100 protein-coding genes, 4 tRNA genes and 2 rRNA genes (1 of these 106 only partly in view) are annotated in these 114,747 nt (G+C 60.3%); 72 read left to right on the forward strand and 34 right to left on the reverse strand.

All coding sequences use genetic code 11. The annotated features are described in order from the left end of the window. Nucleotides 1-205 (forward strand): 23S ribosomal RNA (locus ACUXAC_RS13395); the annotation flags it as partial. A gap of 106 nt (nt 206-311) precedes the next feature. Then, nucleotides 312-427, forward strand: a 5S ribosomal RNA gene (gene rrf, locus ACUXAC_RS13400). Nucleotides 428-858: 431 nt separating this feature from the next. Here rrf and actP read toward each other — a convergent pair. The 3 genes from actP to acs form a co-directional block, all read right to left on the reverse strand. Then, nucleotides 859-2,520 (reverse strand): cation/acetate symporter ActP, encoded by a 1,662-nt coding sequence (gene actP, locus ACUXAC_RS13405; protein WP_060425186.1) that lies wholly within the window; start codon nt 2,518-2,520, stop codon nt 859-861. Then, nucleotides 2,517-2,828, reverse strand: a complete 312-nt coding sequence (locus ACUXAC_RS13410; protein ID WP_004930047.1) for a DUF485 domain-containing protein — start codon at nt 2,826-2,828, stop codon at nt 2,517-2,519. The genes actP and ACUXAC_RS13410 overlap by 4 nt, the downstream gene beginning before the upstream one ends. Nucleotides 2,829-2,919: 91 nt before the next feature. Beyond that, the gene (acs, locus tag ACUXAC_RS13415; RefSeq protein ID WP_454266715.1) at nt 2,920-4,878 is read right to left on the reverse strand and encodes an acetate--CoA ligase; all 1,959 of its coding nucleotides are present in this window, start codon (nt 4,876-4,878) and stop codon (nt 2,920-2,922) included. Between the two features lie 900 nt (nt 4,879-5,778). Between acs and gltP the strand changes: the two genes are divergently transcribed. Continuing rightward, nucleotides 5,779-7,095: a glutamate/aspartate:proton symporter GltP gene (gltP, locus tag ACUXAC_RS13420; RefSeq protein ID WP_015376334.1), complete on the forward strand. Its 1,317-nt coding sequence runs from the start codon at nt 5,779-5,781 to the stop codon at nt 7,093-7,095. Between the two features lie 274 nt (nt 7,096-7,369). After that, nucleotides 7,370-8,713, forward strand: a complete 1,344-nt coding sequence (locus ACUXAC_RS13425) for a condensation domain-containing protein (protein ID WP_102985592.1) — start codon at nt 7,370-7,372, stop codon at nt 8,711-8,713. A 42-nt stretch (nt 8,714-8,755) separates the two neighbouring features. Here the strand turns inward: ACUXAC_RS13425 and ACUXAC_RS13430 are convergent, their stop codons facing one another. Beyond that, a complete protein-coding gene (locus ACUXAC_RS13430) occupies nt 8,756-11,851 on the reverse strand; it encodes an amino acid adenylation domain-containing protein (RefSeq protein ID WP_454266716.1) in 3,096 nt (1,031 codons plus the stop codon). A 64-nt stretch (nt 11,852-11,915) separates the two neighbouring features. After that, nucleotides 11,916-13,526, reverse strand: a complete 1,611-nt coding sequence (locus ACUXAC_RS13435) for a condensation domain-containing protein (RefSeq protein ID WP_197786212.1) — start codon at nt 13,524-13,526, stop codon at nt 11,916-11,918. A gap of 534 nt (nt 13,527-14,060) precedes the next feature. On the opposite strand from ACUXAC_RS13435, the gene ACUXAC_RS13440 reads away from it, so the two are divergent. From ACUXAC_RS13440 to ACUXAC_RS13450, 3 genes are all read left to right on the forward strand, one after another. Beyond that, nucleotides 14,061-16,154, forward strand: coding sequence for a TonB-dependent receptor (locus ACUXAC_RS13440; RefSeq protein ID WP_025304960.1), 2,094 nt, complete (start codon nt 14,061-14,063; stop codon nt 16,152-16,154). 78 nt (nt 16,155-16,232) lie between these two features. Beyond that, nucleotides 16,233-19,142 carry a condensation domain-containing protein gene (locus tag ACUXAC_RS13445; protein ID WP_454266717.1) on the forward strand — a complete coding sequence of 970 codons (2,910 nt, stop codon included), beginning with the start codon at nt 16,233-16,235 and terminating at the stop codon, nt 19,140-19,142. 47 nt (nt 19,143-19,189) lie between these two features. Continuing rightward, nucleotides 19,190-20,422, forward strand: coding sequence for a YncE family protein (locus ACUXAC_RS13450; protein WP_038879328.1), 1,233 nt, complete (start codon nt 19,190-19,192; stop codon nt 20,420-20,422). A gap of 56 nt (nt 20,423-20,478) precedes the next feature. On the opposite strand, the gene ACUXAC_RS13455 is transcribed toward ACUXAC_RS13450, so the two are convergent. After that, nucleotides 20,479-22,761: a TonB-dependent siderophore receptor gene (locus ACUXAC_RS13455; protein WP_060425198.1), complete on the reverse strand. Its 2,283-nt coding sequence runs from the start codon at nt 22,759-22,761 to the stop codon at nt 20,479-20,481. Nucleotides 22,762-23,045: 284 nt separating this feature from the next. On the opposite strand from ACUXAC_RS13455, the gene fes reads away from it, so the two are divergent. The 11 genes from fes (at nt 23,046) to ACUXAC_RS13510 (ending at nt 37,337) form a co-directional block, all read left to right on the forward strand. Beyond that, complete coding sequence (gene fes / locus ACUXAC_RS13460; RefSeq protein WP_225529171.1) at nt 23,046-24,425, forward strand: enterochelin esterase; 1,380 nt, start codon at nt 23,046-23,048, stop codon at nt 24,423-24,425. After that, nucleotides 24,397-24,606 (forward strand): MbtH family protein, encoded by a 210-nt coding sequence (locus tag ACUXAC_RS13465; RefSeq protein ID WP_084826972.1) that lies wholly within the window; start codon nt 24,397-24,399, stop codon nt 24,604-24,606. The genes fes and ACUXAC_RS13465 overlap by 29 nt, the downstream gene beginning before the upstream one ends. Nucleotides 24,607-24,638: 32 nt before the next feature. After that, nucleotides 24,639-28,583, forward strand: a complete 3,945-nt coding sequence (locus ACUXAC_RS13470) for an amino acid adenylation domain-containing protein (RefSeq protein ID WP_454266718.1) — start codon at nt 24,639-24,641, stop codon at nt 28,581-28,583. Between the two features lie 176 nt (nt 28,584-28,759). Further along, nucleotides 28,760-30,016: an enterobactin transporter EntS gene (gene entS / locus ACUXAC_RS13475; protein ID WP_033649954.1), complete on the forward strand. Its 1,257-nt coding sequence runs from the start codon at nt 28,760-28,762 to the stop codon at nt 30,014-30,016. Between the two features lie 212 nt (nt 30,017-30,228). Continuing rightward, nucleotides 30,229-31,434 carry an isochorismate synthase gene (locus tag ACUXAC_RS13480; protein ID WP_197834556.1) on the forward strand — a complete coding sequence of 402 codons (1,206 nt, stop codon included), beginning with the start codon at nt 30,229-30,231 and terminating at the stop codon, nt 31,432-31,434. A gap of 7 nt (nt 31,435-31,441) precedes the next feature. After that, entirely contained in the window at nt 31,442-33,070 is a 1,629-nt protein-coding gene (locus tag ACUXAC_RS13485) for a (2,3-dihydroxybenzoyl)adenylate synthase (protein ID WP_454266719.1), read from the forward strand. Between the two features lie 3 nt (nt 33,071-33,073). After that, entirely contained in the window at nt 33,074-33,934 is an 861-nt protein-coding gene (locus ACUXAC_RS13490) for an isochorismatase (protein WP_004930014.1), read from the forward strand. Between the two features lie 61 nt (nt 33,935-33,995). Beyond that, a complete protein-coding gene (gene yncE, locus ACUXAC_RS13495; protein ID WP_060425210.1) occupies nt 33,996-35,060 on the forward strand; it encodes a 7-bladed beta-propeller protein YncE in 1,065 nt (354 codons plus the stop codon). Between the two features lie 121 nt (nt 35,061-35,181). Beyond that, nucleotides 35,182-35,802 carry a DUF2238 domain-containing protein gene (locus ACUXAC_RS13500; protein WP_225529169.1) on the forward strand — a complete coding sequence of 207 codons (621 nt, stop codon included), beginning with the start codon at nt 35,182-35,184 and terminating at the stop codon, nt 35,800-35,802. Between the two features lie 328 nt (nt 35,803-36,130). Beyond that, on the forward strand, nt 36,131-36,865 hold the full coding sequence (locus tag ACUXAC_RS13505) for a winged helix-turn-helix domain-containing protein (protein ID WP_225529168.1): 735 nt from the start codon (nt 36,131-36,133) through the stop codon (nt 36,863-36,865). Continuing rightward, nucleotides 36,846-37,337: a hypothetical protein gene (locus ACUXAC_RS13510; RefSeq protein ID WP_141971556.1), complete on the forward strand. Its 492-nt coding sequence runs from the start codon at nt 36,846-36,848 to the stop codon at nt 37,335-37,337. Before ACUXAC_RS13505 ends, ACUXAC_RS13510 begins: the two co-directional genes overlap by 20 nt. Nucleotides 37,338-37,420: 83 nt before the next feature. Here the strand turns inward: ACUXAC_RS13510 and ACUXAC_RS13515 are convergent, their stop codons facing one another. After that, nucleotides 37,421-38,164 carry a winged helix-turn-helix domain-containing protein gene (locus ACUXAC_RS13515; RefSeq protein ID WP_141971554.1) on the reverse strand — a complete coding sequence of 248 codons (744 nt, stop codon included), beginning with the start codon at nt 38,162-38,164 and terminating at the stop codon, nt 37,421-37,423. Nucleotides 38,165-38,588: 424 nt separating this feature from the next. On the opposite strand from ACUXAC_RS13515, the gene ACUXAC_RS13520 reads away from it, so the two are divergent. The 10 genes from ACUXAC_RS13520 (at nt 38,589) to ACUXAC_RS13565 (ending at nt 47,104) form a co-directional block, all read left to right on the forward strand. After that, nucleotides 38,589-39,149: a fimbrial protein gene (locus ACUXAC_RS13520; RefSeq protein ID WP_141971552.1), complete on the forward strand. Its 561-nt coding sequence runs from the start codon at nt 38,589-38,591 to the stop codon at nt 39,147-39,149. Between the two features lie 85 nt (nt 39,150-39,234). Beyond that, complete coding sequence (locus ACUXAC_RS13525; protein ID WP_141971550.1) at nt 39,235-39,780, forward strand: fimbrial protein; 546 nt, start codon at nt 39,235-39,237, stop codon at nt 39,778-39,780. Between the two features lie 29 nt (nt 39,781-39,809). Next, the gene (locus ACUXAC_RS13530) at nt 39,810-42,365 is read left to right on the forward strand and encodes an outer membrane usher protein (protein WP_308343531.1); all 2,556 of its coding nucleotides are present in this window, start codon (nt 39,810-39,812) and stop codon (nt 42,363-42,365) included. 30 nt (nt 42,366-42,395) lie between these two features. Beyond that, on the forward strand, nt 42,396-43,145 hold the full coding sequence (locus ACUXAC_RS13535; RefSeq protein ID WP_225529165.1) for a fimbria/pilus periplasmic chaperone: 750 nt from the start codon (nt 42,396-42,398) through the stop codon (nt 43,143-43,145). Between the two features lie 47 nt (nt 43,146-43,192). Further along, entirely contained in the window at nt 43,193-43,807 is a 615-nt protein-coding gene (locus ACUXAC_RS13540) for a fimbrial protein (protein WP_197834551.1), read from the forward strand. Further along, a complete protein-coding gene (locus tag ACUXAC_RS13545) occupies nt 43,800-44,390 on the forward strand; it encodes a fimbrial protein (protein ID WP_197834550.1) in 591 nt (196 codons plus the stop codon). Before ACUXAC_RS13540 ends, ACUXAC_RS13545 begins: the two co-directional genes overlap by 8 nt. A gap of 10 nt (nt 44,391-44,400) precedes the next feature. Further along, nucleotides 44,401-44,913, forward strand: a complete 513-nt coding sequence (locus ACUXAC_RS13550; protein WP_225529164.1) for a fimbrial protein — start codon at nt 44,401-44,403, stop codon at nt 44,911-44,913. A 169-nt stretch (nt 44,914-45,082) separates the two neighbouring features. Further along, a complete protein-coding gene (locus tag ACUXAC_RS13555) occupies nt 45,083-45,895 on the forward strand; it encodes a hypothetical protein (RefSeq protein ID WP_225529163.1) in 813 nt (270 codons plus the stop codon). Nucleotides 45,896-46,145: 250 nt separating this feature from the next. Further along, on the forward strand, nt 46,146-46,682 hold the full coding sequence (locus ACUXAC_RS13560) for a helix-turn-helix transcriptional regulator (protein WP_225529162.1): 537 nt from the start codon (nt 46,146-46,148) through the stop codon (nt 46,680-46,682). Nucleotides 46,683-46,819: 137 nt separating this feature from the next. Next, on the forward strand, nt 46,820-47,104 hold the full coding sequence (locus ACUXAC_RS13565; protein ID WP_141971536.1) for a hypothetical protein: 285 nt from the start codon (nt 46,820-46,822) through the stop codon (nt 47,102-47,104). Between the two features lie 616 nt (nt 47,105-47,720). On the opposite strand, the gene ACUXAC_RS13570 is transcribed toward ACUXAC_RS13565, so the two are convergent. The 6 genes from ACUXAC_RS13570 to aspA form a co-directional block, all read right to left on the reverse strand. Beyond that, nucleotides 47,721-47,796, reverse strand: a tRNA-Phe gene (locus ACUXAC_RS13570). Nucleotides 47,797-47,956: 160 nt separating this feature from the next. Then, on the reverse strand, nt 47,957-48,532 hold the full coding sequence (gene dicD, locus ACUXAC_RS13575; protein ID WP_060440930.1) for a division control transcriptional repressor DicD: 576 nt from the start codon (nt 48,530-48,532) through the stop codon (nt 47,957-47,959). A gap of 39 nt (nt 48,533-48,571) precedes the next feature. Then, nucleotides 48,572-50,290, reverse strand: coding sequence for a protein-disulfide reductase DsbD (locus ACUXAC_RS13580; protein ID WP_454266720.1), 1,719 nt, complete (start codon nt 50,288-50,290; stop codon nt 48,572-48,574). Beyond that, nucleotides 50,266-50,589 (reverse strand): divalent cation tolerance protein CutA, encoded by a 324-nt coding sequence (gene cutA, locus ACUXAC_RS13585; RefSeq protein WP_004929657.1) that lies wholly within the window; start codon nt 50,587-50,589, stop codon nt 50,266-50,268. Before cutA ends, ACUXAC_RS13580 begins: the two co-directional genes overlap by 25 nt. 109 nt (nt 50,590-50,698) lie before the next feature. Beyond that, nucleotides 50,699-52,000 (reverse strand): anaerobic C4-dicarboxylate transporter, encoded by a 1,302-nt coding sequence (locus tag ACUXAC_RS13590; RefSeq protein ID WP_225529160.1) that lies wholly within the window; start codon nt 51,998-52,000, stop codon nt 50,699-50,701. A gap of 125 nt (nt 52,001-52,125) precedes the next feature. Beyond that, the gene (gene aspA, locus ACUXAC_RS13595) at nt 52,126-53,562 is read right to left on the reverse strand and encodes an aspartate ammonia-lyase (RefSeq protein WP_454266721.1); all 1,437 of its coding nucleotides are present in this window, start codon (nt 53,560-53,562) and stop codon (nt 52,126-52,128) included. Nucleotides 53,563-53,931: 369 nt separating this feature from the next. Between aspA and ACUXAC_RS13600 the strand changes: the two genes are divergently transcribed. The 5 genes from ACUXAC_RS13600 to ACUXAC_RS13620 all read left to right on the forward strand — a co-directional run bounded on the left by ACUXAC_RS13600 (nt 53,932) and on the right by ACUXAC_RS13620 (nt 58,968). Continuing rightward, on the forward strand, nt 53,932-54,420 hold the full coding sequence (locus ACUXAC_RS13600; protein ID WP_343181045.1) for an FxsA family protein: 489 nt from the start codon (nt 53,932-53,934) through the stop codon (nt 54,418-54,420). Nucleotides 54,421-54,609: 189 nt separating this feature from the next. Further along, nucleotides 54,610-54,903, forward strand: a complete 294-nt coding sequence (locus ACUXAC_RS13605; protein ID WP_004952634.1) for a co-chaperone GroES — start codon at nt 54,610-54,612, stop codon at nt 54,901-54,903. A gap of 44 nt (nt 54,904-54,947) precedes the next feature. Beyond that, entirely contained in the window at nt 54,948-56,594 is a 1,647-nt protein-coding gene (groL, locus tag ACUXAC_RS13610; RefSeq protein ID WP_004929662.1) for a chaperonin GroEL, read from the forward strand. A 225-nt stretch (nt 56,595-56,819) separates the two neighbouring features. After that, a complete protein-coding gene (locus ACUXAC_RS13615; RefSeq protein ID WP_084826952.1) occupies nt 56,820-58,445 on the forward strand; it encodes a methyl-accepting chemotaxis protein in 1,626 nt (541 codons plus the stop codon). A gap of 178 nt (nt 58,446-58,623) precedes the next feature. After that, nucleotides 58,624-58,968 (forward strand): DUF4156 domain-containing protein, encoded by a 345-nt coding sequence (locus ACUXAC_RS13620; protein WP_025305007.1) that lies wholly within the window; start codon nt 58,624-58,626, stop codon nt 58,966-58,968. A gap of 82 nt (nt 58,969-59,050) precedes the next feature. Here ACUXAC_RS13620 and epmB read toward each other — a convergent pair whose 3' ends face one another. Continuing rightward, on the reverse strand, nt 59,051-60,079 hold the full coding sequence (gene epmB / locus ACUXAC_RS13625) for an EF-P beta-lysylation protein EpmB (RefSeq protein WP_033636765.1): 1,029 nt from the start codon (nt 60,077-60,079) through the stop codon (nt 59,051-59,053). A 42-nt stretch (nt 60,080-60,121) separates the two neighbouring features. Here epmB and efp point away from each other — a divergent pair, with 42 nt between their 5' ends. From efp to sugE, 4 genes are all read left to right on the forward strand, one after another. Further along, nucleotides 60,122-60,688: an elongation factor P gene (gene efp, locus ACUXAC_RS13630; RefSeq protein ID WP_004929666.1), complete on the forward strand. Its 567-nt coding sequence runs from the start codon at nt 60,122-60,124 to the stop codon at nt 60,686-60,688. A gap of 70 nt (nt 60,689-60,758) precedes the next feature. After that, complete coding sequence (locus ACUXAC_RS13635; protein ID WP_019453400.1) at nt 60,759-60,890, forward strand: entericidin A/B family lipoprotein; 132 nt, start codon at nt 60,759-60,761, stop codon at nt 60,888-60,890. 121 nt (nt 60,891-61,011) lie between these two features. Beyond that, complete coding sequence (locus ACUXAC_RS13640; protein WP_033636766.1) at nt 61,012-61,143, forward strand: entericidin A/B family lipoprotein; 132 nt, start codon at nt 61,012-61,014, stop codon at nt 61,141-61,143. Between the two features lie 192 nt (nt 61,144-61,335). Continuing rightward, a complete protein-coding gene (gene sugE / locus ACUXAC_RS13645; RefSeq protein WP_004929669.1) occupies nt 61,336-61,653 on the forward strand; it encodes a quaternary ammonium compound efflux SMR transporter SugE in 318 nt (105 codons plus the stop codon). On the opposite strand, the gene blc is transcribed toward sugE, so the two are convergent. The 5 genes from blc to frdA form a co-directional block, all read right to left on the reverse strand. Beyond that, nucleotides 61,647-62,180, reverse strand: coding sequence for an outer membrane lipoprotein Blc (gene blc, locus ACUXAC_RS13650; RefSeq protein ID WP_141957765.1), 534 nt, complete (start codon nt 62,178-62,180; stop codon nt 61,647-61,649). The genes sugE and blc overlap by 7 nt on opposite strands. A gap of 84 nt (nt 62,181-62,264) precedes the next feature. After that, complete coding sequence (frdD, locus tag ACUXAC_RS13655; RefSeq protein WP_004929672.1) at nt 62,265-62,624, reverse strand: fumarate reductase subunit FrdD; 360 nt, start codon at nt 62,622-62,624, stop codon at nt 62,265-62,267. 12 nt (nt 62,625-62,636) lie between these two features. Continuing rightward, entirely contained in the window at nt 62,637-63,029 is a 393-nt protein-coding gene (gene frdC / locus ACUXAC_RS13660; RefSeq protein WP_142109166.1) for a fumarate reductase subunit FrdC, read from the reverse strand. Between the two features lie 15 nt (nt 63,030-63,044). Further along, a complete protein-coding gene (locus tag ACUXAC_RS13665) occupies nt 63,045-63,779 on the reverse strand; it encodes a succinate dehydrogenase/fumarate reductase iron-sulfur subunit (RefSeq protein WP_033636770.1) in 735 nt (244 codons plus the stop codon). Further along, nucleotides 63,772-65,568 (reverse strand): fumarate reductase (quinol) flavoprotein subunit, encoded by a 1,797-nt coding sequence (gene frdA, locus ACUXAC_RS13670; RefSeq protein ID WP_038879239.1) that lies wholly within the window; start codon nt 65,566-65,568, stop codon nt 63,772-63,774. The genes ACUXAC_RS13665 and frdA overlap by 8 nt, the downstream gene beginning before the upstream one ends. 385 nt (nt 65,569-65,953) lie before the next feature. Here frdA and epmA point away from each other — a divergent pair, with 385 nt between their 5' ends. Then, nucleotides 65,954-66,931: an elongation factor P--(R)-beta-lysine ligase gene (gene epmA, locus ACUXAC_RS13675; RefSeq protein WP_004929681.1), complete on the forward strand. Its 978-nt coding sequence runs from the start codon at nt 65,954-65,956 to the stop codon at nt 66,929-66,931. Between the two features lie 68 nt (nt 66,932-66,999). Here the strand turns inward: epmA and mscM are convergent, their stop codons facing one another. The 3 genes from mscM to rsgA all read right to left on the reverse strand — a co-directional run bounded on the left by mscM (nt 67,000) and on the right by rsgA (nt 72,380). Continuing rightward, entirely contained in the window at nt 67,000-70,347 is a 3,348-nt protein-coding gene (mscM, locus tag ACUXAC_RS13680) for a miniconductance mechanosensitive channel MscM (protein WP_343181054.1), read from the reverse strand. Between the two features lie 13 nt (nt 70,348-70,360). Beyond that, nucleotides 70,361-71,254: an archaetidylserine decarboxylase gene (asd, locus tag ACUXAC_RS13685; RefSeq protein ID WP_060440899.1), complete on the reverse strand. Its 894-nt coding sequence runs from the start codon at nt 71,252-71,254 to the stop codon at nt 70,361-70,363. Nucleotides 71,255-71,330: 76 nt separating this feature from the next. After that, on the reverse strand, nt 71,331-72,380 hold the full coding sequence (gene rsgA, locus ACUXAC_RS13690) for a small ribosomal subunit biogenesis GTPase RsgA (protein WP_004929686.1): 1,050 nt from the start codon (nt 72,378-72,380) through the stop codon (nt 71,331-71,333). 245 nt (nt 72,381-72,625) lie between these two features. On the opposite strand from rsgA, the gene orn reads away from it, so the two are divergent. The 4 genes from orn (at nt 72,626) to ACUXAC_RS13710 (ending at nt 73,711) form a co-directional block, all read left to right on the forward strand. Beyond that, nucleotides 72,626-73,171, forward strand: a complete 546-nt coding sequence (gene orn, locus ACUXAC_RS13695) for an oligoribonuclease (protein WP_033636776.1) — start codon at nt 72,626-72,628, stop codon at nt 73,169-73,171. 192 nt (nt 73,172-73,363) lie between these two features. Then, nucleotides 73,364-73,439 (forward strand) — tRNA-Gly (locus tag ACUXAC_RS13700). A 66-nt stretch (nt 73,440-73,505) separates the two neighbouring features. After that, nucleotides 73,506-73,581, forward strand: a tRNA-Gly gene (locus ACUXAC_RS13705). A 54-nt stretch (nt 73,582-73,635) separates the two neighbouring features. Further along, nucleotides 73,636-73,711: transfer RNA gene (locus ACUXAC_RS13710), tRNA-Gly, on the forward strand. A 311-nt stretch (nt 73,712-74,022) separates the two neighbouring features. Here ACUXAC_RS13710 and queG read toward each other — a convergent pair. Beyond that, the gene (gene queG, locus ACUXAC_RS13715) at nt 74,023-75,162 is read right to left on the reverse strand and encodes a tRNA epoxyqueuosine(34) reductase QueG (protein WP_060421876.1); all 1,140 of its coding nucleotides are present in this window, start codon (nt 75,160-75,162) and stop codon (nt 74,023-74,025) included. On the opposite strand from queG, the gene nnr reads away from it, so the two are divergent. From nnr to ACUXAC_RS13795, 16 genes are all read left to right on the forward strand, one after another. Continuing rightward, on the forward strand, nt 75,161-76,675 hold the full coding sequence (gene nnr / locus ACUXAC_RS13720) for a bifunctional ADP-dependent NAD(P)H-hydrate dehydratase/NAD(P)H-hydrate epimerase (protein WP_141957769.1): 1,515 nt from the start codon (nt 75,161-75,163) through the stop codon (nt 76,673-76,675). The two genes, queG and nnr, sit on opposite strands and share 2 nt — an antisense overlap. Before the next feature lie 10 nt (nt 76,676-76,685). Next, nucleotides 76,686-77,156, forward strand: coding sequence for a tRNA (adenosine(37)-N6)-threonylcarbamoyltransferase complex ATPase subunit type 1 TsaE (gene tsaE, locus ACUXAC_RS13725; RefSeq protein WP_038879220.1), 471 nt, complete (start codon nt 76,686-76,688; stop codon nt 77,154-77,156). Nucleotides 77,157-77,163: 7 nt separating this feature from the next. Next, nucleotides 77,164-78,960, forward strand: coding sequence for an N-acetylmuramoyl-L-alanine amidase AmiB (amiB, locus tag ACUXAC_RS13730; protein WP_454266722.1), 1,797 nt, complete (start codon nt 77,164-77,166; stop codon nt 78,958-78,960). Nucleotides 78,961-78,982: 22 nt separating this feature from the next. Next, a complete protein-coding gene (gene mutL, locus ACUXAC_RS13735; RefSeq protein WP_454266723.1) occupies nt 78,983-80,866 on the forward strand; it encodes a DNA mismatch repair endonuclease MutL in 1,884 nt (627 codons plus the stop codon). Next, complete coding sequence (gene miaA, locus ACUXAC_RS13740; RefSeq protein WP_060421891.1) at nt 80,859-81,800, forward strand: tRNA (adenosine(37)-N6)-dimethylallyltransferase MiaA; 942 nt, start codon at nt 80,859-80,861, stop codon at nt 81,798-81,800. The genes mutL and miaA overlap by 8 nt, the downstream gene beginning before the upstream one ends. Before the next feature lie 114 nt (nt 81,801-81,914). Further along, nucleotides 81,915-82,223, forward strand: coding sequence for an RNA chaperone Hfq (gene hfq, locus ACUXAC_RS13745; RefSeq protein ID WP_004933678.1), 309 nt, complete (start codon nt 81,915-81,917; stop codon nt 82,221-82,223). A 98-nt stretch (nt 82,224-82,321) separates the two neighbouring features. Beyond that, entirely contained in the window at nt 82,322-83,602 is a 1,281-nt protein-coding gene (gene hflX / locus ACUXAC_RS13750; RefSeq protein ID WP_004933675.1) for a ribosome rescue GTPase HflX, read from the forward strand. 68 nt (nt 83,603-83,670) lie between these two features. Further along, on the forward strand, nt 83,671-84,921 hold the full coding sequence (hflK, locus tag ACUXAC_RS13755; RefSeq protein ID WP_038879209.1) for an FtsH protease activity modulator HflK: 1,251 nt from the start codon (nt 83,671-83,673) through the stop codon (nt 84,919-84,921). A 3-nt stretch (nt 84,922-84,924) separates the two neighbouring features. Continuing rightward, nucleotides 84,925-85,929, forward strand: a complete 1,005-nt coding sequence (gene hflC, locus ACUXAC_RS13760) for a protease modulator HflC (protein ID WP_004933669.1) — start codon at nt 84,925-84,927, stop codon at nt 85,927-85,929. A gap of 63 nt (nt 85,930-85,992) precedes the next feature. Next, the gene (locus tag ACUXAC_RS13765; RefSeq protein WP_004933666.1) at nt 85,993-86,193 is read left to right on the forward strand and encodes a DUF2065 domain-containing protein; all 201 of its coding nucleotides are present in this window, start codon (nt 85,993-85,995) and stop codon (nt 86,191-86,193) included. Between the two features lie 98 nt (nt 86,194-86,291). Further along, complete coding sequence (locus ACUXAC_RS13770; protein WP_033648701.1) at nt 86,292-87,590, forward strand: adenylosuccinate synthase; 1,299 nt, start codon at nt 86,292-86,294, stop codon at nt 87,588-87,590. Between the two features lie 233 nt (nt 87,591-87,823). Next, nucleotides 87,824-88,249 carry a nitric oxide-sensing transcriptional repressor NsrR gene (nsrR, locus tag ACUXAC_RS13775; protein ID WP_015376391.1) on the forward strand — a complete coding sequence of 142 codons (426 nt, stop codon included), beginning with the start codon at nt 87,824-87,826 and terminating at the stop codon, nt 88,247-88,249. Nucleotides 88,250-88,308: 59 nt separating this feature from the next. After that, on the forward strand, nt 88,309-90,783 hold the full coding sequence (gene rnr, locus ACUXAC_RS13780) for a ribonuclease R (RefSeq protein WP_060421893.1): 2,475 nt from the start codon (nt 88,309-88,311) through the stop codon (nt 90,781-90,783). 61 nt (nt 90,784-90,844) lie between these two features. Further along, nucleotides 90,845-91,576, forward strand: coding sequence for a 23S rRNA (guanosine(2251)-2'-O)-methyltransferase RlmB (gene rlmB / locus ACUXAC_RS13785; RefSeq protein WP_038879203.1), 732 nt, complete (start codon nt 90,845-90,847; stop codon nt 91,574-91,576). 116 nt (nt 91,577-91,692) lie between these two features. Then, nucleotides 91,693-93,321 (forward strand): isovaleryl-CoA dehydrogenase, encoded by a 1,629-nt coding sequence (locus ACUXAC_RS13790; RefSeq protein ID WP_454266724.1) that lies wholly within the window; start codon nt 91,693-91,695, stop codon nt 93,319-93,321. A gap of 66 nt (nt 93,322-93,387) precedes the next feature. Beyond that, the gene (locus ACUXAC_RS13795; RefSeq protein WP_015376394.1) at nt 93,388-93,786 is read left to right on the forward strand and encodes a DUF350 domain-containing protein; all 399 of its coding nucleotides are present in this window, start codon (nt 93,388-93,390) and stop codon (nt 93,784-93,786) included. Here the strand turns inward: ACUXAC_RS13795 and ACUXAC_RS13800 are convergent. Both ACUXAC_RS13800 and bsmA read right to left on the reverse strand, forming a co-directional pair. Continuing rightward, nucleotides 93,783-94,058 carry a YdgH/BhsA/McbA family protein gene (locus ACUXAC_RS13800; RefSeq protein ID WP_033638652.1) on the reverse strand — a complete coding sequence of 92 codons (276 nt, stop codon included), beginning with the start codon at nt 94,056-94,058 and terminating at the stop codon, nt 93,783-93,785. The two genes, ACUXAC_RS13795 and ACUXAC_RS13800, sit on opposite strands and share 4 nt — an antisense overlap. Before the next feature lie 122 nt (nt 94,059-94,180). After that, nucleotides 94,181-94,489 (reverse strand): biofilm peroxide resistance protein BsmA, encoded by a 309-nt coding sequence (gene bsmA / locus ACUXAC_RS13805; protein ID WP_038879199.1) that lies wholly within the window; start codon nt 94,487-94,489, stop codon nt 94,181-94,183. Nucleotides 94,490-94,616: 127 nt separating this feature from the next. Here bsmA and yjfP point away from each other — a divergent pair, with 127 nt between their 5' ends. Next, nucleotides 94,617-95,369 (forward strand): esterase, encoded by a 753-nt coding sequence (gene yjfP, locus ACUXAC_RS13810; RefSeq protein WP_159318870.1) that lies wholly within the window; start codon nt 94,617-94,619, stop codon nt 95,367-95,369. Nucleotides 95,370-95,492: 123 nt separating this feature from the next. Then, nucleotides 95,493-95,855 carry a hypothetical protein gene (locus ACUXAC_RS13815; RefSeq protein ID WP_060440892.1) on the forward strand — a complete coding sequence of 121 codons (363 nt, stop codon included), beginning with the start codon at nt 95,493-95,495 and terminating at the stop codon, nt 95,853-95,855. Nucleotides 95,856-95,951: 96 nt separating this feature from the next. Here ACUXAC_RS13815 and ACUXAC_RS13820 read toward each other — a convergent pair whose 3' ends face one another. Beyond that, complete coding sequence (locus tag ACUXAC_RS13820; protein ID WP_060421907.1) at nt 95,952-96,218, reverse strand: YdgH/BhsA/McbA family protein; 267 nt, start codon at nt 96,216-96,218, stop codon at nt 95,952-95,954. Beyond that, the gene (locus ACUXAC_RS13825) at nt 96,215-96,436 is read right to left on the reverse strand and encodes a hypothetical protein (RefSeq protein WP_126179771.1); all 222 of its coding nucleotides are present in this window, start codon (nt 96,434-96,436) and stop codon (nt 96,215-96,217) included. Before ACUXAC_RS13825 ends, ACUXAC_RS13820 begins: the two co-directional genes overlap by 4 nt. A 236-nt stretch (nt 96,437-96,672) precedes the next feature. On the opposite strand from ACUXAC_RS13825, the gene rpsF reads away from it, so the two are divergent. The 5 genes from rpsF to ACUXAC_RS13850 all read left to right on the forward strand — a co-directional run bounded on the left by rpsF (nt 96,673) and on the right by ACUXAC_RS13850 (nt 98,586). After that, nucleotides 96,673-97,071 carry a 30S ribosomal protein S6 gene (gene rpsF / locus ACUXAC_RS13830; protein ID WP_004933634.1) on the forward strand — a complete coding sequence of 133 codons (399 nt, stop codon included), beginning with the start codon at nt 96,673-96,675 and terminating at the stop codon, nt 97,069-97,071. Between the two features lie 8 nt (nt 97,072-97,079). Beyond that, nucleotides 97,080-97,397, forward strand: a complete 318-nt coding sequence (gene priB, locus ACUXAC_RS13835) for a primosomal replication protein N (RefSeq protein ID WP_049233092.1) — start codon at nt 97,080-97,082, stop codon at nt 97,395-97,397. Nucleotides 97,398-97,401: 4 nt separating this feature from the next. Then, entirely contained in the window at nt 97,402-97,629 is a 228-nt protein-coding gene (gene rpsR / locus ACUXAC_RS13840; protein WP_000135199.1) for a 30S ribosomal protein S18, read from the forward strand. 39 nt (nt 97,630-97,668) lie between these two features. Further along, on the forward strand, nt 97,669-98,121 hold the full coding sequence (gene rplI, locus ACUXAC_RS13845) for a 50S ribosomal protein L9 (RefSeq protein WP_004933629.1): 453 nt from the start codon (nt 97,669-97,671) through the stop codon (nt 98,119-98,121). Between the two features lie 111 nt (nt 98,122-98,232). Further along, nucleotides 98,233-98,586, forward strand: coding sequence for a DUF488 domain-containing protein (locus ACUXAC_RS13850; RefSeq protein WP_047569644.1), 354 nt, complete (start codon nt 98,233-98,235; stop codon nt 98,584-98,586). A 3-nt stretch (nt 98,587-98,589) separates the two neighbouring features. Here ACUXAC_RS13850 and ACUXAC_RS13855 read toward each other — a convergent pair whose 3' ends face one another. Next, the gene (locus ACUXAC_RS13855) at nt 98,590-99,258 is read right to left on the reverse strand and encodes an OapA family protein (protein WP_187321948.1); all 669 of its coding nucleotides are present in this window, start codon (nt 99,256-99,258) and stop codon (nt 98,590-98,592) included. A 267-nt stretch (nt 99,259-99,525) separates the two neighbouring features. On the opposite strand from ACUXAC_RS13855, the gene fklB reads away from it, so the two are divergent. Continuing rightward, on the forward strand, nt 99,526-100,146 hold the full coding sequence (gene fklB / locus ACUXAC_RS13860) for an FKBP-type peptidyl-prolyl cis-trans isomerase (protein WP_004933618.1): 621 nt from the start codon (nt 99,526-99,528) through the stop codon (nt 100,144-100,146). Between the two features lie 43 nt (nt 100,147-100,189). On the opposite strand, the gene ytfE is transcribed toward fklB, so the two are convergent. Together ytfE and ACUXAC_RS13870 are read right to left on the reverse strand one after the other, a co-directional pair. After that, nucleotides 100,190-100,855, reverse strand: a complete 666-nt coding sequence (ytfE, locus tag ACUXAC_RS13865) for an iron-sulfur cluster repair protein YtfE (RefSeq protein ID WP_070913671.1) — start codon at nt 100,853-100,855, stop codon at nt 100,190-100,192. A gap of 118 nt (nt 100,856-100,973) precedes the next feature. Further along, nucleotides 100,974-102,926, reverse strand: coding sequence for a bifunctional 2',3'-cyclic-nucleotide 2'-phosphodiesterase/3'-nucleotidase (locus tag ACUXAC_RS13870; RefSeq protein WP_060440889.1), 1,953 nt, complete (start codon nt 102,924-102,926; stop codon nt 100,974-100,976). Nucleotides 102,927-103,181: 255 nt separating this feature from the next. Here ACUXAC_RS13870 and cysQ point away from each other — a divergent pair, with 255 nt between their 5' ends. After that, on the forward strand, nt 103,182-103,922 hold the full coding sequence (gene cysQ / locus ACUXAC_RS13875) for a 3'(2'),5'-bisphosphate nucleotidase CysQ (RefSeq protein ID WP_197802427.1): 741 nt from the start codon (nt 103,182-103,184) through the stop codon (nt 103,920-103,922). A gap of 1 nt (nt 103,923) precedes the next feature. Here the strand turns inward: cysQ and ACUXAC_RS13880 are convergent, their stop codons facing one another. Then, entirely contained in the window at nt 103,924-104,481 is a 558-nt protein-coding gene (locus tag ACUXAC_RS13880; protein ID WP_387442794.1) for a YtfJ family protein, read from the reverse strand. Nucleotides 104,482-104,811: 330 nt separating this feature from the next. On the opposite strand from ACUXAC_RS13880, the gene ACUXAC_RS13885 reads away from it, so the two are divergent. Then, entirely contained in the window at nt 104,812-105,018 is a 207-nt protein-coding gene (locus ACUXAC_RS13885) for a DUF1107 domain-containing protein (protein WP_019453363.1), read from the forward strand. Between the two features lie 68 nt (nt 105,019-105,086). On the opposite strand, the gene ACUXAC_RS13890 is transcribed toward ACUXAC_RS13885, so the two are convergent. Together ACUXAC_RS13890 and msrA are read right to left on the reverse strand one after the other, a co-directional pair. Continuing rightward, nucleotides 105,087-106,418 carry a hemolysin family protein gene (locus tag ACUXAC_RS13890; protein ID WP_049270169.1) on the reverse strand — a complete coding sequence of 444 codons (1,332 nt, stop codon included), beginning with the start codon at nt 106,416-106,418 and terminating at the stop codon, nt 105,087-105,089. 180 nt (nt 106,419-106,598) lie between these two features. Next, the gene (gene msrA, locus ACUXAC_RS13895; protein WP_047729272.1) at nt 106,599-107,240 is read right to left on the reverse strand and encodes a peptide-methionine (S)-S-oxide reductase MsrA; all 642 of its coding nucleotides are present in this window, start codon (nt 107,238-107,240) and stop codon (nt 106,599-106,601) included. Nucleotides 107,241-107,545: 305 nt separating this feature from the next. Between msrA and tamA the strand changes: the two genes are divergently transcribed. The 3 genes from tamA to ACUXAC_RS13910 are packed head-to-tail and all read left to right on the forward strand — an operon-like array spanning nt 107,546 to nt 113,429. Then, the gene (gene tamA, locus ACUXAC_RS13900) at nt 107,546-109,264 is read left to right on the forward strand and encodes an autotransporter assembly complex protein TamA (protein ID WP_204275932.1); all 1,719 of its coding nucleotides are present in this window, start codon (nt 107,546-107,548) and stop codon (nt 109,262-109,264) included. Then, complete coding sequence (gene tamB / locus ACUXAC_RS13905; protein ID WP_387442799.1) at nt 109,261-113,079, forward strand: autotransporter assembly complex protein TamB; 3,819 nt, start codon at nt 109,261-109,263, stop codon at nt 113,077-113,079. Before tamA ends, tamB begins: the two co-directional genes overlap by 4 nt. A gap of 2 nt (nt 113,080-113,081) precedes the next feature. Further along, nucleotides 113,082-113,429, forward strand: coding sequence for a gamma-glutamylcyclotransferase family protein (locus ACUXAC_RS13910; protein WP_033648686.1), 348 nt, complete (start codon nt 113,082-113,084; stop codon nt 113,427-113,429). A 53-nt stretch (nt 113,430-113,482) separates the two neighbouring features. Here ACUXAC_RS13910 and ppa read toward each other — a convergent pair whose 3' ends face one another. Further along, complete coding sequence (ppa, locus tag ACUXAC_RS13915) at nt 113,483-114,013, reverse strand: inorganic diphosphatase (protein WP_004933594.1); 531 nt, start codon at nt 114,011-114,013, stop codon at nt 113,483-113,485. A gap of 260 nt (nt 114,014-114,273) precedes the next feature. Between ppa and ACUXAC_RS13920 the strand changes: the two genes are divergently transcribed. Next, nucleotides 114,274-114,747 carry the beginning of a methyl-accepting chemotaxis protein gene (locus ACUXAC_RS13920; protein WP_084826940.1) on the forward strand. Its footprint extends 1,080 nt past the window's final position, so 474 of the gene's 1,554 nt are visible here — the first part of the coding sequence; it begins with the start codon at nt 114,274-114,276; its stop codon lies beyond the right edge, outside the window.

Genomic DNA, 114,747 nt, shown 5'->3' on the forward strand with positions numbered 1-114,747 from the left:
ATGCCAATGGCATTGCCCGGTAGCTAAGTGCGGAAAAGATAAGCGCTGAAAGCATCTAAGCGCGAAACTTGCCTCAAGATGAGTCTTCCCTGGGCCTTCAAGGCCCCTGAAGGAACGTTTAAGACTAAGACGTTGATAGGCTGGGTGTGTAAGTGCAGCGATGCATTGAGCTAACCAGTACTAATGATCCGTGAGGCTTAACCTTACAACACCGAAGGTGTTTTGGTGAGACCGAGACAATATTCAGCTTGTTTACAGATTGGTTCTGATGGCTTTACGAGAGTGAAGCGGTTGGAATGAAACAGAATTTGCCTGGCGGCAATAGCGCGGTGGTCCCACCTGACCCCATGCCGAACTCAGAAGTGAAACGCCGTAGCGCCGATGGTAGTGTGGGGTCTCCCCATGCGAGAGTAGGACACTGCCAGGCATCAAATAAAACAACAAGCCTCATGCGAAAGCATGGGGCTTTTTGTTTTGTCTGTTATCTGGCGTTCTGCACGAGCATGGGCATGCGAAAGGCCCGTCGGGAACGGGCCTTAACGCCGCGTGCGGCGGCCCCGGAGGGGAGAGTCTCAGGATGAGACGAATTGTGTAGGACAAATCCGCCGGGAGCGGATTTGAACGTTGCGAAGCAACGGCCCGAAGGGGGGCGGGCAGGACGCCCGCCATAAACTGCCAGGCATCAAATAAAGCCGAAAGCCCTGAACTGACGTTCAGGGCTTTTTGCTATGCGTAAAACGCAAAAAAGCGCAGCTACGCTGCGCTGCTTTTCCCTGCTTCTCTCCGATAAACAGCCAGAGAAAAGGCCCCGAAGGGCCTTTGATTAGGGGGTGTTTGCTTTTTTCACTTATTATTCGGTTAATGCGAGCTGCCTTGAGAGATGCCCAGCCCGGTTTGCGAACGGACAAACTGAGCCCGGAAGCGTTCCCGCTCCTGCTGCCCGGCCAGCGAGCCGTCGGTGATCGAGAATAGCCAGGTACCGACAAAGGCCACGATCATCGAGAACAGCGCCGGATATTCATACGGGTAAATCGGCTTTTCATGGCCGAGGATCTGCACCCAGATCGTCGGGCCGAGGATCATCAGAATCACCGCCGTCAGCAGGCCCAGCCAGCCGCCAATCATTGCGCCGCGAGTGGTCAAACGCGACCAGTACATCGACAGGATGATGATAGGGAAGTTACAGCTGGCGGCGATCGAGAACGCCAATCCGACCATAAAGGCGATGTTCTGCTTCTCGAACAAAATCCCCAGCGCGATAGCGACCAGGCCGAGCACCACGACGGTGATCTTGGAGACCTTCAGCTCATCGCGCTCGGTCGCCTTGCCGTTTTTCATCACGCTGGCGTACAGATCGTGGGAAACGGCCGAGGCGCCGGCCAGCGTCAGGCCTGCAACGACCGCCAGAATGGTGGCGAAGGCCACCGCCGAGATAAAGCCGAGGAAGAAGTTGCCGCCAACGGCATTGGCCAGGTGCACCGCCGCCATGTTGGTGCCGCCCAGCAGCGCGCCGGTGGCGTCTTTGAACGCCGGATTGGCGCTGACCAGCAAGATGGCGCCGAAGCCGATGATAAAGGTCAGGATATAGAAGTAACCGATAAAACCGGTGGCGTAGAACACGCTCTTGCGCGCTTCTTTGGCGTCACTCACGGTAAAGAAGCGCATCAGGATGTGCGGCAAACCGGCGGTGCCGAACATCAGCGCCAGGCCGAGCGACAGCGCGGAAATCGGATCGGAGACCAGGCCGCCGGGGCTCATGATGGCGATGCCTTTCGGATGCACCTTCACCGCTTCGGCGAACAGGGTGTTGAAGTCGAAGTTGACCGACTTCATCACCATCAGCGCCATAAAGCTGGCGCCGGCCAGCAGCAGCACCGCCTTGATGATTTGCACCCAGGTGGTGGCCAGCATGCCGCCGAACAGCACGTACAACACCATCAGGATACCGACCAGGATCACCGCCACGTGGTAGTTGAGCCCGAACAGCAGCTGGATCAGCTTGCCGGCACCGACCATCTGCGCGATCAGATACAGCGCCACCACCACCAAAGAGCCACAGGCCGACAGGGTGCGGATCGGTTTCTGCTGCAGACGGTAAGAGGCGACATCGGCAAAGGTATAGCGGCCGAGGTTGCGCAGGCGCTCCGCGATCAGGAACAGAATGATCGGCCAGCCGATGAGGAAGCCGATGGAATAGATCAGGCCATCATAACCCGAGGTGTAAACCAGGGCGGAAATGCCGAGGAACGAAGCGGCGGACATGAAGTCGCCGGCGATCGCCAGGCCGTTTTGCAGGCCGGTGATGCGTCCACCCGCGGTGTAGTAGTCCTGGCGGGAACGGGTGCGTTTGGACGCCCAGTAGGTGATGTACAGTGTGGCGCCGACAAACAGGATAAACATCACGATCGCCTGGATGTTCAGCGGCTGACGATGCACTTCGCCGCCGATGGCGTCGGCATGGGCCAGACCGGGCAGCAACAGCAACGCGGCGGCGGAAAGGGCGGAGCATAAACGCTTCATTGTTTCACCTCACGCAGGATTTCTGCGGTGAGGCGATCGAACTCGCCGTTGGCGCGAAACACGTAGATCCCGGTCAAGACGAAAGAGATCACGATCAGCCCGACGCCGACCGGGATCCCGCGGGTGATGGTCGATCCGGCGGCGATCGGCGTGCCGAGCCATTGCGGATCGAAGGCGATCAACAGAATAAAGCCGACGTACAGCGCCAGCGTAATCAGCGAAAGCAGCCAGGCGAACCGGCCGCGTTTTCTCACCAGCTCTTTAAAGCGCGGGTTTTCTTCAATCCCTTGATAAATGGTGTCATTCATCAGAGTGTCTCCAGTAGGTATTGATAGAGTACGCCGCGCCAGGGCCGCTCAACGGCGCGTTATCCGAATGAGCGGCCTGAAGCGGCGTAAATTATGACGGCACTTTCATTGATTGTTTTTCTTCCAACAGCTTGTCGACTACGGCCGGATCCGCCAGCGTGGAGGTATCCCCCAGGTTGCTGGTGTCGCCGGCGGCAATTTTGCGCAGGATACGCCGCATGATCTTGCCGGAGCGCGTTTTGGGCAGCGAATCTGTCCAGTGCAGCACGTCCGGCGTGGCGATCGGCCCTATCTCTTTACGCACCCAGTTGCGCACTTCGGTATAGAGCTCCGGCGTCGGTTCTTCGCCGTGATTCAGCGTGATGTAGGCGTAGATCGCCTGGCCTTTGATGTTGTGAGGAATGCCGACCACTGCCGCTTCGGCGATTTTCGGGTGCGATACCAGCGCAGACTCGATCTCGGCGGTGCCCAGACGGTGGCCGGAGACGTTCAGCACGTCGTCGACGCGGCCGGTGATCCAGTAGTAACCGTCCTCGTCGCGGCGGGCGCCGTCACCGCTGAAGTACATGCCTTTGAAGGTCGAGAAGTAGGTTTGCTCGAAGCGGTCATGATCGCCAAACAGGGTACGCGCCTGGCCCGGCCAGGAGTCGACGATCACCAGGTTGCCTTCGCAGGCGCCTTCCTGCGGTGTGCCGACGTTATCGACCAGCGCCGGCTGTACGCCGAAGAAAGGCCGCGTGGCGGAACCGGCCTTCAGCTCGGTGGCGCCCGGCAGCGGGGTAATCATGAAGCCGCCGGTTTCGGTTTGCCACCAGGTATCGACGATCGGGCACTTTGCGTTGCCTATCTTGTTGTAATACCACTCCCATGCTTCCGGGTTGATCGGCTCGCCGACCGAGCCCATGATGCGCAGCGAATCGCGTCGGGTGCCCTCGATCGCCTTGTCGCCTTCGGCCATCAGGGCGCGAATGGCGGTCGGCGCGGTATACAGAATGTTGACCTGGTGTTTGTCGATCACATGCGACAGGCGATTGACGCCTGGATAGTTAGGCACGCCTTCGAACATCAGCGTGGTGGCGCCGCAGGCCAGCGGGCCGTACAGCAGATAGCTGTGGCCGGTGACCCAGCCCACGTCGGCGGTGCACCAATAAATGTCGCCGTCGTGGTAGTCGAACACATACTTAAAGGTCATCGCAGCGTACACCAGGTAGCCGCCGGTGGTGTGCAGCACGCCTTTCGGCTTGCCGGTCGAGCCGGAGGTATACAGGATAAACAGCGGGTCCTCGGCGTTCACTTCTTCCGGTGGGCAGTCGGCGGAGACGCCCTGGGTCAGTTCATGCCACCACAGATCGCGCCCTTCCTGCCAGTAACCCGGTTTGCCGGTGCGTTGGAATACCACCACGTTGTCCACGCTGACCACGCCGGGATTTTTCAGCGCATCGTCGACGTTCTTTTTCAGCGGCACGGCGCGGCCGGCGCGCAGGCCTTCATCGGCGGTAATGACCAGTTTGGCGTTGGAGTCGATAATGCGTCCGGCGACCGCTTCCGGCGAGAAGCCGCCGAAGATCACCGAATGTACGGCGCCGATGCGCGCACAGGCCAGCATCGCGACCGCCGCTTCCGGCACCATCGGCATATAGATAGCCACCACGTCGCCTTTTTTCACGCCGAGCTTTTTCAGCACGTTGGCGAACTGGCAGACGTCATGGTGCAGCTGTTTGTAAGTCACGTTCTTGGATTGGGTCGGGTCATCGCCTTCCCAGATAATGGCGGTCTGGTCGCCGCGCTCAGCCAGATGGCGGTCCAGACAGTTGGCAGACAGGTTCAGCGTGCCGTCTTCAAACCAACGAATGCTGACGTGGCCGGGATCGAACGACGTGTTTTTAACTTTGGTATAGGGTTTGATCCAGTCCAGGATTTTGCCATGCTCACCCCAGAAAGCCTCTGGGTCTTGAACCGACTGTTGATAATACTGTTGGTATTGTGCCGGATTAATCAGGGCGCGCTCTGCAATTGCAGAAGGAATAGCGTGTTTATGCAGTTGGCTCATAGCTTTTCTCCTTGAAGTTGTTAATGATATGTCAACTGAAGGTTAAGTATAGTTTGCTACGATTCTTTGTTTCTTTTTTGCGCGGCAGATCACGCAACAAAGATATTGATTTGTAATAGTTCTGTCGCATTTGCAGGACGTATCTATCTCTTTGGCGTTTAATTCATCATAAACCCGCGTTTTTAGCCAAAAACACTTATCTAAAGAACAAAAAAGAATAAAAAAAGACGAGACTGTTTGCCTCGTGATTAATCGCGTGGGAAAGGCCTGCGTTATTTCACGCTATAAATCTTTTTGGATTATTTTTCGCTATTAATATTCGAAGTTGATATTAACGCGATATAACGATGGACGGCACGCCGTGAAATAACGTTTTATTAACCTTTAATTCCTGATGAAAGGTCGGGTGATATCCTAGGGGATTCACTCTGCGCCATCGCTCGATTTTTAAGCTAAATATAAAGCGGTGCTGCATTTATGGTCGAAAATGTCACTCGGTCAATTCTCATTTATTTGACTTTTACGTAACAAAATATAAACATTTGATGCGGATTAAATATGCAGAATGGGCGAAAAATAACGCATTTTAATGGCGTTCAAAAAAACGTCGTCGGCGCGGTTATGTGCTTCATTGCATGAGAAATTATGTTTTTAATAACAAGTAATTATGCCATTTGAAATAGTAACGCGAAATTTTTGTTATTCGATTCAGCGCTCAACCCTGACAAATCAAGGCTTGCAGAGCATGCCGCCCGGATGATACAGATTTATACTGCGTCGCACCCAGGGCAGGTGAACGCTTCCACTGAATTAACATAAGCCTGTAATAAATGATTAAGTATTCTTTTCTCCGTGTTGCGACTTTGTACGGCGAAAAGAGTCTTTGAGGACTTTTTGGGTATGAAAAGTGTAAAAATTAGCCTGGCTTGGCAAATCCTGATCGCGTTGGTGCTGGGTATTATTGTTGGCGCGGTATTGCACAACCAGACAGAATCTCGTGAGTGGCTGGTCAGCAATATTCTCAGCCCGGCGGGTGATATCTTTATTCGCCTGATCAAGATGATTGTGGTACCGATCGTTATTTCCACGCTGATCGTCGGTATTGCCGGCGTGGGCGATGCGAAAAAGCTGGGCCGCATCGGATTGAAAACCATTATTTACTTCGAAGTGATCACCACCGTTGCCATCGTGGTGGGGTTGACGCTGGCCAACGTATTCCAACCCGGCCACGGCATCGATATGTCGACGCTGACCACGGTGGACATTTCGCAGTATGAGAAAACCACCGAACAGGTGCAAAGCGGTTCGCACAGTCTGGTGGCGACCATTCTGTCGCTGATCCCGTCGAACGTCTTCTCGTCGATGGCCAAGGGCGACATGCTGCCGATTATCTTCTTCTCGGTGCTGTTCGGTCTGGGGCTGTCGTCGTTGCCGAAAGAGACCAAAGAGCCGCTGCTGAAGGTGTTCAAGGCGGTGTCCGAGAGCATGTTCAAAGTCACCCACATGATCATGCGCTATGCGCCGATCGGGGTGTTTGGCCTGATTGCGGTCACGGTAGCCAACTTCGGTTTCGCCTCGCTGCTGCCGCTGGCCAAGCTGGTGGTGCTGGTGTACTTCGCCATCGCGTTCTTCGCCCTGGTGGTGCTGGGGGCTGTCGCCCGGCTGTGCAACCTGCGCATCTGGACGTTGATCCGTATCCTGAAAGACGAACTGATCCTGGCTTATTCCACCGCCAGCTCGGAAACGGTGCTGCCGCGCATCATCGAAAAGATGGAGGCCTACGGCGCGCCCAAGTCGATCACCAGCTTCGTGGTGCCGACCGGCTACTCCTTTAACCTGGATGGCTCGACGCTGTACCAGAGCATTGCCGCTATCTTTATCGCCCAGCTGTACGGCATCGAGCTGTCGTTGGGGCAGGAGATCGTGCTGGTGCTGACGCTGATGGTCACCTCGAAAGGGATCGCCGGCGTGCCGGGCGTCTCGTTCGTGGTGCTGCTGGCCACGCTGGGCAGCGTCGGCATTCCGTTGGAAGGCCTGGCGTTCATCGCCGGCGTGGACCGTATCCTGGATATGGCGCGCACCGCGCTGAACGTCGTGGGTAACGCACTGGCGGTGCTGGTGATCGCCAAGTGGGAACACCAGTTCGATCGCAAGAAGGCGCTGGCCTACGAAACGGAGTTTCTGGCGCAGAAGGTGAAGCCAGCCAATCAGGCCTAATCATCGAGCAGCTCTGATGTTAAAAACGCCCCGGGCAGCTGTGCCGGGGCGTTTTGTTTTTAGCCGTCTTCTCTCCGCCACTTTCTTTTCTCCGTCCCCACTGCGCGACTTGCATCCCCGCTTAACAGAATCTAAAGTGTTACCAAATTAATAGAAATGATAATAGATGTTATTATCATTTTCATTTGATGATGTATGGAGACACGCAAAAGCCGTTGAACGGCGGGTTACGCCCGTTCGGCGTCTTTATTCGGGCTTATCAAAGGTAGGTAACATGTCGGACACCGCTTTGGCCTCTGAATGGTTGCCGCTGGCGCCAGCGCAGCTTGATTTCTGGGAAGAACACACCTTGCACCCCGGGCAGACCCTGTCCACCGTCGCACACTGCACCGAACTGTGCGGCGCGGTAGAGGAAGAGACGCTCTGCCGGGCGATCGCCGCCACCCTCGCCGAGACGCAGGCGTTTGCCCTGCGCTTTGGCGAGCGGCATGGCGACTCTCCTCCGCCGTTACGGCACGATCCACAGCGTATACCGCCATTGCAACGCATCGATCTGCAAACGCACGGCGATCCCTGGCAGGCGGCGCAAAACCTGATGCGCGAAGATATCGCGCAGCGCCGGGCGCTGCACTGCGAGCCGTTAGCCGCCGCCTGGCTGATCAAGCTGGGGCCGGAGCGCTACCTCTGGTACGTACGTGCGCACCATATTCTGGTTGATGGTTTCGGTATGGCGCTAATTGAACACCGCTGCGCCGCGTTGTATGCACACTATCTGGGTGAAGGTAGCGCGGGCATGCCTCTGGGCGCCTTCGACGCCTTTCAACAGGCTGAGCTGGCCTACGCGGGTTCTGAGCGATGCGAGCGCGATCGGCGCTTTTGGCAGAGCTATCTGCCGCCGTCGCAGGCGCTGCCGACGGTGCGCAAGGGCGGTGAGGCCTATGGCGTGCGGCGTCTGAGCACCCACCACCGGCTGCCGGCGGCGGTATCGCAACGACTGGCGCAGCTGGCGGAGCGCAGCGGCATCAATTGGCCCGACTTGCTGGTGGCGCTGTCGGCGGCCTGGCTATTTCAGGTGATGCCCCGCGACACCCGGCAGGGCGAGGCGTTGCCGATGTGGATGCCAGCGATGAATCGCCGCGGGCAGGCCGCCACCAACGTGCCTTCGTTGGCGGTCAACACCCTGCCGCTGCTGGTGTCACCGCCGCAAGCGGAGACGCTGGGGGGCTTTCTCACCACTCTGACGCAGCAGCTGCGCGAGCTGCGCAGCCACGCCGGCTACCGCCTGCGCCAACTGGCCGCCGATCGCGGTGTGGATCCTGACTCGCGCTTCTTTATTTCCCCCTTCATCAACGTACAACCCTTCGATGCGCCTCGTTTTGTCGGCTGTAGCGGCACCCGCCGCGTATTGGCCGGCGGCTCGGGCGACGGTTTTAACCTGACTTATCGCGGCCGCACCGACGCCCGCGATCTGCAGGTGGATATCGATATTTATCTGGAGCAGTTCCCGACGGAGGATGCGCTGGACTATGGCGAGGCGCTGCAGGAATTCCTGTTGCGCGCGCTGCAGCGGGAAGCCTGGGAGCAGCCGCTGGCGGCCCTGACGGCGTTGCCCGCCTGATAAAATGCGGGCGGGGGATGTCCCCGCCCGAGTGGTGTGGTTTCAGTTGGCCAACAACGCCGCCACTTCGCGCGCGTTCTTGCACGGCAGGAGCGAACTGCTCACCAGCCGGGTACCGAAAGCGTCATTGAGGCGTTCCGCCACCTGTTTGATATGCGGCAGCTTCAGCCCCATGGCGATAAATGCCGTCTCTTCTCCCCATTCCGGGCGCGGTGCCACGCCGATCGCCTGCCAGTAAATGGTCAGGATCTCTGCGCTGCGCGCCAAAGGCGCGTTCGGCGGCGGGGCCGCACAGGCGTTCAGCGCCGGCGCGGTTTGCTGGTGGCTCAGGTCGGCACGGATGCGATGGCGGTCGGTTTTGCCGTTGGCGGACAGCGGCAGCGCCTCGGCATGGATAAAGCGTGTCGGAATATGGGTACAGGGCAGATAGCCGGTGGCGAAGGCGCGGATCTCGGACAGCGGCAGCGGTTTGCCGTCGCGGGTCAGATACAGGGCACCGAGCGCCGCCTCGTTGTTCTCTCCGCTGGGGTAATCCACCACCACCATGTCCTGGATCGCCGGATGGCGGCGCAGCACGTCTTCGATTTCCGGCAACGAGACGCGCACGCCGCGGATCTTCACATAGCCGTTCACCCGGGTGGCGAACATAATGTTGCCGTCCGCCCGGTAGTAGCCTTGATCGCCGGTGCGAAAAGCGCGCAGCGGTTGCCCATCCGGCCCTTCGAGGGTAACGAAATCGTGCTGCTTCAGCTCCCCCTGCTCCAGGTAGCCCAACGCCAGGTTGATCCCGGCGGTATGGATGCGGCCGACCACGCCGGCCGGGCAGTGGCTGCCGTCGTCATGGCAGATGAAGTAGCGGTTGGCCGGCAGCGGGCGGCCGTAAGGCACGGTGCCGTTCTCCTGCGGGGCGATCGGGTGCCAGATGCTCCAGATGGTGGTTTCGGTCGGTCCGCCGAGCGAGAACAGCGCGAGATCCGGGCGCAGGGTACGCAGGGTTTGTACCGTCGCCGGCTTGATGTAGTCGCCGCCTTGCGCCACCAGGCGCAGCGAACGCAGGCTGTCGGCCGTTTTGCAGGTGAGCAACATCTCCAGAATCGCGGGTACCGAACACCACAGGGTGACCCGATGCTTTTCTACCAGCTGGTTCCAGCTGATGGCGTCCTTTTCCTGATGCGGCGCCGGTAGCACCAGCGTAGCGCCGGCGCACAGCGAACCGAACAGATCGAACATCGACATGTCATGGTGCGGCGGCGTGACGGAAATGAAGACGTCGTCGGCGGTGACCGCCCAGCGCTGCTGGGTCTGGTGGACGACGTTGGCGGTGGCGCGGTTGTTGAGCACCACGCATTTGGGCTTACCGGTGGTACCGGAGGTATACAGGTAGTAGCTCGCGGCCTGGCTGGCGCTGCGTTCAACCAGCGTCTGCTCATCCGGCAGCGCAGGCGCGTGATCCGTCGGCGCCAGCAGGGTCGCCGGCGTCACGCCAATGGGCGTCTCCAGATCGCCGCCGTGCACCACCAGCGTCGGTCGGCAGTTCTCCAGCAGATAGGCGGTGCGTTCCGGCGGCGAGTTGATATCGACAGGCACCCAGATCACGCCCTGCAGGGCGCAGGCGAGGCTGAAGATGATCTGTTCCGGGCTGCGCGGCAGATACAGCGCGACCACGTTGCCCGGCTGCACGCCGCGGCTATGCAGATTGGCGATCGCCGTGGCGATCCGCTGGCCCAGCTCGCGGTAGGTCAGCGTCTGTTCGCCGCAGATCAGCGCGTTGCCGCCGCCTTGCGCGCCGAACAGCCGCTCGGCCAGCTGTGCCAGATAAGGATAAGGTGCGTAATTCGCTTCGCTGTCGTTGTGGCGATAATGCGCCAGATCGATGAAGTCCCGCGGCGCGATCGCCAGGTCGGCCCGTTGGCAGCTGTGCAGGATGCGTCGCTGCAATGCCGCCAGCATGGCTTCTACCTGTTCACCGTGCAGCGCCTGCTCGGCGTAGTCCACGCACAGCTGCAGGTTTTTTTCGCTGTCCAGCGTCAGGCGAATGTCGATGGCGACCTGCGGCGTTTGGGTCAGGCCGTCGTGGAAGCGCACCGGCGCCTCGGCCGGCAGCGTCTCCCAGCCCAGGCAGTTGGTCAGGATCACCGGCAGCGCCGGGCCGCCCTGGCTTTGGCCGAGCAACTGCCGCGCCAGATCGACGCCGGAAAACGTCAGGTGGTCGAGCGCGCCGAGCACGTCGTCCTGCAAGGCTTGTGCGCGCTGGATAAAATCTTCGCCGTGGCGCGAATAGCGTACCGCTACGAAGCTGGAGGCGTTGCCCAGTGCACCGTCGGCGGCGGGGAATGCCACCGGCACGCCGACGCACAGCTCGCCGTCAGTGGTCCAGTGGGCCAGCGTATCGAGGATCAGCGCCGACAGCAGGCTGTTACGCAGCAGCGCATGTGGCGATCCCAGGCGGCCGAGCTGTTTTATCGTATCGCGCGGCAGCGTCAGGGTGGCGCGGCGATAGCGCGACGAGGTGAGATTGGCGAGCGGGGCGCGCCACGGTAACGCTGACGGGGTGGTGACATCCTGCAGCTTGTCGCGCCAGTAGGCGGCATCGGCCTGGCGCTGCGCCGCAGGTGCAGCAGGGGGCGGCAGCGCAGCGGCGGTCGGCGCCAGAGGGCGATCGTCAAACAGGCGCGCGATCACGGTGGAGATCCCCTGGCCGTCGAGGATCAACGCATCGAAGCTGGTGAAGATCAGCGTATCGTACGACGATCCCGTCGGATCCTGCTGTTCGGCAAGTTGGAGCACGGCGATGCGCCACAGCGGTTGGCTCGGATCGTGGCGCTGGTGGGAGTAACGCGCGCGCAGCTGTTCGATCTGGCGCTGCGCCGCTTCGCCATCAAGGGCGCGCAAATCGTGGCGATCCAGATGCAGCGTCACCTCCGGGCGTACGTGCTGCGTGCCGCGCTGCACATTGATGCAGGTGCGCAACGCCGGGTAATGCTGTACCAGCTCGGTCAGGCGCGCTTCAAGGCGCGGTACGTCCAGCTGCCGGGCGCGGTATTCGCGAAAGTCGTGCATCGCCACGCCGCCGAGCGGCCATCGATCGCTGCGGCCCAGAAGATAGGCCTGCTGCAGTGCGGTTAAAGCTGTCTCCATGGTACTTCCCTATAGTCGCTAACCGATTAAAACGAGCCGGGCGCCGCGCGCCCGGAAACCGATCTCAGTGCTGCGGCGCCAGCGCGGCGAGCAGCGTTTTCGCATGCCTTCCTGCCTCGGGCGAGCGTTGGCAGATCAATGCCGCCAGCGCCGCAGGGGAGGAATGCGCCGCCAGATCCTGCGCCGTCAGCCCCGCCGCCAGATACTTGTTGAGCACCGTCAGCAGCGCGTTCACCCCGGCATCCGGCAAGGCCAAGCGGTGGATATCGTCGTGGTCGCGCAAGCCGGCCTCGGGGGCCACCCGCGCCAGCAGCCGATGCAGCACCTGGCGCACCGGCGCCTGCTGCGCCAGCGCGTCGGGCGTGCATTGCGCCAGCAGGTGCGACAGCGGGCGATCGAACGCCGCCGTTTGCCGCGCGGCCAGGTGCAGCAGCGCCCGGTAACAGGCCAGCAGGCGTGGCAGCACCTGCTCGGGGAACGCGTCGAGCCGCACGTCCCAGTTGATCAGAATGCCGTCGTCGACGTGGGCGACCTGCGCATCCAGCGCCACCTGCGGCCCCTGAGAGATGACCCAGCCGAGACGGCCGAAGGTGTCGGTGACCCGTTCGGAAAACAGCGTCTTGCCGCGGATGCCGAAACCGGCGGTAAACACCACCGGCGAAGGCTGCAGGCTGCCGTGCAGGCGCGACAGATCGCGCATCACGCTCACGCCGGGGTAATCCGCATGCTCGATCAGCTCCGCCAGCTGGGTCATCAGGCGCCGGCAGAAGGCGCTCAGGTTTTCCGTCGGGTTCAGCTCCACGCCGAGCAGCACCAGGTTAGAGAAATCGCCGATGAGGCGATGCGCGTCCTCCCGTTCGCTCTCGCGGTGGAACAGCGGCACGTTGAGCCGAAAGCGCGTCATGTTCCACCCCTGGCCGACGGCCAGGGCGAACAGTGCGAGAAACAGCGTCGAGAGCGAGGTGTGGTGCCGTTTGGCGACGTTCTCCAGCGCGCGGCTTTCCTCTGCGTCCAGCTGTATGGCCAGGCGATCGCTGCGGCAGCGGTCCGGCGTGCGCAGCAGGCGCGGCGCTGGTGGCACCTGCGCCAGACGCTCACGCCACCAACGCTGGCCGCGTTCGCGCCGCTGGCGCAGCGCCTCGTCGGCGTCACGTTGTGCGAGGTGATCGAAGTAGGCCGGCGGCGCGTCATGGGAGGGTACCGGTGGGCACTGGTGATAAAACGCCGTCAGATCTTCCATCAACAGGCGAAAGCTCATGGCATCGCCGGCGATCATATCGAGATCGACATGCAGGCGGCTGCGCCCTTCCGGCAACAGGCTCAGGCTGATATCGCAGGGCACGCCCTGTTCCAGCGGCAGCAGCTGGGTACTTTTTGCCTGGCGTTTGGCGGCGAGCGCGGCTGCCAGCGTCGCTGTATCGGCGTGCCGCCAGTCGTCGAGATGCAAGGTGTGCCGGGGGCCGGGAGGCGCGATCGTCTGCCGGCCATCATCGGTAATGCGCAGGCGTAACAGCGGATGACGCAGGTACAGCGCATCGACGGCCTGGCGCAGTCGGGCGAGATCCAGCTCGCCGCCGTCGAATTCCGCATACAGGTGGGCGGCCATGCCGCCGAGGGGAGGAGCGGACTGTCGGCCTACCCAATAGGCGGCCTGCATCGTGGTCAAAGCTTTCATCGGGTATCCATTTTGATTCAGCCAACGAGACTGCAAGAATATATCCAAATGTTAATAGGAATGAAAATTATTATTATTTAATCCATTTGACGCGAGGGTGCTATCTATAAGGGGTTTTAGCGAGGGCGGACGGGCGTATCGTTGGGTGTGAATAATTTATCTATATTATTCTTAGCATTGTAATGATTGCTTGTTATTGCAGCGCCTGTTTTACCTGCGAAAGTATAAGGTTTTCTGTCTGTTATCGCGGCTTTCCTCACACCTTTGTTGATAATGATTTGCATTAGAAAATGCAAAATATTATCATTCTTAACATTATTTTACGTTTTTATACAAGCCGCCGGCCGCTCCGCCGGCGGCTTGGCCGTGGACGGGGCCGCGCCCGTTCGGCCGCGCAAGGCATGGGTTTGTCGCAGGGATAAGCAACACAAAGGTCGGGAAGGCCGGAGCGTCATGGTCTGTGTGAGTGTCGATGTAGGTTGTGTAAAAAAAATCAAATTTTGTGCACCTCTGGGATGAAAGGAGAAGACATCTATGGGCAAGCATTTTGCGGCTCAACGGCATGAAAGCGTAGGAAACGGGGAAAAAGCGGGGTTGAAAGCCATTGGGGCGTTTTCCTCCGTATTTTTAGGGGTATGTTCACTGGCGATCGGTAACGTCAACGCGGCGGAAACCAAGAGCAACGAAACCTACCAGGACGCGGAAACGCTGCTGGTCACCGGTGAGAAGATCAAACGTTCCATTTTCGACACCGGTTCCAGCGTGCAGGTGTTCGACAGCAACCGCATCGCCTCGATGCCCGACGCAGTGCAGATCCCCGATCTGCTGCGCATGACCCCCAACGTGGTGGATCTGGGCATCGGCAACGAACTGCCGACCGTGCGCGGCATCGACGGCTCCGGCCCGAACGTCGGCGCCAACGCCTTCCTCAGCGGCACCCGCCCGCGCCTCAATCTGTCGTTGGACGGCCGTTCGCTGACCTATAACGAACAGGCATTCGGCCCGCAGTCGCTGTGGGATCTGGATCGCGTCGAAGTGTTCCTCGGCCCGCAAAGCTACATTCAGGGGCGTAACGCCATCGCCGGCGCCATCGTTATGGCCAGTAAAGATCCGACCTTCGAATGGGAAAGCGCCTTCAAGGGCGGGGCCGGCAACCAGCACTCTTCACAGCTGGCCGCCATGGCATCTGGCCCGCTGGTGGAAGATCAGCTGGCGTTCCGCGTCAGCGTCGATCGCCAGCGCCGCCGCAGCGAAGCCGATCTGCCGGCCTATGCGCCAGTGGGCGACCCGCGCGAAGTGGAAGCCACCACTGCCCGCGCCAAGCTGTTGTTCAACCCGGCCGGCCTGCGCGATCTGACCACCAAGCTGACCTTTAACCACTTCGGCAGCACCGCGCCACAGAACGAAAGCCTCAACCCGCAGCCGCACCCGACCAATCCGCGTCACGATCCGCGCCGCGCCGTGTTCAAAAGCAACATGAACAGCACCATCTGGGATCTGGCCTGGGAGGCCTCCGATGCGCTGACGTTTGAAAACCGCGTTATCTATACCGATTTCAATATCAATCGGCCGACCGCTTACAACATCCAATACGCCGAGATCGACGGCCAGGAAGTTCACGTAGAACCGGTGGTGCGCTTCGGCGGCGCGGACAGCCGCCTGCACGGGCTGGCAGGGCTGCGTTATTTCCACGGCACGCAGGATGAGTTCGTCAACATCTTCGGCGGATCGACCTTCAAAGATAAAACCGATACCCATTCGGCGTTCGCCGAGCTGACCTATGCGCTGACGCCGCAGGTGGACGTGACCGCCGCCAGCCGTCTGGAACGCGAACACCGTCGCCGCGACGGCGGCAGCCAGGCGGTGCGCATCGACTTCGACGAAACCTACACCGTGTTCCTGCCGAAGCTGGACGTGGCCTGGAAACCGACGGATACCCAAACCTACGGTGCCAAGATCGCCCGCGGCTATAACGCCGGCGGTGGTGGCATCACGATCGGTACGCCGGTGGTCAGCTATACCTACGGTTCCGAGTATGTGTGGAACTACGAGCTGTATACCCGCCATCACCTGAAAGACGCCAACGTGGTGCTGACGGGTAACATCTTCTACAACGATTACAAGGATATGCAGCTGCCTTATTCGTTGGGTGAGAACTCCAGCGTGATCCGCAACGCCGACAAGGTGGAAACCTACGGCGCGGAAATCGGCGCCACCTGGCAGCCGCGCTGGGACTTCGAGCTGTTCGGCAACCTCGGCCTGCTGAAAACCGACATCAAGAAGTTCTCGGGCAGCGGCGTGGAAGGGCATGAGCTGGCGCGCGCACCGGCTTACACCGCCAACATGGGTGCTAAATATCAGTTCCTGAAAGGGTGGGAGCTGAGCAGCAACGTGGCGTTTACCGACTCCTACTATTCGCAATACGACAACGATTCGCGCGGGCGCATCGGCTCCTATTGGACGGCCAACGCCCAGCTGGCTTACACCTTCGACTACGGTCGCGCCACGCTGTATGCGAAAAACCTGTTTGATTCAGACCGCCGCGAGATGGTCAGAAGCAACGACATCTACACGGCGACTCTTCAGCGAGGCCGTCTGGTCGGCGCAGCAGTTGAGCTGAATTTCTAACGCTATCGCGATGACGGGGGACGAATGTCCCCTTTTTTATGCGCTATCCCGGCACGGCCGGGCAAAGGAGATAACGCAGTGATCGGTGATTTTGACAGCATTCTGAGCGATGAAGAGGCCCAGCGGCTGGAGAGCGCGTTTCAGGCGCTGGGTGCGGCGTCGGCGGACGGCGAACGGCCGGTAAGCGAAGCCGAAGAGCGGGCGTGGTTCGCCCATCTGCAGCAGGGTGACGCACGCGGGCAGCGGGCGCTGGCCTGGCGCCTGACGGGGGACGTGGATATCGCCCGGCTGACGGCGGCGCTGCAGGCGCTGGTGCGGGAAACGCCTGGCGTGGACGTGCGCTACGTTTTTGATGACGAAAACGGTCTGGTGAAACGCCCCGCCGGCTCGGCGCCGTTGCCGGTGAGCCTTCGTCAGGTGGCGGACGAACAACACGCCATGGGTTGCCTGCTGCAGGCGCAGGCGGTGCCGTTTGAACTGGAAAACGAAGCGCCGCTGCGCTGCCTGCTGTTGCTCATGCCGGGCGATGACGTGATTTTGGGCGTGGTCTTGCATGACATCCTGGCGGAAACGCTGCCGTGGCGCCACCTGCCGGCGATGCTGTCCGCCCGTTATAACGGGGATGTGATGCCTCTGCCTTTCGCGGTGGCGCCGGTCGAGCTGGCGGAAACCCCGGAGCCGCAGCTGCCGTGGGTGCGCCAGGCCGTCTCGCTGCAGGATTACCGCAGCCCGGCGCAGCGCGCTGAAGCGTTGCCGCCGGTGGGCTCGCGCGTGGTCACGCGCATTGATCGCTCGCTGTTGCCCGCCAACGACACGCCGCGGGCCTTGCTGGCGGCGGTGGCGGCACGGTTTGCCGAGTTCGTCGCCGCGCAGGCCGGCGGCCAAGCGGTGCAGCTGTGCGTGCCGGCCGCAGAAACGGCGGAGTTCGTCGGCCTGGAGCTTGGCCTGACGGCGGCGCCGCTGATGCGCCTGACCGTGCAGCATGGCGAGGGCGACGTCGGGCAGCAGCTGCTGGCGCAGGCCGTGGCTGAACAGCCGGACTCGCAACGGGCGCAGCTGCTGGTGGCCTGGCGCGACGATCTGGCCGCAGAGTGGCGGCTGGAAGGCGTTCACGCCGAACGCCTGTTGCTGCCGCCGCTGCATACGCCGTTTGAACTGGCGCTGCTGCTGGGGTTGCCGGAGGCAGAAACGCTGACGCTGGAGCTGGTCACCGACCCGCGCCTGTCTCCCCATGTGGCGCCTTTCCTGCTGGAGCAGTTCAGCGCGTTCCTGGCCGGGCAGCGGATTGCCGTCGCCTTGCCGGCGGCTGAGGCCGCTTCCCCGTCGATGGCCGCGCCGGCGACGAACGGCGACGCGGACGAAAGCGTTGCACCGCTGATTTTGCAGGAGTTCCGTGAGGCGCTGGTGGCGCCGGAAATGACCCTGGATGAAGACTTCTTCGATCGCGGCGGCCATTCGCTGGTCGCCACCCGGGTGATCGGCCGTTTGCTCAGCCTGCATCAGATCGAAATCAACATTAACGATCTGTTCAGCCATCCGACGGCGCGCGGGTTGGCGGGCTACGCCAAACGCCTGAACGTCGCGCAGCCGAATGCCGCGGTGGCCACCGCCGACGATCATGATCGCGCGCAGGCGCCGCTGTCGCTGGCGCAGGAATCGCTGTGGAAGGTGTATGAAGCCTTCGGCCATGACGAGATTTTCAACCTGCCGTTCTCTCTGCGCTTCTTCGATGCGGTGGATGAAACGGCGCTGCGTCAGGCGTTTATCGACGTCATGACTCGCCATACCGTGCTGCGTTCACGCTTCGTCGAGCAGCAGGGCGAGGTGGTGCAGGTGGTGGTGCCGGCTGCCGAACTCGCGGACTACTCGTGGTTCCGCTTCTCCCACGAGACGCCGGCGGGTAATGCCGCCGCCCTGTTGGCCGACGCAGGCCAGCACCGGTTCGATCTGGCCGCCGAGCTGCCGCTGCGCGTCACGCTGCTGCGCGATGCGGACAACGGCCAACAGCTGCTGTCGCTGCTGTTCCACCATGTGGTGCTGGATGAATGGTCGCTCAACCTGATGATGGACGAGCTGGGCGTCGCCTATCGCCATCGCGTCGTCGGCCAGGCGCCGCAGTGGAGCGGGCAGCCGCCGCAGTTCCACACCTTCGCCCGGCAACAGCGGGCCTCGGGGGTGCAGCAGCAACATTTGGACTACTGGCTCGATGCGCTGCGCGGCGCGCCGGTCGGCCAGCCGATCTTCCGGCAAGAAGCGCCCACCCACCCGGCGGTGCCGGCACCGGCGGACGTCAACGGCGGCTGGCTGGAGTTCGAGGTCGATCCTGCCGTGGCGGAAGGCCTGTATCAGCTCGCCCGCCGCAACAACGCGTCGCTGTTCAACGTGGTGTATGCCGGGATTACCTCGGCGCTGCGCCTGCTCGGCGGCCCAGCGGATCTGCTGGTGGGCACCTCGACCTCCGGCCGTAACGACGCCGAGTTCTTCGATACCGTCGGCTACTTCACCACCGTAGTGGTGCACCGCGTGCGCTTCGATGAGGGGCTGACGGTGGCCGGGTTGGTCAGCCAGGTGAAAAACACCATCAACGGCTCGCTGCCGTACACCGATATTCCGATCGATCTGGTGGAGGAAGGGCTGTTCGGCGTGGACGCCGACCGCAAGAACCACATGTTCGAAGTGTTCATCCAGATCCACAGCCGCATCAAGCTGAACGGCGAGTTCCGGCTGCAGGACGGCAGTGCGATCGCCTACCGTCAGGTGGAGCCGGAGAAAGCCGAATCGCTGCTCGGCCTGCAGTTTGAGGTGATGGAAGACGATTTGGCCGGGAAGAAATCCCTGCGGGTGATGATGACCTACCGCCAGGACCACTACAGCCGGGAGCAGGCCAATCTGATCGCCGACGGCGTTCAGCACGTCTTTACCCAGTTTGCGCAGCACATCGCTGGCGATATCGCTCTGGCGGCGCTGCCGCCCGGGCCGCAGGCATGACGTTGTTTCACTCTAACCGAAAGCATGATTTTCAAGGAGATAAAAGGATGTCTGGAACCCTAGCAACCCCGCGCGCGTTACTGTCGCTGCTGGTGGCGGCCTCTCTGGTGGTCGCCGGCGCCGCGCAGGCGGACGATGTCGGCATCAAACCGCAGGACATCAAGCGCGAGGCGCTGTCATCGACGGTGGTGGAGATGGCCTACAGCACCTCGCAACAGGCGCTGTTCGTCAGCGCGCCGGACTGGAAGGAAGAGGCGCGCTCCCGCGTGCTGCGGCTGGATCCCAACACCCTGGCGATCAAGGCGGAGATCCCGCTGCAGGTGAAAGGCTTCGGCGTGGCGCTGAACGATGCGGGCAATCGCCTGTACCTGACGCAGGCTTTCAACGGCGAAGTTGGGGTGGTGGACACCACCACCAACCACGCGCTAGGCAGCATCAAGCTGCTGGACAAAGCGGTGCTGGAGCAGGCTTACAAGCAGGCGGGCATCAGCGGCAAGCGTCTGGATTTCCTGTTGGCGGAGCTGAAGAAGTTTAAAATCACCGAGGACTATCTGTACCGCCTCCGCGAGATCAAATATGACGCGCAAAGCGGCCGTTTGTTCCTGCCGGGGCTGGGCTTCGGCGTCGACAGCGTGCTGTACGTGGTCGATACCAAGGCCGGCAAGCTGGAGAAAGTGATCCCGGGCTTTGGCTACAACGCGGTGGGCATCACGCTGGATGAGAAGGGCCGCCGGGTGTTCGTCTCCAACATGCAGGGGCAGGTGATCACCCTGAACGCCGACACGCTGGCGATCACCGCCACGCACGAAGTGCAGGCCGATCAGCTGCTGAATCTGGTGTATGACCCGGCGAGCAATCGCCTGCTGGGCGTCGATCAGGGCATCGATCGCGACGACTACCGCAACCATCATCTGGGGCACGACTACGTGAAGCGCAGCAGCGGCCACCGGGTGTTTGCGCTGGATGCGGACAGCGGCAAGGTGTTGGCCAGCGAGCTGACGGATGAGGTGCCGATCGGCCTGCTGCTCGACGAGCGCAGTCAGCGGCTGTATGTCGCCAACCGCAAAGGCGTGCGCGTGGATCATGGCGCCGGGACGCTGACGGTGTTCGACGCCAAGACGCTCAAGCGCCTGCAAACCGTAGACCTGCCGCCGCACCCTAACAGCCTGGCGTTGGATCCGAAAGGCGACGCGCTGTTCGTGACGGTGAAAAACGACGGCGCTTCCACCAAGGCCGGCAAGCCGGAAAGCGTGGTGCGCATTCAGCTGCATACCAACTAACTGAATACAAATATAAAAAAGGGCGCCTCGGCGCCCTTTGTCGTTGGGTCATGTCATCAGAAGTGGGTGTTGATGCTCATGTAGTAGGTACGGCCCGGTTCGTTGTAGGTGGCCGCGCCCGCGCCGGCGATGTTGATCGCGCCGGTAATCGGGTCGCCCACGTTCTGCGCGTTACCGGCGCGGAACTGGCGTTTGTCGAACAGGTTGTCGATGCCGGCGGTGACGCTGACGTTTTTGGTCAGGTCATAGGTCGCGCTGGCGCCGACGACGGCATAAGGGCTGACCTCGCGGGTTTCGCCGCCGGTGGCCGGTTTACCCTGGTAGTTGTACTTCTTCGGCTTCTGACGGCCGTACCAGGTCAGGGTGGACTGCATCGACAGATCCTGCGTAGCCTGCCAGCTGAGGGTCGAGTTGACGGTGAACTTCGGGATCACCGACAGGTAATCGCCGGTGGTCTTGTTCTTGTTCTCGATCATGTAGGTGGCGTTGTTGCTCCAGGTGACGGTCTCGCTGACCGGCACGTTCAGCGAGCCTTCCAACCCCTGCACCACCGCTTTCGGTACGTTCTCCCACTGATAGACCGCCGTACCGGTGCTGCTGGTGGCGATGCGCGAGTTACCCGCTTCAATCTTGTTGTGGTAATCGTTGCGGAAGTAGGTTACGCCGGCCAGCCAGCCTTCGTTATGGAACTCCAGCCCGATCTCTTTGTTGACGCTGGTTTCCGCCTTCAGATCGTCGTTACCCAGCAGGTAGCAGCCGTTTCTGACATCGCTGCCCGCACACCCTTGGCCTTTGCTGTACAGCAGGTAGTTGCCGTTGGTCTGGTACAGGGTCGGTGCCTTGTAAGAACGGGCGATGCCCATTTTCAGCGTGAAGTAGTCGCCCAGTTCCTGCGACAGGTTCAGCGCCGGGCTCCAGTTGTTGCCGGATTCTGAATGCAGATCGTAACGCAGACCCGGCGTCAGCATGGTGGTGTCGGTCAGCTCAATGTTGTCTTCGGCGAACAGCGAGAAGATATGCGCGGAAGCGTAAGGGCTGCGCGTGCCGTTGCCCATGCCGGGAATAGTGCCGCCCATCAGCGTTTGGCTGGTGGAGGTGCCGTCTTTCATCCGCTGTTGGGTCCACTCGGTACCCAGGGTGGCGGTCTGTGAAACGCCCAGCTCAAACGGCACGCTGACTTCGCTGTGCGCCAGGAAGTCGTCCAGCTTGGTGGTGCCGAAACCGGTATTTTTGGTGTCGAAGATGCCTTCGGTTCCGCCGGCCAGGCCTTCGTTCAGGCGGGTATTGCGGGTGCGCTCGAACTGCACGTAGTTGTTGGTGCTCACGCCGTTGTCCCAGGCGCCGCGGTGGGTCAGGCCGAAGGTTTCACGGTAGATGCGGTTAGTCTCTTTGCCGTAGTTGCTCTGCACCAGGGCATTGGTATTGGTGTTCTGGGTATCGCCGGAATACAGGTTGCCCTGACGGCCGTAGGCATACTCGAACTCCAATGACTGCAGATGGGCGAAGTCCCAATGCAGCAAGGCGTCGATGTTTTTATCGACCACCCCTTCGCGCCCGGCGGGCAGGCTGTTGGCGTAGGCGCCTACGCGTTCGGATTTATGCGATTCGTTAATGTCCCAGGCGTCGGCCTGCGTTTTGCTGTAGCCGCCGAACAGGCGGAAGCTCAGGGAATCGCTCAGCGGGCCGGACAGGCTGAAGTCGGTGCGCTTGGTGGCGCCCTCCTGCTTGTGCTGCGGCACGTTGAAGTAGCCGTTCAGCGAGCCGTGCAGCGCATCGCCGGCCTTCTTGGTGATGATGTTGACCACGCCGCCCGCGGCGCCGTTGCCGTAGCGCGCGGCGGCCGGGCCGCGCAGCACTTCGATGCGTTCGATCATTTCCGGCGGCACCCAGGCGGTATCGCCGCGCGAGTCGCGCTCGCCGCGCCAGCCCTGACGCACCGAGTTGCGGCTGGAGGCCGGTTTGCCGTCGATCAGAATCAGGGTGTTTTCCGGGCCCATGCCGCGGATATCGATCTGGCGATTGTTGCCGCGCTGGCCGCTGGTGGAGTTGCCGGTCAGGTTAACCCCGGGCATGGTGCGGATCAGTTCGCTGATGTCGCGCGCCGGCGGGCGTTTTTTGATCTCTTCGGCGGTGATGGTGGACACCCCCGGCGCCTGCAGGTTCTGCCGGGCGGCGGTCACGACGATGGTGTCTTCGCCGCGCGGCTTTTTATCCGTGGTGCCGCTGTTTTCTTCCGTGGTGGTGGTGTCGGTCTGCTGCGCGGCGTTGGCGAACGCGGACGCGCCCAATCCCAAGCCGATAAGAGTGGCTAAAGAATAACGTGATAGCTTGCTTTTCATCTGAGTGTCCTACCTTGCTGCCATCCCTCGCCGAACGGGGGGAAGGGCGGTTGTAGTTTTTGTGTAGTCGGAAATAGAAAATCGGCTGCGGCAAGGGATGCCATTGATGTATCCCCGATCCCTGTCCGTTGCGCGCAATACCAGCACGATCTCCAAGCCTTACACACTATTGCAAATGCAAATTATTATCAATAGTATTTGGCGTACAGTGCGTTCGGGCGGTGGCCGGCGATAGGGAAAAGTCGACGTTCCCGGTGCCGCCAACTACAAAATGGGTAGGCGTTGTGAATACAGAACTACAGTCAGAAAGCAGCAGATTATTGGCCAGCAGCAATGCGGGCAGTCCAGGGTGGTGGTTGACGGTGGCACGACGCGGTACGCCATGGGTAGAACCGGCGGGTAACGGCCGTTGGCGAACCACCTTTTTCTGGCGCGATCCTCAGGGATGCGAATTGACCTCCGCCTACCGTCGCGTGTGGATCAACATCAACTGCCTGACCGACCATCATCAGCCGAATCCGCCGCAAAGCCTGCAGCGTTTGGCCGGCACCGACGTGTGGTACTGGCAGACCGAGCTGAGCGGCGCCTGGCGCGGCAGCTACTGCTTTATCCCCTGCTTTGACGAGCGGCCGCCGGCGTTCAGCGGCGACGATGCGCACGCCAACATGCACAACCTGCGCCACTGGTGGCACCAGGTGTTCGCCAGCGCCACCCCCGATCTGCTCAACCCGTATCGCTCCTGGCAAAGCGCCAGCGGCCACAGCGTCTCCGGCCTGCACATGCCGGATGCGCCGCCGCAGCCGGTATGGCGCTCGTTCGACGAGTACGAGATCGCCAGCGGGCGCTGTACGCCACCGCTGCCGGCGCGTTTGCAGCGCCATACCTGGCAAAGCGAGCGCCTGGGCAACAGCCGCGACGTCTGGATCTACACCACCGGTGACAGCAAGCCGGCCGAGCGTCCGTTGGCTATTCTGCTCGACGGCCAGTTCTGGGCGAAGCAGATGCCGGTTTGGGAGCCGCTGATGCAGCTGACCCGTGAAGGTGCATTGCCGGAAGCGGTGTATGTGCTGATCGACATTATCGATTTGCCGCACCGGTCGCGCGAACTGACCTGCAAGGACGACTTCTGGCTGGCGGTGCAGGAAGAACTGATGCCGCAGCTGGCCGACTGGGCACCGCACAGCGACAAACCGACCGATACGGTGGTGGCGGGGCAAAGCTTTGGCGGCCTGGCTTCCCTGTATGCCGGGCTGCGCTGGCCGCAGCGCTTCGGCGCGGTGATCACTCAGTCCGGTTCCTACTGGTGGCCGCGGCGCGACATGCTGCAGTTGCCGAGCATTCCCGACGACGCCTGCTGGTTGATGCAGCAGGTGGAACGGCATGGCCTGGGCAACCACGGCGCGCTGAAGGTATTTATGGAAGCCGGTTCGCAGGAAAAGCTGGTGCACCGGGTCAGCGGCGAAATGGCGGCGCGTCTGAGCGACGCCGGCCATCGGGTGCACTACCGGGTGGTGGAAGGCGGGCACGACGCGCTGTGCTGGCGCAGCGGCCTGACCGACGGGCTGCAGGCGGTCTGGGCTTCCGCTTTCGCCACCGCTTATCCGGCATCGGCGACGGCAACGGCACGAGGAACACATGACGGAAAGCCTGAATCCGTTCGATGATCAACAGCAGCGCAGCCTGGTGCTGCGCAACGTACAACAACAATACAGTTTGTGGCCGGATTTCCGCGCCATTCCGTCCGAGTGGACGATCGTCTTCGGCCCGGCGGCGCGCACTGCGTGCGCCGAATGGCTGGAACAGCATTGGCAAGACATTCTGCCGGTCGCAGCACGCGAGGCGTGACCGGCGCCAGGTAATCACGGGAGCAATAAGCAGTGTCACACACCCCTAACTCTCTCAGCGGCCCGGCGCTTGCGGGCGAATGGCCGCTGGTCGCGGCGCAACCCGGCATCTGGGTCGCCGATCAAATTTCCCCGCATCGCAATGCCTACGCGGTGGCCCACGCCATCGAACTCAACGGCCCCATTGCCGTAGAGCCTCTGCTGCAGGCCATTACCCAGGGCCTGGGCGAGGTGGATATGCTGCGCCTGCGTTTTGCGGAACGCGACGGCGTGCCGGTGCAATGGCTGGACGACGCGCTGGCGGTGCACGAGCCGGAACTCGTCGATCTGACGACGTCGCCGGACCCCGAAGCCGCCGCGCGCGCGCTGATGGATATCGATCTGGCGAGCGATCTGCGCGCCGGCAGCGGCGCGCCGCTGTATCGCCATGTGGTGATGCGCCTCGCGGATGACCGCTGGTTCTGGTATCAGCGCTATCACCATCTGCTGGTGGACGGTTTCAGCTTCACCGCCATCGCTCGCCGCGTGGCGGCGATTTACACCCATCTTTGCCGCGGCGACGCGCTGGAACCGACGCCTTTCACGGCGTTCAGCGACGTGGTGGCGGAATACCAGGCTTACCGGGAGGCGCCGGCCTGGCAGCGCGACGCCGATTTCTGGCTCGAAAAAGCGCGGCAGCTGCCGCCGCCGGCGACCCTTTGCCCGCAGCCGCTGGCCGGGCAAACCCCCACGCCGCGCATCCACCGGCTGGAACAGCGCTGCGATCCGCAGGCCTTTGCCGAACTGGTGCAGTGCGGCGCGCAGCAGAAGCTGAACGCCGCCGATATGGCGGTGGCGCTGGTGGCGCTGTGGGTATCGCGCCTGAGTGGCCAACCGAGCTTCAGCGCCGGTTTTATCTTCATGCGCCGTACCGGATCGGCCGCCCTGTGCGCCGCCGGCCCGGTGATCAACGTGCTGCCGATGGAGATGCACCTCGAGCCGCAGGCCACGCTGTATGAGGCCGCCGCCCGCATCAGCCGCGAGCTGAAAACGGTGCGCCGCCATCAGCGCTACGACGCCGAACAGGTGCAGCGCGATCTGGGGCGCATCGGCGACGGCGAACCGCTGTACGGCACGGTTTTCAACTTCAAAATGTTCGATTACCAGCTGGACTTCGCCGGTATTGAAGGCATCACCCACGATCTGGCCTCCGGGCCGGTGCGCGATCTGGAGATTGCGCTGTTTATCGACGAGCACCATCATCTGAAGGTGGAACTGCTGGCCAACGCCGAGCGATACAGCCGCCAGGAACTGCAGGCGCACCTGCAGCGGCTGCCGCTGCTGCTGGCGCAGTTCGCCGCGCAGGCAACGTTGCCGATCGGCGAAGCCGATATGCTGACCGCCGACGATCACGCGCTGCTGGCGCGGGTCAACGACACGGTGCACCCGGTGCCGGCGACCACGCTGAGCCAGCTGCTGGCGCAGCAGGCGCAAACCACGCCAGACGCGCCGGCGCTGGCGGATGCGCATTTCAGCTTTACCTACCGCGAAACGCGCGAGCAGGTCACGGCGCTGGCGCGCGAGCTGGTGGCGCAGGGCGTGCGGCCGGGCGACATCGTGGCGGTGGCGCTGCCGCGTTCGGTGTTCCTGTCGCTGGCGTTGATGGCGATCGTGGAAGCGGGCGCCGCCTATCTGCCGCTGGACACCGGTTATCCGGACGAGCGGCTGGCGATGATGCTGGAAGACGCCGCGCCGCGGCTGGTCATCACCAACCCGGCGCAGCAGGCGCGTTTCGCCGACAAGGGCGAAATCTTGCTGTATGACGCGCCGCTGACGGCCGATCACGCCGCCGGGGTGGCGATCGCGGGCCCGACGCCGGACCATGCGGCCTATATCATCTTTACCTCCGGCTCCACCGGGCGCCCGAAAGGCGTGCTGGTCGGCCATCAGGCGATCGTCAACCGCCTGCTGTGGATGCAACACCAGTATCCGCTGGGGGCGGACGACGCGGTGCTGCAGAAAACGCCGTGCAGTTTCGACGTCTCGGTGTGGGAATTCTTCTGGCCGCTGATGGTGGGCGCCCGGCTGGTGATGGCCCCGCCGGAGGCGCATCGCGATCCGCAGCAACTGCAACAGCTGATCGCGCAACACCGCATTACCACGCTGCACTTCGTGCCGTCGATGCTGGCGGCTTTCGTGGCCGCCCTGGACGACGACGCGGCGGTGGCGAGCTGCGCCGCGCTGCGCCAGGTGTTCTGCAGCGGCGAAGCGCTGCCGGCGGAGCTGTGCCGCCTGTGGCAAAGCCGCACGGCGGTGCCGTTGCACAACCTCTACGGCCCGACCGAAGCGGCGGTGGACGTGACCTGGCATCCGGCCTACGGCGAGGCGCTGGCGAAGGTGACCGGCGCCAACGTGCCGATCGGCCTGCCGGTGTGGAATACCGGGCTGCGCATTCTTGACGCGCGCCTGCGGCCGGTGCCGCCGGGCGTGGCGGGCGATCTGTATCTGACCGGCGTGCAGCTGGCGCACGGTTACCTTGGCCGGCCGGATCTGACCGCCAGCCGCTTTGTCGCCGATCCGTTCGGCGAGGGCGGGCGCATGTACCGCACCGGCGACGTGGCGCGCTGGCTGCCGGACGGCGCGGTGGAATATTTGGGCCGCAGCGACGATCAGCTGAAGATCCGCGGGCAGCGTATCGAGCTGAGCGAAATCGACCATGCCTTGCTGTCGCTGCCGGGCGTGCGCCAGGCGGTGACGCACGCGCTGGTGCTGCAGGGCACGCCGGTGGACGCCGGCGGCGATGCGCGCCAGCTGGTGGGCTATCTGGTGATGCAGCCTGGTGCGAACTTGGATGCGGAAACCCTGCGCGCGGCGCTGGCCGACCGTCTGCCGCCGCACATGGTGCCGGTGGCGCTGGTGGAAATGAGCGATTTGCCGCTGAGCGCCAACGGCAAGCTGGATCGCAAGGCCTTGCCGCAGCCGCAGGGCGGTGAACGCAAGGCAGGACGGCCGCCGCAGGCCGGGCTGGAAAGCGAGATCGCGGCGGTGTTCGCCCGCTTGCTGCAGCGCGAGCAAGTGTTCGCCGACGACGATTTCTTCGCGCTCGGCGGCCATTCGCTGCTGGCGATGCGTCTGGCGGCGGAGCTGCGCCGCGATCTGGGCAAGGCGGTGTCCGTCGGCCAGGTGATGGTGGCGTCGCGCGTTGAGCAGTTAGCGGCCTTGCTGGCGGAAGATCGCACGCAGGAAGAGGCCGATCGCAGCGGATTCGACAGCGTATTGCCGCTGCGCGTCACCGAGGGGCCGACGCTGTTCTGTCTGCACCCGGCGTCCGGTTTCTCGTGGCAGTTTAGCGTATTGTCGCGCTATCTCGATCAGCACTGGTCGCTGGTCGGTATCCAGTCGCCGCGGCCGGACGGCCCGCTGGCGCTGAGCGAAGATATGGATCAGGTGGTGGATGCCCACCTGCAGACGGTGTTGCAGGTACAGCCGCACGGGCCGTACCACTTCATCGGCTACTCGCTGGGCGGCACGCTGGCGCAGGGCATCGCCGCCCGGCTGCAGGCGCGCGGTGAGCAGGTGGCATTCCTCGGCCTGCTGGATACCTATCCGCCGGAGACCCAAAACTGGGACGTGATGCTGGACGACAACGTGTTGAAGGAAGTGCAGCGCGAGCGCGAGCAGTTCCTGGCGGTGTCGCAGGATACGCTCGATCCGGCGCTGGGCGAGACGCGCACCGCGATGTTCGACAACATCGAAGCCAACTACGCCGATTCGGTGCGGTTGCTGTCGCACACGCGCACCGCCCGCTTCCGCGGCCAGGCGACGCTGTTCGTCGCCAAACGTACGTTGCAGGAAGGCATGGACGTGCAGCAGACCTGGTCGCAGTACGTCGATGCGCTGCAGGCGCACGAGCTGGACTGCGCGCATGTCGATATCGTTTCGCCGGCGTCGTTCAAAGTGCTGGGGCCGCTGCTGAACCGGATCTTGCGCACGCTGTAATCGCGCTCGTCATCTCGCCGCCAGGCTCGGGGATTACCCCGCGTGTGGCGGCGTTTCTTGCGGTTGCTCACAATTGAATATCAATGATTTTTATTATCATTATTGATTTCGTCATCTGTGCTAGCATAGCGCTCCGCAACTGCAGAATCCCCGTTTAAAGATGTGGTGAACAACCGATGAGTAGCAAACCCTCCATCCTGCTTGATTTCAGCCTGTTGAAAACCAACCGGGCTTTCCGCGCGGTGTTCTGCGCGCGCTTTATCTCCATTGTGGCGCTGGGGTTGATGGCGATCGCCATCCCGGTGCAAATCCAGGCGCTGACCGGTTCCACCCTGCAGGTCGGGCTGGCGGTGACGCTGGCCGGCGGCGGCATGTTCGCCGGGCTGCTGATGGGGGGCGTATTGGCCGATCGCTATGAGCGGCGCCGGCTGATCCTGTTCGCGCGCTCCACCTGCGGCATCGGCTTCGTCGGCCTGTGTCTCAATGCCCTGTTGCCATCGCCTTCGCTGGCGGCCATTTATCTGTTGGCGGTGTGGGACGGTTTCTTCGGTGCGGTGGGGGTGACGGCGCTGCTGGCGGCCACGCCGGCGCTGGTGGGCCGCGAAAACATCGTGCAGGCGGGCGCCATCAGCATGCTGACGGTGCGCTTCGGCTCGATTCTTTCCCCGGCGATTGGCGGCCTGGTGATCGCCCATATGGGCATTGCCTGGAACTACGGCCTGGCGGCGTTCGGCACCCTGCTGACGCTGCTGCCGCTGCTGAGCCTGCCGCAGCTAATGCCGCCACCGCAGCCGCGTGAACATCCGCTGCGCGCGCTGGCGGGCGGCTTCGCCTTCCTGTTCCAGAACAAGGTGATCGGCATGGTGGCGCTGATCGGCGCGCTGCTGACCATGGCCAGCGCGGTGCGCGTGCTGTACCCGGCGATGGCGGAAAGCTGGCACATCGACGCTGCCCACCTCGGTTATATGTACGCCGCCGTGCCGCTCGGCGCGGCCATCGGCGCGTTCACCAGCGGGCGCGTGGCGCACGTGGCGCGCCCCGGCTGGGTGATGCTGCTGACGGCGATCGCGGCGTTCGCCGCCATTGGCCTGTTCGGCCTGATGCCGTGGTACAGCCTGGCGTTGCTGTGCCTGGTGGCGTTCGGCTACCTGAGCGCGCTGAACTCGCTGCTGCAATACGGCCTGATCCAGAGCCTGACGCCGGACAACTTCCTCGGCCGCATCAACGGCCTGTGGACGGCGCAAAACGTGGTGGGCGATGCGCTGGGCGCGTTGCTGTTGGGGGCGATGGGCGCCTTCATGCTGCCGGCGATGAGCGCCAGCGGTTTCGGCTTCGGCGCCGCGCTGCTCGGCATCCTGTTGCTGTTCGCCATGACCGGTTTGCGCCAGGTGACGTTGCACAAACCGGAGCCGCAGCCCGCCACAGAAAAGTAGTCGAACGCGTTAAGACAACGCTGTGGGATCAAATAGCAATGCTTATCATCGGCATGCGTAAAACCCACAGCGTTTATGTCATGATTTCGAAATGAAAGAAGTGCTTACGTTTATTGACATAGCAAATATCGGCGAGTAATTTAGCGCGGAATTAACTCAAATGATAATCATTATTATATTGGTTATCACTTCAAATCCTTGAGGGCGAAGCGATGGATACTGCCGTGAACGACATCAATCGAAAGGAAATGCAGGAGTGCGAAGAACACCGGTTCGCCGCTGATTTTTCTCCGGCGTCGGGCTTCTTCTTTACCTCTCCTTTCCGCAGCTTGACCACTACCGGTTGTTTCAGCCGCATTCGCCTGCCGGCCGCAGACGGCGCCGACCTGAACGGCGAGTTCCAGCGCAGCGTGCGGCAGGCGTTTGCCGAGGCCCGTCAGGCCGGTATCAAAAAACCGCTGCTGTGCGGCGCCATCCCGTTCGATACCCGGCAGCCTTCGGCGCTGTTTATTCCGCAGCAGAGCCGCTGGTTCGATCGCGCCGCCTTTATGGCCGGCGTTCGGCCGCCGGCGAACGGCCCTGAACTGGCCGGCGTGACGGAGCTGCCGCCGCAGCAGCCGTTTATGAAGATGGTCAGCGACGCCGTCGACGCGATGAAGGCCGGTGAGCTGGATAAAGTGGTCTTGTCGCGCCTGCTGGAGATCGAAACGCGCCAGCCGGTGGATCGCCATGCGCTGATGGCGCGCGTGATTGCCCAGAACCCGCATGGTTTCCATTTCCATGTGCCGCTGGAGCAGGGTGCGCTGTTGGGCGCCAGCCCAGAGCTGCTGCTGCGCCAGGACAACGGCCGTTTCTATTCTAACCCGCTGGCCGGTTCCGCCCGGCGCGAGGCCGACCCGCAGCGCGATCGCGAAGTGGGGGAGCGGCTGATGGCCTCGGCGAAAGATCGCCACGAGCATCGCATCGTCACCGAAAGCATGCGTGACGTGCTGGCCGGCCGCTGCCGCTACCTGAACGTGCCGCAAACCCCTGAACTGCTGACCACCACGACGCTGTGGCATCTCTCCACGCCGATCGACGGCGAGGCGGCGTCTCCAGACGAAAATGCCCTGTCGCTGGCCTGCCTGCTGCACCCGACGCCGGCGCTGTGCGGCATGCCGACGGCCGAGGCGCACGCCCTGATCGGCAAGCTGGAGCCGTTCGATCGCGGCCTGTTCGGCGGCATCGTCGGCTGGTGCGACGACGAAGGCAACGGCGAGTGGGTTGTGACTATCCGCTGCGGCACCGTTGACGGCAACCGGGTACGGCTGTTCGCCGGCGCCGGCATCGTGGAAGACTCTTCACCCGAATCTGAATGGCATGAAACAGGCACCAAACTCAGTACCATTCTGCGTGCCTTTGGTATGAATCAAGGATAACGACAAGATGAGCATTGCCTTTACCCCCTGGCCGGCGGAGTTCGCCAGCCGCTATCGCGAGCGCGGCTACTGGACTGACAAGCCGCTGACCGAGATCCTCGACCGCCAGGCCAACAACGACGCCCCGGCGATTATCGATGCCCAGGGCAGCCTGACCTACCGCGAGCTGCAGCAGCGCTCCGATCGCCTGGCGGCCGCTCTGCTGCGCCGCGGCGTGAAATCCGGCGATACCGCGTTGGTCCAACTGGGCAACGTGGCGGAGTTCTATATCGTGTTCTTCGCGCTGCTGAAGATTGGCGTGGCGCCGGTCAACGCGCTGTTCAGCCATCAGCGCAGCGAACTGAATGCCTATGCCGAGCAGATCAAGCCGGCGCTGCTGATCGCCGACCGCCAGCACGCGCTGTTTGCCGACGACCAATTCCTGAACGCCTTCCGCGATGCGCATCCTTCGCTGCGTGTCGTGGCGCTGCGCAGCCAGCCCGAGGGTGAGCTGGCGCTGGCCGCCTGGCTGGACGAAGCCAGCGACGGTTTCGTCGCGCAGCCTTCTGCGGCCGATCAGGTGGCGTTCTTCCAGCTTTCCGGCGGCAGCACCGGTACGCCGAAGCTGATCCCGCGTACCCACAATGACTACTACTACAGCATTCGCCGCAGCGTGGAGATCTGCCGTTTCGACGCGCAGACCCGCTATCTGTGCGCGCTGCCGGTGGCGCACAACTACCCGATGAGCTCGCCGGGCGTGTTGGGCGTGTTTTATGGCGCGGGGCTGGTGGTGTTCGCCGCCGATCCGGACGCCGGGCAGTGCTTCCGCCTGATCGAACAGCACCAAATCAACGTGACGGCGCTGGTGCCGCCGGCGGTCACGCTGTGGCTGCAGGCGATCGAAGAGTGGGGCGGCAATGCCCAGCTCGCCAGCCTGAAACTGCTGCAGGTGGGCGGCGCCAAGCTGGGCGAAACGCTGGCGGCGCGTATTCAGAACGAAATCGGCTGCCAACTGCAGCAGGTGTTCGGCATGGCTGAAGGGCTGGTGAACTACACCCGGCTGGACGACGACGAACGCCACATCCTGACGACGCAAGGGCGGCCGATGTCGCCGGACGACGAAGTGTGGGTGGCGGATGACGACGGCAATCCGTTGCCGGTGGGCGAGGTCGGGCGGTTGATGACGCGCGGGCCTTATACCTTCCGCGGTTACTACCAGAGCCCGGCGCACAACGCCGACGCCTTCGATGCCGACGGTTTCTACTGCTCCGGCGATCTGATCAGCATCAGCGAAGACGGCTACATCACCGTGCAGGGGCGGCAGAAAGACCAGATCAACCGCGGCGGGGAGAAGATCGCCGCCGAGGAGATCGAGAACCTGCTGCTGCGTCATCCGGACGTGATCAACGCCGCGCTGGTGTCGATGCCGGACGCGCTGATGGGGGAGAAGAGCTGCGCTTATATCATCGCCAACGCGCCGCTGAAGCCGGTGGTGCTGCGTCGCCACCTGCGCGAGCAGGGCGTGGCGGACTTCAAACTGCCGGATCGCTTTATTCAGGTGGACAGCCTGCCGCTGACCCCGGTCGGCAAAGTGGACAAAAAACGGCTGCGCCAGCAGCTCGACGCGCAACTACAGACTCAGGCTCAGGGAGATTAATCGATGGCCATTCCAAAACTTAATGATTACGCGCTGCCGACGGCGGACGAACTGCCGCAAAATAAAGTCACCTGGCAGGTAGAACCGCAGCGCGCCGCGCTGCTGATCCACGATATGCAGCAGTATTTCCTCAATTTCTGGGGCGAAGACAGCGCGCTGATTAAACAGGTGGTGGAGAACATCGCCAACCTGCGCCGCTACTGCAAACAGCAGGGCATTCCGGTGTTCTATACCGCGCAGCCGAACCAGCAGAGCGATGAAGACCGCGCGCTGTTGAACGACATGTGGGGGCCGGGCCTGAACAAACACCCCGAGCAGCAGGCGGTGACCGCCGCGCTGGCGCCGGACGAAGACGACACGGTGCTGGTGAAATGGCGCTACAGCGCCTTCCACCGCTCGCCGCTGCAGGAGATCCTGCAGGAGTCCGGCCGCGATCAGCTGATCATCTGCGGCGTGTATGCGCACATCGGCTGCCTGACCACCGCCATCGACGCCTTCATGCGCAACATCCAGCCGTTCATGGTGGCCGACGGCCTGGCGGACTTCTCGCGCGACGAACACCTGATGGCGCTGCGCTATACCGCCGGCCGCTGCGGCCGGGTGGTGACCACCGCGTCTCTGCTGCCGGCGGCCGGCATCGCCAGCATCGACGCGCTGCGTCAGCAGATCCTGCCGCTGCTGGACGAAGACAGCGAAGACATGGGCAACGATGAGAACCTGATCGATTACGGTCTGGATTCGGTGCGCATCATGGAGCTGGCGACCCGCTGGCGCAAGATCCGCGGCGACATCGACTTTATCGCGCTGGCGCGCAACCCGACCATCGACAGCTGGTGGGCGCTGCTTTCCGAAGAGAAAGCCTGATTTTAATAACGATGAGAGGGCGGCCGCTCGGCTGCCCCGTTGGCTCTATAAGGAGATTTCGATGAATACTTTGATCACCAAGGGAAAACGTGCGGCATTCCCGCTGATGCTGCTGTCCACACTGCTGTTCTCCAACTCGTTGCTGGCGCAGACCGCGCCGGAAGTGCTGCGCAAACCGGTCGGCAAGGGCGCCTATGAAATGGCCTACAGCCCGAGCGAGAACGCGCTCTACCTGGCGACGTCGCAGAGCCGCAAGCTGGACAAGGGCGGCATCGTTTACCGTCTGGATCCGACCACACTGGACGTGACCCAAATTATCCATAACGACATCAAACCGTTCGGCGCCGCCGTCAACGCCAAGACCGGCACGCTGTTCTTCGGCAACACCGTCAATAACTCGGTGACCGCCATCGACGCCAAGACCGGCGACGTGAAAGGCCGTCTGGTGCTGGACGCGCGCAAGCGTTCCGAGACCGTCAAGCCGCTGGCGCCGCGCGAACTGGTGGCGGATGCCGACAGCGATACCCTGTACATCACCGGGCTGGGTGAATCCAGCGTGGTGTGGGTGGTGGACGGCAAGGATCTGACCCTGCGCGCCACCGTGACCGACACCGGCAAATACGGCACCGGCCTGGCGCTGGACGCCGCCGCCAAGCGCCTGTACGTCACCAACGCCGACGGCGAGCTGGTGACCATCGACACCCAATCCAACAAGGTGCTGTCGCGCAAGAAGCTGGATGAGTCCAAAGAGCACTTCTTCCTGAACATCAGTCTGGATACCGCTACCCATCGTGCGTTCATCACCGATTCCAAGCAGCCGCAGGTGCTGGTGGTGGATACCCGCAACGGCAACATCCTGAGCAAGATCGACGTGCCGGAGTCGCTGGCGGTGCTGTTCAACCCGGCGCGCAATGAAGTTTACGTCACCCATCGCCAGGCGGGCGAAGTGAGCGTAATCGACGCCAAGAGCTACAAGGTGCTGAACACCATCAAGACGCCGACCCATCCGAACAGCCTGGCGCTGTCGCCGGACGGCCAGACGCTGTACGTCAGCGTCAAGCAGGCTTCCAGCCGCGAGAAAGAAGCCACCGCGCCGGACGACGTGATCCGCGTAGCGCTGAAATAATCCCGCTCAGGGTAAGCGCACACCGAACAGGCGAAGCGGCGACGCTCCGCCTGTTTTTTTTCGCCCCAGGATCTGCGGTATAAAGTGTGCATTGATCCGTTAACCCGAAGGAACGTTGGTTATGCCCGCCTCGCGCACCCCGCTGTTGTTGTTCGTTATCACCCTGCTGCTGCTGGCCGCGCTGATCCACAGCGGCATCCACCCTTACGATCGCACCACCTGGCTGATGGAGGTGGCGCCGGTATTGATCGCCTTGCCGCTGCTGTGGCTGACCCATCGCCGTTATCCGCTGACGCCGCTGCTCTATACGCTGATTTTCTTCCATGCGCTGATCCTGATTTTCGGCGGCATGTACAGTTACGCCCGCGTGCCGCTGGGGTTTGAGGTGCAGCAGTGGCTGGATCTTGGCCGCAACCCGTACGACAAACTGGGGCATTTCTTCCAGGGGCTGGTGCCGGCGCTGGTGGCGCGCGAAATCCTGCTGCGCGGCGGCTATGTGCAGGGGCGCAAGATGCTGGGCTTTGTGGTGTGCTGCATCGCGCTGGCCATCAGCGCCGTGTATGAGCTGATCGAGTGGTGGGCGGCGCTGGCGCTGGGCCAAGGCGCCGACGAGTTTCTCGGCACCCAGGGGGATCCGTGGGACACGCAGTCCGATATGTTCTGCGCCTTGCTCGGCGCGATAGCCGGCCAGTGGCTATTCGGTGGCTGGCAGGATCGGCAACTGCGGCGTTTAAAAGAGTAAGCCCTGCGGCGGTTGAGTCGGGTAAAAAGTGACAGTTTCTCGTGCTGCCCGGTATTTGCCGGGCGGCATTTTTAATGTCCACATTATAAAAAATCGACAATCATCAGTTAAATATTTGTCACCCTGTGATACAGCACAATGTTATTTCCTATATTTATGTTTATTTAGCTTTTTATGTGTTTTTCTAGGAATTTTCTTAACTCATGCCGTGTGCTACTATTCTCATGTTTAATAAGGGCTAATTATTATTAATTAGTTTTTTGAGCGGGGAATAATGAGATACATAATTAATAATAAGATTAAATATCATGAAGATAGATCAGAGTTGGTGGATCTAAACGCTGAGCTACCTCCTCAAACGCTCACCGCCACGCTGAACCGCCTGCTGTCCACGTTGGTCAGAAACAATAATCTGGTGGTCTCCCGCGATACCCTGCTGACGCAGGTATGGGAAGCGCACGGCCAGGTGGCCTCCGGTAATAACCTCAATAACACTATTTCCATCCTGCGCAAGATGTTCGCCGCCTTGGGCGAGGACGACATTATCGTCACGCTGCCGCGCCAGGGATTCATGTTTACCGCCGCTTCGTTGAAGACGACAGACAGCCTGGCGGAGAGTTTGCCGGAGATGCCGATCCCGGCGGCTGCAGAAAGCGCCTTGCCGACCAGGCCGCGGCGAACGCAGCGATTTAAGCGCTTCGGGTTGGCCGCTTTGCTGCTGTTGGCGGTGGGCAGCGGCATATGGGCCTGGCAGGACACCGGCTATGCGCCGCTCAGCGCGGTAAGCGTTGGCAATATCGGCAGCTGTGAAGTGAAGTTTATCGCTTCTTATCATAAGACCGGTTCCGGTAAGGCGGATTTGACGCACTTACAAACGTTGCTGGATAAAAGAAACCATATTCACTGTAGTGAGCCGGCGACGCTGCTTTATTACGACAGCCAGTCGGTGGTGCCCGGCAGCGCAGAACGCGTGCGATCTTCTTACTTCTTTTATTGTCCGCAGGCGGCGATGGCGGCGGGCAAAGCGCAATGCGAGAACTACTATGAAAGTCTGGAAAAATAACTGGATATGGCATTACCGTTACGCGCTGTTAGCCTTTGCGGCACTGGCCTGCTGTTGCGTCGCCGCTTATGTGCTGTTTGCTATGCCGCAGGTGCCGGAATGCCGGGCGTCGATGCGGGTGCATAATCAGGATAAAGATACGGCGATGGAGCGTGTGCTGCTGGTAAGCATAGTGCCTGAGGGGGCGCGGCAGCTCACTATGTTGATGAGCGGCAGTTTTTTTGATGGTGATACACGTTATGTGGTCGATCGCTCCGTGGAAATGAGTTACCAGCGTCGCGGCAGCAACTACACCATGTGGGTAACGAAAAATACCCGCAAGCCGCAGGACTCTATCGTTCGCGAGGATATGAATCGCCGGTTGCCTATCGCCGGGCAGCAGTTGCATATGCGCATCGAGCGTATCGATCCGCATCACTATCTGTTTACTGATAACCATTCGCCGCTTTTTGTCTGCGTGACTGGTGCATAACGGTCCCCCCCAGAATTACCGGGGGGCCGATGTTGTCTCTGACCCTGGGTGTCAAGAGCGAAAAGATTAAGGTTGATTGCCGGCTAGATAGTTATCTTTATGCAAGGGCTGTTGCCGGAGCGTGGGCAGTAGGTGACCTGCTGCTCGTCCTGGTTAGTGCTCTCATTAAGAATGTTAGCGTAATAATAGACGTCTGCCCGCGTACGGCAATTGAAGCCCGCCTGTTGTATCACCTGCTTGATGTTCTCCAAGCTGCCTCCACCTAAAGTCATGCTGTACACCTGGCAGCTTTGGTAATTCCCAAGTGGATAAACGCTGATGCGCGTGCTGTTTTGGTACAACACAATGATGGCAAAAGGCACCAGACAGGCAGCGGCAATCATTATTAAGCGTTGTAATGCCCGTCGGATACCGGGGGGAGAATTCCCGGGGGGCGGCGTAGAAGCAATTTCCACCTCCCGTTGTTGTTCCTTTCTATATATCTCATCCTTATTTTCATTCGCTTCATGAATACTTTTGGCGGTGAATTTAAACCCCTGGCGGGGATAAGTGACGATAATCTCCTCGGCGCCAAACTGCGCCAGTGATTTACGTAACCCGGAAACGTAATTGTTTAAATTATTGTTGGAGGCTTTCAGCCCATGATCGACCCAAACATCATTAAGTAACCTCTCTCGCAACAACAGCTTGTTATTATTCTTGATGAACAACGAAAGCAGTCTGCTGGTTGGCTTCAGTAAAGCTATTTTATTGCTGGCATTATCGACATGCATCAATGTGCCTTCCTCCTCATTATAGAGGATGCTCTCATTTATAATGAAAATCATTTTATTTACCCGTCAACTTTCCTGTCGAGAGATTATTCTGAGACCTCTTTTTATTTTTTTCAATCCCTTGGGCTGCAGGGCAATAGGATTTTTCTCTTTATTCGTATAATTGAAATGAAATGTTTATCTGCTTACAAGTTTTTTAATATAAATATTGATAATTAAATTCTATTTATCGGAATTTTAATCTATTTAATTATTATGTTATCGATAATTATCCCGTGTTTTTTGTATTTTGCGATATAACGTTTCAAGTTGAGAGCGCTAAGTGTAAATTTGTTTCCACTGATACGGGGCGCGGAAACGCAGCGTATTAGCCACGGAGACAATGCGCAGGAATCTCAGGAATAAAGCTGCCGCATTGCATGCGTGACTTAAGGATTTAATTCTTCCCACTACTTACTAAGGAATGTAAGGAATCTCTATGAAACTGAACAAAATTATGATTGCAGCGGTATTGGCCTTCGGCGCTTCTTCTATGATGGCCCAGGCTGCGAATCAGGGTAGCGGTACCGTCACTTTCACCGGTGAAATCATCGATGCGCCATGCTCTATCGCTCCGGGCGATATCGATCAAACTATTAAAATGGGGCAGATCTCCAACCTGAGCCTGAAGGACGGCCGTGAGTCTCAATTAAAACAGCCGGTTACCATTAAGCTGCAAGACTGCACCAGCGCCACACAGAAGACAGTGCAGACCACCTTCACCGGTCAGCCTGGCGGCGCGGCTGGCACGGATAATAAAATGATCGGGTTTGGCAGCGGCAGCACTGCTAAAGGGGCGAGTATCGTTATGACCGATGACGAAAACGGTAATGCCGTGATTGAGTTGGGCAAGGCGACCGCAGGTCAGGGTATTAAAGCAGGCCAGGAAACAGCTGACCTGAAATTCACCGCCTTCCTGAAAGGTAATGGTGGCGCTTTGGATACTATCGTTCCGGGTGCATTCACTAGCGTGGTTAACTTCGCGCTGAACTATCAATAAGCGCTTTATCTGAATAATGCCAGCATGCGGGGTAGCCCGCATGCTTTTCCCCAGAATGGATTCCTGTTTGCAAGGGATAATCTCTATGGCCCTTATTGGCAAAAATGTAGTGGCGCCTTCCCTATTGGTCGCGATTTTTACGGCCCAGGCGATGCCGGCAACGGCTTCGGTTATTGGCTGGGGAAGAGTCAATATGGAAGGCGCTATTGTCAACGCGGCCTGCGCCCTTGAGTCGGCCAGCCGTGATCAAACCATCGACATGAAAACTTTGCCGGTGGAACAAATTTCCCGCGATGGGCACGGGCTAACCCGCCCCTTTACGCTGAAATTAGTGAACTGTGGGTTGTCGGGTGATAATTCCGCTAATTCTGGACGCCAGCATTTCCGCATGATATTTGACGGTAATGCAGAAGGAAAAAACTTCGGCGTCATCGGCGACGCCCGCGGTATTGCATTGCGCATTGTCGATAGCATCGGTGCGGATATTTACCCTGGGGTGCCGATGTCAATAGAAAATACCCTAACAAAAGATTATCGCTTGAATTATTCAATGCAGCTGGTGGCTAACAGCCAGGTATTGCGCGCAGGGGATTACCGCTCCGCCATTCGTTTTAAATTGGATTACTACTGATTATAAATAAGTTAAAGGTTGGCGGGATCATGGATGCGAGAAAATTTAAATCGGGGGCACTCCCGTTAAGTTTATTAGGGATATGTATTTCTCTGGCTCTCTGCGGCTTGGCCTTTCAGGGGCGGGCGGATGATGCAATTCAGTTCAACACCGACATCCTGGATATCAACGATCGTAAAAATATCGATCTCGGCCGCTTTTCCAAAGGCGCCTACATTATGCCGGGCAAGTACAGCATGACGGTATTGGTGAACAAGCAGTCATTGGATGAGCAGCCGGTGGCTTTTTATCCGCCGGAAAACGATCCCGATGGCAGTGCGGCCTGCGTCTCGCCGCAGCTGGTTGAAAAACTGGGCCTTAAAACCGAGTTTCTCAAGCAGCTGCGCTGGTGGCATAACGAGCAGTGCCTGGATCTGACCAGCCTCAAGGGCATTGAGGCCAGGGGCGATCTGGCGGTGTCGGCGCTGTATCTGAACATTCCCCAGGCCTATTTAGAGTACTCCACACCGGATTGGGATCCGCCGGCGCGCTGGGATAACGGCATTCCCGGCCTGCTGCTGGACTACAACCTGAACGGCCAGGTGCAGAAGAACCGCAACGGTGGCGGCCAGACGCAGCGCCTGGGCGGCAATGGTGCGGTGGGTGCCAACCTGGGAGCCTGGCGGCTGCGGGCCGACTGGCAGACCAGCCTCAATCACCAGACCGGCTCAGGGGAATCGAGCCAGAGAACGTTTGACTGGAGCCGCTATTATGCTTTCCGCGCGTTGCCGCAGTGGGGCGCGCGCCTGGCGCTGGGGGAGGATTCGCTGCAGAGCAACCTGTTCGACAGCTTCCGCTTTACCGGCTTCAGCCTGGTGTCGGACGACAACATGCTGCCGCCTAACCTGCGCGGCTATGCGCCGGAGGTGACCGGCATCGCCAAAACCAACGCCAAAGTCACCATCAGCCAGCAGGGCCGCGTGCTGTATGAGGCGCAGGTCGCCGCCGGGCCGTTCCGCATCCAGGATCTGAGCGATTCGGTGATGGGCAAGCTGGACGTCAAGGTTGAGGAACAAGACGGCAGCGTGCAGCAGTTTCAGGTGGACACCGCCAACATTCCTTACCTGACGCGCCCCGGCATGGTGCGCTTCAAGTTTGCCGGCGGCCGGCCGTCGAACTGGGAGCACCATGTGCAAGGGCCAACCTTCGCCGCTGGTGAATTCTCCTGGGGGATCAGCAATGGTTGGTCGCTGTACGGCGGGGCCATCGCCGGTGGCGATTATAACGCGCTGTCGCTGGGGCTGGGGCGCGATCTGCTGGTGCTCGGCGCGCTGTCGTTTGATACCACGTATTCGCGGGCCAGATTGCCGATCGACGACGGCACCAAAAAAGGCGGCTCGTACCGCTTGAGCTATTCGAAAAGCTTTGATGAATACGACAGCCAAATCACCTTCGCCGGTTATCGCTTCTCGGAAGAAAATTTTATGACCATGAGCGAATACCTGGACGCGCGCTATCACGGCCTGCGGAACGGCAAAAGTCGGGAAATGTACACCATTACGTTCAACAAGCAGTTCCGCGATCTGGGGATCAGTACCTATCTCAACTACGACCACCAGACTTACTGGGATAAGCCGACCGACGAACGCTACAGCCTGGCGCTGTCGCGCTATTTCAACCTGGGAGCGTGGAAAAATCTGAGCGCCTCACTCTCGGCCTATCGCAATAAGTCCAGAGGGACCAACGACGACGGTATGTATCTGAGCCTGACGGTGCCGTGGGGAGGGGATGCCAACCTCAGCTACAGCAGCTCGTGGAACCGTAACAATAACAACCAGCGGGTGGGTTACTACCAACGGCTGGATGAACACAACAACTACCAGTTGACTGCCGGCACCTCGCGCAGCGGTGAATCCGCCAGCGCGTTTTACAGCCACGACGGCGACGCGGCGCGTATCGATACCAACGTGAGTTATCAGAGCGGCCAGTATTCCTCGTTAGGCATGAGTCTGCAAGGGGGCGCCACGCTGACCGCCCAGGGGGCGGCGCTGCACCGCAGTGGGAACTTTGGTGGCACCCGTCTGCTGTTGGACACCGATGGCGTGGCCGGGGTACCGGTACGCGGCTATGGCGCCACGAGCCGTACCAACATGTTTGGCAAAGCGGTGGTGACGGACGTCGGCAACTTTTACCGCAGCCGGGCGAGCATCGATCTGACCAACTTATCGGACGAGGCTGAAGCGACGCAGTCGGTGGTGCAGGCGACGCTCACCGAAGGGGCGATTGGCTACCGGCGCTTCAACGTGATTTCCGGCCAGAAAGCCATGGCGATGATCCGCCTGGCGGACGGCAGCACACCGCCGTTTGGCGCCGAGGTGTTCAACCGCCGCAGGCAGCAAACCGGGATTGTGAATGACGGCGGCAGCGTTTACCTCAGCGGTATCCGCGCCGGTGAACAAATGACGGTGCATTGGGAAGGGAAGGCGCAATGTGAAATCGATCTGCCGGCGTTGCGCACGGATGTTGCTCTGAGCGATCTGCTGCTGCCGTGCCGGCGCGTGGCCGCAGGCAGTGAAGGCCAGGCAGATGCCCCGGAAAATCCGTAAATGCAATTTTTGACCAAATGGAAGCTTATTATGCGAAACAACACTGTAAAAACGCTGTCGGTAGCCGGCCTGCTGACCACCACCTTGCTGAGCGGCCAGGCGCAGGCTGCCATCGCGCTGGATCGCACCCGCGTGATTTTAAACGGCGGCGATAGCTCGGTCAGCATGAACATCACCAATAAAAACACGCAGCTGCCTTATCTGGCCCAGGGCTGGCTGGAGAATGAGCAGGGTGAAAAAATCAACAGCCCGCTGATCGTGTTGCCGCCGGTGCAGCGGGTGGAGCCGGGCGCGCAAAGCCAGGTCAAGGTGCAGGCGCTGCCGGCCGCCAAGGCGCTGCCGCAGGATCGCGAGAGCCTGTTCTACTTCAATCTGCGCGAGATCCCGCCGAAGAGCACCAAGGCCAACACGCTGCAGATCGCGCTGCAGACCCGCATCAAGCTGTTTTACCGCCCGGCGGCGATCGTGCCGAACAAAAACTCCGCGTTCAACCCATGGCAAGAACAGCTGACGCTGACCCGCCAGGGCGCGGGCTTTAAAGCCAATAACCCGACCCCGTATTACATCACGCTGGTCGATGCCCGCAGCAGCAAGAGCGGTAAAACCGCCGCCGGTTTTGAACCGCTGATGGTGCCGCCGAAAGGTAGCGTCATGTTAGGCGCCACTGGCCTGGGCAATGCACCGGTGCTGACTTATATCAATGACTACGGCGGCCGCCCGGATCTGACCTTCAAGTGTGGCGCCGGCGATTGTCAGGCGATGCCTGAGAAGCAAGGATAATCGGCGCCGGCAGCGGCGCTCCATCAGTTGAAGCGGCAGGGAAACTCATGCAAAGAATCGATAACGGCTGCAATAGCCAGGGAAGAGACGCTTTAACGCGACGGGCAGGCCAGACGGCGTTATTGGCGCTGGTTTTGCTGACGAGCCAGGGGAGCCGGGCAGAGCCTGGTAACCACGGCATGTTGTTTGTGCATGGCGCGCTGACCGAAGGCGCCTGCCTGCTGGAGATGTCTTCGGCCTACCAGGATATCTGGCTGGGTGAAACCACTACGAGCAGCTTGGCAGTGCCCGGCAACCGCACGCAGCCAGTGGCCTTCCAACTGCGGTTGCGCGACTGCACGCGCATGGGGGCAGCCATCAGAGACACTCGCCTCGGTTACCGGCTGTGGGATGCCTACCAGCCGGCAGTAACGGTGAGCTTCACCGCCCCGGCCGATGCGGATAACCCGCAGCTGGTGCAGGTGCAGGGCGCCGAAGGCCTGGGGTTGCGGCTGTTGGATGCGGATAACCGCGATGTGCGGCTGGGCAGCCGCAGCCGGCCGCAGCTGTTGGCGCTGGGCGATAACGGGCTGCAGTTTTATGTGATGGCGGAGCGTACGCGTGCGCCGCTGTTGGCGGGTGCCTACCGCGCGGCGATCGATTTCCGGCTGAACTATGACTGAGGTGGATGGTATGGGCGATACAGGGCGACGCACGCTGGCCATCGGCGGCGAATATCTCCTTCTGGGCTGCGCGCTGGCGGCCAGCACCGCTGCCGCTTCGGCGCTCACCCTGCTGGCGGTGCTGAGTTTTGGCCAGCTGGCGCAGGCTGCGACGGTGAATGTCACGGTGAAAGGCGAAGTGCTCGCGAAACCAAAGTGTGAAATCAACGGCGGCAATGACATCGATGTGCCCTTCGGCGAACTGAATATCGCAGACATTGACGGCGTTAACTACGGCAAGAAAAAGATCCCCTATAGCGTGAGCTGCAGCGGCGATACCTCCGGCTCGAACGGAAATATGAAAGTGTCATTGCAGGGCGAGAACTCAAATTTTGGCGTCGGTTTACTGCGTACCCGCGAGAAGGACGATTTGGCGATCAAGCTGCTGTTCGAAAATGGCCAGCAGCTAAAGCTGAACGAGTGGCATAACTTTTTTTATCCCAATTATCCACTGCTCTATGCCATACCGGTCAAACGCGGCGGCGCCAGGTTGAGTGGCGGGGATTTTTCCAGTTCCGCCACATTATTAGTCGAGGTTCAATAAGGAGATGAAGATGAAATATATTCCAGGGCTGGTCGCCTTGGCCTGCATGGGGTTGCTGACCAGCGGCGCGGCGCAGGCGATAAATGTGAACTTTACCGGGAAGCTGGTGGCGGCACCCGACTGCGTCCTCAACACGGGTAAAGATATCAGCGTTGATTTTGCGGAAGTGGTGAGCAATAAAGTGGATGGCGTCGGCTACAAAAAAATGGAGATCCCCTACACCATTTCCTGCTCCGGCGGTTCGCCAAATAGTGGCCAGCTTAAGGTAATGCTGGAATATACGACCGTACCATGGGGCGACTACAACGCGATCCAAGCCCAACCTACCCCGCAGTTTAATAATTTTGGGTTACGTGTTGTTCAGGGCACCGGAGATACCACCTATGTGCCTAAAAGCAAGCTGACAATCGCTGATATAAATAACCCGACCAAGCTTTACGCTGTACCGATCGGCAAACCTAGCGCGGGTTTACCCGAGGGGAGTTTCAACGCCACGGCGACCATGACCGCTATGTATGAGTAAAGCGTTAGACCGGCACCGAAGCTGCACTGCTCCGGTGCCGGGCTGCAGCAGCAATAAAGCCGCCGCGTTATAAACTCGGTGGAAAGAGGCGCACCGACGGCACTTAACCGGCGGAATATTTTCGCCATTGGCGAGGTCGGATAATTCATTTTGCCGGCAGGGTAACCAGATGAAAAAGATTTTTTTAGTGTTAATCGTATTTTTCGGCGGCACGAATGTGGCCAGCTCCGCTAATTTTGAGGCTATTCCTCGTATAGAGTATATAACCCCTTACAATGCTTTCCTCTCTTTTACATTTCTCCGTATTTTACCGGAGTCGCAGGAACCCAACCCATGTTATGGGCAAAGAGACTGCAATTTATCTGTGGTAATGACCTTATCGAGCTCCCCACGTGTAGGTGTGGCATTGGTTGAGACCAACAGCAGCTGCAACACGGCGGATTGCAAGACCAGCACGAAAACGGCCAAAACCATGGGGGAGCTTGCGCCGTTAGTCAGGTATTTAGGGCGCAATGGAACGAACTCGGCCAGAGATATAAATCAGATTAACAACTGGCCTCTTAGACTCTGCTTCGGTGTGTCAATTAACGGTAAATGGAGTGGCCCTTTCGGCTGTTCCCCAGAGATACCCAGGACGAACAGCTGCGATATTCTTGACACGAATGCCATCGTTGACTTTGGCTCATTCAGCAGCGACGTTACGGCCCGGCAGGCCACGGGAAGCATTAAGGTAAATTGTGCCAGCGAGGCTTACTTACGCGTTAAGTTTAATTCCAATGTCACCAACATGTCGTTAAGCCAGGACGGGCGGATGACCGCCAGCCTGAAGTTTAGAGACCTGATCACCGGCGTGGGCGAGGATTATATAAAAGTGCCTGGCGGCAATAGAGAAATCTTTATCGACGGTGATCTCAGGAATAATAATACGTCGCATACCGGCCCGTTTTCTGTGCCTGTGGTAGCGATAGTAGAAATCATATAACAGTGACTAAACGGCCAGCCCCCATTTTTAATGGGAGCGGGCGTTATGAATGTGTTACCCCGTTAGGAATGCGATTTTCAGCGAGACGTTTCATTAGGCGCTGTTATTCTTGGTCCTTCCGCTGAAAGTATTTTTAGCGGAAGGCTGCGTAAAATGAATAACGGTAGGGGCAAAATTTACCGGGCTGTTTATCAGGAATGGTTTCTCGTTTGGCAAATAAGGGGAAATAGGCCTACAGGAGGCTCAGACAATGAAACCAATCAATATTGTGATTGATGACGAAAACCGCTATTTTGCCGCCGGCTTGCGGTTAAGCATTGCGAGATATGCGCAGCAGTATAATAAAGTCGCGCATTTCCTGCCGCCAGGCAGTGATGAGTGGCCTGACATCGTGTTGACCTCGCAGATCCGGCGCACCCGGTGCTGGGCTACCTATTCAAAGGCACACGTCGTCACCATTAAAGAAAGGCAGACCCTTGTCGCCAGGCGTACAAGCCGGGTGTTGTACCGCACTGACGATCAGCAATACCTGTTTACGCTGCTGACCGATGCCCTGGCCAATCCCGGCCCGGTATGCCATTTTTCCGGTCAGGCGCTGACCCCCCGTGAGCGGCAGGTTATCGGCTATATGCGGCGTGGGTTGGATCAATCGCAAACCGCCAGAATAATGGGGGTGAGCGTTAAAACGGTGCACAGCCATAAACGTTCGGTAATGGGTAAGCTGATGTTAAACCGCAGCCATGATTTTATGTATTGGTTACTATCGCCAGAGGCAGAGTATTCCTAACCGTGATGGGGGATAATTTTAATTATTCCCATCTGTTATCTTTAGAGCGCTAAAGGATAGTGGATTATGATTAAAATTTATCAGGGGAATATTAATTCTTGTTTTATTCATTTATTAAATAACAAAAAGGGAAAGTTATGAAAAAGACGACAGCTTTGCTTCTCGGCGCCTGCATCATGATGGCGTCTTATGCTCATGCCGGTTTTAATGGCAATCAGAGCGTGCAGGGTAATAATGGCAACGCCAGCGGCGCCGGCAATAGCGATTTTGGCCAATGCATCAATGGTCAGGGGAAAAAGGGTGGGCAATGTGCGGGCAACACCAACACAGGCGCCAAGCCTAAAGAAAAAGATAAAGGCGAAGTAATGAATGCGATCTGTGAATCGCCGTTTATGAAAAAATACTCGCCGCTATGCCAGTAATATTTATTTTTAAATGACAAGCAGGGTTATCCTCCCTGCTTTTTTTGTGGCTATTGATTAAATATCCTGTTGTTCCGACTCAAAATATAAGTTCGGTGAATTATTATCGTTGGCAGTGATGGTAGCTGTACGTAATTTACGTTGGGTATTATCTACACCAAGGGAAAGGTTAAGTGGATTTGTTTTATTTCGCGATATTCTTGTTCTGTTTAAGCATCTATTCATTCTACAAACATGCGCAGCGGATGAAGAAAAGGCAGTTATCTATTCAAGGACTCGGCCATTCTTCCCGTCGGTTGGCATCATGGCGTCATCATTGACGCTGCTTCGGCATTGTATGGCGTAGCGTTTTTACCAGAGAGTAGTGCCCGCCTCAACGAAATTGGGTATTGCTCGCCTGGCATCGCCATTTTCACGCTTAATGCCAAGAATACGGTAATCCGGTTACCCTGGAGCCAACGTCTCTGAGAGGACACCTTAAGCAGACAAGGAAGCATTCGTCATGTATCGCTGGCCCGCAGGGTGAGGCCTTTGGCCGAATAATCGAACGCAGTTCGATGGAGAGTCCAGTCCCTGAAAAGCAAAAACCCAGCCATAGGCTGGGTTCTCTAAATAGTGGTGCCCGGACTCGGAATCGAACCAAGGACACGGGGATTTTCAATCCCCTGCTCTACCGACTGAGCTATCCGGGCAACGGGCAGCATTAAACCGTATTGGCTGATAGTCGTCAACGGCTTTATGCGTGAAAGACGTTAAAATGCCTCCGGTTGCTGGCTTTTCAGGCAAAGGGCGCAAAAAATGCGCCTGTTCCGGCTATCGCCTTGGGCTATCAGCGCCGTAAGCGCGGCTCGCTCAGCTCAGCGCCCCGTTGCGGCGGCACTGTGCCACCTGCAAGATGTCTTCCGCCAGCCGTTTGGCGACCGATACGTCCTGGAGCTGGCGTTTTATCAGCAGTTTGCTCAGGCAGCCTTCCTGAATCAATTCCATTTGCTGCGCCACCATGTCGGCATCGTCGGCGTCCATGTCGCGCAGCAGTTCGCGGGTCAGCTCCAGCGAGGTCAGCTTTTGCTGCTCCGCCAACTGGTGGATCGGGTGATCCGTTTCCGGGAAGAAGCTGCAGGCGGCGATAAACAGGCAGCCGGGGTAGCGGTCTTGCTGCACGTATTCCGCCAGCACGTCATAGCGCGCCAGCAGCTTTTGCTGCGGGCTCAGGTTTTCGTCCAGCAGCAACTGGCGGCGCCAGGTGTCAATCTGTTGGCCGTGGTAGCGCAGGCAGTCGTACAGCAGCGCTTCGCGATCCGGCCAGAACCGTTTGAGATCGCCGGGCTGAACGTCGAGTTTTTCCGCCAGCATCTCTAATGTGGCGGTCGCCAGGCCCTGTTGTTCCAACAGGCCCAGCGCGGTATCAAGGACGTGTTCACGTTGCACTTGTGCTTCCTCCCATTCGCTTCCGATCTTCAGTGTCATTTATCGCATCACTTTCTGCAAATGCGCGTTGAAGGCTTCCGCCTTCATAAAACCGGTGACCCGCTGGGCCGTCAGCTCCTGGCCGGCCGGATCGAAGAACAGGATCGTCGGCAACCCCAGCACCTGCAGATGCTTCAGCAGCGCCGCCTGTTCCGCACCGTTGGCGGTGACGTCCGCCTGCAGCAGCACCGCGTTGGCCAGGCTCGCCTGCACCGCCGCATCGCTGAAGGTATATTTCTCGAACTCTTTACAGGCTACGCACCAGTCGGCGTACAGGTCCAGCATCACCGGCTTGCCGCGCGCCTGTTGCAGCGCCAGATCTAACTGCTCGACGTTGTTGATACGGGTAAACGTCAGGTGCGGCTGAGCCGCCTGCTGCGCCTGATCGGCGCCGAAGGCCCAGTCCTGCAGCGGCCGCGCGGCGATCACCGCCGCCGCCAGCAGCAGAAGCTGCAGGGCGCGTGCCCAGCCGCGCGCACTTCTCAGGCTCAGGGCGAAGGCCCAGCCGAAGAATGCCAGGCCGAGCAGGCTCCACAGGCGCAGGCCCCACAGGTCGCCGATCACCCGCTCCAGCAGGAACACCGGTAGCGCCAGAATGACGAAGCCGAAGGCCTCTTTCACGTACTGCATCCACGGGCCGCTGCGCGGCAGCAGGCGGTTGCCGAACAGGGTGACGATCACCAGCGGAATGCCCATTCCCAGCGCGTACAGGTACAGCGTGCCGCCGCCGGCCCACAGATTACCGCTCTGGGCGATATACAGCAGGATGGCGCTGAGCGGCGCGGTGGTGCAGGGGGAACAGATCAGCCCGGCCAGGGCGCCCATCAGGAACACGCCGGTCAGTGAGCCGCCGCGCTGGGTGTTGCTCCAGTTCGCCAGCCGGGTTTGCAGCGCCGAGGGCAGCTGCAGGGAATAGAGGCCGAACATCGACAGCGCCAGCGCGATGAACAGCACCGACAGGCCAATCAGGACGTAAGGATGCTGCAGCGCCGCCTGGAACTGCAATCCGGCGGCGGCCACCACCAAGCCCAGCAAGGTGTAGGTGAGCGCCATGCCCTGCACGTAAACCACCGCCAGCGCCAGAATGCGGCCGCTGTTTTGCGGCTGGTCGCGGCCGAGGATGATGCCGGAGATCAGCGGATACATCGGCAGTACGCACGGGGTGAAGGCGATGCCGATGCCGATCAGCAATGCCCACAGCGGCGAGAACGGCAGGCTGGCCGGTGCGGCGGGGGCTTCAACTGGTGCAGCGGCCGAGAGCGGCGCGGCTGCGGTGGCGCTGACCGCGTCCAGCGGGATGGTTCGGGTTTCCGGTGGATAGCAGAAGCCGGCCTCGGCACAGCCCTGATAGGTGACGCTGAGGCTGGCGTTGGCCGCCGCCTGTTGCAGCGGCACCTGCAGATTCAGCTGCTGTTTGAAAATCGCCACTTCGCCGAAGAACTCGTCCTTGTGGCTCACCCCTTCGGGCAGGGTAAATGCGCCGAGCGTCGCCTGCTGCGGCACCAGTTTGATCTGCTGGCGATACAGGTAGTAGCCGGGGCGGATCTGCCAGTTCAGCGTTACCTGGCTGCCTTGCTGTTTGAAATCGAAGGCGAAGGCCTGATCGACAGGCACGAACTGGCTGCCGCCTTTCGGCGCGAACAGCGAAGCCTGCGCCGCCTGCGGCAGGAAGAACAGGCTGCACAGCAGCAAAATCAGTTTAAGGAGGCGTTGATCCATAACAGGTAGTCTTTATCTCCGGCCATCACCGGCAAGACCAGCAACTCGGGCGTCTGGTAGGGGTGATGTTGTTTCAGGGTGTCGAGCAGGGCCTGCTGACGGCGGCGATCGCTTTTGAACAGCATCTGCACTTCGTATTCCTGTTCCAGTTTCCCTTCCCAGTAATACAGCGAGGTGGCGCCGGGCAGCAGTGTGGCGCAGGCCGCCAGCTTATCGCCCAAGACCCGCGCCGCCAGTTCCTGGGCGCTGGCTTCATCGGGTGCGGTACAGAGTATGACGACAGCTTCGCAATCAGACATCTTCAGCCCTCTCATCGATTCGAATGGGCACTATACCCTGAAGGCGGATTGGCTAGAAGGCGAGTTTATCGCCAAAAGGAAAACCGGGGCCGCAGCCCCGGTCGAAGCCTTACAGCATGACGCTGCCGAGCAGGAAGCCGAATACCACCGCGAAGATCACGCCCATGGTGCCGGGAATGAAGAACGGATGGTTGAACACGAAGCGGCCGATGCGCGTGGTGCCGGTGTCGTCCATCTGCACCGCGGCGACCAGCGTTGGGTAGGTCGGCAGGATGAACAGGCCGGAGACGGCGGCGAAGGAGGCGACGGCGGTCAGCGGCGATACGTTCAGCGCCAGCGCCATTGGCATCAGCGCCTTGGCGGTAGCGGCCTGCGAGTACAGCAGCGCCGAGCAGAAGAAGAAGATCACCGCCAGCAGCCACGGGTGCGCCTGAATGACGCTGCCGGCCGTCTCTTTGATCCAGTCGATGTTGGCCTGCACGAAGGTATCGCCCAGCCAGGCGACGCCGAGGATACAAATACAGGCGCTCATGCCGGCCTTGAAGGTGCTGGAGTTCAGCACCATGTCGGTGTCGACGCGGCACAGCAGGGTGGTCAGCGTGGCGACGCTCAGCATGATGATCAGGATGGCGTTGGTGGTGTTCATCAGCGGCTTGGCCACCAGGCCCAAGCCCGGGCTGTTGATGATGGCATAGGCGACAACGCACAGCACGCCCAGCAGGAACAGCAGCACCGAGGCTTTGGCGCGCGGTTTGATCTCCAGCGCGTTGTTGCCGCGCAGGGTGATCAGGCCTTCTTCCAGGCGTTTCAGGTACACCGGATCGTTAGACAGCTTGGAGTCGAACAGCCAGGTCACCAGCAGCGACATCACCAGCACGGCGCAGAAGGTGGACGGGATCACCACCATCAGCAGGTGCAGGTAGCTGACGCCGTGGCCTTCCATCACCGAAGACATGTACACCACCGCGGCGGAGATCGGCGAGGCGGTGATGGCGATCTGGGCGGACACCACGGCGGTGGACAGCGGCCGGCAAGGCTTGATGCCCTGTTCTTTCGCCACTTCGGCGATCACCGGCAGCGCCGAGAGCGAGATGTTGCCGGTGCCGGCGAAGATGGTCAGGAAGTAGGTGACGATAGGGGCGAGAATGGTGATGTGCTTGGGGTTCTTGCGCAGCAGCTTTTCGGTCTGCTGCACCAGATAGTCCATCCCCCCGGCGACCTGCATCGCGGAGATCGCCGCGATCACCGCCATGATGATGGAAATCACGTCGAAGGGAATGCTGCCCGGCTTGACGCCGATCAGCGCCAGGACCAGAACGCCCAATCCCCCCGCGAACCCGATACCGATACCGCCCAACCTGGCCCCTAAAAAGATGGCCAGCAGAACGATAACCAATTCCAAGGCTAGCATAGTGTTTACTCCTTAAAATGAGAGAAATTGAAAATCAAACGTTAAAATTTTGTGGGCGCCGGAAAGTAAAAAGGCACGCTATCCAGAGGATTTAGCGTGCCTTTCAGGGCTACCGGGTAGGTCTGTTATTGTTCATTTTCATCCGTATAGCGTTTGGCTTTATAGGCCGGGTGCATCAGGTTCTCCACGGAGAAGATGTCATCCAGCTCGGCTTCGGTCAGCAGGCCGCGTTCCAGCACCACTTCACGCACGCTCTTGCCGGTTTCGGCGCAGATCTTCCCGACGATGTCACCGTTATGGTGGCCGATGAACGGGTTCAGATAGGTGACGATACCGACCGAGTTGAAGACGTAGTGTTCGCAGACTTCTTTATTCGCGGTGATGCCGTTAATGCATTTTTCCAGCAGGTTGTAGCAGGCGTTGGTCAGGATGTGGATCGACTCGAACATCGCCTGGCCGATCACCGGCTCCATCACGTTCAACTGCAGCTGGCCCGCTTCGGCCGCCATGGTAACGCAAGTGTCGTTGCCAATCACCTTGAAACACACCTGATTGACCACTTCCGGCACGACCGGGTTCACTTTGGCCGGCATGATGGACGATCCCGCCTGCAGCTCAGGCAGGTTGATTTCGTTCAGGCCGGCGCGCGGGCCGGAGGAGAGCAGGCGCAGGTCGTTGCAGATTTTGGACAGTTTCACCGCCAGGCGTTTGAGCGCGCTGTGCACCATCACGTAGGCGCCGCAGTCGGAGGTGGCCTCGATCAGGTCTTCCGCCGGCACCACCGGCAGGCCGCTGACTTCCGCCAGTTTTTGCACCGCCAGCGGCTGATAGCCTTCCGGGGTGTTGAGTGCGGTGCCGATGGCGGTGGCGCCCAGGTTCACTTCCAGCAGCAGCTCCGCGGTGCGGTGCAGGTTGCGGGTCTCTTCGTTCAGCAGCACGCTGAAGGCGTGGAACTCCTGGCCGAGGGTCATCGGCACTGCGTCCTGCAGCTGGGTGCGGCCCATTTTCAGGATGGTTTCGAACTCTTTCGCCTTGCGGTCGAAGCCTTCACGCAGCTGGTTGATGGCGTCGATCAGTTTCTGGTTGGAGGCGTACACCGCGATGCGGAACCCGGTCGGGTAGGCGTCGTTGGTGGACTGGCACTTATTGAGGTGATCGTTCGGGTTCAGGTACTGGTATTCGCCTTTTTGATGGCCCATCAGCTCCAGGCCGATGTTCGCCAGCACTTCGTTGGTGTTCATGTTCAGCGAGGTGCCTGCGCCGCCCTGGAACACGTCCACCGGGAACTGATCCATGCATTTGCCTTTATCCAGCACCTCGTCGCAGGCCTGGATGATCACGTCGGCGATTTTGCGCGGGATGGTTTTGAGTTCTTTGTTGGCCATCGCCGCGGCCTTTTTCACCATCACCATGCCGCGAACGAACTCGGGGACATCGCTGATTTTGCTGTTGCTGATGTAGAAGTTTTCAATCGCACGCAGAGTGTGAACTCCGTAGTAAGCGTCTGCGGGGACTTCACGTGTTCCTAACAGGTCTTCTTCGATACGAATGTTGTTTGACATGAGAACCTTCTCTATGTGTTGCTGCCGAATTAATAATTTGTCAGGTCAAGGCTAGTAAGGGCACAGCCTAAATTAATATTGCCGAAGGCTTGGGGCGTGAAACGATTAACCAAATCGCCCGTTGCTGCCCAGATCATATGCTGGTTGGTAAGAAATGACTGAATCCAGATCACCTTATGGTGTTTAAGGATATGCCCTTTTCCGGTTCTGTGACTTCTTTCACGTTTGTGAACTTTAGCAATAAAAACCGGCTCTCGGTTGAAATGGTGGGGTGATGCCCTCATTGTAATGGTGTCGGCCGTTTACGGCCTCTTTTTTCGCGCCGTCGCCCCGTGGCGGCCGCGCTTTACCTACCGATAGGAGAACCAGGTGCGCTGGTTACCGCTACTGCTGATATTTCTGCTGGCTTACATAGAAATATCCATCTTTATCAAAGTCGCCGCCGTGCTCGGCGTGGCTGTCACCCTGCTGCTGGTGGTGTTCAGCTCCTGCGTCGGCATCTCGCTGGTGCGCAATCAGGGCATGAAAACCTTCGTGCAGATGCAGCAAAAACTGGCGGCCGGCGAAAGCCCGGCGGCGGAAATGGTGAAAAGCGTTTCGCTGGTGCTGGCGGGCTTCCTGCTGCTGATTCCGGGCTTCTTTACCGACTTCCTCGGCCTGCTGCTGCTGCTGCCGCCGGTGCAAAAATCGTTGACGCTGAAGCTGATGCCGCACCTGTCGGTTTATCGCCCCGGCGGTTGGACGGGCGGCGACGCCGCCAACGGCAACACCTTCGACGGCGAATTTCAGCGCAAGGACGACGAACGCCCGGTGCTGGAACACCGCCCGGACGAGGAGCGCAATCCCCGCGATCGTTAAGCAAACGCGGCTCAGGCCGCGTTTTTCATCTCTGTAGCACCCGCGCGACCAAAAATGCGAAATTTTTTTCGCTAGCCCCCTTGAAGGGGGCTGGAACGCCCCCATCTCAAATCCCACGAGGCCGGTAATAACAACCATCCGGTGTACAACCCTAAATCTGATAGAGACCTTCTTACAGGAGAGCGTTCAATGAGTATTCGTCCATTGCATGACCGCGTTATCGTCAAGCGCAAAGAAGTTGAATCAAAATCTGCTGGCGGCATCGTCCTGACTGGCTCTGCGGCGGGTAAATCCACTCGCGGTGAAGTGGTTGCAGTGGGTAAAGGGCGTGTGCTGGAAAGCGGCAACATCCAACCGCTGGATGTGAAAGTTGGCGATATCGTGATTTTCAACGACGGCTACGGCGTGAAAGCAGAGAAGATCGACAATGAAGAAGTGTTGATCATGTCCGAAAGCGACATTCTGGCAATTGTTGAAGCGTAATTGCGCTTTATCTTCTGAACTGAACGAGTTGAAGGGAAATACCAATGGCAGCTAAAGACGTAAAATTCGGCAATGACGCTCGCGTGAAAATGCTCCGCGGCGTGAATGTTCTCGCTGATGCAGTAAAAGTGACTCTGGGCCCGAAAGGTCGCAACGTAGTGCTGGATAAATCTTTCGGCGCACCGACCATCACCAAAGACGGCGTTTCCGTTGCGCGTGAAATCGAACTGGAAGACAAGTTCGAGAACATGGGCGCACAGATGGTGAAAGAAGTGGCCTCCAAAGCGAACGACGCGGCGGGCGACGGCACCACCACGGCAACCGTACTGGCGCAATCCATCATCACCGAAGGTCTGAAAGCGGTTGCTGCAGGCATGAACCCGATGGATCTGAAGCGCGGCATCGACAAAGCGGTTGTCGCTGCAGTTGAAGAACTGAAAAAACTGTCCGTACCTTGCTCCGATTCCAAAGCTATCGCTCAGGTAGGCACCATCTCCGCCAACTCCGACGAAACCGTGGGTAAACTGATCGCGGAAGCGATGGAGAAAGTGGGCAAAGAAGGCGTTATCACCGTTGAAGAAGGCACCGGCCTGCAAGACGAGCTGGACGTGGTTGAAGGTATGCAGTTCGACCGCGGTTACCTGTCCCCATACTTCATCAACAAGCCGGAAACCGGTTCTGTTGAGCTGGAAAGCCCGTTCATCCTGCTGGCTGACAAAAAGATCTCCAACATCCGCGAAATGCTGCCGGTGCTGGAAGCCGTTGCCAAAGCAGGCAAACCGCTGCTGATCATCGCTGAAGACGTAGAAGGCGAAGCGCTGGCGACCCTGGTGGTCAACACCATGCGCGGCATCGTGAAAGTGGCTGCCGTTAAGGCGCCTGGCTTCGGCGACCGTCGTAAAGCCATGCTGCAGGACATCGCGACCCTGACTGCCGGTACCGTTATCTCTGAAGAGATCGGTCTGGAGCTGGAAAAAGCCACCCTGGAAGACCTGGGCCAGGCAAAACGCGTTGTGATCAACAAAGACACTACCATCATCATCGATGGCGTGGGCGACGAAGCGACCATCCAGGGCCGCGTTGCTCAAATTCGTCAGCAGATCGAAGAAGCGACCTCTGACTACGATCGTGAAAAACTGCAGGAGCGCGTAGCGAAACTGGCCGGCGGCGTTGCCGTTATCAAGGTTGGCGCAGCCACTGAAGTTGAAATGAAAGAGAAGAAAGCCCGCGTTGAAGACGCCCTGCACGCGACCCGCGCTGCAGTGGAAGAAGGCGTGGTGGCCGGCGGTGGCGTAGCGCTGATCCGCGTTGCAGGCAAAATCGCCGCGCTGAAAGGCGACAACGAAGACCAGAACGTGGGTATCAAAGTTGCGCTGCGCGCAATGGAAGCCCCTCTGCGTCAGATCGTGGTCAACGCCGGTGAAGAAGCTTCCGTTATCGCCAACCAGGTGAAAGCGGGCGAAGGCAGCTACGGCTACAACGCTTACTCTGAAGAATACGGCGACATGATCGCGATGGGTATCCTGGATCCAACCAAAGTGACCCGTTCTGCTCTGCAGTACGCGGCTTCCGTGGCTGGCCTGATGATCACCACCGAATGCATGGTCACCGACCTGCCGAAGGCTGACGCACCGGATCTGGGCGCAGCAGGCGGCATGGGTGGCATGGGCGGCATGGGCGGCATGATGTAATCATCCCCCACACGCTTGTGTGCTGAGAACCCCGGTCAAACGACCGGGGTTTTTTTTATCTTAAAAATCAATAAAAAGAATGTTTATTTAGCTTGTTATTAGTTTACTGAATGAATTATTGCATTATTTTGCTTTTACCCTAAACCGTTGTCGTTTCGTACCGATATAGCCCCTACCAGGCGGGGAATTTTCCCTCGCCGGTGTGACTGTCAACGGAGACGACTTATGCTGAAAAATATGAAAATAGCCACCTGGCTGATGTTGATGCTGTTGCTGTTGGGCTTGATGCCCATGGGAACCGGCGCCATCGCCTTCTATTTCATGCAGCAAAACGGCAACAGCATCGGCAGGATGAGCACTTTCTCCGACGAGGAAGCCGCGCTGAACCGCAGTTGGCGTGCTTTGCTGCAAACGCAGACGCTGATCGACAACATGGCGTTCGAGCGCATGGCGCAGACGGACGCCGCCGATATCCGGCAGGGCATCATTGAGGCACGTAACGAGCTGCGCAGCGCCGACGTCGCGTTCAACCTGTTCTGGGAGACGCCGGGCCTGACGGTATCGCGCCCGGATCTGGGCGAGGCGATGAAAAAGGTCTACCTGGCGCAGCAGGCGGTGCTGAAGCAAGAGCTGACGCTGTTGGCCGACACGCCGCAGGTGGCGCTGATCGAGCGGCTGCACGCTATGGCGGCAGAGAAGCGCCAGGTGCGCCAGCGGCTGGATAGCCAGTTTGCCGACTACATGCGGGCCACGGTGGCCGCCCATCGTCTGGCGGTGGAAGAGGCGGAGCAGACCCAAAAAGTCTTTGCACGCCTGCTGAGCGGCACCCTGGCGGCGATCCTGCTGCTGCTGGTCGCCGTGCAACGTGATTTCCGCCGGCGCTTGATCCTGCCGCTGCGCCAGATCGCCGAACACTTGCAAAAGGTTGGGCGCGGCGATCTGCGCTGCGAGATCGCGGTACGCAACAACAATGAGATCGGCATGCTGTTTGCCAGCCTGCGAACGATGCAGCAGGAACTGAGCGCCACCGTGCAGCAGGTGCGTGACGGCGTGGAGTCGATCAACCACGGTACGCACGAGATCGCCGTCGGCAACGCCGATCTTTCCAGCCGCACGGAAGAACAGGCCAGCGCGCTGACGGAAACCGCCGCCAGCATGGAACAGATCACCGCGACGGTGCGGCAAAACGCCGATAACGCCAACCAGGCCGCCGGGATGGTCAATCAGACCGCCGGCATTGCCCGCAACGGCGAAACGCTGATGGCCAGCGCGGTCGACAAGATGCGGGCGATCAACGACAGCGCGCGTCAGGTGGGGGATATTACCAGCGTGATCGACGGCATCGCCTTCCAGACCAATATCCTGGCGCTGAACGCCGCCGTGGAGGCCGCGCGGGCCGGTGAACAGGGGCGGGGTTTTGCGGTGGTGGCCGGCGAGGTGCGCAATCTGGCGCAGCGCTGCGCGACTTCGGCCAAGGAAATCAGCAGTTTGGTCGACGGCGTGACCGGCGATATCGCCGCCGGCGTGCGCTTGGTGGAGCAGGCAGGCGAGACGATGAATGCCATCGTTGGCTCGGTGAACCAGGTGACGTCGCTGATGGATAACATCTCGTACGCGTCGGAAGAGCAAAGCAAGGGCGTCGAGCAGGTCGGGGTAGCGGTGACCCAGATGGATCAGGTGACCCAGCAGAACGCCGCGCTGGTGGAGGAGGTGGCGACCACCGCCGTCGGCGTGGAGGAGCAGGCGGCCCTGCTGGCGCAGGCGGTGGCGGTATTCCAACTGGCGGAGGGGGAACCGCACCAGGGCGACGTGGAGGCGCAGGCATCGGCGGCCGTTGCCGCTTGGGCCTAACGCCGCCGCACTGTATTTGATGATATTTTTGCCGCCCGGGGCGATTTAGCTGGTAAACTGGTAAGTCATCAGCTGTCGCTCAAGACGTTGGCCCGCTCGCGTGGCAACGGATGCTTAAGAGATGGCATCGCTTTCTGATAAGCTTTTGCGTAATTCTCAACATCGAATGGGGAACAAGATGCGGATTAAAGCCTTACTGGGTCTCTCGGCAGCGATGCTGCTGGCGGGTTGCAGCACCACTCATGAACTGACCGCTGCGGGTCAGCAGATCAAGTTCACCGACAGCAAGCCGGCGGCGGAATGCCAGCTGCTGGGGGAAGTGACCGGCACCCAGAGCAACTGGCTGTCCGGCAACGGCGGTGAAGGCAGCTCCATGCGCGGTGCGGCCAACGATCTGCGCAACAAGGCGGCGGCCATGGGCGGCAACGTAATCTACGGCGCCAACAGCCCGAGCCAGAATCTGCTCTCCAGCTTCGCACCGCTGGACAGCAAAATGGTCGGCCAGGTTTACAAGTGCCCGTAAGGCGCTGAGGCCGTAGCCGCAAAGAGATAAAAAAAGAGGAATGCCACGGCATTCCTCTTTTCGTTGGGGGACTTGGCGCGCGTCACTCCTGCATCAGGCGCAGATCGATCGGCGTTTTGCTCGGTTCGCCGCCCACTTCGCGCGTCAGGCGCGGCACCAGATAGCCGGACACCTTGCTCAGCAGCGCTTGCATGATGGCGCGCGCTTCATCGTCGCTGACCATGAAGTGCGCCGCGCCCTGCACCTTGTCCAGCACGTGGATGTAGTAAGGCAGGATACCGGCGTCGAACAGCGCGTTGCTGAGCGCCGCCAGCGTGTCGGCATCGTCGTTGACGTCGCGCAGCAGCACGCTCTGGTTGAGCAGCGTGACGCCGGCGAGGCGCAGCTGCGCCATGGCGCTTTGCAGATCGCGGTCAATTTCGTTGGCGTGGTTGATGTGCGTGACCATCAGCACCTGCAGGCGCGAGGCCGACAGCAGGCGGCACAGCGCCGGCGTGATGCGCGCCGGGATCACCACCGGCAAGCGGGTGTGAATGCGCAGGCGTTTCAGGTGCGGGATGGCCTCCAGTTCGCCAACCAGCCATTCCAGCTCGCTGTCTTTGGCCATCAGCGGATCGCCGCCGGAAAAAATGATCTCGTCCAGTTCCGGGTGTTGGCGGATATAATCCAGTGCCTGCCGCCAGTTGTTCTTATTGCCCTGATTATCCTGATAGGGGAAGTGGCGGCGGAAGCAGTAACGGCAGTTGACCGCACAGCCGCCCTTGACCAGCAGCAGTGCGCGATTGCGGTATTTGTGCAGCAGGCCCGGCACCACGCTGCGCTGCTCATCGAGCGGATCGGTGGTGAACCCTGGGGCGTTGATGAACTCCTCTCTGGCGGTCAGCACCTGGCGCAGCAGCGGGTCGTTGGCATCCCCGGGGCGCATGCGTGCGGCGAAGGCGCGCGGCACGCGCAGGGCGAACAGCCGGCGGGCATCGCGCCCCTGCGGCAGTTCCGGGTGCGTATTCAGTGACAAAAGCTGCAGTAATTCATCAGGATCGGTAATAACATCGGCGAGTTGATGCAACCAATCTTCTCTATGTGCCGTACTTTGGGTTATAATGTGTGCCATTTTTTTGGCTAAGCTACCAGTTCAAATATTCAGAGGGCCATCATGGCGACTTATTCTAGCAACGATTTCCGTCCGGGTCTTAAAATCATGTTCGAGGGCGAACCTTACGCCGTCGAAGCCAGTGAGTTCGTTAAGCCGGGCAAAGGCCAGGCGTTTGCACGCGTGAAAATGCGTCGTCTGCTGACCGGCACCCGCGTGGAAAAAACCTTCAAGTCTACCGATTCTTGCGAAGGCGCAGACGTGATGGACACCAACATGAACTACCTGTACAGCGACGGTGAGTTCTACCACTTCATGCACCCTGAGTCTTTTGAACAGCATCAGGTTGACGGCAAAACCGTAGGCGATGCGGCCAAATGGCTGCAGGACAACGCAGAGTGCATCATCACCCTGTGGGATGGCCGTCCAATCGCCGTTCAGCCGCCGAACTTCATCGAAGCGGAAATCACCGATACCGATCCGGGCCTGAAAGGCGATACCGCAGGGACTGGCGGCAAGCCGGCTACCCTGAGCACCGGCGCCGTGGTTAAAGTGCCGTTGTTCGTCCAGATCGGCGAAGTGATCAAAGTTGACACTCGCTCTGGCGAATACGTCTCTCGCGTTAAATAAGTTTCAAAGCAGAGGAACCCCCGCGGTTCCTCTGTTTTATCCCATCCCCGTTCGTTGGCAGAAAACCCGCATGTTCAAGAAAACGTTGTTGGCCGTGCTCTCCCTGTTGTTCCTTTTCTCCCTTAGCGGTTGCAATACGTTTCGCGGTTTCGGCGAAGACGTTCAGCATCTCGGCGGCGCCATCTCCCGCACGGCCAGCTGATCCCGTCCTTTAACCCGATGTATTTGCGCCACAAAGCCGGTGGCGATCCCACTCTCTGCGCCAATTTTGACTAAGCTTAGAAAGCCGTACTTTTTCATCAACGACAAATAAGGACTTTCTTATGCTGAAGAAAAGTATTATCGCGATCTTCTCTTTGATGATTTTGACCTCGTTGACCGCCTGTAACACCACCCGCGGCGTGGGTGAGGACATTCAGGCCGGCGGCAAGGCCATTCAGCGCAGCGCGGAATAATCCGTTCTCCACCCGGCGGCGTTCCGCGCGCGGAGGGCCGCCGCATTTCCTCCTCTTGCCTGAGCGTTAACGCTGCTGCTATCCTGCCGCAGTGCGGGTGAGGTTACCCGCCGTTCATCACCCCGCTGAACGGGACGACCCGTTTACGCGTCATTATATCGGGGACGACCCCAGTGGTAGGGAGGCCGTCTCATGGCCTGGATTATTCTGCTTATCGCCGGTTTGCTCGAAGTGGTTTGGGCTATCGGTCTGAAATACACCCACGGTTTTACCCGGCTGACGCCGAGCATCATCACCATCGCCGCGATGGTGGTCAGCATGTTGCTGTTGGCCAACGCCATGAAAACGCTGCCCGCCGGTACCGCCTATGCGGTATGGACCGGCATCGGCGCGGTGGGCGCGGCCATCATGGGCATGGTGCTGTTGGGCGAGTCGACCAATATCGCGCGTATCATCAGCCTGTGCCTGATCGTGGTCGGCATTCTCGGGCTGAAGTTCAGCAGTCACTGATCGGCGGACTGTTGCACCCAGATCAGCGCATCGGTGGCGAAACCGTAGCCCTTGGCCGTCTGCAATAAGCTGTCGCGCACGCCGGCGTCAAGCGTCGGGGTGCGCGACAGGATCCACAGATAGTCGCGGTTTGGGCCACAAACCAGCGCGTAGCGGTAGTCCGGGTCCAGGGCAATCACGTTATAGCCGCCGTAGAAGGGGCCGAAGAACGACACTTTCAACGCCGCGACCTGTGGTGAGCCGATAAAGTAGGCTTTGCCTTCGCTTTCTTGCCATTGCTGTTTCTGCGGATTGAAGCCGCGATTGATGACTTTCAGTCCGCCGTCGGCGCGTGGGCTGTAGTGGGCGGTCACCTGCTGCAAACCGCGTTCAAAACGATGATCCAGACGCGCGATTTCGTACCAGGTGCCGAGATAGCGCTGACTGTCGAAATTGTTTACGACCTTGATGTCTTTGGGCGGGGAGACGCTGCAAGCGACGGAGAGCAGGGCGGAAAGCATGACGCTAAGCTTTGACCATAAACGCATCGGTGACTCCTGTTTACCGGGGGCGAGTAGACAGTGTAGCCGATGAGAAAAGGGCGGCCAACGGGCGTTGGCCGCCTGAGCGGTTTACAGGGTGACGACGCCGATAACGGTGACCACGCTGAGGATCGCCGCCAGACCGTAGAACACCCATTTGCCGGCCGGTACGTGGATCTTCAGATCGTGCATCGCATGGTGGATGCGGTGCAGGCCGCACCACAGCGGCAGAATGATCATCAGCAGCAGGAACAGGCGGCCGATCAGGCTCTGGCAGAACGCCAGCACGCGCTCGTAACCCAGTGCTTCACCGGGGAACAGCCCCAATGGCAGCAGAATGCCGACCAGCAGCACGATGGCCGGTGCGACGATCGCGCCCCACATGCCACCGGCGCCGAACAATCCCCAGAAAACCGGCTCGTCGGAGCGTTTAGGTGCTTGATTTATCATGTTTCCTCCGGATTAGATCAGGGCCACGGCCAGGATGACCACGCTGACGACGACCGTGACGGCCCACAGCCCTTTCACGATGGGGCCCGGCCCCATTTTCTCGCTGTTGACCACGATATTGGCGGCCTTCGGCGCCAGATCGAACCAGGTTTTGGTGTGCAGCGCCGCCGCCAGCAGGGCTACGACGTTGACCAACAGCACCAGCGGGTTCTGCAAGAAGCCGACGAAGCCGGCCCAGCTCTCGGCGCCGCCCTTCAGCGCGAACACGCCGTAGAGCAGCACGATGCTGAACCACACCGCCAGCACTGAGGTGCCTTCACGCAGCATGTAGAAACGGTAGAAGCCGAGCTTTTGCCACCAGGTGGGCGTCATGGTGCGCACATAGGGCTTACGTTGAGTTGTCATGGCAATTTTTCTCCCTTATTGCGGCTTCAGCATGGCGATCATGAAGTCTTTGGCGCTCTCCACCTTGCCCTGCTGGATGGCGGCGGCGGGATCGACGTGTTTCGGACAGACTTCGGAGCAATAGCCGACGAAGGTGCAGCTCCAGACGCCGTTTTGGCCGTTAAGCTGCGGCATGCGCTGTTTCTTGCCGTGGTCGCGGTTGTCCAGGTTGTAGCGGTGCGCCAGCGTGATCGCCGCCGGGCCGATAAACTCGGGGTTGAGGCCGAACTGCGGGCACGCGGCGTAGCACAGGCCGCAGTTGATGCAGCCGGAGAACTGGTGATACTTGGCCATCTGCGCCGGGGTCTGCACGTTCGGGCCGTCTTCCGGTTTGCGATCGTTGCCGATGATGTAAGGCTTGATCGCCTCCAGGCTTTCGATGAAGTGGGTCATGTCGACCACCAGATCGCGCTCGATCGGGAAGTTGCCCAGCGCTTCGACCTTCATGCCGCCGACGTAATCGCGCAGGAAGGTTTTGCACGCCAGCTTCGGCACGCGGTTGACCATCATGCCGCAGGAGCCGCAGATCGCCATGCGGCAGGACCAGCGGTAGGAGAGATCCGGCGCCAGGTTGTCCTTGATGTAGCCCAGCGCGTCGAGCAGCGAGGTCTGTTCGTCGTAAGGCACGGCGTAGGTGACGAAATGCGGCTCGGCGTCGCGTTCCGGGTTATAGCGCATGACTTCGATCTTCAGGGTTTGCATCTCAGCCATTTGCCTGCTCCTTATTCTTTTTCTCCTGCGCTTCGGCTTCTGCGCCGTAGACGCGTTTGGCCGGCGGCAGCTTGGTGATTTTCACGTCGCTGTATTCGAGGCGTGGTGCACCCTGCGGGTTATGGAACGCCAGCGTATGCTTGAGGAAGTTGACGTCGTCACGCTCGGTGCAGCCTTCGTCCAGGCGTTGGTGAGCGCCGCGCGACTCTTTGCGGTTAAACGCGGAGTGCGCCATGCATTCGGCGACGTCCAGGCCGTAGCCCAGCTCGATGGTGTACAGCAGATCGGTATTGAACACGCTGGAGTTGTCGGTGATGTTGACGCGCTTGAAGCGCTCTTTCAGCTCCGCCAGCTTATCGATGGTTTTTTGCATCAGCTCCGGCGTGCGGTAGATGCCGCAGCCTTCTTCCATCGACAGCCCCATTTCGTCGCGGATCTTCGCCCAGTTTTCGTTGCCTTCCTGCTTCATCAGGTTGCTCAGGCGGGTTTCGACGTCGCGGGTTTGCGCATCCAGCGCGCTGCCGTTGGCCGGCGCGGTTTCCAGCGCGCGGCGGGCCGCTTGCTCACCGGCGACGCGGCCGAACACCACCAGTTCTGCCAGCGAGTTGGAGCCGAGACGGTTGGCGCCGTGCAGGCCGACGGAGGAACATTCGCCGACTGCGAACAGCCCCTTGATGCGGGTTTCGCAGTTCTGGTCGGTTTCAATGCCGCCCATGGTGTAGTGCGCGGTAGGGCGCACCGGGATCGGATCTTTCACCGGGTCGACGCCGACGTAGGCCTTGGCCAGTTCACAGATGAACGGCAGCCGCTCCAGCAGCTTTTTCTCGCCCAGGTGGCGCAGATCGAGGTAGACCACGTCGCCGCGCGGGGTGGCGATGGTGCGGCCGGCGCGCCATTCGTGCCAGAAGGCCTGGGACACTTTGTCGCGCGGGCCCAGCTCCATGTATTTGTTCTTCGGCTCGCCCAGCGGGGTTTCCGGGCCCATGCCGTAATCTTGCAGGTAACGGTAGCCGTCCTTGTTCACCAGGATGCCGCCTTCGCCGCGGCAGCCCTCGGTCATCAGGATGCCGGAACCGGGCAGGCCGGTCGGGTGATATTGCACGAACTCCATGTCGCGCAGCGGCACGCCGTGGTGGAACGCCATGCCCATGCCGTCGCCGGTAACGATGCCGCCGTTGGTGTTGTAGCGGTAGACGCGCCCGGCGCCGCCGGTGGCCATCACCACCGCGTTGGCGCGGATCTGCACGCGGGTGCCTTCCATCATGTTGAGCGCCACCAGGCCACGCGCCTGGCCGTCATCCACCAGGATATCCAGCACGAAGTGCTCGTCGAAGCGTTGGATCTGCGGGTATTTCAGCGAGGTCTGGAACAGGGTGTGCAGCATGTGGAAGCCGGTCTTGTCGGCGGCGAACCAGGTGCGTTCGATCTTCATGCCGCCGAAGCGCCGCACGTTGACCGACCCGTCCGGTTTGCGGCTCCACGGGCAGCCCCACTGCTCGAGCTGGGTCATCTCGCGCGGGCACTGATGCACGAAGTGATCGACCACGTCCTGTTCACACAGCCAGTCGCCGCCGGCGACGGTGTCGTGGAAGTGGTAGTCGAAGGTATCGTGATCCTGGGTGACGGCGGCGGAGCCCCCCTCGGCGGCGACCGTGTGGCTGCGCATCGGGTAGACCTTAGAGATCAGCGCGATTTTCAGTTGGGGATTGGCTTCCGCTGCGGCTATTGCTGCACGTAAACCAGCGCCCCCGGCCCCAATAATGGCAAGATCGGCGTTAAAGGTTTGCACTGCATTCCTCCAATGTTCTTATTAAGAACGGCAAGTTAAATATCTATGCTTAAAATTTAGCGAACTCTTCGGGTGCTAACTAATTGAACCGATTAATGTTGCTTAAAGGTTAAGGATAGATATCTCCCACCAATAATGGGGAATTAACTATACCTAAAGTTAAGTAGTCGAAATTTGATGTGATCGATTGTTTTGTCGATTAACGCTCGACCAACAGGCTTGCCTGCCTTTTCGCGTGTTCGGCGTGCTTTACCCTTTTTAACGCGCTTTTGCCGCCTATTTATCGGAAATTGGCGTTATGGCCGGTTGTGTATCGTGAAGAATTTGTTTGGCTGCAAGGATGCGAGTAGACTGCATCCCCTGTTTGATTTCGGAGTTAATTACCATGAGCGAAACGGCAAGCTGGCAGCCTAGTGCACCCATCGCCAATTTGTTGAAACGCGCAGCGATTCTGGCTGAGATCCGGCGTTTCTTCGCCGATCGTGGCGTGCTGGAAGTTGAGACGCCCACTATGAGCCAGGCGACGGTCACCGACGTTCACCTGTTCCCGTTCGAGACGCGTTTCGTCGGGCCGGGGGCGGCAGAGGGCCTGACGCTATACATGATGACCAGCCCGGAATATCACATGAAGCGCCTGCTGGCGGCGGGCAGCGGCCCGATCTACCAAATGGGGCGCAGCTTCCGCAATGAAGAAGCCGGGCGGCATCACAACCCGGAATTCACCATGCTGGAGTGGTACCGTCCGCACTACGACATGTACCGCCTGATGAACGAAGTGGACGATCTGCTGCAACAGGTGCTGGACTGCGAGAGCGCGGAGACCCTGTCTTATCAGCAGGCCTTCCTGCGCCATCTGGACATCGATCCGCTGTCGGCGGAGAAGGCGCAGCTGCGCGAAGCGGCGGCCAAACTCGACTTGAGCAACATCGCCGATACCGAAGAAGATCGCGATACGCTGCTGCAGCTGCTGTTCACCGTGGGCGTGGAGCCGCATATCGGCCGTGAAAAGCCGGCGTTCGTTTACCACTTCCCGGCCAGCCAGGCGGCGTTGGCGGAGATCAGCACCGAGGACCATCGCGTGGCGGAGCGTTTTGAGGTGTACTTCAAGGGCATCGAGCTGGCGAACGGTTTCCGCGAGCTGACCGACGGCCGTGAACAGCAGCAGCGCTTCGAGCAGGACAACCGTAAGCGCGCGGAGCGCGGCCTGCCGCAGCAGCCGATCGACTATAACCTGCTGGCGGCGTTGCAGCACGGCATGCCGGAGTGTTCCGGCGTGGCGCTGGGCGTGGATCGCCTGGTGATGCTGGCGCTGGGCGCCGAGAGCCTGAGCGACGTATTGGCCTTCCCGGTCGGGATCGCCTGACGTTTCAGGCGGTAAGAAAAGCAAAAAGGGCCGGCATTTGCCGGCCCTTTTTTTATCGCGAGAACCGCTTACAGGCTCCCGGCGTCGCGCTTGGTGTTCGGCGCCGGCGTAGACGGCGGCGTACGGCCGTTGTTGGTCAGCCGCGACAGCGTCTCGGTGCGCACCTGGAACGGCGGGTACGGCAGCGTGATGCCGTGCTCGCGGTAGCCCGCCAGGATCAGCTGGTGGATCTCGTGGCGCAGCGGCATGCGGTGGCCCATCTCGGCGGCGTAAATACGCATCTCGAAGATCTGGATACCTTGCTGCAGATCGACCAGGTAAACCTCCGGCGCCGGGTTATCCAGCACCAGCGAGCAGCGTTCGGCGGCGTTCATCAGGATCTTGGTCACCTCTTCGCTGTTGGCTTCGCCCGGTGCCGGCACGGTCAGCACCACACGGGTCAGGTTATCCGACAGCGACCAGTTGACGAACTGTTCGGTGATGAAGGCTTTGTTCGGCACGATGATCTCTTTGCGGTCCCAATCCGAAATGGTGGTGGCGCGGGTGTTGATCTTGGTGACGGTGCCGGTCAGGTTGCGGATCGTCACGGTGTCGCCGATGCGGATCGGTTTCTCGAACAGGATGATCAGGCCGGAGATGAAGTTGGAGAAGATCTCCTGCATGCCGAAGCCCAACCCCAGGCTGAGTGCGGTAACCACCCACTGCAGTTTCGACCACTCGATGCCGATCCAGGCGAAGCTGAGCACCGCGCCGAACACCAGCAGCAGGTACTTGGTGATGGTGGTGATGGCGTAGCCGGTGCCCGGCGTCAGATCCAGGTGCTGCAGCACCGCCAGCTCCAGCAGTGCCGGCAGGTTGCGCACCAGCTGCATGGTGATGATCAACACCAGAATGGCAATCAGGACCGCGCCGAGGGTGATCGGATGGGCGGTCTCCACGCCGTTCACCGTCGAGGTCACATCCCACAGCGAGATGTTTTCCAGGAAAGCGAACGCGGAGTGGATCTCCGACCACAGCACGATCACCGACACCAGCGCGATCAGCGTCAGGATCGAACGCACCAGCCGCAGCGACTGGGCGCTGATGGTGTCCAGATCGAAGTCCGAATCGTCCGGATCGATGGATCCTTCGGTGCTGTTCGGGGTGTGCGAAGTTTCGTCTTCGCCGCGGGCGCGCTGGGCCAGGATGTCGGCACGGCGCTGTTTGGCGCGATCGAAGGCGATGCGTCGCCGCTGGATCAGCATCCAACGGCGGATGATGTGGTAGACAACCAGCAGCAGGAACCAGATCGCCACCGAGGTTTCCAGGCGCGCCAACAGCGCCTGCGCGGTGGTGAGGTAACCGACGGTCGAGGCCAGCGCCGCCAGCAGCGGCGCCGACAGCAGCAGCCCCCAGAAGGCGCTGTTGAGCATGTTGTCGCCCGAGCCGTTTTTATCCAGATACAGCGGGATGCCGGCGCGCTTCAGGCTGTGGGTGACCAGCGCCAGCGCCAGACACAGCAGGATGAAGCACAGCCGCCCCAGGGTGTTGGCGAATTCGCGCTCTTTCAGGCTATCGAAGGTGATCAGCGCCATGATCAGCGGCACGATCAGCCAGATCGACATCTTATAGTAACGCATGGCGCGCGAAACCTGCTTCGCCGGCCAGCGGAAGTGCACGATGAACAACCCCTGCGGATGGGCGAAAGCGGCGCAGATCATGCAGATCCACAGGATCGGCAGCGTGGCGGTCACCCCTTTGCCGATCGCTTCCGCCACCGGGTAGTTCCAGGCGCTCTGCAGGCCGTAGCCGAGCGCGGCCCACAGCACCGGCAGCGGCATCGCCACCAGAATCGACCAGAACACGGTGCGCACCGTCAGGAAGAATTCGTCCTGCGTCACCTTGCCGACGCGGCTGCTGGCGCGCTCGAGGAAGGCGTGATAGTGCTTGCGCGAACTGATGCTGAAAATCACCAGCAGCAGGGCGCCGAAGATCGGGATCAGCGTTTCGCGGCTGGTCACCATCATCATGAAAGCGCCGCCGAGCTGTGACAGCGTGTCCAGCGACAGGACGCGCGTCAGATCGTGCGCCACGTTGAGCGGATAAGAGAAGTTGATCGGATTGACGTCCGGCACCCAGAACAGATAGCGGTGGGTGGCGTCGCGAATTTCGTTCAACGCTTCGATCAGTTGGGTGTTGGCCACCTTCAGCTTGGTCAGCTCGAGGATTTGGGTGTCGCAACCGGACAGCAGCGAGTTCAGCAGCTCGCGCTGGGTGCGCAGCTGGGCATCGACGATGCGCTGCTCCTGGTTGGTCAGCGCGCTGCCGTCGTCGCGTTTGAATTCGCGTTGCGACAGTTTTTCCAGCTGGTTTTCAAACTGCAGGCGCTGCACGCGCAGCTGGGCCATGTCGCCGTCCAGCTGTTGCGGCTTGGGCATCTCCGGCAGCGTCGCCACCTGGGCGCGCAGGGTTTCCCCCAGCGCCGACGACGAGCCGAGCCACTGGGCCTGTTCGATGATAGTACTCAGCGCCTGGCGCACCTGCAGCGTCTGCGCCGCCGCCTGCCGCTGCTGCGACGAAATCAGATCCATGCGCTGCGCCTGGCTGTTCAGCGCGGCGGACAGTTCGCGGTTGATCTGCAGCTGTTGGCTGATGCTTTTTGGCAAGTCGCCGTTCTGCTCGGCCAGCTGCTCGGTTTTTTCCAGCGCCAGTTCCGCTTCGCGTTGGCGCTGGGCGTTGAGGTTGTTGCGCAGCGCCTGCAGCTGAACGTCTATTTTCTCGTGGCGCTTTTTATAGACCTCGGCGCGCATGCGCGCCAGCTCCTGACGGTTGTTGGCCGACAGCTGCGCCAGCTCCAGCTCGTCCACTTTGGCTTTGCGCGCCGCGGCTTCGGTCTGCAGCAGGGCCAGGGCGGCCTGCGCGTACGGGGTGGTCGGGTTGGCGGGCTGCGCCTGCAGACGGCGCTGCACTTCGGTCAGCGCGCGGCGGGCGTCGGTCTGCTGCTGCGGCAGCTGGCCGAGGGAATCGCTGATTTCCCGCGTGCGATCCTGCTCTTGTTGCAGCAGGCGCGCCTGTTCCAGCAGCAGGCTGCTGGTTTGCAGGATCTGCTGTTCCAGCTCGGCGGCCGGCAGATCGTCGCCGTTCGGCAGGATCTTGTTGCTTTCCAGCACCAGCTGACGGCGCAGTTCCTGCGTCATCTTCGGGAAATCGTCGATCACCTTCTGATACTGTTCAGAGCGAGTCTGCGACTCTTTACGCTCCGTCAGCCAGTTGAGGGCGCTTTGCAGCGCCTCGGTGGTCTCCGCCTGATTTGGCGCGTTTTTGCTGCTTTCCGCCTGCTTCAGCTCCTGTTTGAGCTGGTTCTCGGTCGGCACGGGGGCGGCCAGCGCCGGTTGCCACAGCAGGCAACCGAGCAAAAGCGTGATGATCAGGCGCACGGCGTCGATTCCTTTAGAGCGGGGTCTGTGGTGTTTCAGCGGCGGCCGGGATTTCGGCGAAGGCCTCACCCATGCGGGTGACGGTGCCGTTATGCAGCTGCGGCGCGAACTGCACGCTGCCTGCGGTAAACAGGTTGATCACCGTGGAGCCGAGTTTGAAGCGGCCCATCTCGGCGCCTTTTTCCAGCGCGATGGCGCCTTCTTCACCGGCGGCCGGGTAGGTCCAGCGTTTGATGATGCCTTCGCGCGGCGGCGTGACGGTGCCGGCCCAGACGGTCTCGATGCTGCCGACGATGGTGGCGCCGACCAGGATTTGCACCATTGGCCCGATGTCGGTGTCGAACACGCAGATCACGCGCTCGTTGCGCGCGAACAGGTTAGGCACGTTGGCGGCGGTGAGCGGGTTGACCGAGAACAGATCGCCCGGCACATAGATCATCTCGCGCAGCACGCCGGCGCACGGCATGTGCACGCGGTGGTAGTCGCGCGGCGCCAGATAGGTGGTGGCGAACAGGCCGTTGCGGAACGGCTCGGCCAGCAGGTAGTTGCCGGCCAGCAGCGCTTCCAGGCTGTAGTGGTGGCCTTTGGCCTGGAAGATTTGATCGTCGCGGATCGGGCCGAGCTGGCTGATGGCGCCATCGGCAGGCAGCGCCAGCCAGTTGGCGTCGGCGACGATCGGGCGCGCGCCGTCGCGCAGCGGGCGCACGAAGAAGTCGTTGAAGGTGGCGTAAGACGCCAGGTCCGGATTTTGCGCTTCCTGCATGTCTACGCGGTAGAAGCGGGCGAAGGCCTTGACCACCAGTTGGGTCAGCCAGCCGGCCCGTTTGTCGGCGCCCCAGCCTGCCAGGCGGGTCAGCGCCAGCTTCGGCAACCAATATTGCAATTTAATCTTGATGCTATCCAGCACGTTAACCTCGTGAATCAGGGTAAAGGGCGCGCATTGTAACGAGGGCTCCGCCGTCGTCAATGCCCGCCCGTCAGTGTCAGTCTGCGGCGTCCGTGAAGTTCTTGCGAACCTTCACCTGCGCCATGCTTTCCAGAATGCGGTGATAGTTGTCGAAACGCTCTTCCGCGATATCGCCTTTCTCCATCGCCGCGCGGATGGCGCAGCCGGGATCGGTATCGTGGCGGCAGTCGCGGAATTTGCAACCGCCTAAATAATCACGGAATTCGACAAATCCGCGGGTGATTTGTTCCGGCTCCAGATGCCACAGGCCAAACTCGCGCACCCCCGGGGAGTCGATCACGTCGCCGCCGTGCTGGAAATGGTACAGCCGCGCGGCGGTGGTGGTATGTTGCCCGAGGCCCGAAACGTCGGAAACCTGATTTACCAGAATTTGCTCTTCGGACGGCGGCAGCAGCGCATTCAGCAGGCTGGACTTGCCGACCCCCGACTGGCCGGCGAAGATGCTGATGCGCCCCGCCAGCGCCTGTTCGAATTCCGCCATGCCTTCCCGCGTCTGGCTGGAAACTTCCAACACCCGGTAGCCAATCTTGCGATAGATATCCATCATGCCGTCGACCAGCTTGCGCGCTTCGGCGTCCAGCAGGTCAATTTTGTTGAGCACGATCAGCGGCTCGACTTCGAGCGTTTCGCAGGCCACCAGATAACGGTCGATGATGTTCAGCGACAGCTCGGGCAGGATCGCCGACACGATGACGATCTGATTGATATTGGCGGCGATCGGCTTCACGCCGTCGTAGAAGTCTGGGCGCGTCAGCACCGAGGTGCGCTCGTGCACCGCTTCCACGATGCCTTTTACCCCTTCATGGGTGCCCAGGCCGGGGCGCCACACCACGCGATCGCCGGTGACCAGCGAACGCAGCGTGCGGCGGATGTTGCAGCGGTGCTGAGTGCCATCCGGCGCCTCAACGTCGGCGTGCATGCCGAAACGGCTGATGACGACGCCTTCCTGCGGCTCGCCCAGCTGGGAATCATCCGGTTCCGGTTTGTTATCAGCGCGCTTCAGACGGCGCTGATGGTTCGCCTGCACGCGGCGTTGCTGGCCTTTGGACAGTTTGTTCTTACTCACTGCGCCTCACTTGAATCGGTTTTATACCTTTACGTATACGCACAGCTGCGGCGGGGGACTTGCCCCGGGCGCAGCCTTGAACCCGTCAGGGTATATGTCGCCCAGGGCGACCAAAAAGACTATGATACACGCTATTTTATATTAAATAACCGTTGTTAGCCGCCGGCTGCGGCGCGTCGCCAGCGGCGGCGCCCGTCGTCTCGTCCGCACAGCGTTTTTCTCTCGGCTTTTAGGCAGGAAACATCATGACAGGAAACGAAAATAACCTGATTTGGATCGATTTGGAGATGACCGGGCTGGATCCCGAGCGTGACCGCATTATCGAGATCGCCACGCTGGTCACCGACGCCAACCTGAACATCCTGGCGGAAGGGCCGGTGATCGCCGTGCACCAATCCGACGAGCAGCTGGCCTTGATGGATGAGTGGAACGTGCGCACCCATACCGGCAGCGGGCTGGTGGAGCGGGTGAAAGCCAGCCGCCAGGACGATCGCGCCGCCGAGCTGGAAACGATAGCCTTTCTGCAGCAGTGGGTGCCGGCCGGCAAATCGCCGATCTGCGGCAACAGCGTGGGCCAGGACCGCCGTTTCCTGTTCCGCTACATGCCGGAGCTGGAGGCCTACTTCCATTATCGCTATCTGGACGTCAGCACGTTGAAGGAACTGGCGCGCCGTTGGAAGCCGGAAATTCTCGCCGGCTTTAAGAAGCAGGGCACCCATCAGGCGCTGGACGACATCCGCGAATCGGTGGCCGAGCTGGCTTATTACCGCGAACATTTCATTCAGCTTTAAGGCGATGGCGGCCCCTGCGGGGAAAAAACGCCGTTTTTAGCCGCTTAATTCGCCAAACTGGCGCTTTAATCGGCAATCAAACAAAAATCGCGTTTTTTTGCTTTCAGGGGCTTGCGACAAAAAGGATTTCTCGTATAATGCGCACCCCGTACCGATGAAGAATTTCGTAACGTTCCACCATCGATACGCCGGGCGGGAATAGCTCAGTTGGTAGAGCACGACCTTGCCAAGGTCGGGGTCGCGAGTTCGAGTCTCGTTTCCCGCTCCAAATTCAACAATGTCGCGATGCGGCATGATGAATAAATAAAGCAGTATCAAGCAGTACCTATGCGACGCGGGAATAGCTCAGTTGGTAGAGCGCAACCTTGCCAAGGTTGAGGTCGCGAGTTCGAGCCTCGTTTCCCGCTCCAAAAATTCAAAGGTCACGCCAGTGTTTGGTGACCGGATGCCAAAAGCATCTCAATGCGGGAATAGCTCAGTTGGTAGAGCACGACCTTGCCAAGGTCGGGGTCGCGAGTTCGAGTCTCGTTTCCCGCTCCAATTTTCTCTTCGTTTCAAATTCAAATCCAACGCCTTATCCGGCGCGGGTTTTTGTCCCGTTTTACACGCCTGGTAAAAATGTTGTAAACAGAGTTATCCACAGCCTCTGTACATAAACCCGCCTGCCTGAAAAATCAACGTCATACAGATTAAATATTTATCTATTTGATTTATAAGTTTATTTATTTATCCCAAAACGTTATGCCGATCACTTGCTCTTTTTGTTGCAGTTGAAAGACAACGTGTTTTTATTTTTATGCACAAATCCACAGAGTGAGACATCCGGTGAAATAGCCGCGCGGCGCACGCCGTTAGGCGTCCCTCGGCAAACCTTTTTCCACAGCCCGTATCAGCCGTTTTTTCTGCGCCGTCTGCACCTCGATGCCCTGCGCCTCGCGGCGGGCAAGCTGTTGCGCCAGCGCCCAGTGGATATGTTCGTCCAGCATGGCGTCCTGGCCCAGGCGCGTGCGCAGCGCGAGCACAATGCCGTCCTCGTAGGGCGCATTGCCCAGCGCCACGGCGATATTGCGCAGCCAGCGCAGGTGGCCGATGCGGCGTATTGCTGAGCCTTCGGTGATGCGCAGGAATTTTTCTTCCGTCCAGTTGAACAGATCGATCAGTTGCGGTGCATGCAGCGCGGCGCGTGGGCTGAAGTCGTCTTCGTCGGTGAGCTGCGAAAAGCGGTTCCACGGGCAGATCAGCTGGCAGTCGTCGCAGCCGTAGATGCGGTTGCCGAGCAGCGGCCGGAATTCCTCCGGGATCGCGCCTTCCAGCTCGATGGTCAGGTAGGAGATGCAGCGCCGGGCGTCTACGGTATAGGGGGCGACGATGGCGCCGGTCGGGCAGGTGGTGATGCAGGCGACGCAGCGGCCGCACTGCTCTTCCTGCGGCTTATCCACCGGCAGCGGCAGGTCGATCAGCAGCTCGCCGAGGAAAAACCACGACCCGGCTTCGCGGTTGAGAATTAGTGAGTGTTTACCAACCCAGCCGATGCCCGCCTTGGCGGCCAGCGCGCGTTCCATCACCGGCGCGGAATCGACAAAGGGGCGGAAATTCAACTCGCCGCAGTAGGCCTGGATCTGATCGCCCAGCTTTTTCAGGCGCTGGCGCAACAGTTTGTGATAGTCGCGCCCCAGCGCGTAGCGGCTGACGTAACCCAGCTGCGGATTTTGCAAGGTGCTGGCAAACGCCGCCTTGGCCGGCAGGTAGTTCATGCGTACGCTGATCACCCGCAGCGTGCCCGGCAACAGTTCGTGAGGGCGCGCGCGCAGCATGCCGTGGCGCGCCATCCATTCCATCTCGCCGTGGTACTGCTTGTCGAGCCAGGCCTGCAGCTTCGGCTCTTCGAGGCTCAGGTCGGTATCGCAGATGCCAACCTGTTGGAATCCTAGCGATTGCCCCCATTGCTTGATATGTTGGGCGAGTTGATGGAGATCGAGGGGGTGCGTCATGACGGGCCACAGTGAAAAAGCATACGCTGACAGTTTACCACACTCTGTCTGGCCTGCGGATTGGATCCGTCGCTCGGAACCCGCGGCGGCGGCCTCACTCGGTATTTCTCTTTACGATTTGATGCAGCGCGCCGGTCAGGCGGCCTACGCATTGGCGCGCAACGCGTACCCCTCCCGCGACCACTGGCTGGTGCTGTGCGGCCACGGCAACAACGGCGGCGACGGCTATGTGATGGCGCGCCTGGCGAAGGCGGCGGGCCTGCAGGTGACGTTGATCGCCTGCGAAGGCGCACGGCCTTTGCCACCGGAAGCCGCAGCGGCCCGTCAGGCCTGGCTGGCCGCCGGCGGTGATATTCTGCCGGCGAACAGCCGCTGGCCGGCGTCTGTCTCTCTCATTATCGACGGCCTGTTAGGCACTGGCCTTGGCAGCGCGCCGCGTGCGCCTTACGACGCGCTGATCGAGGCCGCCAACCGCCACTCGGCGCCGGTGGTCGCGCTCGATATCCCGTCCGGCCTGCTGGCGGAAAGCGGCGCGGTGCCGGGCGCGGTCGTGCGTGCCGCGCACACCGTCACGTTCATCGGCCTCAAACCGGGATTGCTGACCGGCCAGGCGCGTGACTGGGTCGGGCAACTTCATCAGAATGCGCTAGGCTTATCGGGTTGGCTGGCGAAGCAACCGGAACAGATTCAGCGGCTTACCGCCGAGGCGTTGCCGCGCTGGCTGCATCCGCGCCGCCCCTGCGCCCATAAGGGCGAGCATGGCCGCCTGCTGTTGGTGGGCGGTGACCGCGGATTCGGCGGCGCCATTCGCATGGCGGCGGAAGCGGCGCTGCGCAGCGGGGCGGGATTGGTGCGAGTGCTTACTCACATTGAACACGTCGCACCGCTGCTGGCGGCCCGGCCGGAGTTGATGGCGCAGGCGCTGGACGAGGCGACGCTGCGGCAGGCGATGCAATGGGCGGATGTGCTGGTGATTGGCCCGGGGCTGGGCCAGGCTGAATGGGGCAAAAACGCCTTGAACGTGCTGCAAACCAGCGATAAACCGGCCTTGTGGGACGCCGATGCGCTGAACTTGCTGGCATTAAATCCCGAGAAACGGCAGAATCGCGTGATGACTCCGCATCCTGGAGAGGCGGCGCGGCTGTTGAGCTGCAGCACTGCCGACATCGAGAGTGATCGCTTACTTGCCGTGCGCAAGCTGACGGCGCGCTACGGCGGCGTGGCGGTGCTGAAAGGCGCCGGCACGCTGATTGCCGATGAGCAGGGGCAGATGGCGATCGCCGACGTCGGCAACGCCGGCATGGCCTCCGGCGGCATGGGCGATGTGCTGTCGGGTATCATCGGCGGTTTGCTGGCGCAAAAGCTCCCGCTGTATGATGCCGCCTGTGCGGGCTGCGTCGTACACGGCGCGGCCGGCGATCGCGTAGCGGAAAGACAAGGAACAAGAGGCATGTTGGCGACCGATTTACTGCCGGACATCCTTCATTTCGTTAACCCTGAGTGGGCAAAATAGACTTTATCGAATGAAAGAACTCGTTTTACCTCTGCCGGACGAGGCAGCGACTGTCGCTTTGGGCACCACTTTGGCCAAGGCCTGCGATCGCGCCAGCGTCATCTATCTCTACGGCGACCTAGGCGCCGGTAAAACCACCTTCAGCCGTGGTTTCCTGCAGGCGTTAGGGCATCAGGGCAACGTCAAAAGCCCGACCTACACGCTGGTGGAACCCTATGCCTTGCAGCCGCTGGCGGTGTATCACTTCGATCTGTATCGCCTGGCCGATCCTGAAGAGCTTGAATTCATGGGCATTCGCGATTACTTCGCGCAAGACGCCATCTGCCTGGTCGAATGGCCGCAACAGGGTACCGGCGTGCTGCCGGAGCCGGATCTGGCGCTGCATCTTTGCTATCAGGGCGAGGGGCGAGAGGCGAAGATCGAGGCGATTTCCACTTACGGCAGCCAGCTGTTAGACCGCATTCATGGATCACAGGGATGATGCCGCAATGACGCACGTGTTGAAAAAATTTGCGGTCATCATGCTGATCGCCGTGCTGGGGCCACTCGGCGCGCTGAACGCGCTGGCGGCGTCTTCGCTGTCCGATATCAAAGTGTCCAACGCCCAGCGTGAAGCGACGGTGTCGGTGAGCTTCAATGGCCCGCCGGACTACGCGTTTTTCCCGCTGCACGGCCCGGATCGCGTGGTGCTGGACGTTAACCAGAAGGGCAAGGTCGGCGGCCTGCCGCTCAATTTCAGCGGCCAAAACCTGGTGAAAAGCATTCGCTCCAGCGCGCCGAAAGACGCTCAGAGCGTGCGCCTGGTGTTTGATCTGACCCAGCGCGCCAAAACCCGCGTCTCCACCCGCCAGAACGGCAGCGTGCATACCGTGGTGTTCACCATTACGGCCGAAGGCAGTGCCAATACGGTGGCGCGCAAGGCACCGGTGCAAACGCCTGTGCCGGTTGCGGTCAACCCACCGCCGCGTCAGGCGCCGGTCGCGGTGCGTGAAGCGCCGGAGCCGCCGCTGCGCAAAGCGCCGACGGGATCGAATCCCTTTACCAATAAACAGACCGTCGTCGCAGGCACCGCCACCGAAGTCACGCCGCGCAGCAGCCGCGTTTCCGCCGGTTCCGGCGATCGGGTGGTGGTGGCGATCGACGCTGGCCACGGCGGCCAGGATCCGGGCGCCATTGGCCCGAGCGGGCTGAAAGAAAAGAATGTCACCATCGCCATTGCGCGCCGCCTGCAGGCGATGCTGGACGCCGATCCGCAGTTCAAACCGGTGCTGACGCGTACCGGCGACTACTTCATCTCGGTGATGGGGCGCTCCGACGTTGCGCGCAAACAGGGCGCCAACGTGCTGGTCTCCATCCACGCCGACGCAGCGCCAAACCGCAGCGCCAGCGGGGCCTCCGTTTGGGTGCTGTCCAATCGCCGCGCCAACAGCGAAATGGCCGGCTGGCTCGAACAGCATGAGAAACAATCCGAACTGCTCGGCGGCGCCGGCGATCTGCTGGCCAACAGCCAGGCAGACCCTTACCTGAGCCAGGCGGTGCTGGATCTGCAGTTCGGCCACTCGCAGCGCGTCGGGTATGACGTGGCGGTGAAAGTGCTGCAGCAGCTGCAGAGCGTCGGATCGCTGCACAAACGCCGGCCGGAACATGCCAGCCTGGGCGTGCTGCGCTCACCGGATATTCCCTCGCTGCTGGTGGAAACCGGATTTATCAGTAATAGCACGGAGGAGCGGCTGCTGGGCAGTAGCGCGTATCAGGAGAAGATTGCCAAGGCCATTCATAACGGCCTGCGCAGCTACTTCCTGGCGCATCCGCTGCAAGCCGACCCAAAGGTGGAAAACCGACCGCTGGACGTCGCAGCGGCGGTTAACACCTCAACACCAGACGTGCGCCAGCCAGAGCCTATCGTTAGCTCGGCCGGCGCGAGCCGCAGCGTAAGCGGCAAGACCCAGATCCACGTGGTGAAGCGGGCGGAAACGCTGTCCGGCATCGCCGACAGCTACGGCACCACCATGGCGGCGCTGCGGGATCTGAACAAACTGAAAAAAGACGACGTGTGGGTCGGGCAACGCCTGAAGGTGCCGGCGGGGAAAACCGCCGCCGTCACCACCGTCGCCAAGGCGAAAACGCCGGCCAAGAAGCCGTCTAAACATAAAGTGGCCCGCGGGGATACGCTCTCCTCCATCGCTTCTCGCTATGGGGTCAGCGTCGGCGATCTGAAACGGGTCAATAATCTGAAGTCGGACGTCGCGCCGCTGGATCGGACGCTGACCATTCCGCAGGCCTAGCGCCATCGCTACAGGAGTCAGCATGCCTATCCAGGTGTTACCGCCACAGCTCGCCAACCAGATCGCCGCCGGAGAGGTGGTTGAACGCCCCGCGTCGGTCGTCAAGGAGCTGGTGGAAAATAGCCTGGACGCCGGCGCGACGCGCATCGATATCGACATTGAACGCGGCGGCGCCAAGCTTATCCGCATTCGCGACAACGGCTGCGGCATTGGCAAGGACGATCTGGCACTGGCGCTGGCGCGGCACGCCACCAGTAAAATCAGCACGCTCGACGACCTGGAGGCGATCGTCAGCCTCGGTTTTCGCGGCGAAGCGCTGGCCAGTATCAGCTCGGTTTCCCGTTTGACCCTGACGTCGCGCACCGCCGAGCAGAGCGAGGCGTGGCAAGCCTATGCCGAAGGGCGCGAGCAGGCGGTGACGGTCAAACCTGCCGCGCACCCGGTCGGCAGCACGCTGGAAGTGCTGGATCTGTTTTACAACACCCCGGCGCGCCGTAAGTTCATGCGCACCGAGAAAACCGAATTCGGCCATATCGACGAAGTGGTGCGGCGCATCGCGCTGGCGCGTTTCGATGTGGCGATCAACCTCAGCCACAACGGCAAACTGATCCGTCAATACCGGGCGGCGAAAGAAGAGAGCCAGCACGAGCGCCGTTTGGGCAGCATCTGCGGCCCGGCATTTTTGCAGCATGCGCTGAACATCGACTGGCAGCACGGCGATCTGAGCATCCGCGGTTGGGTGGCGGATCCGGCCGGGGCGCGCCAGCTGGGTGAAATGCAGTACTGCTACGTCAACTGCCGCATGATGCGCGATCGCTTGATCAACCACGCCATTCGTCAGGCCTATCAGGATCAGCTGAAAGACGATCAGCAGCCCGCTTACGTGCTGTATCTGGAGGTCGATCCGCACCAGGTGGACGTCAACGTTCATCCCGCCAAGCACGAGGTGCGTTTCCATCAGGCGCGGCTGGTGCACGATTTTATCTACCAGGCGGTAACCACCGTGCTGCAGCAGGCCGGTCAGACGCCGCCGCTGCCGCTGGCGGAAACGCCTGACGAAGCGTCTGCGCCGGTCTGGCAGCCGGAAAACCGCGTCGCCGCCGGCGGCAATCATTTTTCTCAGCCTGCGCCGCGTCGCGAAACGCCGCTACCGGCCGGCGTCGCCCGCGAGCGCGCACCGCAGCCGGGTTGGCAAACGGCGGGCAGTTACCAGAAACGCGAAGGCGAGCTGTACGGTAAACTGATGCAGCCCGCCGCCGAGCCGCAGGCCGATGCGGCGTCGGAAGTTTCGAGCAAGCCGCCGCTGTTCCCGCCGGCGAAAGCCGCAGCGGAAACGCCGTTGGCGAGCGGCCAGCACAGTTTTGGCCGGGTGCTGATGATCCACCCGCCGTGCTACGCGTTGATTGAACAGCGCCAGCAGCCGGCGTTGCTCAATCTGACGGTGGCCGAGCGCTGGCTGCGCCAGGCGCAGCTCAACCCGCCGACGGAAGGGCTGCGGCCGCAGCCGCTGCTGATCCCAGTCAAGCTGACGTTGGACAAGCGCGAAGTGGCGGCCATCGCGCGGCATCAGGCGCTGCTGACGATGATGGGGCTGGATCTGCAGGCGGATCACGGCCGTGTGACGCTGCGCGCAGTGCCTTTACCATTACGCCAACAAAATTTACAAAAACTGATACCCGAACTGTTAGGCTATCTGGCCGAACATCAGGAGATGTCGTCCGCGGTGCTGGCCACCTGGCTCGCTCGCCGCCTTGGCAGCGAACATGAACAGTGGAACACCTCGCAAGCGATACAATTGCTGACCGACGTTGAACGACTTTGCCCGCAGCTGGTCAAATCGCCACCGAGCGGACTTTTACAACCCGTTGATTTACAGGCCGCACTGGCGGCCCTCAAGCATGACTGAAACTGAAATGACACCACGTCCCCCGGCTATTTTCATCATGGGGCCGACCGCCTCGGGCAAGACCGCGCTGGCGATCGCGCTGCGCGAACGCCTGCCGGTGGAACTGATCAGCGTCGATTCCGCGCTGATTTATCGCGGCATGGATATCGGCACCGCCAAGCCGAGCGCTGAAGAATTGGCGCAGGCGCCGCATCGGCTGATCGATATTCGCGATCCCGCCGAAGCTTACTCGGCCGCGGAGTTTCGCGCCGACGCGCTGAAGGAGATGGCCGACATCACCGCCGCCGGGCGCATTCCGCTGCTGGTCGGCGGCACCATGTTGTATTTCAAGGCGTTGTTGGAAGGATTGTCGCCGCTGCCGTCTGCCGATCCCGCGGTGCGCGAGCGCATCGAACGGCAAGCGGCGGAGCAGGGTTGGGAGGCGTTGCACCGTCAGTTACAGGCGATCGATCCGGTCGCGGCATTGAGAATTCATCCGAATGATCCGCAGAGACTGTCCAGAGCACTGGAAGTTTTTTTTATTTCGGGTAAAACTTTAACGGAACTGACTAAAATTTCGGGTGAATCGTTACCGTATCAAGTTCACCAATTTGCGATAGCGCCGACCAGCCGTGAGTTGATCCATCAACGCATCGAGCTGCGGTACCATCAAATGTTGGCGGCGGGTTTTGAGACGGAAGCGCGTGCACTTTTCGCACGGGGTGATTTGCATACGGACTTGCCCTCCATTCGCTGTGTCGGTTACCGCCAGATGTGGTCATACTTGTCTGGTGAAATTAGTTACGATGAGATGGTTTATCGTGGTATTTGCGCAACACGTCAGTTGGCTAAACGCCAGATGACCTGGTTACGGGGTTGGGAGTCGGTCCATTGGTTGGACAGTGAAAAGCCGGGAGAGGCTTTGGACTCGGTGACACAGGTTGTTAGTGCATAGGTTGGGTGATTGTGTACAATTGCTGAGTATTCAGCGCGCAAATTTTTTACGTCGTTTATTTTAGAGCCGACAGGTTCTTAGTTACAAACAACAAGCAAATAAGGAAAAGATAGAATGGCTAAGGGGCAATCTTTGCAAGATCCGTTCCTGAACGCATTGCGTCGTGAACGTGTTCCGGTTTCTATTTATTTGGTGAATGGTATTAAGCTGCAAGGCCAGATTGAGTCTTTTGACCAGTTTGTCATCCTGTTGAAGAACACGGTTAGCCAGATGGTGTACAAGCACGCTATCTCTACCGTTGTCCCGTCACGTCCGGTTTCGCATCACAGCAACAACCCGAGCGGCGGTTCAAGCAACTATCACCATGGCAACAATCCGTCTGCGCAGCAACAGCCGCAGCAGGAAAGCGATGACGCTGAATAAAGCGCGTTGCAAGTCAACCATGACGGGGAGCATAAGCAGCCGCGGGCTGTTTATGTCCCCCAAACTCACGGTGAGTGTCCGTTTGAGAGGTTGCACGCTTGTTTGACCGTTATGAAGCCGGTGAGCAGGCCGTACTGGTTCATATCTATTTCTCGCAAGACAAAGATACGGAAGACCTCAACGAGTTCGAATCGTTGGTTTCCTCAGCCGGTGTCGAAGCTTTGCAAGTGGTGACTGGTAGCCGCAAAGCCCCGCATCCGAAGTACTTTGTCGGCGAAGGAAAGGCCGAAGAAATTGCAGATGCGGTGAAAGCCAGCGGCGCGTCTGTTGTCCTGTTTGATCATTCCCTTTCCCCGGCGCAGGAAAGAAACCTCGAGCGCCTGTGCGAATGCCGGGTGATCGATCGCACCGGGCTGATTTTAGACATCTTCGCCCAGCGTGCCCGCACCCATGAAGGTAAGCTGCAGGTGGAGCTGGCGCAGTTGCGTCACATCGCCACGCGTCTGGTACGCGGCTGGACGCACCTGGAGCGGCAAAAAGGGGGGATTGGCCTGCGCGGGCCGGGGGAAACCCAGCTTGAGACCGACCGTCGCCTGTTACGCGATCGCATCAGCTTGATTCTGCGCCGCCTGGAGCGGGTAGAAAAGCAGCGTGAACAAGGCCGACGCGCGCGGACCCGCGCCGATGTGCCGACCGTATCGCTGGTGGGCTACACCAACGCCGGCAAATCCACCCTGTTTAACCGAATAACGTCTGCCGAGGTGTATGCGGCGGACCAGCTATTTGCCACCCTGGATCCTACGTTGCGGCGCATTGACGTGCCGGACGTGGGGGATACCGTGTTGGCGGATACCGTAGGCTTTATCCGGCACCTGCCGCACGATCTGGTGGCCGCCTTCAAGGCGACGCTGCAGGAAACGCGCCAGGCATCTCTGCTGCTGCACGTCATCGATGCCGCAGATCCGCGCGTCGATGAGAACATCGAAGCGGTGAACACCGTGCTGGCGGAGATAGACTCGGATGAAATCCCTACACTGTTAGTGATGAACAAAATAGATATGCTGGACGATTTTGTGCCGCGTATCGACCGCAACGACGAAAACCTGCCGATCCGGGTGTGGCTGTCCGCCGCCAGCGGAGAGGGTATTCCGTTGCTGTATCAGGCGTTGACGGAGCGCTTATCGGGGGAGATCGCGCATTACGAATTGCGCTTACCGCCACGGGCAGGCCGTCTTCGCAGCCGTTTTTACCAGCTTCAGGCGATTGAAAAAGAGTGGAACGAAGAGGACGGCAGCATTGGCGTGGTGGTGCGAATGCCGATCGTCGAATGGCGTCGTCTCTGCAAGCAAGAACAGGACCTGATTGACTTTATCGTATGATCATATCCTGTTACATTTATGCTTCGCGAAAGCCTGAAGTACCCAATCACAGAATATGGAGCTAAAACATGGCGTGGAATCAGCCCGGTAATAACGGACAGGACCGCGACCCGTGGGGGAGCAGCAATAACAATGGCGGCAACTCTGGCGGTAACAACAAAGGCGGTCGTGATCAAGGGCCACCTGATTTGGACGATATCTTCCGTAAACTGAGCAAGAAATTGAGCGGTTTTGGCGGGGGCAAAGGCTCCAACAGCAATAGCGGCGGCACCGGCACCTCTGGTCCGGGCTTCAGCGGCCGCATTATCGGTATCGCGGCGGTGGCCGTGGTGGTGATCTGGGCCGCCAGCGGCTTCTACACCATCAAGGAAGCTGAGCGCGGCGTCGTGACGCGTTTCGGCAAGTTCAGCCACCTGGTGCAGCCGGGTCTGAACTGGAAGCCGACCTTCATCGACGACGTGCGTCCGGTGAACGTGGAATCCGTGCGCGAGCTGGCGGCGTCCGGCGTGATGCTGACCTCCGATGAAAACGTGGTGCGCGTGGAAATGAACGTGCAGTACCGCGTGACCAACCCGGAAGCGTACCTGTTCAGCGTCGTCAATGCCGACGACAGCCTGAGCCAGGCGACCGACAGCGCCCTGCGCGGCGTGATCGGCAAATACTCGATGGACCGCATCCTGACCGAAGGCCGTACCGTGGTGCGTAACGATACGCAGCGCATGCTGGAAGAGACCATTCGTCCTTACAACATGGGCATCACGCTGCTGGACGTCAACTTCCAGGCGGCGCGTCCGCCGGAAGAGGTGAAGGCGTCGTTCGACGATGCGATCGCCGCGCGTGAGAACGAGCAGCAATACATCCGTGAGGCGGAAGCTTACGCCAACGAAGTTCAGCCGCGTGCGAACGGCCAGGCGCAGCGTCTGCTGGAAGATTCCAAGGCTTATAAAGACCGTACCATCCTGGAAGCGCAGGGTGAGGTGGCGCGCTTTGCCAAGCTGTTGCCGGAATACAAGTCCGCTCCGCAGATCACCCGCGAGCGTCTGTATATCGAAACCATGGAAAAAGTGCTGGGCCATACCCGTAAGGTGTTGGTGAGCGACAAAGGCAACAACCTGATGGTGCTGCCGCTGGATCAGATGCTGCGCGGTCAAGGCGCGGCGCCGGAGAGCGGCAACAAGGATACCAGCCTGATTCGCCTCAATCCGAATCCTGCGCCGGCTGCCAACAGCAGCACTCCGCGTACCAGCGGCGGTTCGATTATGGATCAGCGCCGGGCGAATGCGCAGCGTGACGACACCACTCGCGTAGGGAGAGAGTAATCAATGCGTAAGTCTTTTGTAGTTATTGTCCTCGCGGTGCTGGTGGTGCTGTACGCTTCGCTGTTCGTGGTGCAGGAAGGCCAGCGCGGCATCGTGCTGCGCTTCGGCAAGGTTCTGCGCGACGGCGAAAACAAGCCGCTGGTGTATGCGCCGGGTCTGCACCTCAAGATCCCGTTCATCGAGACCGTGAAGAACCTGGATGCGCGTATCCAGACTATGGATAACCAGGCCGATCGTTTCGTGACCAGCGAGAAGAAAGACCTGATCGTCGACTCCTATCTGAAGTGGCGCATCAGCGACTTCAGCCGTTACTATCTGGCGACCGGCGGCGGCGACGTCTCCCAGGCCGAAGTGCTGCTGAAGCGTAAGTTCAGCGACCGTCTGCGTTCCGAAATCGGCCGCCTGGACGTGAAAGACATCGTGACCGACTCGCGCGGCAAGCTGATGTCCGACGTGCGTGACGCGCTGAACACCGGCACCGTGGGTGACGGCGAAGAAGTGGCGACCACCGAAGCCGATGACGCTATCGCCTCTGCGGCGGCGCGCGTTGAGCGGGAAACCACCGGCAAACAGCCGCAGGTGAACCCGAACAGCATGGCGGCGCTGGGCATCGAAGTGATCGACGTGCGTATCAAGCAGATCAACCTGCCGGCGGAAGTGTCCGACGCCATCTACCAGCGTATGCGCGCCGAGCGTGAAGCGGTAGCCCGTCGTCTGCGCTCGCAGGGCCAGGAAGAAGCCGAGAAGCTGCGCGCCAGCGCGGACTACGAAGTGACCCGTACCCTGGCGGAAGCCGAGCGTCAGGCGCGTATCACCCGCGGTGAAGGCGATGCCGAAGCGGCCAAGCTTTTCGCCAACGCGTTCAGCCAGGATCCGGACTTCTATGCCTTTATCCGCAGCCTGCGTGCCTATGAAGCCAGCTTCAAGGACAACCAGGACGTGCTGGTACTGAGCCCGGACAGCGATTTCTTCCGCTACATGAAGTCGCCTGATACCCTGCGCAAGTAAGCGCGGCAGGCAATCTGATCGAGGGCCCGTTTACGCGGGCCCTTTCTCGTTTTTGGGGGATGCATGAACTCAACGATTTGGCTGGCGCTCGGGCTGGTTCTGGTGCTGGAAGGATTAGGGCCGATGCTGTTTCCGCAGGCCTGGCGCAAAATGATTGTGGCGATGTCGCAACTGCCGGACGCGACGCTGCGGCGATTTGGCGGCGGAATAGTGGTTGCGGGCTGCGTGATCTACTACATGTTGAGCGGCCGCACGGGTCTTTAAAGTCTAGCCCAAAATTTATGCAATCGTATGCTAAAAGTGCTGAAAATCGAAAATTACGGTGGTAGAATCCATTTTTAAGCAATCGGTGATTTTGAAAAATGGGTAAGAACGTCGTCGTACTGGGCACCCAATGGGGTGACGAAGGTAAAGGCAAGGTTGTAGACCTGCTGACTGAACGGGCTCAATATGTTGTGCGCTACCAAGGTGGCCATAACGCTGGCCACACTCTGGTAATCAACGGTGAAAAAACCGTCCTTCATTTAATTCCTTCAGGTATTCTGCGTGAAAACGTCACCAGCATCATCGGCAACGGTGTTGTTCTGGCGCCGGACGCATTGATGAAAGAAATGGGTGAACTCGAAGCGCGTGGCATCCCGGTACGCGAACGTCTGTTACTCTCTGAAGCTTGCCCGCTGATCCTGCCTTACCACGTCGCGTTGGACAACGCGCGTGAGAAAGCGCGCGGCGCGAAAGCGATCGGTACCACCGGTCGCGGCATCGGCCCGGCTTACGAAGATAAAGTGGCTCGGCGCGGCCTGCGCGTCAGCGACCTGTTCAACAAAGAAACCTTCGCCGTTAAGCTCAAAGAGATCGTCGATTACCACAACTTCCAGCTGGTCAACTACTACAAAGTTGAAGCCGTCGATTATCAGGCGACGCTGGACTACGTGCTGTCTATCGCCGACATCCTGACCGCCATGGTGGTTGACGTTTCCGAACTGCTGGACGGCGCGCGCAAGCGTGGCGACCTGATCATGTTCGAAGGCGCTCAGGGCACCCTGCTGGATATCGACCACGGTACTTACCCGTACGTCACCTCTTCCAACACCACCGCCGGCGGCGTGGCTACCGGTTCCGGCATCGGCCCGCGTTATGTGGACTACGTGCTGGGCATCGTGAAAGCCTACTCCACTCGCGTGGGTGCAGGCCCGTTCCCAACCGAACTGTTCGATGAAACCGGCGAGTACCTGTGCAAGCAGGGTAACGAGTTCGGCGCCACCACCGGCCGTCGTCGTCGTACCGGCTGGCTGGACGCGGTAGCGGTGCGTCGCGCCGTGCAGATCAACTCCTTGTCCGGCTTCTGCCTGACCAAGCTGGATGTCCTGGACGGCCTGAAAGAAGTGAAGATCTGCGTGGGCTACCGCATGCCGGACGGCCGCGAAGTGGATACCACTCCGCTGGCGGCTGAAGGCTGGGAAGGTATCGAGCCTATCTACGAAACCATGCCGGGCTGGAGCGAAACCACCTTTGGCGTGAAAGAGCACAGCAAGCTGCCTCAGGCTGCGCTGAACTACATCAAGCGCATCGAAGAAGTGACCGGCGTACCGGTAGATATCATCTCTACCGGCCCGGATCGCAGCGAAACCATGATCCTGCGCGACCCGTTCGACGCATAATCAGGCTTTGCGGCAGTAAACAAACCGGGCGCGTCCCGGTTTGTTTTTATCCTGACTCCCTCCGATTGCGGTTTCACGTCAAAAAATCCTTTCATAAACCCGCCTTAGGGCGCGGGATTCGCTAAATAATTAGCGACGAACTCTCCGGCTGGTTTATTATCCAATGAGTAATCTTTTGAATAGCGCCGAAAAGCGGCGTATCAGACGGGTAAAACGATACCCAGAGGTAAGATGTGCAGTTAACAAGTTTTACTGATTATGGCCTGCGGGCGTTGATCTACATGGCCTCGTTGCCGCAGGACAAGATGACCAGTATCTCGGAAGTGACCGAGGTTTACGGCGTGTCTCGCAACCATATGGTGAAGATCATCAATCAGTTGAGCCGGGTCGGTTTTGTCACGGCGGTGCGCGGCAAGCATGGCGGCATCCGTTTGGGCAAACCGGCCGAGAGCATTCGCCTCGGCGACGTGGTGCGGGCGCTGGAGCCGCTTGCGCTGGTTAACTGCAGCAGCGAGTTTTGCCACATCACCCCTGCCTGCCGACTGAAGCAGGTGCTCCAACAGGGCGTACAGAATTTCCTTGAAGAGCTGGATAAGCATACGTTGGCCGATATGGTCGAAGACAATCCGCCGCTCTACAAGCTATTGCTTGTCGAATAAAACGACGTTGAGAAGACAAGGCTCAACGTCATCCTGCTGATGACAACGGAGGAACCGCAATGTCACAAGATCCATTCCTGGAACGAGAAGCAGAAAAATACGAATCCCCCATCCCCAGTCGTGAATATATCCTGGCCCATTTGGCGAAACGTGAAACGCCGGCCAGCCGCGAAGAACTGGGCAACGAACTGGGCCTCAGCGGTGAAGAGCAGCTGGAAGCGCTGCGCCGCCGCCTGCGCGCCATGGAGCGCGATGGCCAGCTGGTGTTTACCCGCCGCCAGTGCTACGCGCTGCCGGAACGTCTGGATCTGCTGCGCGGCACGGTGATCGGCCACCGCGACGGCTACGGCTTCCTGCGCGTGGAAGGCAGCAAAGACGATCTGTACCTGTCTGCTGAACAGATGAAAATGGCGATCCACGGTGACGTGGTGCTGGCGCAGGCCTTGGGCGCGGATCGCAAAGGGCGCCGCGAAGCGCGCATCGTGCGCGTGCTGGTGCCGAAAACCAGCCAGATCGTCGGCCGCTTCTTCATGGATGCCGGTACCGGTTTCGTGGTGCCGGACGACAGCCGTCTGAGCTTCGATATTCTGATCCCGGCGGACAGCGTCAGCGGCGCGCGCATGGGCTTTATGGTGGTGGTGGAGCTGACGCAGCGTCCGACCCGCCGCACCAAGGCGGTCGGCAAGATCGTCGAGATCCTCGGCGACAAGATGGGCACCAGCATGGCGGTGGACATCGCGCTGCGCACCCATGAGATCCCGCATACCTGGCCGCCGCAGGTGGAAAAGCAGGTGGCCGATCTCAGTGAGCAGGTGCCGGAAGCGGCCAAGAAGGGCCGCGTCGATCTGCGCAAGCTGCCGTTGGTCACCATCGACGGTGAAGACGCACGCGACTTCGATGACGCCGTGTACTGCGAGAAAAAACGCGGCGGCGGCTGGCGCCTGTGGGTCGCGATCGCCGACGTCAGTTACTATGTGCGCCCGCGCACCGCGCTGGACGATGAAGCGCGCAGCCGCGGCAACTCGGTGTACTTCCCGTCGCAGGTGATCCCGATGCTGCCGGAAGTGCTGTCCAACGGGCTGTGCTCCCTGAACCCACAGGTCGATCGCCTGTGCATGGTGTGCGAGATGACCATCTCCGCCCAGGGGCGCCTGTCCACGGCCAAGTTCTACGAAGCGGTGATGAGCTCGCACGCTCGCCTGACCTATAACAAGGTGTGGCACATTCTGCAGGGCGATCAGGAGCTGCGCGAGCACTACCATCCGCTGGTCAAGCACCTGGAAGAGCTGCACGCGATGTATAAGGTGCTGGATAAGGCGCGCGCCGAGCGCGGCGGTATCGCGTTTGAAACCGAAGAAGCCAAGTTCATCTTTAACGCCGAACGCCGCATCGAGCGCGTGGAGCCGACGGTGCGCAACGACGCCCACAAGCTGATCGAAGAGTGCATGATCATGGCCAACGTAGCGGCCGCGCGCTTCGTCGAGAAACGCAACGAGCCGGCGCTGTACCGTGTGCACGATCGTCCGAGCGACGACCACATCTCCGCGCTGCGCAGCGTGCTGAGCGAGCTGGGGCTGACGCTGGGCGGCGGCAACAAGCCGCAGCCGAAGGACTATGCGGTGCTGATGGATGAAGTGTCCGAGCGCCCTGACCACGAAATGCTGCAAACCATGTTGCTGCGTTCGATGAAGCAGGCGATTTACGATCCGGAAAACCGCGGCCACTTCGGCCTGGCGCTGGCGTCTTACGGCCACTTCACCTCGCCGATCCGCCGTTATCCGGATCTGGCGCTGCACCGCGCGATCAAATATCAGCTGGCCAAAGAACACGGCGAGCCGAAAGAGCGCTGGACGCCGACCGGCGGCTGGCACAGCGAATTCGAAGAGATGCTGCAGCTGGGCGAACACTGCTCGATGACCGAGCGCCGCGCGGACGAAGCGACGCGCAACGTCGCCGACTGGCTGAAGTGCGACTTCATGCAGGATCACGTCGGTGAAGTGTTCAGCGGCATCATCTCCAGCGTGACCGGCTTCGGCTTCTTCGTGCGCCTGAACGATCTGTTCATCGACGGGCTGGTGCACGTATCAACGCTGGATAATGATTACTATCGCTACGATAATATCGGCCAGCGCCTGATCGGCGAGTCTTCCGGCACGGTCTATCGCCTGGGGGATACGGTGGAGATCCGCGTGGACGCGGTGCATATGGACGAGCGCAAGATCGACTTCGCGCTGGTGTCCAGCACCCGCAAAGCGCGCGGTGAAGGCAAAACCGAGCGCGATCGCGCCAAGAAGGGCGGCCAGCGCACGCTGCGCGACAGCGGTAGCGCGGGGCGCGGCAAGCGCCGCGGCGGCAAACCGCCGGCCAACTTCGAGCCGGACAGCGCCTTCCGCAAGCAGGATGACGCCAAGCCCGCGGACAACGTGAAGAAGGCGAAGAAGAAAGCCAAGAAAGCGTCCGACAAAACGCGGAAAATCGCGGCGGCGACCAAAGCCAAACGCGCAGCCAAGAAGAAAGGTGCCGAGCAGGCTTAACCTGCCGCACATCGTTACCATCGGCCGGTTATCGCCGGCCGCACGAATTTAAAAGAGCATCATGAGCGAAATTATTTACGGCATTCACGCCGTCAAAGCCCTGTTAGAGCGCGATCCGCAACGCTTCCTGGAAGTGTTTATCCTGAAAGGCCGCGAAGATCGCCGCCTGCAACCGCTGATCGCCGAGCTGGAAGCGACCGGCATCGTGATCCAGGTGGCGAGCCGCCAGTGGCTGGATGACAAGGTTGAAGGCGCGGTACACCAGGGGATCATTGCCCGGGTGCGCGAAGGGCGTCAGTATCAGGAAAACGATCTGCCAGGCCTGTTGGAGAGCGTGGAAACGCCATTCCTGCTGGTGCTGGACGGCGTGACCGACCCGCATAACCTCGGCGCCTGCCTGCGCAGCGCCGACGCTGCCGGCGTGCACGCGGTGATCGTGCCGCGCGACCGTTCTGCCCAACTGAACGCCACCGCCAAGAAAGTGGCCTGCGGCGCCGCCGAGAGCGTGCCGCTGATCCGCGTGACCAACCTGGCGCGCACGCTGCGCCTGCTGCAGGAAATGAACGTCTGGGTGGTGGGTACCGCCGGCGAAGCCGACCATACGCTGTATCAGAGCAAAATGACCGGCCCGATGGCGCTGGTGATGGGCGCGGAAGGCGAAGGCATGCGTCGTCTGACCCGCGAACACTGCGACGAGCTGATCAGTATCCCGATGGCCGGTACCGTCTCTTCGCTGAACGTGTCGGTCGCCACCGGCATTTGCCTGTTCGAAGCGGTGCGTCAGCGCGGCTGATCCTCCTGACGGGGGCCCTGAGCCCCCGTTAATTCCCCCTCTTGTGATCCCGCCTTCGGCAGAAATCTCTGCGCCGACCATACTTACTCCTGACGCTTTTCTCAGGGAGCACTCTCATGGTCTGGACTACGCACACCGTTTTTAACCAACCCAAGCCGCTGGGCAACAGCAACCTGTTTCTCTCCGATACGCCGCTGCGCGAAGCGTTGCAGCGCGAGCAGGGCGGCTGGGACGCCGAGGTATTGGCTTCGCTGGGCCAGCAGCTTGGCACCCAGGAGTCGCTGGAGCTGGGCCGCCTGGCCAACGCCAACCCGCCGGAGCTGCTGCGCTACGACGCCACTGGCCAGCGGCTGGACGACGTTCGCTTTCATCCCGCCTGGCATATCCTGATGCAGGGGCTGATCGCCAACCGGGTGCACAACCTGCCCTGGCAGGAGGATGCGCGCATCGGTTCCTTCGTGGCGCGCGCCGCGCGCTTTATGCTGCATGCACAGGTTGAGGCCGGTACGCTGTGCCCGGTGACCATGACCTTCGGCGCTACGCCGCTGTTGCTGCAGGCGTTGCCGGTCGAGTTTCGCTCCTGGCTGACGCCGCTGCTGTCGGATCGTTATGACGCTCACCTACTGCCGGGCGGGCAAAAGCGCGGCCTGCTGATCGGCATGGGCATGACGGAGAAGCAGGGCGGTTCCGACGTTTTGAGCAATACCACTACCGCCGCGCCGCTCGGCGCGCGCGGGCCGGGTGAAGCCTACCGGCTGGTGGGGCACAAGTGGTTCTTCTCGGTGCCGCAGAGCGATGCGCACCTGGTGCTGGCGCAGGCCGAAGGCGGGTTGTCCTGTTTCTTCCTGCCGCGCATTTTGCCGGACGGCAGCCGCAACGCCATTCGCCTGGAGCGATTGAAAGACAAGCTGGGTAACCGCTCCAACGCCAGCAGCGAAGTGGAGTTTCAGGACGCCACCGCCTGGCTGTTGGGGGATGAGGGTGACGGCGTGCGGCATATCCTGAAGATGGGCGGCCTGACCCGTTTCGACTGCTCGCTTGGCAGCCACGGCCTGATGCGCCGCGGGCTGTCGGTGGCGCTGTATCATGCGCTGCAGCGGCAGGCGTTCGGCAAGCTCTTGATCGAACAACCGCTGATGCGCCAGGTTTTGGCGCGCATGGCGCTGCGGCTGGAAGGGCATACCGCGTTGCTGTTCCGGCTGGCCCGCGCCTGGGAAAGCCGCAGCAATGAGGGCGAACTGATCTACAGCCGCCTGCTGACCCCGGCGGCCAAATACAGCATCTGTCGCCAGGGCATGCCGTTCATCGCCGAGGCGATGGAGGTGCTGGGCGGTATCGGCTACTGCGAAGAGAGCGAGCTGCCACGCTTGTATCGCGAGATGCCGGTCAACAGCATCTGGGAAGGTTCCGGCAACATCATGTGTCTGGACGTGTTGCGCAGCCTGCACAAGCTGCCGGGCGCGCTCGAAATGCTGCAGTTCGAGCTGCAGCCGGTGCGCGGCCAGAATCGCTTGTTCGATCACGCCTGGCGGCAGTGGCAGCAGCGTGCCCGGCAACCGCATGAAGAGATGGGGCGGCTGCTGACCCAGCAGCTGTTCGACCTGTGCTGTGCCGCGCAGCTGCTGCAGCATGCCAGCCCGCAGATAGCCGACGCCTGGTGCCACCTGACGCTGGATCACCGCGGCGAGAGCCTGCTGTCGGCCGAGGTGTGCGAACTGCTGCTCAACCGCGCTATCGGCGGTTAGGGAAAAGGGTGGCGCGCGGCGGCGAAAACCTTTTTAATTCAGCCTCACTCTGACAGGAAAATGCACATGGATATTCTCAGCGCGTTGGCGGCGTTCGCCTCTTATTTCTTCAGCGGTTTCGCCATGATTTTGGTGTTTCTGTTCGTCTATACCCGCATCACTCCTCACGATGAATGGGCGCTGATCAAGGCCGATAATCAATCCGCCGCCTTTGCTTTCATCGGCGCTTGCCTGGGATATGTGATCCCGTTGGCCAGCGCGGCGATCAACTCGATCAGCCTGCTGGATTACCTGCTGTGGGGCGTAGTGGCGCTGGTGGTGCAACTGCTGCTGTTCGCGGCCGTGAAGATCTACATGCCACGCATCAGCGACAAGATCGAAGCGAACCACCTGGCCGCCGGGATTTTCCTGGGGGGCGTCTCCGTCAGCGGCGGCGTGTTGAATGCGGCTTGCATGAGCTACTAAAGGTATAAGATGGCCGAGGCGCGCCAGCCAAGCGGGTGCGCCTGTTCTTCCATCCGCAGGATGCGGTAATAGCTGGCGCCGTGTTGGCCGGCGGTGCGAGCGATGGCCTGCTCCGCCTCCTGCGGTGAACCGGGCAGATCGTTAAAGGTGATCTCGGCGATTTCACTGAGCGGCGTCACGCGATCGGCGGGCGCCAGCTCGGCGGACTGTGCGCCGGTGCTGAGCAGCCCTACTGAAAGCAGGAGGGAGGTGAGTGCGGTGGAGCGTTTCATGGCGTTCCCCTTCGTCAGATCCTGAATCGCACCCGCAACATGCGGCATGCTGTCCGACAGTGTGCAATACCCTACTTCAGCCTGTGCAAAGCCAGTGTAAATCTGCTTAAAAAATCCCCGCCTTACCGATACAGGATCGCCTGGGAATACCATTGGCCCGGCACGATGGTTTCGCTGTTCATGATGATCACGTAATACCGGGCGCCGGCGGCGGTGGCCTTGCGCTGGATCTCCGCTTCCACGTCCATCGGGCTGCCGCGCACCACGGCGGTGACGGTACCTATCTTCACCAGCTCGGCGGTCTGTGCGCGGACGATCTCCTGCGCCTGTGCGGTGGGCGGTGGCGGCGGTTTCGGCGTGGTGGTCATGATGCCGCAGGCGGAAAGCTGTGCGGCCAGCGTCAGGGCGATGAGTGTGCGGACAAGCGTCATGGTGACCTCGAAAGAGCCGGTACGATGGCTTCAGTGTAACGCAATATAAGCTGGAACAGATTGAGCTAACGCTGGCTGGCGCAAGTTTGTCATGATGAATGCCAACAGGTGAGTTGAGGATGAACGGATGATCGAAATTCATGACGAGCGGGCGGGCGATGTTGCGGTGATCCATGCCGTCCCCGCAGGGCACTATCAGCGGCCCTTGCCGACGGTGTTCTTCTGTCATGGCTATACCTCGTCGAAAGAGGTGTACGCCTACTTCGCCTATGCGCTGGCGCGCGCCGGTTTTCGGGTGATATTGCCGGATGCCGATCGGCACGGCGAGCGGTTCGACGGCGATGAGGCGCGGCGTCTGGCCACGTTTTGGGAGATCCTGCGCAGCAATATCGACGAGCTGCCGCAGATCAAGGCGCATTTCGAGCGGCTCGGCCTGATTGCCGACGGGCGTATCGGCGTCGCCGGTGCCTCTATGGGGGGCATGACCGCGCTTGGCGCCTTCGCGCGCTTCCCGTGGATCCGGGCGGCCGCCAGCCTGATGGGTTCCGGCTATTACCGTGCGCTGGCGCAAACGCTGTATCCGCCGTTGGGCGAAGAGGGCGAGGCGCTCTCGCCGCCAGCGTTTGCGGCGCGCACGGCCGTGCTGGCGGAGTATGAGCTGGAAGGGCGTTTGGCGGCGATCGCCGGGCGGCCGCTGCTGCTGTGGCACGGCGAGACGGACGACGTGGTGCCGGCGGCGGACAGCCTGCGTTTGGCGGCTGAACTGCGGCAGCAAGGCGCGGACGGCCGTTTGACGTCGCTCATCGAACCGGGGGTGAAGCACCGCATCACGCCGCTGGCGCTGTCCGCCACGGCCGACTTCTTCCGCCGCGAACTGTAATGCTCCGCCGGGCGCGATGCCAGGAATTGCACCGCTCTGTGCCTGCTGTTTCGGCCATCGTTTGGCCGAATGAAGGGGAGAATGTCAGCGTGAATTCTTTCAGGGCAGCAAGGAGCAGAGGGCATGATAAAAAGCATCGGCAGTACGGCCGGTTTAATGGGAACGATGAAAGCGCGCGCCGAGCTTAACTCAGCGGCCTTCAGTGAGATGTTGGGGGCCGCCGACGGCAAGGCGCGGCAAAACCAGGCGAATCCGCTGTCGCGCATCACGGCGCAGACGGTGCAAAACATGACGGCGTTGTTCGCCTCCGCGCCGAAAGCGGCAGCCACTCACACCGCAGCGGCCGATACGCTCTCGTTCGAACAGCGGGCGACCCTGACGGGTAGCGCCGAGCTGTTGCAAACGCGGACAAATTATCTGCAGATGGCGCTGCAATTGCATAATCCGGGCAAGGCGTTCAGCATGCCGGCGCTGCTCAAGCTGTGATGAGGGAAGCGGAGCGCCCAACGGGCGGCGCTCCGGTGCGGACTGAACGGGCTTTCTGATGAAGCCCTGGGGATTTCCCTGGCGTGGCGTGCGTTTTTAGCGGTACAGCTCAGCGCTGACGTGCATCGTGCTGTTGTCGCCCGGTTCGTGCAGGGCGATGATGCGATAAGAACTTGCGCCGCGTTGATCGGCGATTTTGCTGACCTGGCTGCTGGCGTCATCCGGCGAAACCACGTTCTGGTTCAGGGTGACGAAGCCGACGCTCTGGCGTTGATCGGCCTGGTGCGAGGTGATCTCCGTTGCGGCCATTAGGTTGGCGGAAAACAGGGCGGCCAGCGCCGTTGCGAGCATGATGCGTTTCATAGTGCCTCTCTTAACCCTTTGCCGTTACGGCCTGACAGCGAATGTCGCTGCGGCAAAAAGTCATTTATCTGCATTGAATAACCTGAAATCTTTTTCGTCGCGCTGTCTGCGGCGGATATGGTTAATTTTAGTCCGTTGCGGCGGATTAAAAAGCGGGGGCTTTTGATGACCTCTTTCAAAAAAAGTGAAATAGATTTGTGACTCAGCGCTGATTTCATTGAAAGATTTTTGAAACCGATGGATCGGCGTACATAGGTTCTCCCACGAGCAAATTGTGCTATTTCCCATAGCGCCTCGCATTAACGCGAATAAAACCCACGCAGTCCTTGAGTTTCCCGCCCTGCGTCAGTATGATTACGCGTCATTTTTCAGCCGCACACTAAACACGTTCCTTGCTTCCATGGGCCGCGGTTGACCCTGACAGGAGGCTGAATAATCCGTAAGGAGCAATTCGATGCGTCATTACGAAATCGTTTTTATGGTCCATCCTGACCAAAGCGAACAGGTTCCGGGCATGATCGAGCGTTACAGTGCTACCATCACTAACGCGCAAGGTCAGATTCACCGTCTGGAAGACTGGGGCCGCCGTCAGCTGGCTTATCCGATCAACAAACTGCACAAGGCTCACTACGTTCTGCTGAACGTTGAAGCGCCGCAGGAAGCGATCGATGAGCTGGAAACTAACTTCCGCTTCAACGACGCCGTTATCCGCAGCATGGTTATGCGCGTTAAGCACGCGGTAACTGAAGCATCTCCGATGGTTAAAGCGAAAGACGAACGTCGTGGCGATCGCCGCGAAGACTTCGCTAACGAAACCGCAGATGATGCAGATGCTGGGGATTCTGAAGAGTAATTGCCGCCGTGACGGCTAATCGTCTGGTTTTGTCGGGCACTGTGTGCAAGGCGCCGGTTCGAAAAGTGAGTCCTTCCGGGATACCGCACTGCCAATTTGTGCTAGAGCACCGTTCGCAGCAGATGGAAGCCGGATTCAGCAGACAAGCATGGTGCCGAATGCCCGTGGTTGTCAGCGGACAACAGTCACAAGCACTAACTCAAAGATTAACGGTCGGCAGTCAGATTACCGTGCAAGGCTTTGTAAGCTGCCATCAAGGGCGCAACGGGCTGAGCAAATTGGTTCTGCATGCCGAGCAGATTGAATTGATAGATTCTGGAGACTAGCCAAATGGCACGTTATTTCCGTCGTCGCAAGTTCTGCCGTTTCACCGCGGAAGGCGTTCAAGAGATTGACTATAAAGACATCGCTACGCTGAAAAACTACATCACCGAAAGTGGTAAAATTGTACCGAGCCGTATCACCGGTACTCGTGCAAAATATCAGCGCCAGCTGGCCCGTGCTATCAAGCGCGCGCGCTACCTGTCTTTGTTGCCGTACACTGATCGTCATCAGTAATCGGCCACTGTCCATTAACGACTTTGAGAGGATAAGGTAATGCAAGTTATTCTGCTTGATAAAGTAGCAAACCTGGGCAGCCTGGGTGATCAAGTTAACGTTAAAGCGGGCTACGCTCGTAACTTCCTGGTACCACAGGGCAAAGCTGTTCCTGCTACCAAGAAAAACGTTGAGTTCTTCGAAGCACGCCGTGCTGAACTGGAAGCCAAACTGGCTGACGTTCTGGCTGCTGCTGAAGCTCGCGCAACCAAGATCAACGAACTGGGTTCAGTCACCATCGCTTCCAAATCTGGCGACGAAGGTAAACTGTTCGGCTCTATCGGCACCCGCGACATCGCTGACGCAGTGACTGCGGCAGGCGTTGAAGTTGCCAAGAGCGAAGTTCGTCTGCCGAACGGCGTTCTGCGTACCACTGGTGAGCACGAAGTGCACTTCCAGGTACACAGCGACGTGTTCGCACAGCTGAATGTAGTTGTGGTTGCAGAAGCGTAATTTACGCTGCTGTTAACCCGGTTAAAACGCCAGCCTCGCGCTGGCGTTTTGCTTTTCTGCGCCCGGCAAAACGCGCTACGCTTGAAGACGGGATGAAAAGGAGAGCGTGCGATGGCAAAGATTACGCTACAGCGGGTTTATGATTTCAGCGCGCCGGCGCCGGAACACTGTTATCTGATAGACAGGCTATGGCCGCGCGGCATCAGCAAGGCGCGGCTGACGGGCGTGCAGTGGCTGAAACAGGTGGCGCCGGATGACGAACTGCGCAAGTGGTTCCATCAGCATACCGACCAGTGGGCGGTCTTCGAGGCGCGTTACCGCCAACAGCTGGCGGCCAACGACGCCTGGCAGCCGCTGGTGGCGCTGTTACGGCAGGGGCAAACGCTGACGCTGCTGTATGGCAGCAAAGATACCGAGCACAACCAGGGCGTGGTGCTGCGCGAGTTTTTGCTGGCGCAGCTGTAGGGATTAGCGTTCCCGGCGGTAGCTGCCGTCGGCCTGGCGGCGGAACAGCGCCTGGCTGTTGTCCACCGTGGTAACCGACAGCGCGTTAATCACGCCGTTGGCGTCGCGTTCGATGCGCACTTCCTGGCCGGCTTTCATGTTGCTCAGCGGCTTGTCGCCGCCTTCCACCTGCGCCATGGCGAACACTTCATTCACCGGCAGATTGTTGTCGCGAAACAGCTGGGCCAGGGTCTGGCCGGGCTGGATCTGATAACGCTGCCAGTTGCCCGCCGGCGTTGGTTCGTTGGTAGACGTGGTGCCGCCGTTTTGCAGATCGGCCTGCAGCGGCACGCTGGTTTCCTGCTGGGAAACCGGGAACGGCTGTCTTTCGGGCGAGTACGGCCACAGCAGGGCCAGCAGCAGGATGATGCCGAAGATCAGCACCCAGCGGCGGTGGAAGTAGGGCAGTGGCTCCATCCAATGGAAACCGTCCGGCAGATGCCAGACTTTGGCCAGCAGCGCTTTGACCTGCTGCATTTTGTCGTTGGCCGGCGGTGGCTCCGATGGCGGTTCCGCGCCTTCAGACGTGGGTGCGGCGCCCGGTTTCAGGCGCTGGCTGACATTCAGCCAGGTGCGCAGCAGCGGCTGGTAGATGCGGGTGGTTTTCCTTCTCCTGGGCGCGATTCTGCCCATGGTGACCTCTCTTCGACGGCGTAGTAATTAGCGCGGCGCGGCAAGCGCCTCGCCTGCCCGATATCCTGCTTTCAGTATAGTCCGCTAACTGATTGAAGCGAAAGGCAGCTGAGCGGCAGAGCCGCGGTTTGCGGCTGCGGGCGTTAACAGAAGGTTATTGTTTCTTTTTCTACGACAAAAGTCATCATTCTCCACACAAGATTTTACCCGGCATTGACGCGCTGTTATGCTGCGCTTTCGACTTTTTACAGACTTAAGGAAAACCCCATGACAACCCCTTCTTTTGACAGCGTTGAAGCGCAAGCAAGTTACGGGATTGGTTTACAGGTCGGCCAGCAGCTGCAAGAGTCCGGGCTGGAAGGTTTGCAACCGGAAGCTTTGCTGGCGGGTCTGCGTGACGCGCTGGAAGGGAATGCCCCGGCGGTTCCGGTAGACGTGGTGCACCGTGCGCTGCGTGAGATCCACGAGCGTGCGGACGCGGTGCGCCGCGAGCGCCAGCAGGCGATGGCCGTTGAAGGCCAGAAATTCCTGGACGACAACGCCAAGCGCGACGACGTGACGCTGACCGAGTCCGGCCTGCAGTTCTCCGTGCTGGAGCAGGGCAACGGCCCGATCCCGTCCCGTCAGGACCGCGTGCGTGTGCACTACACCGGTCGTCTGATCAACGGCGACGTGTTCGACAGCTCGGTCGAGCGCGGCCAGCCGGCAGAATTCCCGGTCAGCGGCGTGATCCCAGGCTGGATCGAAGCGCTGACCCTGATGCCGGTCGGCTCCAAATGGCAGCTGTATATCCCGCACAACCTGGCCTATGGCGAGCGTGGCGCTGGCGCGTCCATCCCGCCGTTCAGCGCGCTGGTGTTCGACGTCGAGCTGCTGGAAATCCTGTAATCCCACCGAGGATTGCTCTGGGCGCCTTCGTGGCGCCCTTATTTTATGCGCCGCGCAGCGCGCGCGGGAACAGCAGATTGTTTTCCAGGCTGATGTGCTCCATCAGATCGCCGATGAACTCGTCGATGCCGGTGTACAGCGCTCGCCAGGTGGTGCAGGCGCCCTCCGGCGGCGTGACGTTATCGGTGAGGAACTTCACCACTTCCAGCTGCTCACCCGCCTCGTCATGTTCATGCTCCATCACCGAGATCGGTCCGGCGGCCTGCGGCCCCATGCCCTGTTTGATCAGCGGGAACAGGATCTGCTCCTCTTTCATCATGTGATTCTCCAGATCCAGGCGGATCAGGTTCAGCTGCTTCGCCAACCCGCGCGGGCAGCTGGGCTTGTCGCCGTGCACGCGTTCGACCTTTTCCGCCATCAGCACCAGTTCTGCCAGCTGCTCGCGGTGTCGCTGATGAAAGCGCGGCAGAATGTAATCGATCACCTCACCGAGCGGCGCCGTGCGCCAGTCCCGGCTTGGCTCCGGCGTGGCGGCCAGGGCGGCCAGTTCGTTTTCCAGCCTGTCGATATCTAACCCTTTGCGCTCGGCGGCGCGTGCCAGCGATTGCCGGCCGCCGCAGCAGAAATCCAGCTGATGCTGGCGAAACAGACGGGATGCACGGGGAATGGCGATAGCGAGCGCGCCAAGGGATTGATTGCGGTAATCCATGGTAGTGCCTCTTTAAACGAAGGAATCCTATAACATGCATTTTAAATGCAATTTAAAGGGCGCGCCAGCGGGAAAATCGAAGAGAAGGTGGCCGGGGCTGGGGACCCCGGCCGGGTGATTATTTCGCGCTAAGATCGATGCGATACACCGCGAAACCGATGCGGTCATTGCCTTCGGCGGTCATCGGATATTGAGCGTGCTCCTTGATAAACGCCGTCGCTTTGTCCGACGGCGAGGTCTCGAAGCGGATATCCAGCGGTTGCTGGCTGCTGAAGGTCGCCAAACGCCAGTTGTTGTCCGCCTGCGGATGCACCGCGCCGTGTTGCTGGGTTTCGGCGCTGATGTAGGCCGCCAGCACTGAACGGTTTTCATCCGGCGAAGCGAAGGCGATGTGTTTGTCGCCGGTGCCGGCAAATTTGCCGCCGTAGGCGCGGTAATTGTTGGTGGCGACCAGGAAGGTGGCGTTCGGATCGATCGGCTTGCCGTTGAAGGTCAACTGCTTGATGCGCTCCGCCTTATCGTTGATCAGCTGGCATTCACCGTCGTAGCGCGCCGGCTGGCTGACGTCGATCTGGTAATTGACGCCGTCGATCACGTCGAAGTTATAGGTGCGGAAGCCGTCCCAGTTGATCAAGCCCTGCGGCTTGGCGCTGTTGACGTCGATCTGGTTGAACTGGCCGGCGGAGCACTCCAGCCACTCTTTCACCTCTTTGCCGCTGGCCTTCACCACCACCAGGGTATTGGGGTAGAGATAGAGATCGGCGGCGTTGCGGAAGGTGAGTTGGCCCTTTTCCACTTCGACGAAGCTGGCCGGATCGTTCTTGCGGCCGCCGACCTTGAACGGCGCCGCCGCCGACAGCACCGGCAGATCGGCCAGATCCGGATCGCCCTGAATGTAATGTTCAACGTAGGCCTTCTGCGCATTGTTGACGATCTGCACCGTCGGATCGTCCTGCACCAGCGCCAGGTAGCTGTACATGTTGCCGTCGGATTTGCCGATCGGCTGGCTGACGAACTCGCGCGTGCCCTTGTGATCGTCCGCCAACACTTTCACCAGCGCGGCGTCTTCCGCCGCCAGCGATTTCTTGTTCTCTTTGTCGTAGATCGGCCGTGCTTCCGCTTTGGCGGCGGTCACTTTCCAGCTACCGCTATCGTTGTTGAGCTGCAGGTCGACCACGCCGAGATGATCGCCCCATTGGCCCGGCATCACCGCCGGTACGCCGTTCAGCAGGCCCTTATCGATATCCGCGCCTTTGATATTGGCGAAGTCCTTGCTCGGGAACACCGCATGGGCGTGGCCGAACATGATGGCGTCGATGCCCGGTACCTGGCTGAGGTAGTAGACCGAGTTTTCCGCCATTGCCTTGTAAGGCTCGCTGGACAGCCCGGAATGCGGGATCGCCACCACCAGATCGGCGCCCTGTTTACGCATTTCCGGCACGTAGCGTTTGGCGGTGGCGGTGATGTCGTCCACCGTCACCTTGCCCTGCAGGTTAGCCTTGTCCCACACCAGGATCTGCGGCGGCACGAAGCCGATGTAGCCGATGCGCAGCGTATGCGCCTTGCCGTCGCGGTCTTTCACCGGCGTATCGACGATGATGTACGGCGTGAACAGCGGTTTTTGCGTTTTGGCGTCGATGACGTTGGCGTTGATATACGGGAACTTGGCGCCGGCGATGGCGTTCTTCAGGTAGTCCAGCCCGTAGTTGAATTCATGGTTGCCGATGTTGCCGACCACATAGTTCAGCGTATTCATCGCCTTATAGACCGGATGCACGTCGCCCGGTTTCAGCCCCTTGGCCGCCATGTAGTCGCCGAGCGGGCTGCCCTGAATGATGTCGCCGTTGTCCACCAACACTGCGTTGGTAGCCTGTTGGCGCGCCTGCTGGATCAGGCTGGCGGTGCGCACCAGGCCGAATTTATCGGTCGGCGTGTCCTTGTAGTAATCGAAGTCCATCATGTTGCTGTGCAGGTCGGTGGTTTCCAGCACGCGCAGGTCGACGGTGGCCGCCTGCGCCGAGGCGCACACCAGCAGCGCAAGCGCGGACAGCGTCAGGGGATGCTTCATCATTTTGGGCTCTCTCCATTCCATTATTCGAGTGTTATCGCAGAGGGAAATGTAATTAACATTGCTTGCCACAGCAAACTGTGAAGTGTGGCAGAAAACGGCGGCAGGTAACGCGGGGAAGTTCACAGTTGTGCCCAACAAGATCTGAGGAATTCCCGGGGGTTAGCCGGTTGAGATGGATATTCAGCGTAAAAAAAACTAGTCTGCTAGCAGAGACAGGGGGAAATTTCCCACGGAGATGCAGAGTTGAGGTGCATGATGTTAGAGCGAATTTGCCAACTGTCCCGCGAGGCGGGGGCGGCGATCATGGCGGTGTACGACGGTGAACAACCGCTTGATGTCGCACAGAAGAAAGATGATTCACCGGTGACGGCGGCCGATCTGGCGGCACATCACATCATCAAGCGCGGCCTGGCGGTGCTGACGCCCGAGGTGCCGCTGCTGTCGGAAGAAGATCCGCCGGCGTGGGAAGAACGCCGCAACTGGACGCGCTACTGGCTGGTCGATCCGTTGGACGGCACTAAAGAGTTCTTGCACCGCAACGGTGAGTTCACGGTCAATATCGCCCTGATTGAAGACGGGCAGGCGGTGATGGGGGTGGTGTACGCCCCGGCGATCGACGTGCTGTATCTGGCGGAGCGCGGCAAGGCCTGGAAAGAAGAGAAGGGCGTGCGGCAGGCGATCGGCGTCAGCAACGCGCATCCGCCGCTGGTGGTGGTGAGCCGCTCGCATATCGACGACGAACTGAAAGACTATTTGCAGCAGCTGGGTGAGCACCAGACCGTGTCCGTCGGCTCCTCGCTGAAGTTCTGCCTGGTGGCGGAAGGCAAGGCGCAGCTCTATCCGCGCTTCGGGCCGACCAACATTTGGGATACCGCCGCAGGGCATGCGGTGGCGGTGGCCGCCGGGGCGCAAATTCACGATTGGCAGGGCAAGCCGTTGCTCTATACCCCGCGTGAATCTTTCCTCAACCCCGGCTTCCGGGTGTCGCTGTTCTGAGTTAGTTTGCCAACAGCTGGTGCAGCTTGGACATCACCTGCTGCACCTCTTCCGGCGTCAGCGCGCCGTCTTTGGCGAACTGAATGCGCCCTTGCTTATCCAGCACCACAATAGCTGAGCCTTTCGGCTGCAGATCCCAGGCTTTGCGCACGTTGCCGTCGCTGTCGACGATAAACTGCGACCACGGGAACTCCTTCTTGCTGTCCTCAATGCTGCTGCGCACGAACATCGCGGTGCCCATCAGGGCATCGTCGGTGTTGACGATTGTCGTCGTTTGGTAACGATCGTGTGGTAGCTTCGCCTTCTTGATCGCTTCAATCAGTGGGTCGTTCATGTCTTTGGCGGAGCTGCGGCCGGCAATATGTTGTATCACTCGCACTTTTCCACTGAGCTGCGCGCTGTTCCAGTTCTGGTAGCTAAAATTACCGTCAGCGTAATTGAGCTCTCCTTTGTCGCTGACGCCGACCGGCGCTACGCGCTGCTCGAGCTGGAAGTTGTGCGCGGAAGCGAAAAGCGGGGCGAGCAGCAGGGATACCATCAGCATGCGACTTGTTTTCATGCTTTCTCCTTGTAATGAGTGGAATTTGTGCGACAGCACTTCGACAGCCTAAAGCATAGGATGTGATAAGAGGTCTGTCCTGTTAACCGGATCGCAGATTTTCCCTTGGTTCGCTAATCATCAGATTTTGAAGGGATATACTGAAAACGTTATAAATTATCATATACAATTCTGTCAAAAAGTGTAAATCCAGCGTAGATCACCGGGCAGAAGTGAACGTTCTGGTCTTTACTGGGTCTACTACATGCAATCAAGTTGCGTTCTGAATTTCGAGGCTGCCACCTTTGGCGGCTCGCTGAGCGCATGGATCAACGGGAGGAGCGTAAAAGAATGAGAATCTTCCAGCGTTATAACCCTTTGAAAGTGGCAAAGTACGTTAAGACCCTGTTTCGCGGAAGGCTGTATATCAAGGACGTGGGCGCATTTGAATTCGACGAGGGGAAAATCCTGCCGCCGAAGATTCGTGACAAGCGCCATTTCAGCGTGATGTCTGAAGTAAACCGCCAGGTGCTGCTGTTGCAGGCCGAGTTTGGCTGAACACTGCGCTGACAGCGGTAAAAAAAATGCGGCCCCGATGGGGCCGCTGATGTTTTTGCCGGCTGGCGTCAAGCCGCCGGGGTGTCTTCCGGGGCTTTCGGCAGAACCGCCGCCGGTTTGTCGCTCAGCCGGGTGACCAGCAGCTGGTCTATCTTGTAGCTGTCGATATCCACCACTTCGAACTTGTAGCCGGCGTATTTGACGAAGTCGGTGCGTTTCGGGATCTTGCGCAGCATATACATCATAAAGCCGCCGATGGTCTCGTAGTTGCCCGCCTGCGGGAACTCGTCGATGTCCAGCACGCGCATCACGTCGTCGATCGGCGTGCCGCCTTCAATCAGCCATGAGCTTTCGTCGCGCGCCACGATCTGCTCTTCCTGGCCTTGGCCTACCAGATCGCCCATCAGCGTGGTCATCACGTCGTTAAGGGTGATGATGCCCACCACCAACGCATATTCATTGAGGATCACCGCGAAGTCTTCGCCGGCGGTCTTGAAGCTTTCCAACGCTTCGGACAGCGTCAGCGTATCCGGCACGATCAGCGCCGAGCGGATCTGCACGCCGCTGCTCAGCACCAGGCTCTGGTTGCCCAGCACGCGGTTCAGCAGGTCTTTGGAATCGACGTAGCCGACCACCTGATCGATATGGCCGTCGCACACCAGGAACTTGGAGTGCGGATGGGTCGAGACCTTCTCCTTGATGCTCTCTTCGCTTTCGCGCAGGTCGAAGTACACCACGCTTTCACGCGAGGTCATCGAAGACGGCACGGTGCGCGATTCCAGTTCGAACACGTTTTCAATCAGCTCGTGTTCCTGCTTGCGCAGCACACCCGCCAGGGCGCCGGCTTCCACCACTGCGTAGATGTCGTCGGAGGTGATGTCGTCCTTACGCACCATCGGCAGCTTGAACATGCGGAAGATCAGGTTGGCCATGCCGTTGAAGAACCACACCAGCGGGCGGAAGATCATGATGGAGAAACGCATCGGGTTGATGATCCGGACGGCGACCGTCTCTGGTGCAATCATACCGATGCGCTTCGGGGTCAAATCGGCGAACAGGATAAACAGGCTGGTCACCAGCACGAAGGAGCAGATGAAGCTGACCTGTTCCGCCAGTTCGGGCGACAGGAAACGATCGAACAACACCTTGAAAGTGGGAGAAAAAGCCGCATCGCCGACGATACCGCCGAGGATGGCCACGGCGTTCAGGCCGATCTGCACCACGGTGAAGAAGATGCCTGGGGTTTCTTGCAGTTTAAGCACTCTGGCGGCGTTGATGTTGCCTTCGTCCGCCATCAGCTTCAGTTTGATCTTGCGCGAGGCGGCCAGAGAGATTTCCGACAGTGAGAAGAACGCACTCACCGCGATCAGAAAAAGAATCAGTAAAATACTGTTTAACATAATCTATCCATACGTGCCGACGGGATGCCGGCGCTCTTGAGGAAGGGTAGTACATAGTAAAAAAAGCAGCGATAACAACCAGAAGGGAAGCTATCGGGCCGCAGAAGCGGCCCGCATAGTATAGCAGTTGCCCCACAGGGGCCGCCAGCGGTTAAAAAAGTGCCGCCGGCCGGCATCGGATTAGCCCTGCGGCGGCAGGCAAACGCCGATGCCACCCAGCCCGCAGTAGCCTTCCGGATTCTTGAACAGGTACTGCTGATGATCGTCCTCCGCGTAATAGAACGGCAGCGCCGGCGCGATCTCGGTAGTGATGACGCGCTTGTCGCCCGCCGCGTCCATCGCCTGCTGGAAGCGCTGCAGGCTGCTTTCCGCCTCGGCCTGCTGCTCCGGGCTCAGCGTGTAAATCGCCGAGCGGTACTGCGTGCCGACGTCGCCGCCCTGGCGCATGCCCTGCGCAGGATCGTGATTTTCCCAGAATACCTGCAGCAGCTGTTTGTAGCTGATGACCTGCGGATCGAACACCACGCGCACCACTTCGGCGTGGCCGGTCTGGCCGCTGCACACTTCGCGGTAGGTCGGGTTCGGCGTGTAGCCGCCGCTGTAGCCGGCGGCGGTGCTGTAGACGCCCGGCTGCTGCCAGAACAGGCGCTCAACGCCCCAGAAACAGCCCATGGCGAAGATCGCCACTTCCATGCCTGCCGGCACCTGGGTCATCGAGTGTTCGGTGACCACGTTGAGCGTTGCGACAGGCATTGGCGTGGTGCGGCCAGGCAGCGCGCTTGCCTTATCGACGGTTTGTGATTTATCAAAAAATGGCACCACGGTTGACTCCTGTTGTCACAGTAAGAATTGACCCTACATGGGGGCGGTTCGGTTGTATCTCACCGCGTCTTTGCCCACAATAAGTGGCAAGTTGGGTTTATGTATAAGCTTAACGCAGTATTTTGAGCGCCAAAAGTGAAGAATTCGCCTGTTGCGCGGCGGTGGCAAAGCGCGGCGGGCGGCGTCCGGAACAAGGCTGAAGAGGGCTGCCGTCATGATAGCGCGGAGTCTGCCCTGGCCCCGGAGCGAACACCATAACAGGAAAGTAAAATCAATAAGGAGAACACGTGCCAAAGTACCCGGTCATGTGCTTGATAGCTGTGTTGCTTGCGGCACCTGCAGCCTACGCGGCGAACGTGCGGTTGCAGGTAGAAGGGTTAAGCGGAGAGTTGGAAAAAAACGTTCGGGTGCGCCTGTCGTCGATCACGCCTGAAGAGGTCGGCACCGACGGTCGCTTCCGCGCACGGGTGGATGAGGCAGTGCGCCAGGGGCTGCGCGCGCTCGGCTATTACCAGCCAACCATCGAATTTACGCTGGACGATCGGCCGGGGATGTCGCGCCCGGTGCTGCATGCCAAGGTCAATCCGGGCGAACCGGTGCGTATCGCCGGCGCCAACATCGTGCTGGAAGGCGGCGCGAAGACCGATGAGGACTACCTGGCGCTGGTAAAGAAGGACCGGCCGACCATCGGCGAGATCCTTAACCACGGCAAGTATGACAGTTTCAAAGGCTCGCTCACCGGCCTGGCGCTGCGCAAAGGCTATTTCGATGCCGACATGACCAAAAGCCAGCTCGGCGTGGCCGAAGATCTGCACAAGGCGTTTTGGGATATCGATTTTAACAGCGGCGAACGTTACCGCTTCGGCAAGGTAAAATTCACCGGCTCGCAAATCCGCGAAGACTATCTGCAAAATCTGGTGCCCTTTCATCAGGGGGATTACTACAGTTCGGAGGATTTGGCCGAGCTGAACCGCCGTTTGTCCGCCACCAACTGGTTCAACTCGGTGGTGGTATCCCCTGATTTCAACGATGCCAAAGAGAACAAGATTTTGCCGTTGGACGCGCTGGTTACGCCGCGCACGCGCAACACCGTCGAAACCGGTATCGGTTACTCCACCGACGTCGGCCCGCGGGTGAAAGGCACCTGGAAAAAGCCCTGGCTCAACGATCGCGGGCATAGCCTGGAAACCAGCGCCAGCGTGTCGGCGCCGGAGCAGCAACTGGATCTGACCTACAAGATCCCGCTGCTCAAGAACCCGCTGGAGCAGTATTACCTGCTGCAGGGCGGCCTCAAGAACGTCAATCTTAACGACACCAAGTCCGTCACCTCCAAAGTGGTGGCCTCGCGCAACTGGGATCTCTCCAGCGGCTGGCAGCGGGCGATCAACCTGACCTGGCGCTGGGATAACTTTACCCAGGGTAACGTCAGCAACACCACCATGCTGCTGTATCCCGGCGTCAGCTTCAACCGCACCCGCTCGCGCGGCGGCCTGATGCCGACCTGGGGCGACAGCCAGCGCTACTCTATCGACGTGTCCGACACCACCTGGGGGTCCGGCGTGGACTTCGCGCTGATGCAGGCGCAGAACGTGTGGATCCGCACGCTGGCCGACAAGCACCGTTTCGTGGCGCGCGGCCAGGTGGGCTGGATCGAAACCAACGACTTCGACAAGGTGCCGCCGGATCTGCGCTTCTTCGCCGGCGGTGACCGCAGCATTCGCGGCTACAAGTACAAAGACATTTCGCCGCGCGATGGCGACGGCAAGCTGACCGGCGCCTCCAAGATGCTGACCGGCTCGCTGGAGTACCAGTACAACGTGACCGGCAAATGGTGGGGGGCGATGTTCGTCGACTCCGGTGAAGCGGTGAACGATATCAAGAAAAGCAACTTCAAGACCGGCGCCGGCGTAGGCGTGCGCTGGCAGTCGCCGGTGGGGCCGGTGAAGCTGGATATCGCCGCGCCTGTGGGAGACAAGGACACCCACGGGATGCAGTTCTACATCGGTTTGGGGCCTGAACTATGAGCCTGGTTAAAAAGATTTGTCTCGGATTTCTGGTCGTTCTGCTGTTGCTGATCGGCGGCCTGGCCTTCCTGATAGGCACCACCACCGGTTTGCATATGGTCATCAACGGCGCGGCGCGCTGGGTGCCGGGGCTGGAGATCGCCGGCGTCAGCGGCGGCTGGCGCGATCTGACGCTGAAGGGCGTGAAATATCAGATGCCGGGTGTGACGGTCAACGCCGGGCAGTTCCATCTCTCCCTTGACCTGTCCTGCTTTAAACGCAGCTCGCTGTGCGTCAATGCCTTGACCGCCCAGGATGTGGACGTGGCGGTGAACACCAAAGAGATGGCGCCTTCCGCGCCGGTGGAGGAGAGCAGTGAGCCGACCACCAATCTCAGCACGCCTTATCCGATCACGCTGCGCCTGTTGGCGTTGAACAACGTCAAGGTCACCGTCGACGACACCGCCATCTCTCTGGCCGAGTTCCGCACCGGCGCGCAGTGGCAAGAGCGCGCGCTGACGCTGATGCCGACCAAGATCGGCTCGCTGCTGATCGCCTTGCCGAAAACGCCGCAAAACCCGTTGCCGGAAGCGGTGCAGCCGGCGGTCGAGGTGGCGAAAAAGGTCGGCGAGCAGGTTACCGACGCGGCGAAGCCGGCACCTCAGCCGGAAGAGAAGCCGCTGGGCGAAACGCTGAAAGAACTGTTCGCCAAACCGCTGTTGCCGGATCTGCCGGACATCCGCCTGCCGTTGGATATCACCGTCAAAGAGATCAGCGGCGAGCAGCTGCGCTTGACCGGCGATACCGACGTGCTAATCACGAGCCTGTTACTGCAGGCCAGCACGCAGGATCAGCATATCCAACTGGATAACTTCGACGTGAAGTCGCCTCAGGGCACGCTGTCAGTGCAGGGGCAGGCAACCCTGACCGGCGACTGGCCGGTGGCCCTGACCGCCAACAGCGCGCTGAATATCGAACCGCTGAAGGGCGAGAAGGTGAAGCTGAACATCGGCGGTGGGTTGCGTGACGAGCTGAAGGTGGCGCTGAACCTGTCCGGCCCGGTCGGCGCCCAGCTCGATGTGCAAACCCGGCTGGCCGAAGCCGGCCTGCCGCTGGCGCTGACGTTGCAGAGCAAGCAGCTGAAATGGCCGCTGAGCGGCGAGGCGCAGTATCAGGTCAATGACTTCCGCCTGCGCTTTAACGGCAAGGCGACCGACTACGCGCTGTCGACGCGCGCCAATCTGAAAGGCCAGGACTTGCCGCCGGCGGTGCTGACGCTGGACGGCAAAGGCAACGTCGAGCAGTTCAAGCTGGAGCGCCTGCGCCTGGCGGCGCTGCAGGGCAATACCGATCTTACCGCGCTGGTGGACTGGAGCAAAGCCATCAGCTGGACCTCGCAATTGACGCTGAGCGGCATCAATACCGCCAAGCAGTGGCCGGAATGGCCGGCGAAGCTGGATGGGAAGATCACCACGCGCGGCAGCCTGCACGGCGGCAGCTGGCAGCTGCAGGTGCCGGTATTGCAGCTGGACGGCAACGTGAAGCAGAACAAGGTCACGGCGCGCGGTACACTGAGCGGCAACGCCGCCGGGCAGTGGAAAATCCCCGGTATCGATCTGGCGCTGGGGCGCAACCAACTGAACGTCAAAGGGCAGCTGGACGAGAAGAGCTGGAACCTGGACGCCAACATCGACGCGCCGCGTCTGGACGGCGCGCTGCCGGGCCTGGGCGGCACCGCCAAAGGGCTGCTGAAGCTGCGCGGCAATCTGCAGGCGCCGCAGCTGCTGGCGGATTTGACCGCTTCCGGCTTGCAGTGGCAGGCGCTGCGCATCAACCGCGTGAAGATCGATGGCGACGTGCGCTCCACGGATCAGATCCAGGGGCAGCTGGCGGTACGCGTCGAACAACTGAAGCAGGATGCGCTGGAGGTCAGCCTGCTGACCCTCGACGCCAAAGGCAGCGAGAAGCAGCACCAGCTGCAGCTGAAGATTGACGGCAAGCCGGTCTCCGGCCAGCTGGCGCTGCAGGGCAGCTTCGATCGTCAGCAGCAGCGCTGGCGCGGCAATCTGAACAACACCCGTTTCGATACGCCGGTCGGGGAATGGCGCCTGACGCGCGCCATCGCGCTGGACTACCTGAACACCGAGCAGAAAGTCAGCGTCGGGCCGCACTGTTGGCAGAACCCGAACGCCGAGCTGTGCGTGCCTAAGACCATTGAAGCCGGCCAGAGCGGCCAGGCCAGCGTGGTGCTCAACCGGTTCGACCTGGCGATGGTCAAGCCGTTCCTCGGCCCGGACACCGCCCTGAGCGGCGTGTTCACCGGCCGGGCCGACGTCAGCTGGAAGCCGGGCGGCGCGCTGCCGGAGGCGAAAGTCACGCTGGCCGGCAACGGCGTCAAGGTGGTGCAGCAGGTGCAGGGCAACGCGCTGCCGATCGCCTTCGATACGCTGACCCTCAACGCCGGCTTGAACAACGGCCGCGCGCAGGCCGACTGGCGGATCAAACTGACCAACAACGGCCAGTTCGACGGCAATATCCAGGTGGCGGATCCGCAGGTGCGGCGCACCATCAGCGGCAACGTCAATATCACCAACATCTCGCTGGCGCTGATCAACCCGGCGCTGATGAAGGGCGAAAGCGCGGCGGGCATGCTGAACGCCAACCTGCGCCTAGGCGGCAGCGCGCAGAAGCCGCTGGTGTTCGGGCGCCTGGCGTTGGATCGGGCGAAGGTGCAGGGGCACTGGATGCCGTTCGACATGACCGACGCGCGGCTGGCGGTGAATTTCAACGGCATGACCTCGACGCTGGAAGGGTTGCTCAGCACCACGCGCGGCCAGCTGAATCTGGCGGGCGATGCCGACTGGCGCGATATCAACGCCTGGCGCGCGCGCATTGCCGCCAAGGGCGACAAGCTGCGGGTGACGGTGCCGCCGATGATCCGCATCGACGTGTCGCCGGATCTGGTGTTTGAAGCCACGCCGCAGCTGTTCTCGCTCAACGGCAAGGTCGACATTCCCTGGGCGCGCATCACGGTGCAGGAGCTGCCGGAAAGCGCGGTGGGCGTCTCTTCCGACGAGGTGATGCTGGACGACCAGCTGAAGCCGATTCAACCGAAGACCGCGTCGATCCCGATCAACAGCAATCTGATGATCCACGTCGGCAACGACGTGCGGCTGGACGCCTTTGGCCTGAAAGCCCGCTTGAAGGGCGATCTGAAGGTGGTGCAGGACAAGAAAGGGCTGGGCCTCAACGGCCAGATTGACATCCCTTCCGGCCGATTCCATGCTTATGGTCAGGATTTGATCGTGCGTAAAGGGCAGCTGATGTTCTCCGGCCCGCCGGATCAGCCGCTGCTGAATATCGAGGCGATCCGCAACCCGGAATCCACCGAGGACGATGTGACCGCCGGCGTGCGCGTGACCGGCCTGGCGGATGCGCCGAAGCTGGAAGTGTTCTCCGATCCGGCCAAATCGCAGCAAGAAGCCTTGTCTTATCTGCTGCGCGGCCAGGGCTTGAGCAGCTCCGGCGCCGACGGCAACGCCATGACCTCGATGTTAATCGGCATGGGGGTTGCACAAAGTGGTCAACTTGTGGGTAAAATCGGCGAGGCATTCGGCGTGAGTAATTTGGCTCTGGACACTCAGGGGGTTGGCGACAATTCCCAGGTTGTCGTGAGCGGCTATGTCCTCCCAGGCTTACAAGTAAAATATGGGGTGGGCATTTTCGACTCGCTGGCCACGCTGACGTTGCGTTATCGCCTAATGCCTAAGTTGTATCTTGAAGCGGTGTCTGGTCTCGACCAGGCATTAGATTTGCTCTATCAGTTTGAGTTTTAGCGATGCGAATAATTGTCTACGGCAGTTTACGGCGCAAACAGGGAAACAGCCATTGGATGACCAACGCCCAATGGCTCGGCGAGCACGAGCTCGAAGGCTATCAGATTTATAATCTGGGCCATTACCCGGCGGCGATCCCTGGAGAGGGCACGATACATTGCGAGGTGTATCGTATTAACTCATCGATTCTGGCAGAGCTGGACGAACTGAAAAGCAACACCAAGGACTATAAGCGCGAGCTGATTCAGACGCCTTATGGGAGTGCGTGGATCTACCTGTACAAACACAGCGTGGACGGTTACCCGCGGATTACCAGCGGCGACTGGCTGAAGCGTCTCGACGAACAGTAAGAAAAAAAACACCGCTCAATGAGCGGTGTTTTTTCATCGGACGGCGGCTGGCATTACTTCTTGGCAGCGCGTTCGAAGGAGGCGATGATTTCCGCTTTAGCCGCGGCAGCGTCTGCCCAGCCTTCCACTTTCACCCATTTGCCTTTTTCCAGATCTTTGTAGTGCTCGAAGAAGTGAGCGATCTGGGCTTTCAGCAGTTCCGGCAGGTCGTTCACGTCTTTCACGTGATCGTACTCTTTGGTCAGCTTGCTGTGCGGTACCGCAACCAGCTTGGCGTCTTCACCGGCTTCGTCGGTCATCTTCAGCACGCCAACCGGACGGCAGCGGATCACGGAGCCCGGCTGCAGCGGGTATGGGGTTGGGACCAGCACGTCAACCGGGTCACCGTCCAGAGACAGGGTGTGGTTGATGTAGCCGTAGTTGCACGGGTAGAACATCGCGGTGGACATGAAACGGTCAACGAACAGTGCGCCGGTTTCTTTGTCGATTTCGTATTTGATTGGATCGGCGTTGGCCGGGATTTCGATTACTACGTAGATGTCTTCCGGCAGGTCTTTGCCAGCAGGGACCAGATTCAAGCTCATGTCGGTTTCCTTTAATCATCAAACCAGAAATGGAGTGGCGGCTATTATAGCGGACTCTTTTGCGATTTCCTGCCCTTTTCATCGTTGAAAACCCAGCGTGCCGGCGCACGGAGAATTTCCAGATTAATCCCGCCGCGGCATGAAGTTTTGCCTTCGCCTGCCGATAACTTCAACAAACAATAATGAGCCAGCAAAGCTGGCTCCGCGTTTTGCCACCCCTACTACGTCTGATCTCACTATTCTGAAGCCGGGAAGAACTCATGCTAAAAAAGATTACGGTGAAGGCTGGGCTGATCGCCCTGCTGAGCCTGATGACCATGCTGCTGATCATGGTCAGCGTTATTGGCGTCAACGCGATTAACGAAGGATCGCGCTCGATCCATACCCTTAACCAGATCCTCGGCGAAGAGCTGGGCTCGCTGGCCAACAGCTCCAACCTGACGCTGCGCGCCCGAACCGCCGCTTCGCTGGCGGTGCGCCAACGGGAGATCGGCCAGGTCGATGTCTCCGACGCCACCGTGGGCCGCATCTACGGTTACCTCGAGCAGTCGAACAAGGAAATGGCGCGCTTTGTCGGCGTCGGCACCGTGACCGATCGCGGCCGTGAACTCTCCAACCGCCTGCAAAACAGCTACCGTGCCTATCTGGAGCAGGGCGTGAAGCCGATGGCCGCCGCCATTAAGGCCGGCAAGATCGATGAGTATTATCACATCCAGGAAACGCGCATCTCCGCG

The organism is Serratia sp. 121840015-1, from assembly GCF_053627655.1.

What these genes read in the sequence shown, in the direction of transcription:
- sugE (WP_004929669.1), top strand. Translation starts at nt 61,336, where the DNA reads ATGGCCTGGATTATTCTGCTTATCGCCGGTTTGCTCGAAGTGGTTTGG.
- ACUXAC_RS13640 (WP_033636766.1), top strand. Translation starts at nt 61,012, where the DNA reads ATGCTGAAGAAAAGTATTATCGCGATCTTCTCTTTGATGATTTTGACC.
- ACUXAC_RS13465 (WP_084826972.1), top strand. Translation starts at nt 24,397, where the DNA reads ATGACGGAAAGCCTGAATCCGTTCGATGATCAACAGCAGCGCAGCCTG.
- ACUXAC_RS13870 (WP_060440889.1), bottom strand. Translation starts at nt 102,926, where the DNA reads ATGATGAAGCATCCCCTGACGCTGTCCGCGCTTGCGCTGCTGGTGTGC.
- rlmB (WP_038879203.1), top strand. Translation starts at nt 90,845, where the DNA reads ATGAGCGAAATTATTTACGGCATTCACGCCGTCAAAGCCCTGTTAGAG.
- cutA (WP_004929657.1), bottom strand. Translation starts at nt 50,589, where the DNA reads ATGTCTGATTGCGAAGCTGTCGTCATACTCTGTACCGCACCCGATGAA.
- ACUXAC_RS13410 (WP_004930047.1), bottom strand. Translation starts at nt 2,828, where the DNA reads ATGAATGACACCATTTATCAAGGGATTGAAGAAAACCCGCGCTTTAAA.
- ACUXAC_RS13485 (WP_454266719.1), top strand. Translation starts at nt 31,442, where the DNA reads ATGAGCATTGCCTTTACCCCCTGGCCGGCGGAGTTCGCCAGCCGCTAT.
- ACUXAC_RS13535 (WP_225529165.1), top strand. Translation starts at nt 42,396, where the DNA reads ATGCGAAACAACACTGTAAAAACGCTGTCGGTAGCCGGCCTGCTGACC.
- ytfE (WP_070913671.1), bottom strand. Translation starts at nt 100,855, where the DNA reads ATGGATTACCGCAATCAATCCCTTGGCGCGCTCGCTATCGCCATTCCC.
- yncE (WP_060425210.1), top strand. Translation starts at nt 33,996, where the DNA reads ATGAATACTTTGATCACCAAGGGAAAACGTGCGGCATTCCCGCTGATG.
- ACUXAC_RS13620 (WP_025305007.1), top strand. Translation starts at nt 58,624, where the DNA reads ATGCGGATTAAAGCCTTACTGGGTCTCTCGGCAGCGATGCTGCTGGCG.
- rpsF (WP_004933634.1), top strand. Translation starts at nt 96,673, where the DNA reads ATGCGTCATTACGAAATCGTTTTTATGGTCCATCCTGACCAAAGCGAA.
- bsmA (WP_038879199.1), bottom strand. Translation starts at nt 94,489, where the DNA reads ATGACGCTTGTCCGCACACTCATCGCCCTGACGCTGGCCGCACAGCTT.
- ACUXAC_RS13540 (WP_197834551.1), top strand. Translation starts at nt 43,193, where the DNA reads ATGCAAAGAATCGATAACGGCTGCAATAGCCAGGGAAGAGACGCTTTA.
- ACUXAC_RS13500 (WP_225529169.1), top strand. Translation starts at nt 35,182, where the DNA reads ATGCCCGCCTCGCGCACCCCGCTGTTGTTGTTCGTTATCACCCTGCTG.
- ACUXAC_RS13515 (WP_141971554.1), bottom strand. Translation starts at nt 38,164, where the DNA reads ATGATTTTCATTATAAATGAGAGCATCCTCTATAATGAGGAGGAAGGC.
- ACUXAC_RS13530 (WP_308343531.1), top strand. Translation starts at nt 39,810, where the DNA reads ATGGATGCGAGAAAATTTAAATCGGGGGCACTCCCGTTAAGTTTATTA.
- ACUXAC_RS13815 (WP_060440892.1), top strand. Translation starts at nt 95,493, where the DNA reads ATGATAAAAAGCATCGGCAGTACGGCCGGTTTAATGGGAACGATGAAA.
- ACUXAC_RS13555 (WP_225529163.1), top strand. Translation starts at nt 45,083, where the DNA reads ATGAAAAAGATTTTTTTAGTGTTAATCGTATTTTTCGGCGGCACGAAT.
- ACUXAC_RS13490 (WP_004930014.1), top strand. Translation starts at nt 33,074, where the DNA reads ATGGCCATTCCAAAACTTAATGATTACGCGCTGCCGACGGCGGACGAA.
- blc (WP_141957765.1), bottom strand. Translation starts at nt 62,180, where the DNA reads ATGCGTTTATGGTCAAAGCTTAGCGTCATGCTTTCCGCCCTGCTCTCC.
- ppa (WP_004933594.1), bottom strand. Translation starts at nt 114,013, where the DNA reads ATGAGCTTGAATCTGGTCCCTGCTGGCAAAGACCTGCCGGAAGACATC.
- ACUXAC_RS13880 (WP_387442794.1), bottom strand. Translation starts at nt 104,481, where the DNA reads ATGAAAACAAGTCGCATGCTGATGGTATCCCTGCTGCTCGCCCCGCTT.
- ACUXAC_RS13765 (WP_004933666.1), top strand. Translation starts at nt 85,993, where the DNA reads ATGAACTCAACGATTTGGCTGGCGCTCGGGCTGGTTCTGGTGCTGGAA.
- epmB (WP_033636765.1), bottom strand. Translation starts at nt 60,079, where the DNA reads ATGGCACACATTATAACCCAAAGTACGGCACATAGAGAAGATTGGTTG.
- ACUXAC_RS13440 (WP_025304960.1), top strand. Translation starts at nt 14,061, where the DNA reads ATGGGCAAGCATTTTGCGGCTCAACGGCATGAAAGCGTAGGAAACGGG.
- ACUXAC_RS13550 (WP_225529164.1), top strand. Translation starts at nt 44,401, where the DNA reads ATGAAATATATTCCAGGGCTGGTCGCCTTGGCCTGCATGGGGTTGCTG.
- ACUXAC_RS13520 (WP_141971552.1), top strand. Translation starts at nt 38,589, where the DNA reads ATGAAACTGAACAAAATTATGATTGCAGCGGTATTGGCCTTCGGCGCT.
- fklB (WP_004933618.1), top strand. Translation starts at nt 99,526, where the DNA reads ATGACAACCCCTTCTTTTGACAGCGTTGAAGCGCAAGCAAGTTACGGG.
- ACUXAC_RS13615 (WP_084826952.1), top strand. Translation starts at nt 56,820, where the DNA reads ATGCTGAAAAATATGAAAATAGCCACCTGGCTGATGTTGATGCTGTTG.
- ACUXAC_RS13885 (WP_019453363.1), top strand. Translation starts at nt 104,812, where the DNA reads ATGAGAATCTTCCAGCGTTATAACCCTTTGAAAGTGGCAAAGTACGTT.
- rpsR (WP_000135199.1), top strand. Translation starts at nt 97,402, where the DNA reads ATGGCACGTTATTTCCGTCGTCGCAAGTTCTGCCGTTTCACCGCGGAA.
- ACUXAC_RS13590 (WP_225529160.1), bottom strand. Translation starts at nt 52,000, where the DNA reads ATGCTAGCCTTGGAATTGGTTATCGTTCTGCTGGCCATCTTTTTAGGG.
- ACUXAC_RS13820 (WP_060421907.1), bottom strand. Translation starts at nt 96,218, where the DNA reads ATGAAACGCATCATGCTCGCAACGGCGCTGGCCGCCCTGTTTTCCGCC.
- hflK (WP_038879209.1), top strand. Translation starts at nt 83,671, where the DNA reads ATGGCGTGGAATCAGCCCGGTAATAACGGACAGGACCGCGACCCGTGG.
- gltP (WP_015376334.1), top strand. Translation starts at nt 5,779, where the DNA reads ATGAAAAGTGTAAAAATTAGCCTGGCTTGGCAAATCCTGATCGCGTTG.
- ACUXAC_RS13435 (WP_197786212.1), bottom strand. Translation starts at nt 13,526, where the DNA reads ATGAAAGCTTTGACCACGATGCAGGCCGCCTATTGGGTAGGCCGACAG.
- ACUXAC_RS13855 (WP_187321948.1), bottom strand. Translation starts at nt 99,258, where the DNA reads ATGGGCAGAATCGCGCCCAGGAGAAGGAAAACCACCCGCATCTACCAG.
- ACUXAC_RS13795 (WP_015376394.1), top strand. Translation starts at nt 93,388, where the DNA reads ATGGATATTCTCAGCGCGTTGGCGGCGTTCGCCTCTTATTTCTTCAGC.
- ACUXAC_RS13450 (WP_038879328.1), top strand. Translation starts at nt 19,190, where the DNA reads ATGTCTGGAACCCTAGCAACCCCGCGCGCGTTACTGTCGCTGCTGGTG.
- aspA (WP_454266721.1), bottom strand. Translation starts at nt 53,562, where the DNA reads ATGTCAAACAACATTCGTATCGAAGAAGACCTGTTAGGAACACGTGAA.
- acs (WP_454266715.1), bottom strand. Translation starts at nt 4,878, where the DNA reads ATGAGCCAACTGCATAAACACGCTATTCCTTCTGCAATTGCAGAGCGC.
- frdD (WP_004929672.1), bottom strand. Translation starts at nt 62,624, where the DNA reads ATGATAAATCAAGCACCTAAACGCTCCGACGAGCCGGTTTTCTGGGGA.
- groL (WP_004929662.1), top strand. Translation starts at nt 54,948, where the DNA reads ATGGCAGCTAAAGACGTAAAATTCGGCAATGACGCTCGCGTGAAAATG.
- efp (WP_004929666.1), top strand. Translation starts at nt 60,122, where the DNA reads ATGGCGACTTATTCTAGCAACGATTTCCGTCCGGGTCTTAAAATCATG.
- ACUXAC_RS13800 (WP_033638652.1), bottom strand. Translation starts at nt 94,058, where the DNA reads ATGAAACGCTCCACCGCACTCACCTCCCTCCTGCTTTCAGTAGGGCTG.
- hflC (WP_004933669.1), top strand. Translation starts at nt 84,925, where the DNA reads ATGCGTAAGTCTTTTGTAGTTATTGTCCTCGCGGTGCTGGTGGTGCTG.
- tsaE (WP_038879220.1), top strand. Translation starts at nt 76,686, where the DNA reads ATGAAAGAACTCGTTTTACCTCTGCCGGACGAGGCAGCGACTGTCGCT.
- ACUXAC_RS13510 (WP_141971556.1), top strand. Translation starts at nt 36,846, where the DNA reads ATGAAAGTCTGGAAAAATAACTGGATATGGCATTACCGTTACGCGCTG.
- yjfP (WP_159318870.1), top strand. Translation starts at nt 94,617, where the DNA reads ATGATCGAAATTCATGACGAGCGGGCGGGCGATGTTGCGGTGATCCAT.
- ACUXAC_RS13430 (WP_454266716.1), bottom strand. Translation starts at nt 11,851, where the DNA reads ATGGAGACAGCTTTAACCGCACTGCAGCAGGCCTATCTTCTGGGCCGC.
- nnr (WP_141957769.1), top strand. Translation starts at nt 75,161, where the DNA reads ATGACGGGCCACAGTGAAAAAGCATACGCTGACAGTTTACCACACTCT.
- orn (WP_033636776.1), top strand. Translation starts at nt 72,626, where the DNA reads ATGACAGGAAACGAAAATAACCTGATTTGGATCGATTTGGAGATGACC.
- miaA (WP_060421891.1), top strand. Translation starts at nt 80,859, where the DNA reads ATGACTGAAACTGAAATGACACCACGTCCCCCGGCTATTTTCATCATG.
- ACUXAC_RS13910 (WP_033648686.1), top strand. Translation starts at nt 113,082, where the DNA reads ATGCGAATAATTGTCTACGGCAGTTTACGGCGCAAACAGGGAAACAGC.
- ACUXAC_RS13560 (WP_225529162.1), top strand. Translation starts at nt 46,146, where the DNA reads ATGAAACCAATCAATATTGTGATTGATGACGAAAACCGCTATTTTGCC.
- ACUXAC_RS13545 (WP_197834550.1), top strand. Translation starts at nt 43,800, where the DNA reads ATGACTGAGGTGGATGGTATGGGCGATACAGGGCGACGCACGCTGGCC.
- ACUXAC_RS13635 (WP_019453400.1), top strand. Translation starts at nt 60,759, where the DNA reads ATGTTCAAGAAAACGTTGTTGGCCGTGCTCTCCCTGTTGTTCCTTTTC.
- actP (WP_060425186.1), bottom strand. Translation starts at nt 2,520, where the DNA reads ATGAAGCGTTTATGCTCCGCCCTTTCCGCCGCCGCGTTGCTGTTGCTG.
- ACUXAC_RS13455 (WP_060425198.1), bottom strand. Translation starts at nt 22,761, where the DNA reads ATGAAAAGCAAGCTATCACGTTATTCTTTAGCCACTCTTATCGGCTTG.
- ACUXAC_RS13565 (WP_141971536.1), top strand. Translation starts at nt 46,820, where the DNA reads ATGAAAAAGACGACAGCTTTGCTTCTCGGCGCCTGCATCATGATGGCG.
- ACUXAC_RS13850 (WP_047569644.1), top strand. Translation starts at nt 98,233, where the DNA reads ATGGCAAAGATTACGCTACAGCGGGTTTATGATTTCAGCGCGCCGGCG.
- hfq (WP_004933678.1), top strand. Translation starts at nt 81,915, where the DNA reads ATGGCTAAGGGGCAATCTTTGCAAGATCCGTTCCTGAACGCATTGCGT.
- ACUXAC_RS13890 (WP_049270169.1), bottom strand. Translation starts at nt 106,418, where the DNA reads ATGTTAAACAGTATTTTACTGATTCTTTTTCTGATCGCGGTGAGTGCG.
- mutL (WP_454266723.1), top strand. Translation starts at nt 78,983, where the DNA reads ATGCCTATCCAGGTGTTACCGCCACAGCTCGCCAACCAGATCGCCGCC.
- ACUXAC_RS13580 (WP_454266720.1), bottom strand. Translation starts at nt 50,290, where the DNA reads ATGGATCAACGCCTCCTTAAACTGATTTTGCTGCTGTGCAGCCTGTTC.
- epmA (WP_004929681.1), top strand. Translation starts at nt 65,954, where the DNA reads ATGAGCGAAACGGCAAGCTGGCAGCCTAGTGCACCCATCGCCAATTTG.
- ACUXAC_RS13480 (WP_197834556.1), top strand. Translation starts at nt 30,229, where the DNA reads ATGGATACTGCCGTGAACGACATCAATCGAAAGGAAATGCAGGAGTGC.
- rnr (WP_060421893.1), top strand. Translation starts at nt 88,309, where the DNA reads ATGTCACAAGATCCATTCCTGGAACGAGAAGCAGAAAAATACGAATCC.
- ACUXAC_RS13825 (WP_126179771.1), bottom strand. Translation starts at nt 96,436, where the DNA reads ATGAAATCAGCGCTGAGTCACAAATCTATTTCACTTTTTTTGAAAGAG.
- ACUXAC_RS13605 (WP_004952634.1), top strand. Translation starts at nt 54,610, where the DNA reads ATGAGTATTCGTCCATTGCATGACCGCGTTATCGTCAAGCGCAAAGAA.
- ACUXAC_RS13790 (WP_454266724.1), top strand. Translation starts at nt 91,693, where the DNA reads ATGGTCTGGACTACGCACACCGTTTTTAACCAACCCAAGCCGCTGGGC.
- tamB (WP_387442799.1), top strand. Translation starts at nt 109,261, where the DNA reads ATGAGCCTGGTTAAAAAGATTTGTCTCGGATTTCTGGTCGTTCTGCTG.
- queG (WP_060421876.1), bottom strand. Translation starts at nt 75,162, where the DNA reads ATGACGCACCCCCTCGATCTCCATCAACTCGCCCAACATATCAAGCAA.
- entS (WP_033649954.1), top strand. Translation starts at nt 28,760, where the DNA reads ATGAGTAGCAAACCCTCCATCCTGCTTGATTTCAGCCTGTTGAAAACC.
- rplI (WP_004933629.1), top strand. Translation starts at nt 97,669, where the DNA reads ATGCAAGTTATTCTGCTTGATAAAGTAGCAAACCTGGGCAGCCTGGGT.
- cysQ (WP_197802427.1), top strand. Translation starts at nt 103,182, where the DNA reads ATGTTAGAGCGAATTTGCCAACTGTCCCGCGAGGCGGGGGCGGCGATC.
- ACUXAC_RS13425 (WP_102985592.1), top strand. Translation starts at nt 7,370, where the DNA reads ATGTCGGACACCGCTTTGGCCTCTGAATGGTTGCCGCTGGCGCCAGCG.
- frdC (WP_142109166.1), bottom strand. Translation starts at nt 63,029, where the DNA reads ATGACAACTCAACGTAAGCCCTATGTGCGCACCATGACGCCCACCTGG.
- amiB (WP_454266722.1), top strand. Translation starts at nt 77,164, where the DNA reads ATGACGCACGTGTTGAAAAAATTTGCGGTCATCATGCTGATCGCCGTG.
- ACUXAC_RS13665 (WP_033636770.1), bottom strand. Translation starts at nt 63,779, where the DNA reads ATGGCTGAGATGCAAACCCTGAAGATCGAAGTCATGCGCTATAACCCG.
- tamA (WP_204275932.1), top strand. Translation starts at nt 107,546, where the DNA reads ATGTGCTTGATAGCTGTGTTGCTTGCGGCACCTGCAGCCTACGCGGCG.
- ACUXAC_RS13525 (WP_141971550.1), top strand. Translation starts at nt 39,235, where the DNA reads ATGGCCCTTATTGGCAAAAATGTAGTGGCGCCTTCCCTATTGGTCGCG.
- ACUXAC_RS13770 (WP_033648701.1), top strand. Translation starts at nt 86,292, where the DNA reads ATGGGTAAGAACGTCGTCGTACTGGGCACCCAATGGGGTGACGAAGGT.